The sequence below is a fragment of the Deinococcus radiopugnans ATCC 19172 genome, from assembly GCF_006335125.1.
Classification (GTDB): Bacteria; Deinococcota; Deinococci; order Deinococcales; family Deinococcaceae; genus Deinococcus; species Deinococcus radiopugnans.
This window is the reverse complement of record NZ_VDMO01000002.1, coordinates 226,763-336,728: the sequence shown is the minus strand read 5'-3', so window position 1 is coordinate 336,728 and position 109,966 is coordinate 226,763. Positions and strand designations below refer to the sequence as shown.

Sequence of the window (109,966 nt, the reverse complement as noted above, 5' to 3'; positions counted from 1 at the left end):
TGGGCGGGCGGTAGTTGAAGGCGAAGGCCAGCACCTCCGGGTCACGCACCAGATTGACGGTGCAGCCCAGGTGCGTGCAGACCCGTGAGTACGCCACCAGATGCCCGCCCTCTTTGAGTTCCAGGCCGCCTTCCACCGCCTGTGGCACCCGCAGCAGCGCGCAGGGGCGGCCCGCGTAGCTGAAATTCACGTTGGCCCATTCGTCTTGCAGCTCCTCCAGGGGGGCAATGCGCTGCGCCGGGGCCGCCTGAAAGTCGGGCGCTCCGGCTTTCTGCTTGCCCAGCGTGACGCGCGTGGCGTACCAGCCCATGTAGCCAAAAGCACCCGCCGTGGCCGCCACCGGCAGCAGCCACCATTTTTCCAGGAAGGCGCGGCGGGTGGTCATGTGGGGTGGATGGTGGATGGTGGATGGTGGATGGAAAGGGGCCAGCACAACTCGTTGAGGACAGCCGCCCAACGCTGTTTTCGCGAGCGGAAAGAAATCGACGGCAGACAGGACAGCGAATCCAACCTGCTTTTCACCATCAACCTTCTTCCATCCACCATCACCCTTCCCCCTGCCATTTCTCCATCAAGTCCAGCAGCAGTTTCAGCTCGGCGTCGGTCAGCTTGGGGTAGGCGGGCATGGCGCCCTTGCCGTTCACCGTGATGCTCCGCAGTGCCGCGCGGCTCAGGCCAGACTCGCGCAGGCTGGGGCCGATGCCGCCCGCGCCGGACGCGCCGTGGCACGAGGCGCAGCTTTCCGCATACAGCTTGAGCGCCGGATCGCTCTGGTTGAGGCGGGCGCGCAGCGAGGTGATCACGTCGTCGGCGTCACGCCCGACAGGATCGAGGGTGCGGTAGCGCTCCAGCGCAGTCAGCGCCTCCTGATCCTGCCCGAAGCGTGAAAGCGCGAAGCCCAGCAGCAATTGCGACTCCGGCTCGTTGGGGGCGAGCTGGGCGGCGGTGCGGATCAGCAGGGCAGCTCGCTCGGCGTCCTCGGCGCTGATCGGCGTGCCCGTCTGCTCGCCGCGCGTGAGCAGCAGGATGCCCAGACGGCGCAGTGCCTCAGGCTGGCGCGGATCGGTCTTCAGCGCGTTGCCGTAGGCGCTGACGGCCTGATCGTAATTGGCCGAATCGAAGGCAGCGCGGCCCCACGCCAGGTAGTCGTCGTTCTGCCCCGTGCGCTGGGCAGTGGCCTTGAGGGCGGGCAGCCTGAGCACCGCCTGCACGCTTTTGGCCTCGCCCGGCTCCAGCGAGGCCAGTTGCCAGCGCGGGATAAACGTCACCGCGCCCGCCACCGTCAGCAGCGCAGCCACGCCCACGCCCGCCACCGCCAGCGTGCGCGAACGGCCCGGCTGATTGGCCCGGGGGGCCGGCGGCAGGGCGTCCAGCGCCCGCAGGGTCAGCGCGGCGCGGCGTTCCAGTGCGGGCCGCTGGCGCTCATCTTCCAGCATGCCCAGCTCGCCGTACAGGCGATCGCGCTCGGCGGTCAGGCGGGCGCGTTCGGGCGCGTCCGGGTCTTCGGGCGCGGCGCGGCGCAGGGGGTCAAGCACCAGCCACAGCGCCGCCGCGCCGATCAGCGCCAGCAGAAACAGGCTGAAGATCACGCGCCACCTCCGCCCGTGTCCCGGCGCACCTGCTCCAGGTACGAATCGTAGGGTTCAGCGTCCGGCGTGGCCTGCGCCGCTGCCACAGGGCCCGTGTCGCGGCGGCGCAGGAAAGCCCACAGCGCCGCGCCGCCGCCCGCCAGCGCCAGCAGCGGGCCGCCCCACAGCAGCAGGTTGCGCCCGGTCTTGGGCGGATCGAGCAGCACGAAGTTGCCGTAGCGCTGCGAGAAGAAGGTGTAGATCTCCGAATCGCTGCGCCCGTCGGCGATCTGCTCGCGCACCGACTCGCGCATCTTGATGCTGATGTCGCTGCGCGAGTCCGCGATGGATTCCCCGGTGTCGCACAGCGGGCAGCGCAGGTTCTTCTGAATGGCAACGGCCCGCTGCTCCTGCGCGGGCGGCAGGGTCAGGGGCGCGTTGGATGCGGCGGCCTGGGCGAAAGCCAGACTGAGGCACAGCGCGACAGGCCGCAGCCCGGAGCGCCGTCCCCTCCCCCCCAGAGGCACGCTCAAATCCCCTTCACCCCAATTTTTTCCAGCCCCACGTTCAGCCGCTCGCGGGTCAGGCCGCCCCGATCCATGTGCCGCACAATGCCGTCCTTGTCAATAAACACGGTTTCGGGAATGCCCGACACGCCGTAGTTGACCCCCGTGTTGATGCCGGGATCTTTCAGGTTGGGATAGGCCAGCGCGTATTCCCGAATGAAATCGCGGGCGTTCTGCTCCTTGGTTTCCTGAAACAGGATGCCCAGGATCGCCGCGCCGTTCGCCGTCTGCTGCGCGCCCAGTTCGCGGAACAGCGGAGCCTCCTCGCGGCAGGGGCCACACCACGACGCCCAGAAATTCAGGACGACGGGCCGGCCCTTCAGGCTCGCCAGACTGACCGGCACGCCGTCCAGGCTTTCTAGCGTGAAGGCAGGCGCGGGTTTGCCGATCAGCGGCCCCCCGGTGGTGACATTCTTGGCCGGGCTGAGCAGCGTGTAGCCCAGCACCCCCACCAGCGCGGCCGCAATCAGCGGGGGCACGAAGCGCCGCCACGCAGGTGCGGGGTTGGGATTGGGTTTAGAGGTTCCAGCTTTGGGTGTGTCAGTCATAAGTCAACTCTCAGTGGCCCATGCCGGTCAGTCGGTGGCTGGGGCCAGTCCGGCGGGGGCGAGACGCGGTTGGGGCCGCGCCGGGCTGACCAGCGTCAGGCCCGCGCCGATGCAGATGATCAGGGTGCCCCACCAGATCCACGACACCAGCGGGCTCTCGATCAGGCGGATGCTGGCCCACTGCCCTTTAGGGTCAATACTCGTGACCACCAGATACGTGTCGCCCAACAGGCCGTAGCGCACGGCCGGGGCTGGAAACAGCGCGCCGGGGGCCTGGGTGTAGGTGTTCAGCCGGGTCTCGAAGGGGCGGCCGTCAATGGACACCGACGCGACGGCGGAGGTGCCGAAGCCCCGATCCACCTGCCGCAAGCCGGTCAGTTCCAGCCGCTCGTGCAGCAGGGTGGTGGGCGCGGCGGCCCGCAGGTTCAGGGTGGCCTGGGCGTCTTTGCGGTACGCGCCGCTGAAGGCCAGTCCCAGCGCCAGCACCACCAGTCCAATGTGCGCGGTGTAGGCCCCGTAGCGGCGCGGCTGGGCCTGCAGCGTCCGGCCCAGGCCGCCGGCCTGCCGCGCCGCGCGGGCCGTCAGCAGCCCCAGCCCGACGAGGTTATAGGCCGCCAGCGCCAGGGTCAGCAGAACGGCGGGGGCGCGGAGGCCGAAGACGAAGCCGAGCAGCGCTGCACCCACGCCCGAGGCCAGCAACGGCACCAGCGCCCGCAGCAGCCCCTGACCGTCGGCGCGGCGCCACGGCAGCAGCGGCCCCACGCCCATCAGCAGCAGCAGGCCCAGGCCCAGCGGAATGGCGAAGGCGTTGTAGAACGCTGGCCCCACGCTGGCGTCGCGGCGGCCCTGCGCGGCCTCCACGAAGGTGGGAAACAGCGTGCCCAGCAGCACCATGAAGGCGAAGACCAGAAACAGCCAGTTGCCCGCCAGGAAGGCACCCTCGCGGCTGACTGGGGCGGGCACCTCTGCCTCGTCGCGTAGCGCAGGGGCACGCCACGCGGCCAGCCCGATGCCCACGATCAGCAGGAAGGCCAGGAAGCCCAGGAACACCGGCCCCACCGGCCCGCCCGCGAAGGCGTGCACGCTCTGGACGATGCCGCTGCGGTTCAGGAAGGTGCCCAGCACGGTGCTGGAATACGCCAGCACGATCAGCCACACGTTCCACGAGCGCATCAGCCCGCGCTTTTCCTGAATCTGGATGCTGTGCAGGAAGGCGGTGGTCAGCAGCCACGGGATAAACGACGCATTCTCCACCGGATCCCAGGCCCAGTACCCGCCCCAGCCCAGCGTCTCGTAGCTCCACCAGCCGCCCGCGACGATGGCGGCGGTCAGGAACGTCCACGCCACCAGCGTCCAGCGGCGGGTGACCACCACCCAGTGATCCGAGAGGCGGCCCGTGACCAGCGCGGCCACCGCGTAGGCGAAGGGCACGCTCAGGCCCACGAAGCCCAGGTACAGCAGCACCGGGTGAACGGCCATCATCCAATGGTTCTGCAGCGCCGGGTTGGGGCCGCGCCCGTCGGCCAACAGGGTGGACACGGGCGTGAAGGGGGAAGCGATGGTGGCGCACACCCCCACGAAGAACAGCAGGCTGACGAACATGGTGCCCAGCGCCCAGGGCCGCAGCGCGTCGCGCCGCAGGGTGAGCGACAGGATGAAGGTAAAGCCCGACAGCAGCCACGCCCACAGCAGAATGCTGCCCTCCAGCGCGCCCCACAGGCTGGTGATCTTGATCCAGGTGGGCGAGGCCCGCATGGAGTGTTCGGCCACGTAGCGCACCGTGAAGTCGTCTTTCAGCAGCGCCACCATCAGCACCAGCATGCCCAGGCTGATCAGGGCGAAGACGGCCCAGGTGGCCCGGCGCGCGGCCTCGGTCACCCGCGCGTCGGCCCGGACGCCGCCCACAAAGGCCAGCAGCAGCCCCGCCAGCGAGAAGCCCAGCCCGCCCAGCAGTGCGAGTTGCCCCAGCGAGCCCAGGGCGCTGGACTGAAAGGAGATCAGGTTAAGCATGGAGGCCCCTTCGGGGATGCGCGGTGCGCGGGGGGCGGGACGCAGGAAGAGCGTTCACCGCGCACCGCTGACCGCGTCCCGCCCCGCTCACTGCGTCTGCTGAAGCATGTCCTTCAGCTCGGTCTGCGTTTTGGGCACGTTGTACTCCTCGCTGTGCTTGACGATCAGTTCCTGGGCATGGAAGGTGTCGCCCTGAAACTCGCCGCGCACCACCACGCCCTGGTTTTCCTTGAACAGGTCACTGACCGCCCCGCTGTACTGCACCGGAAAACTGGCCCCCCCGTCCGAGACGACGAATTTCAGGTTCAGGGTCTGCGGGTTGTAGTCCACCGCCCGCACCAGACCGCCGATGCGGATCGGGCGGCCCTCCAGCTCGGCCCGCTGCTGGGCGTACTCGGTGGGCGTCACGAAGTATTCCAGGCTCTTGTTCAGGTTGCCGAAGGCGATAAAGGCGGTCAGGCCGACGAGCGCCACGACACCCAGAATGACGGGCAGCGGGTTGCGGCGGCGCTGGCGGGCGCGCGGGAGGGGCGTGGGCTGGCTCATCTTGGGGCCTCACCCGTCTCGTCCCTGACACCCTTCAGCCGCGCCCACAGCCAGACCAGATAGCCCAGCAGCAGCACGAAGGTCACGGCGTAGACGACGATCACGTAGGCGCTGTACTTATCCATGAGACGCTCCCATCTGACCCGCCGCGCCCAGGTCTTCCATCAGTTCACGTTCCTCGCGGGCTTCTTCACGGGCGGCCAGCGTGCCGCGCACATTCAGCAGGTACAGGTACAGGAAGGTGAAGGCGACCACCGCCATCAGCAGCACCCAGCCGTACACCGGAGCGGCGTCGAAGCGCACCTTGCCCAGCAGCTTGAGGGTCTGGGTCTGGTGAACGCCGCGCCACCACTCCACCGCCATGTAATTGACCGGCACGTACAGCGTGCCCACAATGCCCACCACCGCCGACACGCGGGCGCGCCTCTCTGGATCGTCGATCAGGCTGCGGATCAGCAGGTAGCCGCCGTAGACCACCAGACTCAGCGCGGTGGTGGTCAGGCGCGCGTCCCAGACCCAGTACGTGCCCCAGGTGGGTTTGGCCCACAGCATCCCGCCGACGATGGTGACCACCGTGAACAGCACGCCGATCTCGGCGCTGGCCAGGGCCAGACGATCCCAGCGCCGCTGCCGCTGAATCAGGTACAGCAGCCCGAACAGCCCGGTGCCGCCATAGGCCAGGTAACTGAGCCACGCGCTCGGCACGTGCACGAACATCAGCCGCACCAGCGAGCCCTGATTGACGTCCAGCGGCGCGGCCAGGCCCAGCGCAATCGCCACGGCCAGCGTGGCCACCGTGGCCCCGCCCAGCAGCGTCGTCATGAGGTTTCCTTTTTTGCGGCTGCGTTTGCTGGTCATCTTGCTCCTATCTTAAGAGGTGGACTCTGCGGGGGCTGAGGCGGCAGATCACCGCGACTCCGCCCCACCCGTTTCGTTACTCCACAATCGCGCCTGGGCCAGATTCAGACAAGTGCGAGTGTCCCCCTTTTTGCACGCCAGAGAAGGTAAAAAATGCCCTATTCTGTGCAGAATCACAGCCGTTTTTCTCTGGAGGTTCACCCATGTTCAAGCGTTCCTTACTCCCGCTCTCCCTGTGCGCCCTCACCCTGACCCTGGCCGCCTGTGCCCCGGCCCAGACCGGCCCCCTGCCTGATCCTGCCGGCTTTCGCCCCGCGCCCGGCGACGTGGCCCAGAATGTGGAGGGCGTGGGCGATCTGGGCCGCTGGATGATCACCAGAGACCTGCAAAACGCCACCTGGCTGGGCGAGAAGGTGGGCGGCCGGACCCTGCGCGAGCCGATCAACGTGGTGATGATCGACGCGGTGGCCAAGACACCCGAGGCCGCCACCCGCCGGATGCTGGACGCCATGACCCAGGCGGGCTACGGCCCCAAGAACATGCACAGTGACGGCTACTCTGGTTACCTGAATGGCGAACTCCGGGGCCAGTACCCGCAGGGCAAGGGGCTGGCCTTCAGCGACGGCCCGTGGTACGCGGCGAACAACCACGGCCGGGTCTTCGGGCCGTTTGCCGTGGGCGAAAGCACGGTGTTTATCGCCTCGTTCAGCCGCGAGAACTTCCGCTGGCTGCCCAAACCCGGCCATCCGTACAGCTCGTTTCAGGTGGCCCGCGAGGATCTGGGCCAGCAGATGGGCGCGAAGACCGTCTTTAAGCCCCAGGGTTACCTGAATCTGGACTCGGCGCTGGACACGCCCACCGAGACCACCGGAGACCACGACGGACGGGCGCTGTTGCTGGTGGCGCAGGAGTAACCAGCCTGGAAGCCTTCCCTGAGACGAACCGCGATTGAATCGTTTGCAAAACGGCGAGAAGCGGAGGCTGGGCGTGGCGTTGATAAATCGGTGTCCTCCCGGTTAGTGAACGCCACAGACGGCAGTCCGTATCAGACATGGCGGGGCTCACCGTGCGCGGGTGTGGGCCATGTTCCACCCCGGCCATGAAACCGCTGCGGTGGCCTGCGTTCCTGGCGCTGATCCTCCAGCTCCAGCCCCTGCGTGGCGGCAGCGCGGCCAACGAGCAGGCCCGCAGTCACATGGAAGGACAGCACAGGGCACTGGGCCATCAGACGCGGCGCAACTCCTGCTCCTCTAAACTCCTGCCATGCCCAACCCACGCGATCTCGGCCTGCCCTTTGCCGGCCGAACTGGCCCCCTGAATGCCATCACCGATCTGCCGGGTCTGGAGGTCGGCCACGTCACACTGATCTCCGGTGAGGGCGCACACGCCGTCCGCACCGGGGTCACTGCAGTCCTGCCCTGCGGCAAGACCGGCGCGCACACGGTCCCTGCCGCGTGGTTCTCCCTGAACGGCAACGGCGAGATGACCGGCACTGCCTGGATCGACGAATCCGGCGGCCTGAGCGGCCCGATCATGCTGACCAACACCCATTCGGTGGGCGTGGTGCGCGACGCGGTGGTGGCCTGGGGCAAATCGCACGGCTGGGCTGAAGCCTGGAGCCTGCCGGTGGTGGCCGAGACCTACGACGGCTTTCTGAACGACATCAATGGGTTCCACGTCACGCCCGAACACGTGTTCGAAGCCCTGGACAGTGCATCTGGTGGCCCGGTGGCCCAGGGCAACGTGGGCGGCGGCACCGGGATGATCGTTGCCGGCTTCAAGGGTGGCATCGGCACGGCGTCACGGGTACTGGACGGGTTGCCCCATACGGTGGGCGTGCTGGTGCAGGCCAATTTTGGCGCCCGCGAAGACCTGACGGTCCTGGGCGTGCCGGTGGGCCGGGAGATTCCCGACCTGCTCCCCGTACGTGAGGAGTCGGCTGGCCGCGACGGCTCGATCATCATTGTGGTGGGCACGGACGCGCCGCTGCTGCCGCATCAATTGCGGCGTCTGGCCCGCCGCGCGGCCCTGGGGCTGGCCCGCACCGGCAGCGTGGCGCACAACGGCTCCGGCGACCTGTTCCTGGCCTTCTCAACCGCTGTCCCCGAGGTGGCGGGCGGGCTGGAACACTGGCGGGCGCTGCCCCACACCAGCCTCGATCCGCTGTTCAAGGCGGTGGTAGAGGCCACCGAGGAGGCGATCATCAACGCCCTGTTCGCCGCCGACACGATGACCGGCCTGCACGGGCGCACGGTCCACGCCTTGCCACATGGGCGCACGCTGGAGATGATGCGCAGATACGGGCGCGGGCCAGACGCCGACTAACGGTTCTGGTTCTCGGCCCCGACCCTGCCGCCCCGTCCCGCCGCCAGCAGGCGCAGCCACTGGCCCAGAATCGGCTCCAGGCGGTAGCGTTCGGCCCCGGCGTAGGCCCGATCACTCCACTCCTGCCGGAGGTCCGGCTGCGACATCAGTGACCGTAGGGCCGAGGTGAAGGCCGTGACGTCCTGCTCTGGGACCAGTGCCCCACCCCCCGCCGACAGCAATTCTGCTGGCCCGGTGGGACAGTCGAAGGCCACGGCAGGCACGCCGTAGGCCTGTGATTCCATCAGGACCAGCGGCAGCCCCTCGTGGCGGGAACTGAGGGCGTAGAGGCCGGCGGCGCGGTACACCGCCGCCACATCCGGCGTGGGCGCACACAATTCCCAGCGGCGCAGCCCCAGGCCCGCAGCCAACTCACGCAGGGCCTGTTCCTCTGGCCCCTGGCCGTACAGCTGAAGCCGCCAGTCGGGGTAACTGGCCTCGACCTCGGCCCAGGCGCGCAGCAGGAGATCGAAGCCTTTCTGGCGGTCCAGCCGGCCCATGCCCAGGACCACGCGGCTTTGCAGGGAATACGGGTTGACCGGCGGGCGATCCACCGCCAGCGGGTTGGCAATGGCCGTGACCGTGGCGCGGGCCAGCGGGAAGGCCGCCCGCCACCAGTCGCGGTCCTGTCGGGTCAGGGTGACCACCCGGTGCCCCAAGTGCGCGGCCACCACGCGGGCCAGCCGGCGCGAGCGCATGTTCAGGTCGCTGCGGAAATTGAAGTGTTCCCAGGCCACCCGGAGCATCGGCAGGTCCAGCACGGCGGGGAAAACGAATCCGGCCAGGAACGTGTCCACCGTGATCAGCACGTCCGGACGCTGCCGCTGCAGTTCGCGGCGCACCGCACGCGCCAGCGGAACGGTCTGCCCACGCATCCGCAGGGTGCCCTCCGGCAGCCCCAGTGAGGTCAGGGTCACGGCCTCCGGCAAATCGAAAGCCGAGGTCTGTCCGCGCAGGGTCAGAATCCGCACGTCCAGCCCCAGCGCAGACAGCCCGCCCGCCACGGTGGCCGTGACCCGCTCCATGCCGGCCCGCACCGTCATCGACTCGATCAGAAAGGTGACCCGGACGGTGGGTTGGTGGTCCGCGGGTGGTGGCCTGGAAGACGGGGTCACGGCCATCAACGGGTCCGGGGCGCCCCCGCTGTCCTCAGTTCCACCGTCTTCAAGCACGTCGCCCAGCCGGATGGGAGGGCGGCGGGTGTTCAGCCAGCGCCGCAGCCGGCGCCGCAGCGGGGCGGGCACGGCCCATTGCCGGACAAAGCTGGCCAGCTCGTGGGGACCGGGACGGGTGGCCAGCAGCGCCCGGCCCAGCACCGGCAGACCGGCGGGATCCCCTGCCCGCACGGCGCGGGGCACCACCTGCGCCAGCAGAAAGCCGGCGTAGGCCCGGTCCGACAGGTGCCCGGCCCGGCGATGTTCCTGTGCCCACGCCAGCATGGGCCGCCACGTCGAGACCCCGCTTCCCGTGGGCCGGTCCTCACCCTGGTAATAGATGGCCAGCGTCGAGGCGTCTTCGGGGGCCAGCTGCTCGAAACCGACCCCCGGCGTTGCCTCAAGGCGCAGCAGCCAGTCCCAGTCCTCGTTGTTGCGCAGATGCGTGGGCCAGGGCACGCGCAGGGCCAACGCTCGGGGGGCCAGCACCAGAATGCCGAAGACGGCGCTGCCCGGCGGACGGCCAGGGCGGCGAACGAACATGTAGTCACCCAGGGATTCGTCGGCTGCCTTGGGGCGCGGGGGATACAGGCGGTCACCGTACGGCGTGCGCCCGATGTACCCGCTCAGCACCACCGGCAGCGGATGAGCCGAACGCTGCGCCAACCCCATCTGCCGGGTCAGTTTGTCGGGCCGCCACACGTCGTCGTCGTCCAGAAAGGCGATCCACTCGCCCCGGGCGTGCTGCACCCCATGGTTGCGGGCCGCCGACGGTCCCTGATTGTGCGGCAGGGTCAGCGGGCGCAGCCGGGGATCGTCAATGGCGGCCAGCGCCGCCGCCGTCTCGGCATCGGGACCGTCCATGACCACCAGCACTTCCAGATTGGGGTACCGCTGCGCCAGGGCACTGCCCAGCCCCCGGCGCAGCAGCAATTCAGGGCGGCGGTAGGTGGGAATCACCACGCTGATCAAAGGCGTGGTCCCGGCGTGCGTGCCGGTGTCCTGAGAAAGTACGTCTTGCACGGTGACCTCGGCGTGGAGTACGCAGGCAGGGAAGGAGAGGGAAGGGAACTGGGCGACACCGCACCCATCGTATGATCTTCAATTTAGGCCAGGCCGGGCACCTCGGGGGCCGACTTTGTGGTCAGGGTCTAGAAGGCCGGGTCATGGCGGTTGACTGCCGCGCGGGAAGACGCGCTAGCCTGCCCGCCATGACCGCCCCGCTGCCGCCGGACGCCGCGCCGCCTGAACTTCCGGAGCGCGGCCCAGTCAAGACGCGCGCGCCGCTGCCAGACGTGTTGCGGGGAGTCGCGCTGCTGGGCATCCTGCTGGTCAACGCGCAGGATTTCGCTGGCTTCCGCGAGTGGACCCAGACCGGTGCGGACCGCGCCGCTCAGGTCTTGACCGACGTGCTGGCCAATGGCCGCTTCATCAGCATCTTTGCCATGCTGTTCGGCTGGGGGGCGTCGGGGCTGTTGCAACGGCAGGGGCTGGTCGTCTTCGTGCGGCGGCATCTGGTGCTGCTGGCGGTGGGATCCTTGCATTTCGTGCTGGTGTGGCACGGCGACATCATCTCGCTGTACGCGGTCCTGGCCTTCGCGCTGCTGGCGACGGCGCGGCTGACGGTGCGCGGGTTGCTGACGCTGGCGGCGGTGCTGGGCGCGTGGTGGTTGGGGCTGGGACTGCTGGAGGGCTTCGCCGCGCAGGCGCAGGGACTGGAGGCGTCCAGGTTCACGGGGCTGCCTGCCCTGTTCTCCGGCGAATCCTACGCGCAGGTGGTTGCGGAGAGGGGAGCCGGATTCCTGGGCGATCTGATCGGTGGCAGCCTCTACAACGGCGCGTGGCTGCTGGCGCTGTTCTGTCTGGGGGCGGTGGCGGGCCGCACGGGACTGCTGCTGCGGCCCCACGAACATGTGCGGCTGCTGCGCGGGCTGGCCGTGTGGGGCCTGCTGGTCGGCCTGCCGCTGGGCGCGTTGCTGGCGTGGCTGAACACGCGGGGCGACTACGCCAGCGGGCTGATCGCCATTCCTGTCCGCATGGGCGGCGGGCTGGCCTCGGCGCTGGGCTATGTGGGCGTCATCGGCCTGCTGACGGTGCGTGATCGTCTGGGGCCGCTGCGCGCTTTTGCCGCTGGGGGGCGCGTCGCCATGAGCAATTACATGGCACAGAGCCTGATCATGACCGCCGTGTTTTACCCCTACGCAGGCGCGCAGTTCGGGCAGTGGGGCGCGGCCTCGGCGGTGGGGCTGGCGCTGGCGGTGGGCCTGTTGCAGTTGCCGATCAGCGCGTGGTGGCTGCGCCGCTTCGGCACCGGCCCGCTGGAATGGCTGGTGCGGCGGGTGGTGTACTGGAGGTGAGCGGTGACCCGTTCCCGCCCCGTGGCACAATCGCGTGCATGACCCCTTCCGCTTCCCCCCTGCGCGTGCTGGCGCTGTGCCTGGGCAACATCTGCCGCAGCCCGCTGGCCGAGGCGCTGCTGCGCCGGGAACTGGGGGCCGCCGGGGTGTCGGCCACGGTGGACAGCGCCGGAACGGGCGACTGGCATGTGGGCCGCCCCGCCGATCCCCGCAGCGTGGCGGTGGCCCGCGCCCACGGGCTGGCCCTGACTGGACGCGCCCGCCAGTTGACCGCGCAGGACTTTGTGGACTTCGACGTGATCGTGGCGATGGACGCCCAGAACCTGCAGGATGCCCGCCGACTGGCTCCGGCGGACGCGCGGGCCGGGTTGCACCTGATGCGCGACTGGGACACGCGGGGGCAGGGTGAGGACGTCCCCGATCCCTACCACGGTGGACCGGACGGCTTCGAGAACGTGTACGCCATGCTGGAACGCAGCGCACGGAGTTTCGCGGCGCAGGAGGCCGGCACGAGGCACCGGGGCTGAGGCTCTGGCCGCGGGTGTGGGAAACCGGTGAGAGCCGCGCGGTAGACTGCCCGGCATGGACAACCGCACGAATCTCGACGATTACCTCGCGGAGCTGGGCATCAGCGAGGCGGACGAGAGCGTCACGCCGCCGCCCGCCCCCGACGCTTCCGGCTCTGCCGCCCCGCCGGAGGCCGCCGCCACGGACCCCCGGGCCGTGCTGGACCGCTTTCTGCGCGGCCTGGTGGCGCGCATCGATCCCGAGCTGAACGTCACCGTCCGCGAAACCGAGGACGCCATCGAGGCCGAGATCAGCGGCGAGAACGCGGCCCGCCTGGCCGGGCGCGACGGGCGCACGCTGGGGGCCATCGAGGTTCTGGCCTACACGGTCCTGTCCAAGCTGGAGGGCCGGGGCGATACCCGCGTGCGGGTCGACATCGGCGGCTTTCGCAAGCGGCAGGCCGACACCCTGACCAAGCTGGCCGAGCGCCTCGCCATCGGCGTCGCCAAGAGCGGTGAGGCCCACGAACTGCAGCCCATGCCGGCCGCCGAACGCCGCGTGATCCACATTGCCCTCAAGGAACACCCGGACGTGATGAGCGAATCCGTGGGCGAGGGCGCGTCCCGGCGGCTGGTGATCAAGCCCCGCCACAGCTAGGCGCAGAAAATAACAAGCGCCTCATCGCCTGTTGACCGGCGCGATGAGGCGCTGCGACGTTCAGCCCGCTGAAGTCAGCTGTGTCCCACCTCGGCCAGCAGCTTGCCCAGCTTCTCGGTGTCGGCGGCGAAGCCCCGGATGCCCTCGTACAGCTTCTCGCCGGCCATCGCGTTGCTGGCGAGGCTGTAGCGGAACTGGGCCTCGGTGATCAGCTCTTCTTTTTCGTGGCCCATCGGCTCGTTCAGCTTCACTTCCAGCGGCCCGTGGTCCTCGGCCAGTTCACCCAGCAGTTGCGGGCTGATGGTCAGGCGATCACAGCCGGCCAGCGCTTCTACCTGCGCGGCGCTGCGGAAGGACGCGCCCATGATGATGGTCTCGTAGCCGTGGGACTTGAAGTGATGGTAGATCTCGCGCACCGACTGGATGCCAGGATCTTCATCGACGGGGTAATCCTTGGTGCCGGTGGATTTCTTGTACCAGTCGGTGATGCGGCCCACGAAGGGCGAGATCAGGTAGGCCCCAGCCTGGGCGCTGGCCACCGCCTGCTCCAGATTGAACAGCAGGGTCATGTTGCAGCGGATGCCCTCCTTTTGCAGGATGCGCGCGGCCTCGACGCCTTCCCAGGTGGAGGCCAGCTTGATCAGGATGCGGTCCTTGCCCACCCCGTTTTCCTCGTACAGGGCGATCAGGTGGCGGGCGCGGGCCAGCAGCGCGTCCTTGTCGAAGGACAGCCGGGCGTCCACTTCCGTCGAAACGTTGCCGGGGACGATCTTGGTCAGCTCGGTGCCGACGCGGACGGTCAATCTGTCGATGACGTCATCCACGCTCTCGCCTGCCTTCAGGCGGTCACGGGCCTCGGTCATCAGGTCGCTGTAGCCCTCCAGTTGCGAGGCCTTGAGGATCAGCGACGGGTTGGTGGTGCAGTCCTGCGGCTGGTACTTCTTGATGGCCTCGATATCGCCGGTGTCCGCCACGACGACGGTGACGGCCTTGAGCTGTTCGAGCTTGTCGGTTTTAGTTGCAGTCTGGGTGGGGTTCATGGTTGACCTCCGTCTGTCATGAGTGTACCTAGCTCAGTGCGGCCTGAATGGAACGCGCCATCGTTTGCAGCGTGAGGGCAGGCAGCGGCGGGCCGGCTGACTCGCGGCCCGCCGGGCAGGCGGCCACCATCCGGTCCAGGCACGCGCTGAAGGGTTGCCCGGCCTGTGCCGCGTCCCGGTAGGCGTTGCGGGCTGCGATCAGGGTGTCGGTCAACTGCTGACGGGCCGGGCTGGTGTCGCCCACGGTCTGCACCGAGTCCAGTCCGGCCGTCAGGGCCTCGCCGAAGTTCTCGCGGTCCACGCGGTCTGCGCCCTGGAGCGCCCCGGCCATCGCCAGGAAAACGTTGCCGTACAGCGGCGCTTCCAGATTGTCAGTGCTTTCGGTCAGCGTCAGGCCCAGGTCCTCCAGCGCTCCGCCCACTTCAGGCGGTGTGGTGCGGGCGGCCAGGCGCTCACGGGTCAGGGAAAACGCCTGGCCCAGGGCCAGTACAGGCTGTGCCGCGACGTCATCGATCAGCCTCTGAACCATGTCGACGGCCTGCGTGCTGGGCACGCTCTGTTTGGATGTCATCTGGTCCCTCCAATTGGCCGGAAAATGGGGCGATTCCGGCGCAGTTCACCCCCAGCTTAGCGCTGGGAAGGTCAGTGCACCATTGTCCGTCCTTTGTGAATCTGCCGTCTTGCCAGAGCCACCACGCGCCGCTTACAGCCCCCACACCAGCGCAATCACCGGCGCGCCCACCGCCACCACGATGATCTCCAGCGGCAGGCCCACCTTCCAGTAGTCGCTGAACCGGTAGCCGCCTGGCCCCATCACCAGCGTGTTGCTCTGGTGCCCGATGGGCGTGAGGAAGGCGCTGCTGGCGGCCAGCGTGACGCCCATCAGGAAGGCGTCGGGGTTGGCCCCCAGGCCCTGGGCGATGGTGACGGCGATGGGCGCGGTGATCAGCGCGGCGGCGGCGTTGTTGATCACATCAGACAGGGTCATGGTCAGCACCATCACGATGATCAGTACGGCCATGGGCGGCCAGCTGGCGGTCACGCCCAGCACGCCCTCGGCGATCAGTTTTGCGCCCCCGGTGCTCGACAGCGCCGCGCCCACCGGAATCAGCGTCGCCAGCAGCACCAGAATCGGCCACTCGATGCTCTCGTACACGTCACGCAGGTTGATCAGCCGCAGCAGCAGCATGGCGGTGGCGGCGGCGGTAAAGGCCACGGCGACCGGCAGCAGGTTGAGGGTGGCGGCCAGGATGGCCACCAGAAACAGCCCGCCGGTCAGCAGCATCTTGCGGGTCTGCCCGGCCGGCACCATGTCCAGCGGGCGTTCGCGCAGCGGCAGGCAGCCCAGCGTGTTCAGCGCCTCGTCGATGGAGGTGCGCGGCCCGTGCATCAGCAGCACGTCCCCGGCCCGGAAGCGGGCGTTGACCAGCCGCTCGCGCAGGCGCTGGCCCTGGCGTGACACCGCGATCAGGTTGATGTTGAAGCGCTGGCGCAGGTTCAGGCTGACGGCACTCTGGCCCACGATGGGCGACAGCGCCGTGACCACCACCTCGGCCAGCCGCACGTCGTCGGAGGCCAGTTGTTCGGGGGTGATCTTCTCGTTGCCCACCAGCGTGAGTTGCCCGTCCTCCACCAGTTCGGTCAGCCGGGCGGCGTTGGCCTCGACGATCAGCACGTCGTCCGCCTGAAGCACCGTAAACGGCGTGGGAAAGGGGCGCTGCGATTCGCCGCGCACCAGCGACACCACCTGCACGCCCTCCACTTTGCCCAGGTCCATCACACGCTGCCCGGCCAGGGTGCTTTCCCTGGGCAGCCGCACCTCGGTCATGTAGTCGGCCATGCGGTACAGGTCGGCGCGGTTCTCGCCGGACACCCGCTGGGGCAGCAGCCGCCAGCCGAACAGGGCCAGGTACGCCACCCCGGCCACCGCCACCGCCCCGCCCACCGCCGTGAAGCTGAACATGCCATACGCCTCGCCCAGCAGGTCGCGGCGCAGGTTGGAGATGATCAGGTTGGGCGGCGTGCCGATCAGGGTGGTCATGCCGCCCAGCAGCGAGGCGAAGGCCAGCGGCATCAGCAGCGAACTGGCCGAACGGCCCGCACGGTTGGCCAGCGTGATCGCCACCGGCAGCATGATTGCCAGCGCCCCCACGTTGTTCATGAACGAGCTGAGCACGGCCACCACCACGCACATCACCAGAATCTGCGTGGTCATGCCGTTGCCCACCCGGCCCAGGCTGCGCACCAGCACATTCACCAGCCCACTCTTCTGCAGCGCCTGGCTGATCACCAGCACGGCGGCCACCGTGATCACGGCCGGTTCGGAAAAGCCCTTGAAGGCGTCGTTGCCCTTGACCACCCCGGTCAGCGTCAGGGCCAGCAGTGCCAGCATGCCCACCACGTCGTAACGCCACCGGCCCCACACGAACAGCACCAGCGCGCCGATCAGGGTGGCGAACACCAGCAGTTGCGGGAGGGTCAAGGGCGCACCCGGCGGGTGGCAACCGGGAAGGACGTGAAACTTCGGCAGTGGCAAGGCGTGGGCATGGGCTGCGCGCATTCTAGGGATGGGCGTTGACACTACCCTGCTGCGCCGCTGAGCAATGCTTTAGACAGTCGACGCTCTGCCGGATGCGGTCCACTTCTGCGTAAGCGCGGGCATGGCAGCACGATGTGCCCGGCTCGTCACCGCGCGGCCTTGGCCTGAACAGCCCCGCAGCGAGGCGAATTTCCTTCCCGTCTCCAGATATGGACGCCTGCGGCCCTCCCCGTACCAGATGCAGTACAGTAGCGGCGCTGCCCCGTGGGCAGTCTCCGCAGGAACCGAGGGAAGTCCGGTCATACCTGTTCGCCCCCACAGGGCCACAGGGTCAGTCCGGCACAGTCGCGCTACGGTCTTCAGTCCGAACGCTCGCCTCGCGGAGCCCACGCCTTCTTGTGCCTGCCCCCGCGTAGGGGCCAAGGGTGACCACCGTGCCGAACTAGCTGTTTTCTAACGTCTTTGCCGCCCCTGGTGGGCCGCGCGGGGACGTCTTTTTTTATCCACCCGGCTTCCACCAGTGTCCCCAACGGCACTGGCGTCTCCGCTCTGTTGTTTTCCCCCGAGGTCACGCTATGGACTCTCCCGCGCTGGATTACCTGAATCCGCCCTCCGGCGACGCGCACGTGTCGCCTCCGCCCCGGCCCTACGCCCCGGAAACCCGCGTGACGCACGTGGTGTTTCCCGGCACCACCAACCACCACGGCACGCTGTTCGGCGGCGAGGCCCTGTCGTTCATGGACAGCGCGGCGTTTATCGCGGCCACCCGCTACTGCCGCCGCAAGGTGGTCACGCGCCATCTGGACGCCATGGAATTCTCCCGTCCCATTCCGCAGGGCACGCTGGTGGAACTCGTCGCCCGCGTGGTCAAAACCGGGCGCAGCAGCATGACCGTGCGGGTGGAACTGTTTATCGAGCAGATGTCCAGCGATCACCGTGAACTGGGCTGCACCGGCACCTTCGTGCTGGTGGCGCTGGGCGAAGACGGACAGCCCACCCCCGTGCCCCGGCTGGGGGCCTGATGCTGCTGGCCTACGACTCGCTGACCGGCAACGTGCGGCGGCTGGCGCAGGAACTGGCCGGGACGCTGGGCGCGGAGGTGGTGGACGTGCGATCACACCTTCCCGCCTCCGAGTACCTGCTGCTGACCTACACCTTCGGCACGGGGCAGGTGCCGGACAGCACCCGCCGCTTTCTGGAGCGCCACGGCCACCTGCTGCGCGGCGTGGTCAGCAGCGGCTCGTACCACTGGGGCCAGAATTTCGCGCGGGCGGCGGATGTGATCGCCCAGACCTACCGCGTGCCCGTCGTCGCCAAAGTCAACAAGGGCGGCACCGCTGCCGACCGCGCCCGCGTGCTGGCGTGGTTAGGGGAGCAGCACTGACATGGAACGCTGGATCGAACTGAACAACAAAGTCCTGGCCGGAACGCTGGTACAGCCGCAGCATGACCTCGAGGCCCTGCAAGCCTACTTTCAGGAAAAGGTCAACCCGAACACGGTCTTCTTCCACAACCTGAGGGAGAAGATCCGTTACCTGACCGAGCAGGGCGTGTGGGACGCGGGCCTGTTTGAGCGCTACACGCCTGAAGAGGTGCAGGCTGTGTTCGAGCGGGCCTACAGCGTCAAGTTCCGCTTCCAGGCTTTTATGGGCGCGTACAAGTTCTACAACGAGTACGCCACCATGACCCCGGACCGCACCCGCTGGCTGGAGCGCTACGAGGATCGCCACAGCGTCACCGCCCTGGCCCGCTCGCAGACCGTGGAGGAGGCGCTGGAACTGGTGCATCATCTGGTGAACCAGACCTTCACCCCCGCCACGCCCACGCTGATGAATTCGGGCAAGGCGAACACAGGCCGCCTGGTGTCCTGTTTTCTATTGCAGGACTGCACCGACAACCTGGACTCCATCACCAAGACGCTGTCCTTTGTCGCCGAGCTGAGCAAGGGCGGCGGCGGCATCGGCGTGGAGGTCAGCAACCTGCGGGCACGCGGCGAGAGCCTGCGCGGCATCCAGAACGTCACCAAGGGCGTGATGGGCGTGGCGAAGATGCTGGACAACATGCTCAGATACGCCGATCAGGCCGGGCAGCGCCCCGGCGCGGGGGCCATTTATCTCAGCGTGATGCACGCCGACTTTCTGGACACCCTCTCGGCCAAGAAGATCGCCACCGACGAAGACGCCCGCCTCAAGACCCTGAGCGTCGGCGCCACCATCCCTGACCTGTTCATCGAGAAGGTGCGCGCGGGCGAGGACATCTATCAGTTCTACCCGCACTCGCTGTGGCAGGAAACCGGGCGCGAGTTCACGTCTATCGACTGGACGGCGGAATACGACGCGCTGGCCGACAACCCCCGCATCCGCAAGAAGCGCGTGTCGGCCCGCCGGGTGCTGGAGGAAATCGCCGTGACGCAGGGTGAGAGCGGCTACCCCTACCTGCTGTTCGAGGGCCATGCCAACCGCGCCAACCCGATTCCCCATGTGGGCAGCATCAAGATGAGCAACCTGTGTTCGGAGATCCTGCAACCCACCATGCCCAGCTATTTCCACGCCTATGGGCAGGAGAGTAAAGACCGCATCGGGCTGGACGTGTCGTGCAACCTGGCCTCTTTGGTGATCGAGCAGACGATGGGGAGCGGCGACATTGGCCGCGTGGTAAAGGCCGCCGTCCGCATGCTGGACAACGTCGCGCAGTCCACCCACATCACCGAGGTGCCCGCCGTGCGCCGCGCCAACGAGGAGATGCGCTCGATTGGTCTGGGCGCGATGGGCCTGCACTCCTTCCTGGCGGGCCGGGAACTGATCTACGGCTCGCCCGAGGCGCTGGACTTCGTGGACGTGTTCTTTGCCGCCGTGCACTACCACGCCCGCCGGGCGAGCATGGAAATTGCGCGCGACACTGGGTTTGTCTTTGCGGGTTTCGAGGGCAGCCGCTACCAGTCCGGCGAGCACTTTGCGCAGTACCTGGAACGGGACTTCGCTCCGAAGACGCCGGAGGTGGCCGCCCTGTTCGACGGTCACACCCTGCCCACCTGCGCTGACTGGCAGCAGCTTGTCGCTGACATCCAGCAGCACGGCTTGGCGCACTCGTTCGTGATGGCGGTGGCCCCCACCGGCAGCATCAGCTACGTCTCGAACGCCTCGGCCAGCATCATGCCCATCACCGAGCGGGTGGAGACGCGCACCAGCAACAAGGCGCGCACCATCTACCCCATGCCGGGCCTGAACGCCGAGACCGAGTGGTACTACGAGGAGGCCTACGACATGGACCAGCGCCGCGTGCTGGACACCGTGGCTGCCGCGCAGCGTCACGTCGATCAGGGCATTTCCTGCACGCTGTTCGTGCCGGCCAGCGCCACCACCCGCACCCTGCAGGCGTATTACCTGTACGCCTACCGCCTGGGCATCAAAACCCTGTACTACACGCGCCTGCGCAAGTCCAACCTGCAGGACTGCCTGAGCTGCGTGGTCTGAGACCCTCACACGCTGATTCCAACCTTTCCGCCAAGACCACCGGAAAGGTGTCCATCGCCGCAAGAAGGGCTCCGTTGCCACTCGCTTCGCTCGGGGTCGTCTCCGACTCATACCAATTCCGGTTAAACAGTTTTTGGAACTGTTCAACCCGAGCGGAGCGAGAAGGAAGAGAACGGTGGCCGGGAAAGGAGTGATCAAATCGGCGCTTTCCTGATTTGATCACGGATTGGACGGAAACCGTATCACCGCAATTTATTCAAGGAGTCCCCATGTCATCCCTACCCTTTTCCGCCACCAACTGGTCTGACCCCGAAGACGGCTTCTCGGCCACCTTCTACGAGAAATACACCTCCCAGCTGTGGTTTCCCGAGGAAATCCCGCTGAGCAACGACGCGCTGGTCTGGAAGACGCTGGGGGACGCCGAACGCTGGACGTACATCCACGCCTCGGCAGGGCTGAACGCGCTAGACACCTTGCAGGGCGAGGTGGGCATGCCGGCCCTGCGTGGACTGGTGGACGGCCACATCCGCAAGGCCACGCTGCAATTCCAGGGCATGATGGAGGACATCCACGCCCGCAGCTACAGCCTGATGAACAAGACCTTTTTAACCACCACCGAGGAGCGCGAGGTCTTCGAGTGGGTGCGGACGCAGCCTCACCTGCAATTCAAGATCAGCTTCATCCAGGGCGTCTTTCATGACCCCGACGTGTCCACGCTGGGCCTGTGGAAAAAGATGGCGGTGTCGTGCATGCTGGAAACCGCACTGTTCTACAGCGGCTTCTTCTACCCGCTGTATCTGGCCGGGCAGGGGCGCATGGTCTCGGCGGGAGAGATCTTCAACCTGATCATCCTGGACGAGGCGCTGCACGGTGTGTATGTGGCGCTGCTGGCGCAGGAGAAATTCACCCTCCTCAATGCCGCCGAGCAGGCGTACGCCAGGGCGTGGTACGCCGAAACGCTGCAAACGCTCTACAGGAACGAGCTGGCCTACACCGACGTGCTGTACGCGGACGTGGATCTGGCTGGCGACGTCAAACGCTTTATCCGCTTCAACTTCAACGTGCTGGCCGACAATCTGGCGCTGAAACGCACCTTCCCTGACGAGGACATCAATCCGGTGGTGCAGAACGGCATCGGGGCGCGCGGCACCACCCACGACTTCTTCAGCGCCAAGGGCAGCAGCTACAGCAAGCTCACCACCGAGGCGCTCACCGACGCCGACATTGACGCGCTGTGGGCGGGCCACTTTCCTGACCTCCAGCCCGCCACGAGGGTCAGTCATGACTGATTCGCAGACCCCGATGCCCCCCTTCGTGCTGCTGACCCAGGACGACTGCCCGAACTGCGAACGCCTGAAGCTGATGCTGGAAAAGCCGCTGAGGGGACAGTTCGACGCCCAGATCGAAGTGCTTCACCGCCAGCGGCACCCCGAGGCCTTCTCCGCCCTGACCGAAAGCAGCGGCGTAAGGAGTACCCCAGCGCTGATCCACCGGGCCAGCGGGAAGGTCCTCCTGAACACTGGAGGACTGGGCGAGGTGCGCAGCTTTCTCCTGACGCCCCATGCCTGATAGGGGTCAATTCCGGCGCTCCCGAACCGCAGTCACCTGATCACCGACGGCTGTTCCACCTCTCGGCCAGTGCCCAGCCCGAGCATCTCTTACCGGTACCCTCAGACACTGGCCTGGGCTTTTGCCTTTGCCGCCTGGTCCGGCCACAATGGGGCCATGAAGCGTCTGTCCCTCCTGGTCCTGCTGTGGCTGCTGCCCGTCGGCACCGGACCGTTGGGAGCTTCGGCGGGCGGCGCAAAGGGAGCCGCAATGACCACGACGACAACGCAGGATCAGCGCAACCGCCAAGTGCTGCAGGCCGCCGAGAACGGTGATCTGGAACAGCTTCAGACTCTATTGAGGGCGGGCGCATCTGCCAACGCGGCCGACAGCACCGGGCGCACCGCGTTGACCTGGGCCGCCAAGGGGGACCATGTGGCGGTGGCCCGCGCCCTGATCGCGGCGGGGGCCAAGCCCGATCCCCAGGACAACGGGCGCAGCAACGCGCTGCTGGTGACGGGCGAAACGGGCAGCGTGGCCATGTTGCGCGAGGTGCTGAAGGCCAACCCTGACCTGACCCGCACCAACCGTTTCGGCGGCACGGCCCTGATTCCTGCCGCCGACCGGGGCCACCTGGCCTATGTGCGCGAGATCCTGCGGACCACCGACATCGACGTGAACCACGTCAACAATCTGGGCTGGACCGCCCTGCTGGAAGCCGTGATCCTGGGTGACGGCGGCCCCACGCACACCGAGATCGTGCGCGAACTGCTGGCCCACGGCGCAGACCGCCAGATCGCGGACCGCGAGGGCGTCACCCCGCTGCAACACGCCCGACAACGCGGTTACGCGGCCATGACGACGCTGCTTGAGGACGGGGCCAGCCAGAGCCAGGAGGACCAGCGCTGACGCTGGCGCTCCATGCATTCTGCTCAATGCATCCCGCGCCGCCGGGAGAGCTTGCGGTGGTACATCCGCTGATCGCTGAGCCTCAGCAGGTCGCCGGCTGTCTGGGCATCCTGCGGGTACTGGGCGTGTCCCATGCTGGCGCTGGCGTCCTCGAAGCCCTGGCACCGCAACTGCTCGTGAACCTGTCCCAGGCGGTCTCGCAGCGCGGCCTCGTCAAGCGGTTGGGTGGTCACGATGGCAAACTCGTCGCCGCCGATCCGGTAGGCCAGACCCGCCTCGCCGAACGCCTGAGTAAGCGACAGCGCGAACGCCTGAAGGAACCGGTCGCCCTGCGCGTGCCCCTGTGCGTCGTTCACGGCCTTGAGGCCGTCGAGATCAAAGGAGAGGACGGTGAACGGGGCGCGGCTCTCGGCAGACTGCCTGAGGGTGCGCTCCAGTCTTTGCTCCAGCGCCCGGCGGTTGCCCAGTTCGGTCAGGCTGTCGGTCAGGGCCAGCCGCTCGGCCTCCTGCCGGGCCTGCTCCAGTTCTCGGGTGCGCTCCACCAGCAGTTGCTCGAAGACCGTCAGCACATGGCTGGCGTCCTCCTGCTCCAGTGGCAACGGTTCCTCGCCCCAGTCGCCGCTGTGGGTGTCGGGCTGCGTCAGGACCTCCACGGCCGTCTCCACCAGATCCGGATCGAAGTGACTCCCGGTCTGCCGGCGAATCTCGTCCAGCGCCTCCTGCGTGCTCCAGGCCGCCTTGTAGGGCCGCACCTGGGTCAGGGCATCGAACACGTCGGCCAGCGCCACGATCCGGCCAGACAGCGGAATCTGGGTGGCCTGCAGCCCCCGCGGGTAGCCGCTGCCGTCCCAGCGCTCGTGGTGGGTCAGGGCAATTTCCTCGGCCAGCCGCAGCAGTTCCGAGCGTCCGCCCGACAGGATGCGCGCCCCGATCAGGGTGTGGGTCTGCATCTGGCGGAATTCGGCGCTGTCCAGCTTGCCCGATTTGAGCAGCACGCTGTCGGGAATGCCGATCTTGCCCACGTCGTGCAGCCGCGCCGCGATGCCCAGCACGTTGGCCCGCCCCTCCGGCCAGCCCAGGGCCAGCGCAATCCGGGCCGAGGTGCGCCCCACCCGCCGGGTGTGTTCCCCGGTGGTGTCGTCACGGTATTCGGCGGCCATGGCCAGCCGCGTCACCACTTCCTGCTGGGCGCGGGCCAGCTCGGCAGTCCGCACGCGCACCTGCTCCTCGGCGCGTTGCCGGCCCTCATGCTCCACGTCGGTGCGGACCCGGTAGATCTCGGCGTCGTGCCGGGCACGCTCGACCTCGAACTGGATACTGAGGTTGCGGGTCTGCCGGTCACGCTCGGCATTGAACAGTTCACGCTCGATACGGGTCAGCTCGCGGCTGTGGGTCAGTGCCTCGGCCAGACTGCCGCGCCGCTCGAAATACTCGGCCAGCGCCTCATGGGCCTCAGCCTGCTCCTTGACCGACTGGATGCCGACAGCCAGTTCCAGGGCCGCGTTCAGCTCCTGATGGGCCGCATCCAGCTCGCCCTGGCGCAGATGCAGCCGCCCCAACTGCAAGCGGACTTCCAGTTCACCCTGCTTGGAGCCGATCTCCAGCGCGATCACCAGCGCCTCACGGATGGTCTGCGAGGCCAGCGCGAGTTCTCCGGTCTGACTGTACAGGTTGCCTAGGCTGTCCAGCGCGCTCAACTCGCCCACTTGGTACCTCAGCTCTCGGCTTAGTTTCAGGGCCAGCTGCAAGTATTCGAGTGCGCGGTCAAACTGTTGCGCGTCTAGACAGCACATGCCGAGGTTAAGGCTGGCCGTGGCCTGCATCCGCCGGTCCCCAGACCCCACCGCAGACTTATAGGCCGCCTCCATCACCTCAATGGCCAGGTCGTTGTCCCCCCGCATGCTGTGGACGTGGGCCAGATTGTGCAGGATGGGGGTTTCCAGCTTGAGGTCGGCCGGTTGCGTTTTGTAAAGCGTGTAAGCGCGGGTCAGTGACCTGACGGCCTCATCGTACTGCCCGAACCACATCTGAATATTGCTGATGTTGATCAGGCAGTGAATCTGCCCCGTGACGTGCTGCTCGTCTTCCCGCAGTTGCAGGGCCTGATGCAACAGCCCAAGGGCTTCCGTCACCCTGCCCTGATGGTGGTTGACGATGGCAAGATGGTTCAGCGCCGTTGCCTGGATGCCCTGGCCCTCTGGCTCGTTCTGCGCGAGACGAACCGCCTGTTCCAGATGCCATGCGGCCTCATCGAACCGTCCGAGATCAAGCTGCAGCTTGCCCGCAAGGCTGTGGGCCTCGGCCCCGGCAATGGGTTGGTCCAGTCGTTCAAAATGCTCGGTGCTGCGGCAGAACGCAGCCAGCGCCTCCGCTTGCTGACCACTGGCCAGGAGTGCCCGGCCCAGCAACACCTGGCTTTCGGCAGCCTCACTGGAACCGGGAGTCCCGGCCAGAGCGCAGCAGGTCTGCGCCAGCGCCAGCGCCTGCGCCGGATCGACGTCCAGTAATTCGGGGATGGCGCGTTGCAGGGCCTGAAGCTGGGTCTGGGGCGGCCCAGGTGGCGGCGCAGACGTGGAGCGGCGGCTGATGGTCATGCTGGGTGCTCCTCAGTCGTCGCTGGCAGAGTCGAGGAACCGCACCAGATCCAGACGGCCCTTTTCCCCCAGCTTGTCCTTATACGGATTGTTGGCACTGATTTTGTAGATGTCCGCCGCATTCTCGGTCATCTCCTCGATCAGTTCCCCTGAAGCGAGCTGCTGTCCCAGTGCCAGTGCCAGACCGCCGCTCGCCATCGGCGCGGCCATCGAGGTGCCGCTCCAGGCCGCCATCCGTCCGTCCGGTGCCGGGGCATACACGTTTTCGCCGGGGGCCACCAGTTTCAGTTTGTCCGAGTAGTTGGAGAAGCTGGACTTGACGTCGTTCAGATCGACGCTGCCGACACTCAGGCTGTAATCGCCACTGTCTTTGGCCGTTGCGTCCGCTGCCGGATAGGTGATCTTGTTCAGGTTGCTGTTTCCTGCTGATGACACCACCAGCACTCTGCTGCGCGTGACCTTTTTAATGGCGTCCTGCACAATCTTTGAGTTCTCACTGCTGCCCAGGCTCAAGTTGATGACGTTGGCCCCGTGGTCGGCGGCCCACAGGATCGCCCGCGCCACCATGATCACGTCCCCGGAACCGTCCGAGCCGAGAACACGCAGTGGCATAATCTTTGCGCCTGGGGCCACCTGCAAGACGATGCCCGCGACATTGCTGCCATGCCCGTAGCCGCCGACGCCGAAGGTGCCCTCGTCTTGTGGCATCGTGTCACCATCGTAGAAGTCATACCAAGTGGATGGAGCCGAGAGTGAATTGCTGAAGGCAGGATGCTGGAGGTCCAGACCAGTGTCGATGACGGCCACGGTAACACCCGCGCCCAACTTGGGGGCCATGTGCTGCGCTTCTTCCAAGCGAATCTTCTGCCACAGCTTGGTGTTCTCGGGTAGCTGAGTGAATTGTCCACCCGCCCACATGCTGATTCGTCCACCCGCCCACATGCTGATTCGTCCGCCCGCCCACATGCTGATTCGTCCGCCCATCGTGGCCGTCATTTTTCCGCCGCCGCCGAAAACATCCTTGTTCGGCTCGATGTACATCGTCCGGTCACTCTGGGCACGCAGGGGCTGGCCGTCCGCCTGCGACTTCAGGCCCATGATGGCCATGCAATTGATCTCGTCGCCGCTAGAACACCCGTCTTCAGCCCAGCTCAACACCGCGCCGCCCACGGCAGCGGCCAGGCTCTGCGGCGTATCCCCGGCCTGAAGGGGAACCATAGCAACCTGGACAAAGCGTTCCTGGGCAACAGGCGTAGCGGCAGGGGGGGGCGTGCTGGGCACGTCGGCAGTAGGGGCCGTGTTGGAACATGCAGACAGCAGACCAAGCGTCAACAGGCTGAGAGCGGCAATCTTGTTCGTCATGGTGTGTCTCCTTGCAATCGGGCATACAGGATGAGCTTTAGGCCTTTGAGCTTGCCTGACGTCCTCTTACAGATTTCACACCCGATTTGAGAGAAATTTCATGAAGCGACTCCGCTAGCCTGAGATGGATATTCCATCGGCTAAAGGGCTAACCAGGCTACACAATGTTAAGTTTTCTTCATTTTGAGAGGACGTGATAGCGAGAGGTTCGATACCTCAGAGGTCTGCGAAGTGTGGAGTCGACTTGATCTCTGACGTTCGGATCTAAAGTAAAAGAGTGCCTCTTCCGTCGTTTGGTCGGAAGAGGCACTCTTGTTTTGTCAAATACAGCTACACGGTGAGATCAGCCTGCCCACATGCTCATCTTCCCGTCCATATGCACCCCACCTGCGGGCGTGTCGCTCTGGGCGCTGAGGGGGCCGGCAGAAGCCGTGCCCACCAGCACCAGGGCCGCGATAAAAGCGGTCATCAATTTCTTCATTGTTCACCTCCTGGGTTTTGGATGGCTGGAGATGAACAGCGCCCAGTTCCAGGCTGTCAACGATTTGCGTGCTGATTGGGGGGGTGTTTAGCAGGCGTCGGGGGGGGTATCGGCGTCAAGCAGCAGCAAGCGAATCTGCAATGCATCCGCTCCAGAGCCAGACTGTCTCAACGGCCTGTGGACTTAGCGGGCCGCCCCAAAAAAGCTAGAAGCCCTTCTGAATTTCAGAAAAGGCCTCCGGCTGTTGGAGTCTGCTCAGCAGAACAGAGTTGGGTTGCGTTGAACTTTATTCGCTGACAGGCAGCGTGACCACTTCTGGGAAGGCCTCAGTGTTCAGACGGGCGATCTGGGAATCCAGGTACTTCTGAGCGGCCTCGCCGGACAACTGTTGGCGGATCAGCGGCGCGGCCTCGGCCAGCGGGGGTACGCCTGCGTCGGTGCGCTTGGTGACCACCAGAACGTGGTACCCGAAGTCCGACTTCACCGTCTGAACCTCGCCGACTGGCCCGCTGAAGCTGGCCTTGTCGAAGGTGTCCACCATCTGCCCCGGACCAAAGCAGCCCAGGTCACCGCCCTGCGGCGCGCTGCCAGGGTCCTGGCTCTTCTCGGCGGCGATCTTGGCGAAGTCCGCGCCACCTTTCAATTCCGCCACAATGGCCTTGGCCTCGGCCTCGGTGGGCACCAGGATGTGCTTGACGCAGGCTTCGGCCTCGCGGCTCAGCGCGTCGCGGTTCAGCTGATAATACCCGGCCACCACGGCGTCCCCGAACTTGAACCGCTCCTGCAGACTGTCCAGGTAGGCCCCCACCAGGGCCTGCCGTCCCAGCTCGGCGCGCAGGTCTTCAGGGGTGCGGTAGCCGGTGGCGGCCAGCGCCTCGGCGAACGCCTCATCGGTCTCGAAATTGCCGCGCGCCTCCTCAAACTGCTGGTCCACGGCGGCCTGATCCACCTTGGCCCGCGACTGGGCCAGCTGGGTTACGGCGCGGTCCCGCAGAAACTGCTTGAGGAATTCCGGGCGGGCCTCGGCGAACTCGGCCAGATAGGAGTCCTCGAAGGGAATGCCCTGGGCGTTGACCACGCGGGCGGCGGCGATGCGGAACGCCTGATCGAAGTCCGCCAGGGTGTAGGTCTGCGTGCCCACCTTGCCCACCACCGCTGCCGGATCGCCCGTACTGACCGGCGCTGCGGGGGCAGCGGGCGTTTCGGGGGCTGGGGTGGTGCTTTCCGGGGCGGTGGGGGCCGGCGCAGGAGCGGGAGGAGCGGTCTGGGCCAGGGCGACGCCGCCGAGCAGCGCCAGGGTCAGCAGGATTTTCTTCACGCCCGGCAGTTTAGCCTGCGCGGCGACGAGGGATGGTGGCACAGGGCGGATGCGGCGGGCCGACGCCCCGATGCCGGGACGCGCGGGCGCGTGTCGCCGCCCCCCCTGATACAATCCGCCCCGTGCGCCTGAAGCTCCTGGAAACCACCGATCCGCGCGTTTACGACGACGCCGTGCGGAGTATGCCGATCACCAGCGCCCTGCAGGGCTGGGGCTACGGCGAGGCGCGGCGGGTGCTGGGCCAGATCCCCATGCGTTTTCTGATCGTGGACGACTCGGGGCGCACGGTAGGGGCACTGCAACTGCTGCGCAAGCGGCTGGTGCCGGGCTTCAGCACGCTGTACGCGCCGCGCGGCCCGGCGCTGGAAAGCCTGGAGTTGCTGCCCGCCGTGGCCGAGGCGGTGAGGGCAATCGCCAAGCCGGGCGACGCCCTGCTGAAGATCGAGCCGCCCGTGCCGATCAGTGCTGGGCCGCTGCCCGCCGAGGAGGGCAGCCAGATTCCAGAGGCTTACGGCCCGTTCCGCCGCGCCGAGTCCGAGCAGCCCGAACACACCATCCTGGCGGACCTGAGCCGCACAGAGGACGAACTGTTCGCCGGCCTGCACAGCATGGCCCGCCGCAACGTCCGCACCGCGCAGAAGCTGGGCGTGGTGGCGGGCCGCGACGACGACTTCGGTGCCTTCTGGGAGATCTTCACCGCCACCAACGAGCGGGCCAAACTGGGCGCGTATCCCCGCGCGTACTACGAAACCCTGCTGCGCGAGGGCAACGCCCACGGCGGCGAGGCGTACCTCGTGCTGTCGCGGCACCAGGGCAAGGCGCTGGCGGGGGGCTTTTTCCTGGGCATGGGCAGCGGCACGTATTACCTGTTCGGCGGCAGCGTGCGCGACGACCGCGTGGACGAGGCGGGCAAGCCGCTGAAAGACAGCAAGGCCCCCGACGCCTTCTACTGGAACGCCATGCTGGACGCCAAGGCACGCGGCTACACGTTGTTCGATTTCTGGGGTATTCCGCGTGTTCTGGACGAGGAGAAGCACTCGTTCGGGGTGTTCAAGATGAAACTGAAATTCAGCGAGCAGCGGGCGTGGTACCCCGCCTACGATCTGCCGCTGAATGCTGCCGCCCCGGCCATCGTCAAGGCCCTGCGCTGGCGCAAGACGCAGAACAACAAGCGCAAGCGCGGCAGTGCTGAGGACGTGCTGTAGGGACGCTCCTCGCAACTTGACCCGCCCTGCCAATACGACGGGGAGCGGGTGAGTCAGTTCATCAGCTTCATGTCACGGGGCACCGCGCCCAGCAGCACGTCCAGACGGTCCAGCAGGCCAGGAGCACGCAGGGCGTCCTCGCGGCCCTGGCCGCCCAGGCCCGGCAGCAGGTTGGCGGCAAAACTTGCGAGCAGCGTGGGGTCTTCGGGGGCGTTGGCGCGGATCAGGTCCGCCTCGGCGGGGCGCAGGCGCAGCAGGTCGCTGAGCAGCTTGCGGGCGCTGGCCTGCACCACCTGTTCCTGACCGGGCGGGGCGGCCTCCAGCGGCCACAGCCGGACCTCGGCACTCAGGTAGGGGTGGCTGAAGTCGAAGGCCTCCACCGTGAAGCGCTCGCCGCCCACCACCACGATGGTGCTGGTGCCGTCCTCGTGGGTCTCGGCCTGCTGCAGGTGTGCCAGCGTGCCTACCCTGGAAACCCGCTCATGAAAGGGCGTCGGGATCTCCTCCGAGGTGTCCAGGATCTGCACGATGCCGAACGGCTCGCCGCTGGCCTGCGTCTGCGCGAGCAACGCACGGTAGCGCTGTTCAAAGACGTACAGCGGCAGCACCACGCCTGGGAACAGCACCAGGTTGGGCAGGGGAAACAGGGGAACGGTCATCTGGCCCTCATGGTGCGCCCGATGTGCCGCAGGGACTTGAGCGCACCCCACAATAGAACCGTAAAAAGCGCGGGGATTCAGCCGGATTGTTCGCTGCCACCATTCTTTTTCACACGTCTGGCCCGTCTGGGTGGGGGGGGCGGCGGGGCGTTCCAGGCCTGCAACTGCGGCGCCGACGCGCCCAGCTCCAGCAGCGTCTGGGTGTCCTGCGGCGTCAGCGCCGCGCCCGGCAGCAAGTCGGGGCGCCGCGCCAGCGTTCGGGCCAGCGCCTGCTCCCGCCGCCAGCGGGCCACTGCGCCGTGGTTGCCGCCGCGCAGCACCTCCGGGACGCTCTGGCCGCGCCATTCGGGCGGGCGGGTGTATTCAGGGTAGTCCAGCAGGCCGCTGCTGAAGCTGTCGGTGCGGTGCGACTCGGGGTCACCGATCACGCCGGGCCGCAGGCGGGCCACCGCTTCCAGCACGCAGGCCGCCGCCGCCTCGCCGCCCATCATCACGAAGTCGCCGATGCTCAGCTCACGGGTGACCAGACCCTCGGTGCGGGCGTCGAAGCCCTCGTAGCGCCCGCACAAAAACGCCAGATGGGCTTTTTGCGCCAGTTCCTCGGCCACCGCCTGGGTAAAGGGCTGCCCCGCCGGGGTCAGCAGGATCACCTCGTCCGCCGGGGGCAGGCTGGCGAGGGCGCGCTCGGCCACGTCCACCCGGATCACCATGCCCGCGCCGCCGCCGTAGGGCGTGTCATCGACTTTCAGGTGCCGGTTGTCCGAGAAGTCGCGCAGGTGCACCAGATTCACGTGCAGCAGTCCGCGTTCCCTGGCCTTGCCGAGAATCGCCTCGCCCGCGAAGGGGGCCAGCAGCTCCGGAAAAAGGGTTAAAAACGAGAAGGTTAACATGGAGAAAGGCTCAAGCGCCGTCCCGATCCGGTTCGGCTATGTTCTCGTCGGCCTCGCCCAGCAAGCCTTCCGGCGCGTCGGCAGTCAGCGAGAGCGACTGCGGGCGCTGCTTGGCATTCAGGTGGACCGTGACATATGGCGCCTGCAGCGGAATCAGCGCCTCCCCGCCGCCGTGCGTGACCACCAGCAGGTCCTGATGTCCGGCGTCCAGCACATCTTTCACCGTTCCCAGTTCCACACCTTCCGCGTCGCTGAGGGTCAGGCCGCGCAGTTCGTGGAAGTAGTACACCCCGTCTTCGGGGATGGGCAGTTCGTCGTCGGCGGCGTAGACGTTCAGGCCGCGCAGCGCCTCGGCCCCCTCGCGCGAGGACAGGCCCGCCAGTTGCAAGGCCACGCCGGGAGCCAGCGGGGTGGTCCGCATGATCTTGAGCCAGCCGCGTCCCTCGACGTAGACCCGTTTGAGCCCCCTAAACTGCGCGGCGTCTCCCAGCACGTACACCTTGACGCCTCCCTGGACGCCGTGCGGTCCCAGGAAGTGACCCAGGCGGGTGACTTCGGTGCCGGCGGTGTTCGCTTCGCTCATGGTCAACCCTTGCGCGGGGCGTCCAGATCGACGTTCACGCGCTCGCGGGGATCGCTGGCGGCGCGCACCAGCGTGCGGATCGCCTGAATGACGCGGCCCTGCCGTCCGATCAAGCGGCCTTCCTCGCCGGGGGCGACGCGCACCATGACGGTGGGGCCGCGCTTGACCACGCGCACCAGCGACGGCTGATCCACCACACTTTGTGCCAGGAACAGGGTCAGGTCAGTCGGATCGCTCTTCATGGCGTGCATTCTAAAGGGCGCGGTGTGACGCAACGCTGACAGGGGAGGGGCCGGCATGAAAAAAGGCCCCCGCAGGGGCCTCTCGTCTTGAAGTGTGCGCTCAGGAGAACTTGACGCCCTGGGACTTCAGCAGGCGGCGGGCGGTGTCGGTGGGCTGCGCGCCGACGCCGATCCAGTACTGGGCGCGCTCGGCGTTGACCTTCAGGTACGTCTCGGAGGTCTTGCGGGGGTCGTAGTGACCCAGGTTCTCGATGTAGCCGCCGTCACGGGAAACGCGGCTGTCGGTCACGACGATGCGGTAGTGGGGGTTGTGGGTGGAACCGAAGCGGGACAGGCGAATCTTGACCATGATGGAAAACCTCTGATGTATTTCGGTGATGTTGAAGGTGTTGCACCCGCAAGGATGGCGGGGATCATACGGGCCGACAGCAGCCAACCGGGCCGCGCACCGAAGAAGAGTATCAGAGCCGGGGACCGGGAGGCAAGAGGCCGCGCTCCCTCTGCGCCGGGCCGCTGGGGAGAGGGGGTGCCTGAAGCCGCCATGAATGCCCGGTCAAGGGGCCTGAAGCTCAACCGGCGCCAGGCCAGGCCGCCGCCCTCCAGGATAGGCGGTGAGCGCCCATGACCCAGGCCCCCTTCCACAACCGCCAGGACGCCGGACGGCAGCTCGGTGCCCACCTGATCGGCCTGCACCCCTGGCCGGATACCGTGGTCCTGGGCCTGCCGCGCGGGGGCGTGCCGGTGGCCGCCGGGGTGGCCCGTGCGCTGGGCGCCCCACTGGATATCTTCGTGGTCCGCAAATTGGGATTGCCGGGCCACGCCGAGGTGGCGATGGGGGCCATCGCGCCCGGCGGCGTGCGCGTGCTGAACGATGAGCTGGTGCGGGGCCTGGGCGTGTCGGCAGGGGCCATCGCCGCCGCCGAGGCCCGCGAGGCTGCGGAGCTGGCCCGCCGCGAGGCGGTGTACCGGGCGGGCCGCGCGCCTCTGGGGCTGGCCGGACAGACCGCACTGCTAATCGACGACGGCGTGGCCACCGGCTTTACCCTGCGGGCGGCCCTGCAGGCGGTGCGGGCCTTGCTCCCCCCTCCTCTGGCCCCTGCCCGCGTGGCGGTGGCCGTCCCGGTGGCCCCGCCCGAAACCTGCCGGGAGCTGGAGTCGCTGGCCGACGAGGTGATCTGCCTGCACACCCCACCTGGGTTCTCCGCGGTGGGGCAGTTCTACCGCGACTTCGCCCAGACGACCGACGCCGAGGTCCGCGCCTGTCTGGACCGCGCCCACGACCCCTGAAGCCTGAGAGGGAGGACCGACCATGACCCAGCCCGACGACACCATCACCCGCGTCCTGCAGGCGGCGGCCCATCCGTTGAGCGGCGCCTCCAGCGATTATGACGGCCTGCTGGAGCGCACCGGAGACGCCCGTTTCGTCCTGATCGGCGAGGCGTCGCACGGCACGCACGAGTTCTACCGCGAGCGCGCCCGTCTGACGCGCCGCCTGATCGACGAACGCGGCTTCACGGCCGTGGCGGTGGAGGCCGACTGGCCCGACGCCTACCGCGTGAACCGCTACGTGCGCGGTCAGGGCGAGGACGGCGGCGCCCTAACCGCGCTGGGCGACTTCGAACGCTTCCCGCGCTGGATGTGGCGCAACGAGGACGTGCAGGACTTCGTGGCGTGGCTGCGGGATCACAATCGGCGGCGGCCGGGGCAGATGGTGGGCTTCTACGGCCTGGACCTGTACAGCCTGCACCGCTCGCTGGCTGCGGTGATCGGGTACCTGGAGAGCGTGGACCCGGAAGCGGCGGACCGGGCCAGACGGCGCTACGCCTGCTTCGAGGAGTTCGGCGACAACCCGCAGGCCTACGGCTACGCCACCGAGTATGGGCGCTGGGAGCCTTGCGAGGATCAGGCCGTCGCGCAGCTGCTGGAACTGCGGCGGCGTGAGGCCGAGCTGGCACGCGGCGGCATTCTGGCCGAGGACGAACACTTCTACGCCGAGCAGAACGCCCGCCTGGCCGCCAACGCCGAAACGTACTACCGCTCGATGTTCCGGGGGCGTGACCAGTCGTGGAACATCCGCGACTCGCATATGGCCGAGACCCTGGCCGCCCTGCTGAGACACGGCGAGGGCCAGGGCCGTCCGCAGAAGATCGTGGTCTGGGCGCACAACTCGCATCTGGGCGACGCGCGGGCCAGCGAGATGGGCTGGCGGCGCGGCGAACTGAGCCTGGGGCAGCTGGTGCGCGAGCGCTGGCCGGAGGACACCTTCATCGTCGGGCAGACCACCCACGCGGGCCGCGTGACCGCCTCGGACGGCTGGGACGCGCCCGCCCGGGCCAGGACGGTGCGCCCCGGACTGGAAGGCAGTCTGGAAGACCTGCTGCACAGGGTAGGGGCGGGCGGCAGTCAAAACTTCTGGCTGGATCTGCGCGATCAGGCCGTGGCGGCCAGCCTGGGCGCCGAACGGTTGCAACGCTTTATCGGCGTGATCTACGCCCCGCAGACCGAGCGTTACAGCCACTACGTCCACACCTGCCCGGCGAGGATGTACGACGCCCTGCTGCACTTCGACCACACGGCGGCGCTGGTGCCGCTGGACCGCACGCCGGGCGAGCAACCAGCCCGCGAGGTCCCGGACACCTTTCCGACCGGCGAGTAGGGAGCTGGCAGTAGAGGAGCGGTGGCCCTGTGCCATGCTGCTGCAAAGGAGCGCTGATCTTTTCATGAGCGACACCCCGTCCAGAGACATCCCGTCTGGCGATCCCCATTCCAGGCAGGCCGAGCTGCTTGGCCTGCTGGCCGCCCAGGTGGGGGCCCACAGCCGCCTGCCGGTGTACCTGCAGCTGCGGCAGGCGCTGGCGCAGACCATTCACGACGGCACGCTGCGGCCCGGCGACGCTCTGCCCGCCGTGCGCGCGGTGGCCTCGGCACTGGGGCTGGCCCCCAACACGGTGGCCAAGACCTACGCCCTGCTGCAGGACGACGGCCTGACCGAGAACCGCGCCGGAGCAGGCACGCGGGTGCGGATGGACAGCGCGGCGGGCCAGCGCGGCGCCCTGCTGGACCTGCGCCGATGCCTGCAGGAGTTGAGGGCCGCCGGGATCAGTGCACAGACCCTGCGCGCCATCACCGAGGAAGAACTGGCAGATTAATCGTCCATAAGTGTACTTGGTACACAATCGGCGGGCAGGGTAGGATGAGCCCCATGACCTCAGCCACCGAAGCGAGTCTCGAACAGCTCAGCATCAACACCATCCGCACCCTGTCCATCGACGGCGTGCAGGCCGCCAACAGCGGGCACCCCGGCGCGCCGCTGGGCATGGCCCCGATGGGCTACGTGGTCTGGCAGGATTTCCTGCGCCACAACCCCAGCAATCCGCACTGGCCGGGCCGCGACCGCTTCGTGCTGTCGGCGGGGCACGCCAGCATGCTGATCTACAGCCTGCTGCACCTGACCGGCTATGACATGCCGCTGCAGGAGCTGAAAAACTTCCGGCAGTGGGGCAGCAAGACGCCCGGCCACCCGGAGTTCTTCCACACGCCGGGGCTGGACGCCACCACCGGGCCGCTGGGCCAGGGCGCGGCGATGACGGTGGGCATGGCGATGGCCGAGCGCCACCTGGCCGCGCAGTACAACCGCGAAGGCTTCGAGATCTTCAACAACTACACCTACAGCATCATGGGCGACGGCGACCTGCAGGAGGGCGTGAACCACGAGTCCGCCGCGCTGGCGGGGCACCTCAAGCTGGGCCGGCTGATCTGGTTCCACGACGACAACCGCATCCAGCTGGACACCGAGACCGAGAAGGCCGAGTCCGAGGACACCGCCCAGCGCTACCGCGCCTACGGCTGGGAAGTGCTGAAGGTGGAAGACGGCACCAACCTCGAAGAACTCCGCGCGGCGATCATCAACGCCCGCAACAACACCTCTCAGCCCACCCTGATTCAGGTGCGGACCATCATCGGCTTTGGCAGCCCGCGCGCCGGGACCAGCAAGGCGCACGGCGAGCCGCTGGGCAAGGAAGGCGTGGAAGCCACGAAAGCCGCGCTGGGCTGGGACTATCCCCCCTTCACGGTGCCGGACGAGGTGGCCGCGCACATGGACGCCCGCGAACGCGGCGCGGCGCAGGAGCAGGAGTGGCAGGCCCTGATGGACGCCTACCGCGCCGCGCACCCGGATCTGGGCAAAGAGGTGGACGCGCTGCTGGCCCGCGAACTCCCGGCCAATCTGGAAGGCAGCCTGCCCAGCTACGAACCCGGCGGCAAGGCGATGGCGACACGCAACGCCAGCGGTGAGGTGATCAACGCGCTGGCCGCCGTGGTGCCCGGACTGATGGGCGGCAGCGCGGACCTTTCGGGCAGCACCAAGACCACCATCAAGGACGGCGGCATGCTGAACCACGACCACTACGCCGGGCGCAACGTCTACTTCGGCGTGCGCGAGTTCGGCATGGCCGCCGCCGCCAACGGCCTCTCGCTGTACGGCGGGGTGCGCCCGCTGGTGGGCACCTTCCTGGTGTTCGCCGATTACCTCAAGCCCGCCTTCCGTCTGTCGGCCATCCAGATGCAGCCGGTGACCTATGTCCTGACCCACGACAGCATCGGGCTGGGCGAGGACGGCCCCACCCACCAGCCCATCGACCAGCTCGCCATGCTGCGCGCCGTGCCGGGAGCGCACGTCATCCGCCCCGCCGACGCCAACGAAACGGCTACTGCGTGGCAGATGGCCCTGGAATACGAGAAGGGGCCGACCGCGCTGGCGCTGACCCGCCAGGACCTGCGCATCCTGCCGCGCAACCCCGAAGGCGTGAAGAAGGGCGCGTACGTGGTGCAGGACGCCGAGGACCCCGCCGTGATCCTGGTGGCCAGCGGCTCCGAAGTGGGGCTGGCACTGGACGCCGCCGAGGCGCTGAAAGGTGAGGGCACCGCCGCCCGCGTCGTCTCGATGCCGTGCATGGAAGTCTTCCGCGAGCAGGATGGAGGCTACCGCGACCGCGTGCTGACCCCCGGCGTCAAGCGCGTCGCCATCGAGGCCGCCGCCAAGTCCCCGTGGTACGAGTGGGTGGGCCTGGACGGCGCGGTCATCGGCATGGAGACCTTCGGGGCCAGCGCGCCCGCCGACATCCTGTTCGAGAAGTTCGGCTTCAGCGTGGAAAACGTGGTGAAGGTGGTCAAGAGCATTCTTTGAGCCCCGTCTCCGCACAGAAAGTCCCCCGGCGAGATGCTGGGGGACTTTCTGTTGGGGAGACGGGCGCAGGTCCGAAGTTCGGCTACCGCCCGCGCCGCCGCATCACCGCGCGTTCCAGCCACGTGATCACGGCGTAGATCAGCACGCCGAAGAGGATCAGCAGGGCGATGGCGGCGAACTGCGCGGCCTTGTTCTGGTAGGTGCCGGCCACCTGCACGGCCAGCCCCAGCCCCTCCTGGTTGGCGTCCACGAATTCCCACACCACCGCGCCGATCAGGGCGAGGCTGGCGGCCAGACGCAGGCCGCCCAGCATCACCGGCAGGGCGCCGGGCAGTTCCAGCCGCGTCAGGCGCTGCAGCGCGGTGGCGCGCAGGCTGCCGAACAGCTCGTAAAAGGTGCGGTCCACCTCGCGCACGCCGACCAGGGTGGCGATCATGATCGGGTACAGGGCGCTCAGGGCCGACACCACCACCGCCGGCACGAAGCCGAAGCCCAGCCACGACACCAGCAGCGGCGCGAGAATCACGATGGGCGTGCTCTGCGCGGCGATGATGAATGGGCTGAAGAAGCGCTCCAGCGGCCGGAATTTCGCCAGCGGGTACCCGATCACCACGCCCACCAGACCCCCGATCACCAGCCCCGCCAGCGCCGTGCGGGCCGTGACCCAGAAGGCGGCGGCCAGCTCCGGAAAGGTGCCCGTCAGTTCGCGCCACACGGCGGCGGGCGTGGGCAGCAAGAAGGGCTGGTTCAGACGGGTGGCGGCCAGCTGCCAGCCCAGCAGGCCCAGCGCGATGGCCGCCAGCGGCAGCAGCCCCGACAGGCTCAGGCGCTCGCGGGCGGGCGTTCGCAGCCGGGTGCTGTCGCCGGTGCCCAGCACGCCGCGCAACCTTGCTTCCAGGCCGTCGGTGTAGGCGCTGACCCGGCCCTCGCCGCGCGTGTCCAGGATCTCCACGATCCGGCCGTTGCGCAGCACCGCCACCCGGTCGGCCAGCCACACCGCCTCGCGGATGGAGTGGGTCACCAGTACGGTGGTGCGCCCGGTCTTCTCGTGCAGGTGCCGCAGCTCGTCGTTGAAGCGCTCGCGCACCAGGGCGTCCAGGGCGGCAAACGGCTCGTCCAGCAGCAGCACGTCGCCGCTCTGGGCCAGCGCGCGGGCCAGCGCCACCCGCGCCCGCATGCCGCCCGACAGGTGCGCCGGGAAGTAGCCCGCGTAGGCGTCCATGCCCACCAGATGCAGCGCCTCTTTCGGGGGCAGGCCGCCTCCGGCCCCCAGATCGGCGGGCAGGGCCACGTTGCGCAGCGCCGTGCGCCACGGCAGCAGGCGGTAATCCTGAAACACCAGGGCCGGGGCCGACTCCACCCGAACCGTGCCGGACAGCGGGGCCAGCAATCCGGCGATCACCCGCAGGAGGGTGCTTTTGCCCCCGCCACTGGGGCCGATCAGCGCCAGGAATTCGCCCCGGCGCACGTCCAGCGTGACGCCGTTCAGGATCATCTCGCTGCCCAGGCGCACACTCACGTCCTCCAGCACGATGGGCGCGTCGGCGGGTGGGGCAGGCGGCTGTTCGGCGGCGGGGGCGCTCATGCTTCCAGCGGCTCCTGAAGCTGTGGCTCCTGGGCGGGCGCCCGGCGGGGACGGCCCAGCGTGTTGACCAGCACCACCCCGGCCACCGCCACCGCGCCGCCCAGCAGCGTGACGGGCCGCGGCAGCTCGCCCAGCCACACCATCGCGATCAGAATAGCCAGCACCGGGCTGACGTAGAGAAACGACGTGGTGGTGCTGGCCGGCACCCGTGACAGCGCGAAGGTCCAGGTCAGGTACGCCAGCGCCGAGGGAAACAGTCCCAGGTAGATCAGGGCCAGATGGGCCGAGAGCGGCGCGGCCCGCAGCTCGCCTGCAAAACCGGGCAGAAAGACCAGCAGGGGCAGGGCGCCCAGCAGCAGGGACCACACCGTGAAGTGCAGCGGATTCATGCGCCGCAGCAGCGGTTTCTGAAACACGAAGTAGATGCTGGTGAACAGCGCCGCGCCCAGGATTAACAATGCGCCCTGCGTGAAACTCACGCCCTGACCGCTGCCCAGCACGATCAGGGCCACGCCGCCCAGGCTGACCAGCGTGCCCAGCCAGCCCAGCGCGTTCAGTCGCTCGCCCCCAAACCGGGTGGCCAGCAGCGCCGTGATCACCGGCCCCGCCGCGATGATCAGGCTGGCGGTGCCGGCGGGCACGCTGACCTCCCCGGAATTGAGCAGGACGTGGTACAGCGTGATGCCCATGAAGCTGAGGCCGAAGATGCGGGCCAGATCGCCCTTTCCAGGCAGCGGAATGCGCGTGACCAGCGCGTACACGCCCAGCGCCACCGCCGCCACCCCAAAGCGGTACAGCGTCAGGTGGCCCGGCGAGAACGCCTCCAGGCCTGCCCGGATGCCCGCAAAAGCCGAGGCCCAGAACACCAGGGTCACCAGGATGGCCGTCAGCGACAGGGGGTCCAGACCTTCGTGGTGGGGGGACGGGAGAGCGCTCATACGCCCGCCAGCCTAGAGCATGGCGCGGGTTTGAAGGGGGAGTCGATCCCGCCTTTTACCCTGCCGGCCAGCCTGAGCCTTTCCAGCTCAACCCCAGGTCAAGGGCCGCACACCTTCTGCCGGCAGAAGTGCGCCAGGATACCCCCACCACACATTCAGGACTTCACATTCAGGACCTTCAGGAGGTCACGCCACATGGGAGAAGGAAAACCCGCCAGCACCCCCATCGACATGGATACCCACGAGGGCGGCGCGGCCAGCACCTACGGGGCCAACACCAACCTCGATCCACAGTTGCAGGGTGGCCCGGCCACCGCCTCTGACCGCGCGGCCACCGACCAGATTGAGGAGCAGCATGAACAGCAGGGCACACCCGGCGCCGAACCCGAGTCTCCCGAATCCTGACCCTCAGGTGAGGCGGGCGCCGCAGCCGGACGCGCACATTCTGGATTGGTTTACCTTTCACCGCTTCCCCACCCCCAACCCGTAGACTGCCGCTGAACGGAGGATCAACCATGACAAAAACAGAAGACAGTGGAATGGACCAGACCCGTCTGATCGGTGGCGCAGCCGGCGGTGCCCTGCTGCTGATGGGCCTGCGCAAGCGCGGTGTGCTGGGCCTGGGCATGGCGGCGGTGGGCGGTTACCTGGCCTACCGTGCGGCCACCGGCAATGATCCGGTGATGGCGGCGGTGGGCGGCGGCGGCGCGGCCACGGCCAAGCCCATCTTCGTGGAGCACAGCGTCGTGATCGACCGGCCCACGCAGGGCGTCTACGACTACTGGCGCAAGCTGGAAAACCTGCCCCGGATCATGAGCCACCTGGAAAGCGTGACCGAGCTGGACGACAAGCGCAGCCGCTGGGTGGCCAAGGCCCCGCTGGGCACCCACGTCGAGTGGGAAGCCGAGATCGTCAACGACAAGCCGGGTCAGCGCATCGGCTGGCACTCGCTGCCCGGCGCCACGGTAGACAATGCGGGCAGCGTGCAGTTCGAGGAACTGCCCAACGGCGGCACCCGCGTACACGTGGCCCTCAGCTACCGCCCCCCGGCCGGACCGCTGGGCGCCGCCGTCGCCAAGCTGTTCGGCGAGGAGCCCAGCCAGCAGATCGCCGAGGACCTGCAGACGTTCAAGGCCACCTTCGAGGGCAGCGACAAGAACTGAGCCGTCACCGGATGCAGCGAGGCTGGGGCATGTACGTCCCAGCCTTTTTTCCGGTCGGGCGAGGCGGATCTGGGGACTGGCTTGCCCATGCCACAATGCCTGGATGACCGCACCCCTCCCCGGAACTGCTGGCGCGCGGCAGGTGGCCCTGATCGCACACGACAAGAAGAAGCTGGAACTGGCGATGTTCGCGCTGGCCCACCGCGAGACCCTGGCGCGCTTTCATCTGGTGGCGACCGGCACCACCGGGGGCATCCTGCACAAGCAGACCGGGCTGACGGTGGAGCGGGTGCTGTCCGGCCCGCTCGGCGGGGACCAGCAGATCGGCGCGCGGCTGGCCGAGGAACGGGTCCTGGCGGTGTTCTTCTTCCGTGACCCGCTGACTGCCCAGCCCCACGAGCCGGACGTCAGCGCCCTGGTGCGGCTGTGCGATGTGCACGACATTCCGCTGGCCACCAACCCGGCCAGCGCCCAGGCGCTGATGCTGTGGCTGCGCGAGCAGATCCACGCTTCGGAGTGAGCGCCCTCAGCGGGCCACCACCGCGACGTAGACCTCTGCAATGCCTGCCGCGTGCAGGGCGTCTTGACAGGCGATAAGGGTGCTTCCAGATGTCATCACGTCGTCGAGCAGCAGGATGGGTCCAGGGGGAAGCCGACCCGGCCTGACTGCGAAGGCCCCGGCCATCTCGTTGCGCCCCGCGGCGTGCTGCCGGGCCTGCTGAGCTGTGGCGCGGGTCCGGCGCAGCGCCTCCACACACGGTACGCCCAGTTGACGGGCCACCTCACGGGCCAGCAGTTCCGCCTGGTTGTAACCGCGCTGGCGCTGCCGGGCCGGATGCAGCGGCACCGGCACCACCGCGCCCACGTTCCACTGCGGCGGCACACCTGCGGCCAGCGCCCCGCCCAGCACGCCGGCCAGCTCACGCGCCCCGCCAAATTTCAGGGCGCGGACGGCCCGGCGCGGCACGCCCCGGTAACGGCCCAGGCTCACCAGATGCGGCTGCGGACGGGGACGCAGTAGACTGTGGGATTCCACCTGCGCGTGCAATCCGGCGCGGCACGCGCGGCACAGGCCCACCTCGGCGCCCAGTTGCGCGCCGCAGCCGGGGCAGGCGCGGGGCAGCAGGGCCCGCCACCATCCGGCCAGCCGGTCGTTCACGCCGCGCCAGTCGCCACCAGCTCATCCAGGAACAGCGGCGGCGTGGTGTCCTCGATGCGTTGCCACGCGCGGGACAGTCCGTCCGGGTCCAGCATCGGGGCCGCCAGGGTCAGGCACGCCAGATGGTGGGCGCAGACCTGCTGCACGCCGCTGTGGCCCAGCCGCGCGCGTTCGCTGGCGGTCAGCAGCGCGGCGAAGGCGTCGGGCCGGCCCAGGGCCGGGTGACTGCCTTCGTGAATGGCGGCCCGCAGAAAGGCGGCCACCTCGGCGGGATTCAGCCAGAACCCGAACATCAGCGTGTCGGACAGACCGTCCAGTCGGTGCATCCGGGCAGCGTCCAGCCCGTGCTTGATCAGGCTGCGCGCCAGATCCTGCCGCTCGTTGCGCGTGGCGGCGTATTCGGGCAGGGTCAGCTGTTCGCCCCCCGGCGCCACCCGCCCGCCCACGGCGGCGCGCAGGCGGTAGGCCAGCACGTAGCCCTGATACTCGCGCAACAGCTCCGACACCGGGACACCGCTCATGGAGGCAGTCTAGCGGGCCTGGGCGGGGCGGCACGGTGACTTTGGCGCGGTTGCTCCCGCCCTATTCCGCCCTGCGCGGCCCTGCAGCGCACCTGTCTATTCAACCCCGGCGCCGCCGGGACAAACGCTGAGCCGGCCCCCGCGTAGGCTGGGCAGATCAGAGCCGGACAATTCAACGGGGCCACGGTCCAGAGGAGCAATGAACCAGACGATGCATCTGCTGAGGCGGGGCTATGAATTCGAGTACCGCACGGTGGGCGGGGTGAACGGCGACGCCCAGGCGGACCTGTGGGTCACGGTGAGCGGCAGCCGCGCCGTGCTGGTCTTGAAAGGCTGCCCGGTCGACGACGCATCGGCCGCCCTCAAGAGCCTGCATCACACCTGGCTGCCCTACCTGCTGCGCCCCGACACGCAGATGCTGGCGCTGGCCCTGTATCCCCGCCGCGAGGGCACCAAGACCCGCGCCCTGGTGCTGCCGCTGAGTGCCTGAGGGCGGCGTGGCAACCGCTGCGTTTCAACCGTAGAGCAAGGGGGCTGGTCAACTGTGCCCGTTGGGTCTGTCAGTCCCACTCTGGTTGACCGTCGCCGCCCCGCCCGGCGGCCACGCTGAACGTGATCTCCGGCAGTAGAACGCACGCCGCGCGGCTGAGCCACTGGCCCCGGTGCTAGCCTGCCGGGTATGACCGCTTCCGAGCCGAACGCTGCGCTGACCCCGATCGTGGGCACGCTGCATGCCCTGCAGGTGCCGATTCCCTACCCCATGAAGACCGTCACCGTGCTGCTCGATCGGCCGGAAGACGGCCCGGTCACGATGATCGATACCGCGCTGGACACCCCCGAGGCGCAGGCCGCCATTACGGCAGGTCTGAAGGCGTTAGGTCTGGGCTGGGGAGATGTCGAGCGCGCCATCATCACCCACCACCACCCGGACCACTACGGCTTGGCGGGCGTGGTGGAGGAACGAGGCGGTGCGGACGTGCAGATGCTGGACGTGGAGATCGGGCGCGGCGAGCGGTACTGGCACCTGTGGGAGGAGTGGCTGCCCGGCCATCTCAAGCACATGCGCGATCACGGGCTGCCCGCCGAGTCGCTGGAGGGCATGGGCGCGGACAACCGCCGGGGCCGGGACCGGGTGCAGCCTGCCCAGCACGTCACGCCGCTGCGCGAGGGCCAGACCGCGACCCTCGCCGGGCGCGACTGGGAGGTGCTGTGGCTGCCCGGTCACGCCGACGGCCACCTGGGGCTGTGGAATGCCGAGGACAGCCTGCTGATCGCGGGGGACGCCATCCTGCCGCGCATCAGCCCCAATATCGGGCTGTACGCCTACACCCGCCCCGATCCGCTGGGCGACTACCTGCAGACGCTGGGCAAGCTGGAAGCCCTGAATCCCGCGCAGGCCGTCGTGGGCCACCACGGCCCGGTGATGTCGGGGGTGCAGGCCCGCGCCCGCGAACTGCGGGGCCACCACCACGAGCGGCTGGACTTCATCAAGGCCGAGGCCGGGCGGGAACCCCGCAGCGCCTATGACCTGTCGCTGGCGATGTTCAACCGTGACCTGAACGTCAGTGGACGCCGCTTTGCCCTGGCCGAGACGCTGGCCCACGCCGAACACCTGCGCCTGCTGGGCCAGCTGTACCGCACCTGGCAGGAGGAGGAGGGCCGGTGGATTTACCACGCCTGAGCGGAGGCACCGTCAAACCGGCCAAAGAGCGCTTTGTTCCGGTTGGGCCTGCGGCCACGCACTATACTTCCGGGCATGACGGCCCCCCAGTCCGAATTGCAGCGGATCGTGTCTGCGCTGCAGGCCAGCGGTTTGACCGTCGAGGCGGTGGATGACGGCGCACTGATCCAGCACGGCGAGTCCAGGGTGGCCCTGTTCGCCGACGCGGACCACCAGGGCGGCGTGATCGTGCGCCTGCACCTGGACCTGGACCTGTACGTGGAAGAGGACAGCCTGCCCGAGATCCTGATGGGCATGAACCTGCTCAATCAGGGTCTGGATTACGGCATTCTGAACCTGGACCCGGTGGAGCCTGACGAGGAAGACGGCGAGCCGGACGAGGACGCCCCCCTGGCTTTCGCCGTGCTGGGCCGCAGCGTGCTGTGGCTGCCGGACCTGGGCGTGACCGAGCTGGACCGCCTGCGCGAACACCTGCGCCGCTTCGAGGCGGAGGTCACCGACGCGATGGAACGCACCCTGCACGGCAGCAAGGGCCTGAGCGCCTGAGAACGACACGCTAGAGTAGTTGTCCGAATTACAGCATCAGAAAAGGAGACTTCTGATGCCCCCATTCTCTCCTTCGGAGCTGAATCAGTCCCAACTGCTCGTTGAAATTCACTCACTCTCTGCGAGCTGTGCCAGTCCGTTCGGTCAAAAGGAAACAGCTCTTTTGACCAATGCTCTAAGACAGCCTGTCTGTGCAGCTCAAAGGGCCGCCGGGCGATTATTTTCCCGGCGGCCCTTTCACCGAATGTGGTCTCAGGGCAGCTCTTCCTCGAAGGCCGACACGTCCTCCAGGTAGTCCACCATCCAGGCCTTCAGCGCCGCCCGGGTGTAGCCGCCACGGATCGGCATGGTGCTGTCCAGGTAGTACGCGCCCTCGTAGATGTAGGCCTGGGTGTAGTAGTTGCCGTTCCAGTCGTTGATCAGGTCAATGTCCTGGCTGTCCTCGTCGTCGCTGTAATCCCAGTACGAGCTGGCCGTGACCCGCGAGCAGACATTCTTCTCGCAGCCGCTGAGCCACACGTCGACCTCGTAGTCGCCCGTGTCCACCGTCATGCTGGGATCGCTGTCGGGGTCCGTGGGATTCATGGTGACCTTGTAGCCGGTCGCGCGCAGGGCGGCGGCAATGGCGTCGGGGGTGGCCGCCTGCACCTGGGCATTCGCGCCGGTGGCCGGTGCGCCCGCCCCACCTGCCAGGGCCACGCCAGAGAGGCTAAGGAGCAGAACGCCGGACAGCATCAAATTTTTGTTCATAGCATCACAATACGTTGTTCTCCGCCCCTGCGATACAAGATCTGCCGGGGGGGTGGGTCACATGTTCTTCATCTCTGATGTCCTGAAGATGAGGTCCATGTCTTCCTCAGACGCTCCTGCCGCCGCCGCCCCAGCGCCGTCTCAGTCGTCAGCGCGGCGCAAACGCACTTTCGGGGTGTACATCGGGCGCTTCGAGCCGCCGCACGCCGCGCACCTGCTGGTGATGCTGGAGGCGCTGAAAAGTGTGCAGAAACTGATCGTGGTGATCGGTTCGGCCCGCGCGGCGCGCAATCCCAAGAATCCCTTCACCGCCGAGGAACGCCAGGAGGTGATCACGGCCATGCTGCTGGAGGCCGGGATCGCCCGCGCCCGGCTGCTGTTCGTGCATGTCCGCGACTACTACTACAACGAGGCGCTGTGGCTCTCGGAGGTGCAGCGCGGCGTGCAGCACTTCACGCGCGGCAGCACCGACGTGGCACTGATCGGCCACGTCAAAGACGAGAGCAGCTATTACCTGCGCTCGTTCCCGGCCTGGGAGTTCATTCCCAGCCACGTGGTCAGCCCGCTGAGCGCCACCGACGTGCGCCGGGCGTACTTCGAGGGCCACCTGGACGACGTGCGCGGGATGGTGCCGCCCGCCGTCCACGCCTTTCTGGAACGCTTTCATGCCGCCCCCGAATACGCCGAACTGCGCGCGGAGTACGACCACCTGCGCGAGTACCGCGCGGCCTGGGCGGACGCGCCCTTCCCGCCCGTGTTCGTGACCGCCGACGCGGTGGTGACGCGCAGCGGCCACGTGCTGCTGGTGCGCCGGGGCGGCATGCCGGGGCGCGGACGGCTGGCCATGCCCGGTGGATTTCTGGAACCGGCCGAGACCCTGCTGGACTGCGCAGTGCGCAAGACCCACGAGGAAACCGGCCTGGGCGCGGGCGTCGACCTGCGGGCGGCCGTGCGCGGCAACGCCGTGTTCGACTACCCCGAGCGCAGCCTGCGCGGGCGCACCGTGACCCACGCCTTCAATTTCGATCTGGGCATCGGGCAGTTGCCGCTGCTGCAGGGAGGCAGCGACGCGGCCGAGGCGCTGTGGCTGCCGCTGGGCGACGCGATGGCCCACCCTGAGCTGTTCTTCGAGGACCACCACGCGATCATCGAGCACTTCCTGATGCGGGGCTGAGGTTGTTTCAGCCCGGCGTGTGCTTCAGCTCGCGGCAGAAGAAGGCCAGCAGCCGCGCCTCCACCTCGCCCTGATGGGTGTCGTTGATGGAATGATCGCCGTCCAGTTCAATCAATTCGCTTCTGGCGCCTGTGTTCACAAGGGCCGCGTGCATCCGCCGGGCCTGCGAGACGGGCACCTCGTCGTCGTGGGTGCCGTGCAGATGCAGAAAGGGCGGTGCGTCGGCTGTGACGTGGGTGACCGGGCTGGCGAGGGCGACCAGGTCCAGGCAGTCGCCCAGCGGGGCACCGAACAGCGGCAGCGGTTGCGGGCCGAGGCCGAAGGCCGGATCGAGAAAATCCATCACGCCGCTGACGTTGCCCACGGCCTGCACGCGTGCGGAATGTTGGGCCTGTGCATCCTCCAGTTCATCGCTGACCGCCGTCCCCAGCAGGCCGGCCAGATGTGCCCCGGCGCTGACGCCCCAGACGCCGATGCGCTGTGGATCGATGCCCAGCTCTGGCGCGTGCGCCCGCAGCCAGCGCACCGCCGCCCGCACGTCCTGCCACTGGGCGGGAAAGGTGGCTCCCGGCGCCAGCCGGTAATCCGAGCTGACGGTGATAAATCCGGCGCGGGCCAGAAAGACGTTGGCAGGAGGCCACTTGCTGTACATCATCCACGCCCCGCCGTGCAGGTGGAGAATGGCCGGAACAGGCTGAGGGCGCCTGGCCCTGGGACGCAGGAGGTCCAGGGTCAGGCCGTGGATGCCGAATGGGACGTCCTCAAGCAGCTTTAGGTCGGGCGGCGGGAAAACGTCCACCCCTCGGCCGACTTACAGCAGCGCCCGGTGGTCGGCCAGCAGGCAGCGGTCCTGCACCACGTCGATGCCGCGCGCACTGAGTTCGCGGGCCACGGCGTCGTTGCGGATGCCCAGTTGCAGCCAGACCACTTTCGGTAGCGGGTCCATCGCCAGGATGTCGTCCAGATGATCCGGCACCTTATCGCTGCGCCGGAAGACGTCCACGATGTCCACCGGGGTGCCGATCTCGGCCAGCGTCGCGACCGCCTTGTGGCCGAAATAACTCTCGCCGCGCGCCGCCAGCGAGGGATTGACCGGGATGATGGTGTAGCCCTGGCGGTGCATGTACTCGGGCACGTAGAAGGCCGGCTTGGCGCTGTCGTGATGAAAGCCCACCACGGCGATCACCTTGTGGTCGGTCAGGATGCGAATCACATCGGGTTTGGAGTGCACGAGGGTCAAGGCGAAACTCCTTCAATGGGTTGGGTGCTGTTCAGGGCGGCGAAGGCGGCGCGGGCGGCTTCCAGTGTGGCAGTCAGCTCGGCGTCCGTATGTGAGGCGCTGACGAAAATACTCTCGAACTGCGAGGGTGCCCAGTACACGCCCCGCGACAGCAGGCCCTGGAACCACGTCCCGAAGGCCCGCGTGTCGCTGCGGGCCGCGTCGGCGTAGCTGCGAACCGAGCCGTGCGGCGCGTCCTGAAAAAAGGGCGTGAGCATCGAACCGATGGTGTTGACGCTGATCGGCACCCCCGCCTCCTGCGCCAGGGTCTTGAGACCGTCGGCCAGCCGGGCGGTGTAGCCTTCCAGCCGCTCGTAGATGCCCGGATCGGCCTGTAGCGTCCGCAGCGTCGCCAGCCCCGCCGCCATCGCCAGCGGATTGCCGCTGAGGGTGCCGGCCTGGTACACCGGCCCCTGCGGCGAGACGAAGTCCATCACGTCGGCCCGCCCGCCGTACGCGCCCACCGGCAGCCCCCCGCCGATGATCTTGCCCCAGCAGGTCAGGTCTGGTTTCAGGCCAAGAAGTCCCGTCGCCCCATTCAGCGACAGCCGGAAGCCGGTCATCACCTCGTCGGCGACGAGCAGGGCGCCCACGTCCTGAACGCGGTGCAGCGCGGCCAGGAACTCCGGCGTGGGGATCAGGACCCCCGCATTGCCCACCACCGGCTCGAAGATCACGGCGGCCACCTCGGCCCCGCGCTCGGTCATCAGGGTGTCCAGCGCCGCCGGGTCGTTGTACTCGCTCACCAGCGTCAGGGCGGCGTATTCCTCGGGCACGCCCGCGCTGCTGGGGGCCGACGCGCCCAGCACGCCGTCCAGGTTGGTCATCAGGCCGCTGCCCGCCTCGACCAGCAATCCGTCGGCGTGGCCGTGGTAGTTGCCACGGAACTTGACGATCAGTTTTCTGCCGGTAAAGCCACGGGCCAATCGCAGGGCGCTCATGGTGGCCTCGGTGCCGCTGCTGGTAAAGCGCACTTTATCCGTGCCCGTCAGGCGCGTGACCAGTTCGGCCAGCTCCACCTCGCGCTCGCCGGGTGCGCCGAAAGAGGTGCCGTATTGCAGGGCGTCCGCAATCGCTTCCCGCACCGCCGGGTGGTCATGGCCCAGGATCATCGGCCCCCACGAGCCGATGTAATCGATATAGCGCGTGCCGTCGGCGTCGGTCAGGGACGCGCCGTGGGCCTCGCGGATAAAGCGCGGGGTGCCGCCCACGCTTTTGAAGGCCCGCACCGGGCTGTTCACGCCGCCCGGCGTCACGGCGCGGGCGCGGGCAAACAGGGCCTCGGACTGCGCGGTTGGAGAGGTGGTCTGGGTCATGCCCCGCACCTTAGCGGAGGCCGGGCCGGGCCGGGGAGAGGAAGGCGACACTCCGGCGGGGCTCACAGCCCCAGCAGGCCCACTGCCGCCGTGACTTCCAGTTCTTGTCTGAACGGGGCCACCAGCTGTTTCTCGCGGGCGCTGGCCGCTGTGACGGTGCTGTCCAGATCGGGAATCTGCCCACTCTGAATGGCCTGCGCGGCCTGGGCAAAGTCGATGTTCGGCACGCCCAGCGCGCGGTTGACCCCGGCGCGGACCTCGGCGTAGCGCGCGGCGCTCATGTTCTCGCGCGCCAGACCCGCACTCTGCGCGGCACGGGCCTTCGCGATGCTGCCTCCCGCCTGCCGCAGCACGTTCACGACCTGCAGCAGGTTGGGCGTTTGCCCAGCCTGGACCTCGGCCCAGACGGCCTGCAGCCCGGTAAAGCTATCGCCCAGGGCGGCGCGCTCATCCCGGCGGATGCGGACGAATTTCCTCACGTCGCTCTGGGTGAGGGGCGCGGCATTCGCGGCGGGCGTCTGGCCCGTCGTCGGTGGCGTCGTCTGCGTTTGGGTCTGACCCTGCGTCTGTGGCGGGTTCCACGCGGTCACGAACTCGCGCACCGGTTTGACCACCACGAACCACGCCAGCGCGCCCAGCAGCGCCAGCACCAGCAGCCCGCTGCCGCCACATCCCAGGCAGCCACATCCCGGTCCTCGTCTTGGTCTCATATGCCTTTAGGGTACGGGAGCGGGGCCGGAGAGGTTCCCGGCCCAGGGCCAGCCGCAGAACATGGGAGATTGACACGACGGCCTTCAGGAGCGCTAGATTACGACTGTTCAACTCACCAGATGCCCATCTTTGTGCCGCTCTCCGGCACAGGGAGAGCGTTCGCGCCCTGGAGGCTCCATGACCGCACAGACCCGTTCCATCGCTGCCCGTTCCCGCCCGCACACGGCCCGCAAGGCGTCGCTCCTGCTGACCGGGTTGACCCTGATCCTGGCGAGCTGCGGCAGCCCCGCCGTCACGCCGCCCACGCCACAGCCCCAGACCCGCGAGCAGGACAAGCGTACCTTCACGGCCGTCACGCCCGCTTTTGAAGCCCACCTCGGCGCGACTGTGTCTCAGGGCCTCTACGACGGTCTTCAGGGCAAGGCTGGCTACGCCATTGAAGTGCCGGCGAAATGGAACGGTCAGCTGATCATGTACACCCACGGCTACGCGGGAATGGGCGACAAGCTGAACGTGCAGCCTCCGCCGTTGCGGGACTACTGGCTGTCACTGGGCTACGCCTGGGCCGCCAGCAGCTATTCCAGCAACTACTACGACGTGCAGTCCGGCGTGGAGGACACCAACGCGCTGGCCCTGAAATTCCCCGAACTGACCGGGCAGACCAAACCCACCAAGTACCTGATCATGGGCGTGAGCATGGGCGGTCATGTGGCGGGGGCCGCCGTGGAGAAAGAAACCCTGAATACGGCAAAGAACAAGGTCACCTACGCGGCGGCCATGCCGGTCTGCGGCGTGATGGACGAGGAGTACGAGTTCCAGTGGCTGGGCGACTACACCCTGGCCGCCGCGCAGATGGCCGGCTACGGCGCGCAGAGCTATCCGCAGACTGATTTCCAGAAACTGCTGCCCGACATCAAGGCGGCGCTGTTTACCGACACTTCTGGTCCGCTATGGCAGGTCAACAGCGCTCAGGGCGCCAAGCTACGTGATCTTGCCCGGCAACTGACCGGGGGCGAACGGCCCGTATTTGACCTGGGCTTCAGCGCTGCCGGCCTGCAGAACGCAGTGCTGTCCACCGGTGGCTCGGACGGCACGCTGAACGGCATCCTGGCGAAGAACTTTTACGGCAACGTGGGCGTCACCTACCGCTGGACCACCAGCGATACTCCCACCATTGCCGAAAAAGCCTTCAACGATGCAATTTTGCGTGTGACGGCTGATGTAGACGCCAATCCAGCCCGCGCGAACGCGCTGCGCTGGCTGCCGCGCGTGAATGGCGAGATCAATGTGCCGGTGCTGACCATGCACACGCTGGGCGATTTCTACGTGCCGTTCAAGCACGAGCAGCTGTACAACGCGGCAGTGGCGGCGAATGGCAAGTCCGGTCTGCTGGTGCAGCGCGCCATCCGTGCGCCGGGTCACTGCGACTTCGCCGGACCAGAGCTGGTGGAGGGCTTCAACGAGCTGGTGAAATGGGAGGCAGGCGGCGCGAAACCCGCCGGAGACGACGTGACCACGCCCAGCGTGATCGCCGATCCCAATTACGGCTGCAAGTTCACCCGTGAAACCCGCGCCGGCGTGGCCCCCTGCCCGGTGGAGGCCCCCACCAGCAACTAGAGCAGCCTGAATCACACGTCGGGGGGCGGGCGCCGAGACGGTCCGCCCCTCTCCCTTGTCGTGACCCTGGTGCCTGCAATCCGCGAAAGGCGGTCTCCTCACCTTTCTGCCTCAGTCCTGAATCATGAATACTGGCGAGAATGGGGGCATGCGCGCCCTGCTGCCCCTGCTGATCTGCGGCCTGCTCGGCGCGGCTTCGGCCCTGCCCGCGCAGGTCAGCATCGGCAACATCCGGCATGAGTACCAGCGGCTGAACAACTGCGGCCCGGTGACGGTGGGCATGGCCCTGAGCCGTTGGGGCGGCACAATGAACCAGTACGACATCGCGCCGAAACTGAAGGCGGGTGTGGGAGACGTGAACGTGTCGCCGGAGGAGCTGGCGGCCTTCGCGCGGGGCCAGGGCATGACCGTGCATCTGGCCCGCGGCGGCACGCTGCCCATGCTCAGGCGCCTGCTGGCCGCCGGATTTCCAGTCATTGCCGAGACGTGGTTCGTCACGCCCGACAGCGGCGGCATGGGCCATTACCGTCTGCTGACCGGCTACGACGACGCCAAGGGCAAGTTCTCGGTGCTGGATTCGTACATGGGCCACCTGGGCTTCACCTACGCCGAGTTCGACGGGCTGTGGCGCTCGTTCGGACGCACCTTTCTGGTGATCGTTCCGGCAAGCAGGCAGGCCGCGTTGGACGAGGCGCTGGGCTACCACGCCGACGCCCGCATGGCCAAACGTGCCGCACTGCGCGTGGCGCTGGTGGAGGCGGAGAAGAAAGACGACGCCGTGGCGTGGCTGAACGTGGGGCAGGCCAAGCTGAGTCTGGGCGACTCACGCGGCGCGGCGCGGGCCTTCGACGCGGCGTTCGCGGCCCGGCCCGATCCCATGCTCGATCCCATCCGCCCGGCACGCGAGGAGGGCGGGTGGCCGTGGCGGACGCTGTGGTATGTCTTCGGCCCGCTGGAGGCCTACACCCGCACGGCCCGCTACACCGACGTGATGCGGCTGACCACGGCGGTGCTGCGCGACGTGCCCGCCCACGAGGAAATATTTTACTGGCGGGGCCGTGCCCTGACTGGACTGGGCCGCGTGGCCGAGGCGCAGGCGGCGTACCGCGAGGCCCTGCGTCTGCGGCCGGGGTTCGCGGCGGCGCAGGCCGCGCTGGCCGGGCTGTAAAACCCGCTGGCCGTCCTCCGGAGTGACGGCTGAATCCTGGGCCTCTCGATCCTCTGCGGCAACCCGGCGCCTCCACAGGACGTATAAAGGGGCATGAACGAACCTGTCCCCCAGGAGACGGTGATCAACCTGCGGCCTGCCGGCGGCGCGGAGCTGGCCCCCCGGCCCGTCACGGCGGGCAAACTGGTGCTGGCGACCGGCGGCGGCGTGCTGGCGCTGGCGGTCCTGGGAGGGGCGGCGGTGGCGCTGTTCAACGTGGCCCTGACCACCGTGACCATCGCGGCCTTTGGAATTGCGCTGCTGGCGGTGATCGTGCTGCTGCCCGCGCTGATGCTGGCCTTGAACGCGGGCCGGGTGCGGGCCAAGGAGGCGGTGGCCCGCGCCATGCCGCTGGAGACGCTGATCTTGCAGCGCAAGCAGTTCGAGGACCTGATCACCGCCAAGGGCCGGCAACTGGCCGAGGCCAACGGCCACCTGGAAGATTTCCGCCGCCTGATCGACACCAACCGGAAGGACATGGACGCCGCCGACATCGCCCGCTGGGAAAATGATCTGCAGGTCAGCCGCGACGCCTTCGCCCGCGCCCAGACCCACCTCTCGGACCTGCGGGCGGACCTGGGCGAGTTTGACCGGCAGATCAAGAAGGCGCGCATCGACACGCAACTCGCGCAGGCCAAGGGCAACGTGGCCTCGGCGCTACAGCAGGCCAACCTGAGCGCCGAGGACCGCCACGTCACCGAGAGCGCCCTGAGCGAGATCGCCCGCCGCGCGGGCCGCAACGCCGCCCTGCTCGACGAGGCGCTGGCGGCGGGCGAGCAGTCGGGCCGCGCCCAGTCAGGTCACGGGCGGGGGAACGCCGGGTGAGAGGAGGAACACCATGACCCGCGCCCGCGTGCTGACTGCCGTGCTGGCGGCCATCCTGCTGCTGTGCGCCGCCGCCATCTACCTGGATCAGCAGGGCTTTTTTGACGCGTCCACGGTGTCTGCGCCGCCGAAGCCCTCGCCCGCCGCCACACCATCCACCCCCGTCGACACCACCAGTGGGGACGGCTACGGTGAACTGAAATGAAAACTTCCACCGGAGGTCCGTTATGACCCGTGTTCTGAGCTTGCTGATACTGTCGACCCTCGGCCTCGCCCAGGCCGCCGATCCGGTCTCGTTCAACGTCGCCACCGGCAGCCCCAGCGGCACCTACAGCGCCATGTTCAAGAACATCGGGCGGGTCTGCACCCAGAGCGCGTACCTCAAGGAGCGCGGTACAGGGGGCAGCCTGGACAACATCGACCTGCTGATGAACAACGAGGTGTCGCTGGCCTTCGTGCAGAGCGATGTCCTCAAGGCCCGTCAGCAGATCGATCAGGACCCGCGCGTGGCGAACATCAAGGCGCTGCTGCCGCTGTACGACGAAGAAATTCACCTGTTTGCCAAACCGCCCGTGACCAGCAAGAATTTTCTGGGCAAGACCACCGTGACCGGCGTGCAGACCTTCAACGATCTGAAAGACAAGCGCGTGGCGGCCTGGGGCGGCAGCGTGATCACGGCCAAGGTGCTGAGCGCCAAGCTGGGCGTGCCGTACAGCATCGTGCCGGTCAAGGACCAGGCCGCTGCCTTCGCGGCGCTGAATGGGGGTCAGGTGGACGCCGTGCTGGCCGTGATCGGGCAGCCCGCGGCCTGGGTCAAGGGCCTGAGCGGCGTGCGGCTGGTGCCGCTGCCGTTCAGCGCGCCGCTGGAGGGCATCTACACCAGTGCCAAGCTGCTGTACCCCAACCTGAGCGTGTCGGGCGTCCCCACCGTCGCCGTGCAGAGCGTGCTGGTCACGCGCGACTTCAAGACCCCCGACAAGAAAGAGCGGCTGCTGGCCTACAAGAAGTGCGCCGTGGGCAAGCTGGTCAACCTTCAGGAAGACGAGGGCATGCACCCCAAATGGCAGCAGGTGACCTTCAAGACGTGGCCGTGGCCGGAGTACAGGTAAGGCTGTGCGGCGGTCAATCCGCGCCCAGGAAGGAACTGAGGGTGTGCGAGCTGCGCCCCACAAACTCGCCGTCGCCGTCCAGTGCGCCGCGCGAGGCCAGAACAGCGAATGTGCAGACCTGCCCCTGATCTTTCAGGCCGTCTGTCGCTGCTGCCGTTAAGAGCTGGCTGAGGTCACGGACAAGCTTGCGGTAACGTTCCGGGGTCAACCGCAGGGTCAGGGCCTCCAGATGGCTGGGGTGAGATTCCACGGGTTGTGCTGTCGGCTGTGGCGGGACTTCCGCCTCGCCTGGGGTGGTGCTGAAGCCGAAGATGGCTTCCTCACTGTCGTTTCCCAGCGCCAGATAAGAGCGTTCGTACGCCTGATAGAAATTGTCGGTGATGCGCCGCAGGGTCAGCGTCTCTCCACCCTCTGGATCGGTGGGTGGCAGCACCGCCCAGGGCACCCGAAATTCCCGCGCCGCCAGTTGATAAAACACCCGGCCCCCCTCGCGCCTCACCTCCAGCAGCAGGCCCAGACTGGCCAGTCGGCGGGCGTGGTGGTGCGCCAGGTTGGCCGCCATGCCCGCCGAGGCCGTGATCTCACTGGGGGAACGCGGCCCGGTGAACAGGCCCAGGAAAGTGACGTTCTGCCGCAGGGCGCGGGCGGTGGGGGCGTCGGCGATTCGCTGCGTTTCTGCCTGAGAAGTGGTCATGCTGCCCAGTCTGGCTTTCTGCCTTTCAGCGCGCGAGGGCCTGCGCTGAAAGGCTCCATGAAGCGCATGGACTGCCCACCACTCAGCCATCGTCAGCTTGCGCGTGCTAGGACTACAGGGATGAAGCGCGCCGCCGTTCTGGTCCTTTCGCTGCTCGCCGCCACCGCCGTCGCCGCGCCGGGCCGCGCAGATCTGGAAGCAGCGGCCAAGCAGACGGCGCAGACCCTGGGCGGGGTGCTACGGGACTGCCCGGCCAGTTTTGCCGCGGTCGGCTTTCCGGAAAAACAGTGTGTGGGCGTGGGCGACACGGTGGAGGCCGCGCGGGTGGCGCTGAACGCGGCGCTGGCCGACGATCTGTACGGGGTGTGGCGCAGCCGCGACAGTCAGCGCAGCGTCTACAACTGGCTGAAGACGGCGGGCGGCTACGTCTACCTGCGTCTCCAGCCGGACCCGGACGGTCATGCCCGCACGCTGCTGTACCTGGACCTGCCGCCGGAACCGACCGGGGAGCCGTCGGGCCGCCCGACCACTGAAACGCTGTCCACCAAAACGCCGCCCACCGAAGCAGCGCACCACGGCAGCGTCACGCTGACGCCGGCAGCGTCGAATTCGCCTGCTCCTGAGCCATCCGTCCCGCCGAAAGACCCCCCGGTGCAGGTCCCACCCGCCACGAGCCCGGCGCCCGCCGCCGTGGTGGCCCCCGTGCCGTTCGGGCGCACCCTGAAACTGCAGGACAACCGCCTGAACGGTCCCGACGTCCTGGCGGTGCAAAACCGGCTGATCGCGCTGATGCTCCCGGCGCGTCCGGGACAGGGTGATGGCTGGTACGGCCCGGTCACCACGCAGACTGTGCGCGTCTTCCAACGGGCCAACGGCCTGCCGGTGACCGGCATGGTGGACCGCGTGACCTGGGAACGCCTGTTTTCTGCCGCCGCCCAGCCGTTCGACGCGCCAACGGTGCCCTGAAGGCCGCCTGAATTTAGCGGCAGGTCGTGACGGGGCCACCTCCAATTTCCAGTCGACACAGCCTGAGGTTCCGCTGAATCCTCCCCGGTCCAACTGCTGTATGAGATTTTTAACACCCCTCAAAAATGACTTTGATGAGGACCAGCACAGTGTTTCTCACCTTGGACATTGAATAGTGGGAAGCGTCATGAAGCAGAAGATCATATTTTTCTCATCTGCCATGCTTCTTGGGGCGGCTGGGGCGGGGCTGGCGCAGGGGAGTGATCCCTTCGTGCGCGAGGCCCCGGCCCAGGCGGCGCCCGTGCTGCAGGGGGCGTCGGCGGCTGTGCCCGCTCCGGCCCCCATCAACCTGACCGGCGTCCAGAACGTCACCTTCGGCTCGCCACGATCCAGCCAGAACGGCGGCGTGACGCGGGTCGTCTTCGATCTGCCGGACGGCGTCAGCTACACCCTGACCCCCACCTTCAGCGGGCTGCGGCTGGACGTGCAGGGGGCGCGGGTGCTGCCCACCGTGTCCGGCCGGCTGGGCGACAACGTGAGCGAGTACCGCGCAGGGGGCGGGCAGGCCACGCTGATCACGCCCTACCCACTGTCCCTGACGGCCGGCTGGCAGGCCATGGAAGCCACCATCGGCAGCGGCGGCCGGGTGCTGATTCTCGATTTTGGCGCGGGCGTCAAGGGTGGGGCCAGCCCGGAGCTGGGCAAACTGGTCCGCACGGTGGCGCAGGGCAGCGCTCCGTCGGCGGCGCTCGCCCCGGCCCCCACCCTGCCTGCCCCCCTGCCGACAGGCACGGTATCTGTGAGCACGGCGCAGACCACCACGGCGCGGGCCACCACAGCGCAGACCACGTTGCCGCCCGGAGACACGGTGGCCCCCGCGCCGGGAGGGGCGCTGCCGCCCGCGCCCGCGCTGCCCGGTGCCGATTCGCAGACGCTCAGCGCCCTGAGCGGTCAGGTGCCGGGCACGCCCAGGGGCGCGCTGCTGACCCCGCCGCGCATCGGCAAGAATCCGGGGCAGACTCGCGTGGTGCTGGACCTGCCGCCGGGCACCGCGTACCGCATCGTGCCGGGAGGCATCGGGCTGCGGGTGGAACTCACGGGGGTCAGCGTGACGCCGCAGGTCGTGCAGAACATCAGCCCCGAACTGCGCTCCTGGCGGGCCGAAACGACGCCGGGCGGGGCCGTCTTCACGCTGCTGACCGGCGCCCCCACCACACCGCGCAGCGGCTGGCGCGCCCAGTTGCTGCCGCCTGCCAGCGGGGACCTGTCGCGGCTGGCGATTGACCTGTCGCCCGCGCTGGCCGATCTGACGCCGCTGGCCCCGCAGGAGAAGCTGCTGGCCGCCGTGCCCGCCGTTCCGGCGGCGCGCGGCATGGCCATCCTGGCCCTGAGCGCCAGCTACGTGCGGCCGCGGGTGGTGATCGATCCGGGCCACGGCGGCCGGGACCCCGGCGCGGTGGGGGCCGTGATCGAGAAGGAAGTGGTGCTGGACGTGGCCCTGCGCGTGGCAGCCCTGTTGCGCGCCGCCGGGGTGGACGTGGTGCTGACCCGCGACCGGGACGGCGAGCTGAATCCCGACAAGAACACCGATCTGACCCTGCGCGCGAAGATGGGCACGCCGGGCACCCAGCTGTTTGTCAGCATTCACGTCAATGCCATGGACGCCCGCAGCGCCCTGCGCGGCTACGGCGTCGAAACGTGGTGGAACCCCAACCATCCGCTGTCCAGCAGTCTGGCGGCGCTGCTCCAGACGCACGTGGTGAACGAGACCGGAGCCTACTCGCAGGGCCTCAAGAACAGCCAGTCGCTGGCCGTGCTGCGCAACAGCCGCATTCCCGCCGCCCTGGTCGAGATCGGCTACACCAGCCATCCCGTCGACGGCCTGAATCTGCAGGACACCAACTACCGCGACCGCGTGGCGCTGGGCATCGCGCAGGGCATCCGCGAGGCGCTGGTCACGGGCATCGTGGACGGCGGCGCGGTGGGCGGCGCGGGCAAGTAGGTGGCGCCTGGATCTGACCCTGTCGGGACTGGTGACGTGGGGATGGGCCACGCTGCCGGGGTCTCCGGCGACTTCCGGGCGCGGGTGCTGGCGCTGGTGGCGCGAATTCCGCCGGGCCGGGTCATGACCTACGGCCAGCTGGCGCTGCTGGCCGGCAGTCCCGGCGCGGCGCGGCAGGCCGGGCACGTGCTCAACGGCCTGATGGGCGGTCAGGACGGAGCCGAGCTGCCGTGGCAACGCGTCATCAACGCGCAGGGGCGCGTCAGCACCCACAAGCTGGGCTTCGGGGACTTGCAGGAGCGGCTGCTGAGCGCCGAGGGCGTGGCTTTCGACGCGGCCGGGCGCTGTGACCTGGCCGCGCGGCAGTGGTGGCCCGAGGAAGACCCCGCTGCCCCGCCGGAGCCGCTGTTCTAGCCTGGGCCGCGCCCGGCTGGCCGCAGACCTGCTTAAAGGCCGCCTAAAAGGGGCGAGGGCGTCACGTCCCGCCGCTCCCAGCGTATGCTGGGGGTCATGAACAGAACGCACCCCAAGCTTCGCCGTGACCCCTGGGTTGAGGGCAGTCTGGCTTCCTGGATGGCGGGCGTTACCCTGGGCGTGGTCCTGGGCGTCACCCTGCTGATCGTCACCCCACGGCTGATGGCCGAACCCGGTGAGACCGCCAAAGCGCCCACCGCCGCCGAGCAGAGTGCCGGGTCTTCCACTGGCGGCTCTGCCGACGCCGGATCGAACAGCATGGCCGGCGGCACGGCGGCCAGCCCCGAGACCAACAGCGCCGCAGAGACTGCCGACACCAACGCCCCCACCACCGAGACGCCCGCCGACAACCAGAGCAGCGGCGGCGAACTGCCCGCCGCGCAGTCTCCTGCCGTGGCGGAGAACACCACCGGCGAGCCGGCCCAGCAGGACACCAACGCCACGGCGGAATCGGTGGCCGCTGGCGGTGAGGCCAACGCGACCCCCACCCCCAACGCGGCCGAGGGTGACGCTGAGGCCGGCACCGCGATCTTCGCCAGCAACTGCGCGGGCTGCCACGGCGCGGGCGGCGGCGGCGGCATCGGCCCCAGCCTGGTCACCGACGAGGGTCCCAAAGCCTGGACGCTGGCGCAGTTCACCACCGTTCTGCGCGAGGGCAAGCTGCCCGAGGGCCGCGAACTGAGCGCCGTGATGCCCCGCTTCAGCGACGCCCAGCTGAGCGACACCCAGGTGGCTGACCTGCTGGCGCACATCAAGACCCTGAACTGACCGCTTCCGTTGCCAGAATCGCCGTCTCGAGTGTGGGCGGCGATTTTGCTGTCGCCCTGAGCGTGTGCCCGGGCTGACCTCCAGACATCGTTCAGGGTCTGCCGTGCCGGGCGAGCACAATTCGGGCATGTCCAGTGACCCCGTCTCCAGCCGCGAGCAGTTCAATGCCCAGGCCAGCCAATACGCCGCCAGCGCGGTTCATCGCCACGGCCCCAGCCTGCCGGTGCTGCTGGACTACGCCGCGCCGTTGCCGCAGGACCGCGCGCTGGACGTGGCGACGGGAACCGGCAACACCGCGCACGCCCTGGCCCCCTTCGTGGCGTCGGTGGTGGGCCTCGATCTGGCCGACCTGATGCTGGACCACGCCCGGCGGCGCGCGCAGGAGGACAGGCAGACCAACGTCCGTTTCGTGGTGGGCAGCGCCGAAACCATCCCCTTCCCCGACGCCGCCTTCACGCTGGTCACCTCGCGTCACGCGCCGCACCATTTCCTGAATCTGGACCGCTTTCTGGCCGAGGCCCACCGCGTGCTGGAACCCGGCGGGCGGCTGGTGGTTGCCGATCAGATCAGCCCCACCCCGGCGGTGCAGGCCTGGATGGACCCCTATCAGACCCTGCGCGATCCCAGCCACCATGCCCAGCGCACCGTGGAGGCGTGGCGGGCGCTGGCCGAGGCCGCCGGCTTCGTGTGGACGCAGGACACCCTGGTGCCGTACCGTCTGGACTTCGCGTGGTGGACGGCCCAGTCCGGGTGCACGCCCGAAACGGTCCAGCGCCTGCGTGCCCACGCCGACGCGCTGGGCGAGGCCGAGCGGCAGGCCGCCGGGCTGGAATACGACGCCGGGGGCCTGCTGGTGGCCCACATTGAGCAGATGCTGGTGGTGCGCCTGGAGAAGCGCTGAGGCACCGGCCTGGCCTCAGCCGGACTCTGCGCGGTCCCGGCTGACCGCCCGCCCGCGTCCCGCTCGCAGCCGGTGCGTGAGCTGGGCCAAGAGTTCGGCGGCCCGCAGCAGCTCCTGCTCGTTCAGATCGGCGCTGACGCGGTTGGCCCAGGCCTCCTGGGTGATTTCCAGGGCCGTCAGGGTGCGCTGCCCCGCGGGAGTCAGGCCCAGCAGGTGGGCGCGGCGGTGTTCCGGATTGGGGCGGTACTCGGCCAGCCCGTCGGCCACCAGCAGGTCGGCCGTGCGCTGCACGCTCTGGCGGGTCAGCCCCAGGTGCCGGGCGACGGCGGCCACCGTCTGCGGCTGCGGATCGGCGCAGGCCAGCACGGCGGCGCGCGTTCCTGTCTGCCCACACGGCGCGGCCAGCTGATCCCCGGCGGCGTCCAGCAGACCCGCGAGCTGCCGCACCTGCCGAGTCAGCTCTGTCAGGGCCGTGCCAGTGGGAGTCTGCGCCATAGACTTGACAGCATACTGTCATTTCAGGCAAACTGAGGAAATTGACAGAAGGCTGTCAATTTCGCCCATGCCATGCTGGAGGTCAACTTGAAGGTCACTGAATCCGCGATTTCCCTGAACGTGCCCGACATCGCCGCCGCCGCCACCTTTGCCCGCCAGCATTTCGGTTTCGTGGCCGGGATGGAGTTGCCCGAAGTGGTCTCGTTGCACCGTGAGGGGGTCGGCTTTAACCTGATCTTTCTGCCCACTGGCCTGAAGACATTCAAACCCGCAGAGGTGGCGGGCCGCGCCGGAATGGGACTGTTGGTGGTGTTTGTGGTGGACGACATCGACACCGAATACGCGCGTCTGCGCTCAGAGGGCGTTCAGGTCGTGACCCCCATCGAAACCGAGCCGTGGGGCGAGCGGTATTTTCAGGTGCGTGACCCCAACGGATTGATCTATCAGCTGGTCCAGTGGCTGACCCCCGCACCAGACGCCACTTCCTGAAGGGCCGCAGGCCCACGCGTCGGCCACCGAGACGCAGGCATGGGCGCCCCGCTACAGGCCCAGTTCCTCTCGCCGCGCCCGCGTCATGCCCGCCACCACCAGCGCGTGACTGCCCGCCAGGACCTCGCCCACCAGCGCACGGGGCAGGCTGCCGTCCAGCGTCAGCGTGACCCAGTGGCGTTTGTTCAGGTGGTAGCCTGGCACGATGGCCGGGTGCGCGGCGCGCAGTTCCGCCCCGCGCTCAGGCCGCACCTTCAGAGACAGCGTCAGCGGGTCAGCCGTGATGTCGGTCAGGGCGTAAACCTTGCCGCCCACCTTCCAGACCAGCGTTCCTGGGCCGAAGGGAAAGGTCTCCTCCGAGCGGGCCAGCCGCGCGCACGCCTCCCGCAGTTGGGCCACCGTTTGCATGGATTCAGGATACGGCGCTCAGCCTTCCGCCGTGGGGTCCACGCCTTCCTCTGTCTCCAGCGCCAGATTCGCCTCGGTCATGGAGGCGTCGCCGCCCAGCAGTCCCGTGGCCTCCCCGGCGTTCATGCCCGTGCCGGAGGGGGCGGGCACTTCGGGCAGCGTGCGCCGGGGCAGGCCCTCGGGCACGGCAGGGGTGGGCTGGGCGCCGCGCTCACCCTCGGCATCATTTTTCGTCATGCCCCAGCATGGGCTTCCCAGTTCAGGGAAAGTTGAGAGGGGGCTGAAGACCGGGCAGAGCAAAAGGGAAGGGCGCGGCCTCCAGTTCGCCGCGCCCCCCTGGCCCATAGACCTTACTTCGGCATCATCCGGTACAGCTCGATGCCCCGCGCGGTGCGGGCCTTAAAGCCTTTCCAGGAGGTGTCGTCGGCCTTGGGCGTGCCGTCGGCGTTGCGGCTGACCTTGATGTCATTGGACCTGGGTGTCGGCACGTTGAGGTACGCGGCGTCCTCGGTCTTGCCCTTCAGTTTCCAGTCCAGAAAGGCGGTCACGAAATGCTGGTTGATGTTGTTCAGGCGCGACATGTCCCACGCAGGTTCGGCGTAGTGCATGTAGTCGTCGAAACTGTTCAGGGCGGCGGCGGGCGGCGGATTGGGCGCGGTGTTGTGCGAGGCGTTCTCGTACACCAGCAGGTAACGCTCCGCGTTCACGGCATTCTCGAACAGGGGTTTGACCCCACCCTCGTCGTACGCCACGTCGTCGCGGTCCCCCACCACGAACAGCGTGGGCACTTTCAGGCCCGCCAGCCCAGCGTCGTCCCAGAAGCCGTATTTGCCGCCGAAATTGACACCGATCCCCTTCACGGCGGCGTCCCCACCCCACGGCGCGAAGGCCACCACGGCCTTGATGCGCGGGTCCACCTTGTAGTTGCCGGTCTGCCGTTCTTTCAGGGCCCCGCCCGGCACCAGCGGCAGCACCTCCGGCGCGTAGCCCGCGCCCGCCGCGTTCAGCGCGCCGTAGCCGCCCATGCTGTAGCCCACCAGCGCGGTCTCGTCGGCATTGATCAGCCCGCTGAGCGGCAAGCCGCTGCCCGCCGCGCCCAGCCGGGCCAGTTCCGACAGCACAAAGTTGTCGTCCAGGGCGCGGTTCAGCAGCGTGCTGGCGAAGGCGGCCTTGTCGCCGTGGGTGCTGTCGGTGTGGTCAATCGCGGCCACGACGTAGCCCTTGCTGGCCAGATTCTCGGTCAGGTAGGTCATCAGGAAGCGGCTGCCCGGATAGCCGTGCGACACGATCACCAGCGGGTAGGGAGCCTTGGCCGCCACGGGCGGGGCGTCGCGGGTGGCGCGGCCTGGAATGGTAAACGGCGTGTTGGGCCGCTTGGGGTCACCTGGGCCGCTGCCCAGCACGTCCGTGTAGGTGGTGCTGCCGCTGCCGCTGTCGCCCAGCGCCGGATACCAGACCTCCACGGTCAGCGGTCGGGCGTAGCGGGGAATGTCGCCCTCCTTGGGGGCGTTGGCGATGTCCAGCTGGCCAGGGTTGGTCAGCGTCAGGGTCCGCACGCCCACCGCGTAGGGGCCGCGCGCGCTCAGTTCCGGTGCGTCGGGGCGGGGATCGCCGGGCACCGACTGGGACGGGGCCGTGGCCGCCAGCTGGGCGTGGGCGACGGGCAGCAGCAGGGCCAGCGAGAGGAGCAGGACTGTTCTTTTCATGACGCGAACCTCCGGAAAGCAGGCAACGGCACTCGCCGCCGGGCAGCGGCGCGGTTGGATTGTCGATGCAAGGCCCAGGGTACCGCCAAAGCGGGCGCTGCATGTGCGGGTCGACCGGGAGACCAGCCCGAACCGCCACGCAGGGTCAGCAGGTCATCTGCGATATGAGGGCGTTTCGGGATCATTCCTCCTGGGCGAGCGGCGGGTTTTCGACCGGGTCTGCTTGAGCCACGGCACCTCTGCCGGTTCGGTGGGATGGCGGTTCCGTGAGATGGAGCTGGCTTCACCGCTGGACCGACTGGGCCCCTCTGTTCCTTCATTCGCCGGCGAGAAGCGTGACCACCTGATAGGGCCGGATGGTTTGCTCCGTCTCTGCGAAGTCTGAAACCACGTCCTCCAGGAGATTCACCACCTTCCAGCGGTGGATGTCCAGGGCACTCAAGCCCTCCAGCGAGGCCTGCTGACCGTGGGCCTCATAGACGCGCAGAATGGCGGCGTCTGCATCCTCGGCCAGCTTGAGGGCGCTCAGGCGCAGGCCAGCGGGTAGGCTGACCAAACGCGACTGGGCGGGAAAGGTGCCGCCCGTTGCCGCGCTGTGAAGGGCGATCAGGGGGGCGTTGAGGTCCTGGGCTTCCCTCAGGGTGCCTCCGCGCCAGTCCCCCGCATGTGGGTAAAGCGCGTAGGTGAACCGGTGCTGCCCCTCATCCGCCGTGGGATCGGGATAGACCGGCGATCGGAGCAAGCTCAGGCCCAGCACGTTGCCCCGGCACGAATACCCGTACTTGCTGTCATTGAGCAGGCTGACCCCACAGGCTCCATCATTCAGGTCAGCCCAGCGGTGGGCGGGCACCTCAAATTGCGCGGCGTCCCAACTGGTGTTGGTCTGGGTGGTGCGAACGACGCTGCCGTAGGCCGTCTCGTAGGTGGCGTGCGGACTGCGAATCTTCACCGGCGTCAGCGAGCGCAGGAAGGTGTGGCGGCCATGCCAGTCCACCTCCGTCTTGATGTCCAGCCGGGCGCTGCCGGGCCGCAGCTCATAGACCTGGGTGATGGTGCTGTCGCCGTGCCTGCGAGTCACCCGAATGGCCGGATACGGCGCGTCGGAGAGCCGTTGTGGAGGCTGAGCGGCCAGCAGTTCCTCACCGTCCTCGGCGTAGGCGGCGTCCACCTCCCAGGCGTCGTACTCGCGGGCGATGTCCACGTAGGCCCACAGCTGATTGCCGCGCCCGGCGAGCATCTCGCGGGCCAGCCGTTTGTCGTACATGGACGTAAGCGTGCCGTCGTCGCCGACCGTCACGCGCAGGCAAGCATTGTCCAGCGTCAGGTCGTCAGGGTTGGTGTTGAGGGCTGACGCTGGGGCCTCGGCCTGCGCCACCTTGAGCGCCAGGTAGCCCAGGCCCGGCACGGTCATTTCACCGCAAAGGTGAAGCTGACCACCCTGGAAGTGCGTCTGGACCGCGAGTCCCTCGTCTGTCGTGAGGGCCAGCGGCCGCTCCGTTTCAAGGACAGCGTGCAGCGGGCGATCATCGGAGGACAGGTTCCAGACGACGATGCGTTCCGGGCCGCTGACTGCGTCGCTGAGGGCTTGCAGCGCTGCATTTCGCACGGCCATCGCCTTCTCCAGCGCCGCGCCGAGTTCCTGGTGGGCCACGTCATACACGGCCTTGACGCTGGAACCCGGCAGAATGTCGTGAAACTGGTTCCTGAGCAGGGTCTGCCACAACGCGGCCAGGGCCTGCCGGGGGGAGGGTTGCTCCAACAGACGGAAGGCCAGGGTGCAGGCCGCCTCTGCTTCCACCAGCGTGTGTTCTAGACGGCGGTTGAACTTCTTTACGAGGGCCTGAGAAGTAAACGTGCCCCGGTGCATTTCCAGGTACTGCTCGCCGACCCAGGTGGGCAACTTCGTGGCCTGCACCTCGTCGTAGAACTCGGCCACCCGGGTCATCTTCAGGCGAGGAAGACCGGGGAACGCCTTGAGCCGTCCGTACCTTTGCAGCATCTCGGCGGTGGGACCGCCGCCGCCGTCGCCGTGGCCAAAGCTGAGCAGCGAGGCGGGACTGTGGCGCTTGCCCCGGAAATTTCCCCAGGTCTGCAACACGTCCAGCGGGGCGATATCGCCGTTGTAGCCCTGCGCGGGCAGGGGGTTGTAAAAGCTGTGGGCCAGCACCTGGCTGCCGTCCAGCCCCTCCCAGTGATAGAGGTCATAGGGAAAGGTGTTGGTCTCGTTCCAGGTCAGTTTGATGGTAAAGAAATAGGGAATGTTCGAGAGTTGCAGCAGTTGCGGCAGGTTGGCGGCGTAGCCGAAGGTGTCGGGCAGCCAGCAGACGCGGGCAAGCTTGCCGAATTTCTCGGCAAAGTAGCGCTGGCCGTAGAGCAACTGCCGCGCCCACGACTCGCCGGAAATCAGGTTGCCGTCGGGTTCCACCCACATGCCGCCGACGACGTCCCAGCGCCCTTCCTGAACGCGCTGCCGGATGCGGCTGAACAGTTCGGGGGCGTCTTCCTCGACGTAACGGTAAAGCTGGGCCGAGGACTGGTTGAAGGTGAAATCGGGGTACTGCTCCATCAGGGTCAACACCGTGGAAAAGGTGCGCTGCGCTTTAAGGCGCGTTTCGGAGAGCGGCCACAGCCAGGCCAGATCGATGTGGGCGTGGCCCGACAGGCGGATCTCCCCGACAGGCGGGAAGCGGTTCAGCAGGTCGGCCCGGCGCTCGTCCCAGACCTGTCGGGCCTGCCGGAGTGCCGGGCGCAGATCATCGGGGAACGGGGGGCTGTCCTCGCTGGCAAAATCCCACTCGTCCCAGATGCCGGCGATCTGGTCCGCCTGTTCGCGCTGCTGGACCGCGCGCGAAAGGTACGCGGCGCTGTCACTGCGCGGGATGGGAAGCTGATTAAACAAGTCACTCAGGGCGTCGGCGAGCTGGGCGGCCAGGTCAGGCTGGCCGTGTGCCAGGAGTTGCCGGGCCGCCTCGTGTGCCGCGCTGAGGTCGTCGTGCAGCGCGCGAACCTCCAGGTCAGGCTCCACCAGACAGGCCATCTTCAGCCGCGGACGCAGGTTCGGGCGTCCGAACAGGTCCTTGGGGCTGGCCTGAATCTCGATGCTCAGGCGCTGCCCGCCGGAGGCCTCAGCGAGCCGGTACTCCTGGTGGTAGGGATTGAGACCGCCAATGGGCCGCCCATTCACGCTCAGCAGGCCCTCACCGCCGACATCAAAGCGCAGGGAAACCGGCCCTGTCCAGTCTGCCGGCACCGTGGCCTCAAAGCGCAGCGTGACCGGGAAATCGCGGCTGGGCCAGCTTTCATTCAAGGCAATGGAATGGGCCTGTTCCGAGCCGTGGGCGAAGAACTCGCCCCCCGCCAGCGCCTGCCGCCGGGCGTCGCGCCAGGCCCCCAGCTCGTTGAGGCGATTGTGCAGGCGAATAAGGATCTGGGCCGTCGTCAGGGCGTGCGTCATGGGAAAACCTCTCCTTGCTGCTCGACTGCGTGATGGACGCCCGGCCCCAGCGAGGCCACCGACAGCCACAGTTCGGTTTCCAGCGCGCCGTTCAGGTCCTTGCCGGTGTGTTTGCTGCTCCCGCGTGCCAGGGTCACGGCGCGCAGATGATGGTCCGCACGCCGCACTTCCTCCGGTGGCCGGGCAGCGGTTGGAAGACCGGGAGGCTGCCGGGACATCACGGGAGCGTCTGGCGAACCCCTTTGAAGGGGCGGTGCGGAGGCGGAGCAGGTGTGGTGATGTCGTCAAGCTGTGGGCCAGTCCAGCGGTTTCCAGGCATTGCGCTCCCCTATTCCAAGGCAGAAGTTGTGTCGTGTGTCTACAGAATCCCTGGAAATAATTTTACATCTGCCGCCCACCCTGTCTGGGGCGTGGCCTCGTCGTCAGGCCGCTGAGGTTGAGAGGGGTGTTGCGAACGGCGTCCCTGGAAAAAGAGCTTTCCGGCGACGCCGGCCTCTGCTTCGCAGCCTGGCAAATTCAGCCTGCCGGCAAAAGGCCCTCCTGTCACTCGGCCCCATCAGGACGGTCTTTCCGGAACCCTGGCCCTGGCTGTCCCCTCTCGTTCAGCCTGGAGTTAAGAAAATCATTTTCAATATCTTCCGCGATGTTGACAAAAATTATTTTCAAGTGTAGTGTGACCGCATATCCAAAGTTAAGCGTCTGAGATGAACCACTTGCACCACGCGTCGGCATCACCCGGTCACAGGGGGACGGTCCATGACCCAGCTTCAGGTTCTATCGCCCAGTCCACCGTCCAGTGGGGCCATCGGGCGCATTCGCCTCCAGGCCCATAGCCTCTCGCCCAGCCTGCGCCGCGTGGCGGAACATGTCATGCAACACGCTGACAGCGCCGTTCATCAGACCATCACCGAGGTGGCCGCCAGCGTGGGCGTGTCCGAGGCAACGATCACCCGGCTGTGCCGCAAGCTGGATTACGCCGGATTTCATGCCTTCAAGATTGCGCTGGCTGCCGATCTGGGCGGACGTGAGCAGCGTGGGCGCACGGCGCAGGAACAGGTGGGCGCCGACATGCCCACCCCCACCCAGCGGCTGTTCCAGCAGGCGGCGCGCACGCTGGACGACACGGCCCGTCTGCTCGATCCCGTGATGCTGGAGGACGTGGCGCGGCTGCTGGCCCGCGCCCCCAGGGTGGACCTGACCGGGCAGGGCAACAGCGGCCTGATCGCGCAGTTCTTCGCCCACCGCCTGATGCGGATCGGCATCACCGCCAGCGCGTATACCGATCCACATCTGGCGGCCGTGAGCATCAGCACGCTGCCGCGAGGGGGCGTGGTGATCGGCCTGAGCAGTTCAGGCAGCACCATCGACACCGTGCAGCACCTGAAACTGGCGCAGTCGTGCGGGGTGTTCACCGTGGCCATCACCCACCGGGCCAGCAGCCCGATCACGCGTCACGCCGGCGCGGTGCTGTTCACCGCTGCCCAGGAAGATCCGCTGACCGACGCCGTGCTGGACACCCTGACCTCCCAGGTGATGTTGCTGGAAGTGCTGTACTCCGCCGTTCTGGGCCACCGGCCCGAATCCAACGCCATGCTGCGCGTCACTGCCGAAAGTGTCGTGGAAAAAAAGTACTGAAATTCGTTCACCCGCCCCCCACTCTCCCAGGAGGAATGCCCATGAAACAGTTTCGCAAAACTGCCCTGCTCGCCCTGACCCTCGGCCTCGGCCTGACCGCTGTTTCTGCCCCTGCCGCCGCGCAGGCTCCCACCGAGATCACCTTCTGGACGTGGTACCTCAGCCCGAAGTTCGATCCGTACATCAAGCAGACCATCGCCGCTTTCGAGAAGGCCAACCCCACCATTAAAGTCAAGTGGTTCGATAAGCAGGACAGCATGGTGCAGGACTTCATCGCCAGCGTGAACCTGGGGAGCGCCCCGGACGTGGTGAACCTGAACATCGACGAGACCGGCAAGGCCGCCCAGAACGGCTTTCTGCGGAACGTGGACGCGCTGACGCCGCTGGCCACCCTGAAGTCCACCTTCTACCCGCAGACCCTGGCCAACTTCACGGTGGGCGGCAAGGTCTACGGCTACCCATGGTACGGCTCGCTGAACGAGGGCGTGCTGCTGTACAACCCGGAGCTGATGACGAAAGCGGGCGTCAAGGCCCCCAAGAACATGACCGAGCTGCTGAACATGGTCAAGACCGTCAAGGACAAGACCGGGGCCTATGCCTGGGTGCCGGCCCTGAAAGATCCGGGCGGCGCATCGTTCCTGGGCTACTTCTCCTCGGACGGCCTGCCGATCTACGACGCCAAGGGCAACGCGGCGTTTAACAGCCCGGCGCATGTGGCGATTCTCCAGAAGTACGTTGATCTGTTCAAGGGCGGCTACTTCCCCGAGGACGCCCTGCGCAAGGAAGCCTTCCAGCTGGCCACCGAGCTGTATGCCCAGAACCGTGTCGCCATGATCGTCGGCGGCCCGCAGGCCCTGAACCGCATCAAGGACACCAATCCTGGGTTGTACGCCAAGACGGTGGTGACCACCGCGCCGCTGGGCAAGGCCAACACCCAGACCGGCACCAGCATGGGCATGGTCATTCCGCAGGCCAGCAAACATCCCGCCGAGGCCGCCAAGCTGGCCGCGTTCTTCACCAACAACGCCAACCAGATCGCCTTTGCCAAGATCGTGCCAATTATTCCCACTACCGCTGCCGCGCAGAACGATCCCTTCTTCAAGGTCTCGTCCAACGATCCGATTGCCAAGGCCACCGCTCTGGTGGGCGCGTCGGGCCGCTTTATCAACCCCGGCTTCAAGGCTCCGGGGAACAGCGATGACCTGTACAAGAACTTCAGTGACAACATCGAGGCCGCGCTGCTGGGCAAGAAGACCCCCAAAGCCGCGCTGGACGACTCCGTGAAGTTCTGGAACGCCAACATGAAGAAGTGAGGTCCGGGCAAGCTGGGGCTGACGCAGGCCCTGAACACCCCTGAACTGCTCAGTCCCCGCCCTGAAATCGACGGGCGGGGTTTCGCTTTTCTGGATGGGACTTTATGCGGCCCTCGTGGCTGACTTTCCCGCCAACTCCGGCCCCTGCTTCGCAGCTCTACGGGTGCCCCACGGGGGGAGAGGGAGCGAAGCCCTCAATACTTTCCACCGAAGGAGGTGATGACATGGCCCGTTCACAGCCCTTCAATGCCAGACAACCTCGCGCCAGATACTCGCTGCGGGACACGCTGCTGTCCTACGGTTTTCTGGCTCCGGCGCTGATCTTGCTCACCCTGTTCACCTTTTACCCGCTGGCCTACGGCTCGTACCTGGGGTTCACCGAGTACGGCGGGGCGCGCTTTGCCCAGGGGCTGGCCCCCAAATGGATCGGGCTGGAGAATTTCCGCACGCTGGCTGCCGATCCGCTGTTTCTCACGGCGCTGGGCAACAGCGTCAAATATCTGGTGATCGTGCCGGTGCTGCAACTGGCCTCGCTGAGCGTGGCTGTGCTGGTCAACAAGAATTTGCCCGGCATGGCCTTTTTCCGGGCCGCGTATTACATCCCGGTGGTCACCAGCATCTCGCTGGCCGCCGTCATGTGGGACTGGGTGTACAACAAGGAAGGCACGCTGAACTGGGCGCTGGGCGTGCTGCACCTCATCCCCGAGGGCAGTTTCTTCGGCTGGCTGAACAACGAGCAGACCGCCTTCTGGGCCGTGATGCTGGTGACCTTCTGGCGCGGCTTCGGCTATTACATGGTGCTGTATCTGGCCGGACTTCAGAGCATTCCCGCCGAGCTGGAGGAGGCCGCGGTCTTGGACGGCGCAAATTCCTGGAAGCGTTTCTGGAGCATCACGGTGCCGCTGATGAAACCCACCATCTTGCTGTGCAGCCTGCTGTCCACCATCGCCGCGCTGCGCGTGCTGGAGGAAGTGCTGGTGCTGACCAACGGTGGTCCGCTGAACAGCACCTACACGGCGCTGATGTACGTGTATTCCAAGGCGTTCCAGGGCTTCAATTTTGATTACGGTCTGGCGAGCGCCGCCGGACTGGTGGTGGCGGTGGTGGCGCTGCTGCTGTCGGTGGTCAATTTCCGGCTGTTCCATGAAAGCGATGGGGGAGAGGCATGAGCCTCGTCGTCCGCGCTCCCGCCCGCGCCGCCACTCCTCGCCGCCGCAACGTCAAGCTGGGCCGGATCATCGTGCGCTACGTGTTCCTGATCGCCGTCCTGATCTTCGCGGTGTTTCCCTTTCTGTGGACCCTGGCCATTGCCCTGACCGACAAGACGGCGGGCGGCAGCATCTACAATTTCCCCGCCAGCCTGTTCCCGAAGGCCATCACGTTCCACAACTTTGCAGACGTGTACCGCACCTTCAGCCTGGGCAAATACATCTGGAACAGCGTCTCCATCACGGGCATGACCATCGTCGGCACGCTGCTGGTGTCGGCGCTGGCGGCCTATCCGCTGGCCCGCTTCCGCTTTCCGGGCAAGGGCATCATCTTCGCGGTGATTATCGCCACGCTGGTGTTGCCCGGCGAGACCACCTTTATCGTCAACACGCTGACCCTCAAGAAGATGGGATTGCTGGGAACGCACCTGGGCGTGGTCCTGCCCACCGTGGCGGCGGCCTTCGGCATCTTCCTGATGCGTCAGGCGTTTCTGAGCGTTCCGCAGGCGCTGCTGGAGGCGGCCCGGCTGGACGGCGCGGGTGAACTGACCATCCTGACCCGCATCATGCTGCCCCTGAGCGTACCGTCGCTGGCCGCGCTGGGCATCTTCACGCTGGTGGGCACCTGGAACGCCTATTTCTGGCCCATGCTGGCGCTCTCGGGTGCGCCGGACGCCGTGCCGCTGAGCGTGGCGGTGCTGAAGCTCAAGGGGCAGTTCAACTACGATCCGTTCAACATCGCCGCCGGTTCGATCATCATGATGGTTCCCGTGCTGCTGGTCTTCCTGGCGGCGCAGAAGCTGTTCATGCGCGGCATGGAAGGGGCGGTCAAGTGATTGGGTCTAAGGGTCTGAGGGTCAAAGGGTCTAAGGATTTTCTCCCCGCTCCGCCTGTAGGTGACTGGTCCAGCCCGGAAGGGAAGGGACGCCGCGCAGGCGGCGGGGGTGGATTGCAAAGCTCCGCAGGAGCGGGGGCCACCGGGCAGGCCGCAGAACTCAATAAGATGCCTTGGCTCCTCTCCACTGACGCTGTTCACGGCGGCCCCCGGTGAATCCCGCCCGGACCCTGATCGTGGACCTTCCGGGGCCGGACCTGACGCCAGAGCAGGGGCGTTTTCTCGCCCGGCACAGTTTCGGCGGCGTGTGTCTGTTCGCGCGCAACATCACGGCGCCTGAGCGCACGGCCCGTCTGGTGGCCGATATTCGCAGCGCACTGGGCCACGACGCCCTTGTGGCCACCGATCAGGAAGGTGGGGCGGTGCTGCGGCGGCTGGACGTGCCGCATCCTCCCACGCCACAGGCGCTGGGACGGCTGGGGGACACCGAAGCGGCGCGCGAGGCCGGGCGGGTGGCGGCGCGGGGCCTGATCGAACTGGGCATCAACTGGAATTACGCGCCCAGCCTGGATGTCAACGTGGACCCGCTGAATCCGGTGATTGGTGAGCGGTCTTTCGGCGCGGACCCTCGCGTGGTGGCCGAACTGGGCGTCGCGTGGGCGCAGGGCAGCGAGGAACTGGGCGTGCTGAGCGCCGTCAAACATTTTCCCGGCCACGGCGATACGCGCACCGACAGCCATCTGGCGCTGCCCGTGGTGGACAAGTCCCGCGCCGAACTGGAGGCGGTGGAATGGCGGCCCTTTCGCGCCGCCGTCCGGGCGAATCTGGGCAGCATCATGACCGCGCACATTCTCTACCCGCAGATCGACGCCGGACATCCCGCCACCCTCTCGCCCGCGCTGCTACACGACTTGCTGCGCCGGGAGTGGGGCTACGGCGGCGTGATCGTCACCGACGCGATGGACATGCGGGCGGTGGCGGACCGCTACCCGGACGGACGCGGCGCAGTGCTGGCCCTGGGGGCGGGGGCGGACGCTGTGCTGGTCTGCGGTCACGGCGATCTGGATATTCATGTCCGGCATCTGGAGGCAGTCCAGCGTGCCGTTCAGGCCGGTGAACTTTCATCGGGGCGGGTGGTGGAAGCGGTGGGATGTCTGGAACAGGCCGCGCGGCGCTTTCCTGGGCGGCCCAGGGCCTACCCGGCGGCGCAGCAGCAGACCGATGACGCCTGGGCCACTGGCATTGCTCAGCGCAGCCTGCACAGTCTGGGCCAGCTTCCCAGCCTTGATCCTCAGGGGACGGTGGTGCTGATTGCCCACCGGCAACCTGCACTGGGCGGGCCCTACGGCGACAGCCTGGGCGGCGAGGCGCTGGCACACGCTCTGCGGCCCGCCTTTCCGAAGTTACGGCTGGCCCTGCATGATGGTCAGGACCTGTTCGCCGTGACGGCCCTGCTCTCCGACTGTCCAGACGCGGCCATTCTTCTGGCCACCACCGAACGCTGGGATGTGGGCGAAGCCGTCCGGCAACTGGCGCGGCACCTGAGTGGACGCCGGGTGGTGCATCTGGCGCTGTGGAATCCTGACGTGGCGGTGGACCTGGGTTTACCTGCGTTGATTACCGATGGTTTTCGTCGAGCACAGTTGCGGGGAGTGGTGTCTCGTCTGACCGCAATGACAGAGGCCGTTGGTGTGCTGGACAGGCTGGAATAAACCCCTCGGACGGGATTACGGGCCAAGTCACTTCGCCCCGGTCAGCAGGGACGCCCGATGTCCAGACTGCCTATCAGCGGGCCGGGGCCAGTCTTCTGCGGGACTTCGGACCAGCGGTGATCAAGGAGCTGGTTTAGAGCATTTGTCAAAAGAGCTGTTTCCTTTTGACCGAACGGACTGGTACAGCTCGCAGAGAGTGAGTGAATATTAACGAGTAGTTGGGACTGAGTCAGCTCCGAAGGAGAGAATGGAGGCATCAGAAGTCTTCTTTTCTGATGCTGGAATTCGGACAACTGCTCTAAGCTGAACCAACGGGAGAAGCGTTCGTCCGCCCAGGAGCCGCCATGACCCAGCAGACCGCCGCCCGTCCCAGCCCCCTGACCGCTCAAGAACGCTGGACGCTGGCGGCGACGGTGGTGGGGTCCAGCATGGCTTTTCTGGACGGCACGGTGGTCAACGTGGCGCTGGCCTCGCTGCAGGCCGACTTGAACGCCACGGCGGCGGGCGTGCAGTGGGTGGTCAATGCCTACGCCCTGCTGCTGGCGGCCCTGACCCTCTCAGGTGGGGCGCTGGGCGACGCCTACGGACGCAAAAAGGTCTACGGCCTGGGCGTGATCATCTTTGCGCTGGCCTCCCTGGCCTGTGGACTGGCCCCCAGCCTGCCGTTCCTGATCGCGGCGCGGGCGGTGCAGGGTGTGGGCGCGGCGCTGCTGGTGCCGGGCAGCCTGGCCATGATCGGAGCGGTGTTCGATCCGGCCCGACGGGGCCGGGGCGTGGGGCTGTGGAGCGCGGCCAGTTCAGTCATGACCCTGCTGGGGCCGGTGGCGGGCGGGGTGCTGGTGGACGCCGGCTCGTGGCGCTGGGTGTTTTTCATCAATCTGCCGTTGGCCGTCGGCGTGCTGTGGCTGCTGCGCCGCGTGCCGGAGACGCAGACGCCCGGCGCACGCCCAGACTGGCCGGGGGCCGTCAGCATCACGCTGGCGCTGGGCGGGCTGGCCTACGCCTTCACGCGGGCAGGTGAATTTGGCTGGGACACCCTGACCTGGGTTTCGCTGGGCGTGTCTGCCGCAGGCTTCGCCTTTTTCCTGTGGCACGAGGCCCGCACTGAGAAACCGATGCTGCCGCTGGGGCTGTTCCGCAATCCGGTGTTCGCCGGAACCAACCTGCTGACCTTTTTGTTGTACGGAGCGCTGGGTGCGGTGGGGCTGTACCTGCCGCTGTATCTGATCGGCACCCTGGGCTACAGCGCCACCGCCGCCGGAGCCTCGCTGCTGCCGCTGTCACTGTTGCTGGCGGGGCTGTCCGGGTGGTTCGGAGCGCTGGCCGACAGGCACGGGCCACGGTGGTTTCTGACCGCCGGGCCGGTCCTGGCCGGGGTGGGGTTCGCCCTGCTGGGGCTGGGCCGCGAGTGGGGCGGCGGCAGGTACTGGACGGCCATCCTGCCAGGGGCGCTGCTGCTGGGCTTGGGGATGGCCCTGACGGTGGCGCCGCTGTCCAGCGCGGTGATGGGCAGCGCGGGCCGCGAGCGCAGCGGCGTGGCCAGTGGGGTGAACAATGCTGTGTCGCGCGCTGCCGGACTGCTGGCGGTGGCCGCGCTGGGCCTGCTGCTGGTGGGCAGTTACCGGGGCGCGCTGGACACCCGGCTGGCGGCGGCGGGGGCCACCCCCGCAACCCGCCAGAGTGCCGTGAGGCAGGCCAACCGCCTGACCGATCTGAAGTTGCCGGCCAACGCGGGGCCGGGAGCTGAGGCGGCGGTCAAGGCCGCGTTTGGCGACGCGTTCGGCAACGTGGCTTTGGCGTCCGGGGCACTGGGGGTGCTGGGCGGCGTGGCCGGCTTTTTCTTCCTGGCCGGGCGCAGGGAAGAGGGCTGAGCGCGCTGAACGTGACCGGCACCGGCATCATCGACTACGCCCCCATTTCCTGCCTGGACGAGACGTTCCAGCACTGGACGACGAGCGTCAAGCTGGGCTGGGACGCCCACCGCCCCTGCATGTTGCTGCAGCGCATGTCGCCCGAAAAGTGCCGCAGCACGGTCCTGCCGAAAGTCGCAGAACTCATGGATTGGCGATCCAGGGCCTGGATTTCGGGGCGACGACAGGCGGCTGAAAAGAGGGCCGAGACTGTTCAGGCGGTCTCCGCCCTCTTTCTGCCTCTCTGGCGCAGGTTTTCTGTGGAAACCTTTCTTCTCCGCGAGACGGCCTGTACCAAGCGCGCGCCGCACGTCGGGCGCCCAACAGTTCTTCGGCCATTCCCCACGGCAATGGGGATAGCCCTTTTTCCACGGTACGCCCGGCCAAGTAGAAGGCTGGAATCATGACCGACATGGGTTCGGCACGACCACGGTGCCAAGCAGGCGCAGCACGCTCCACACCGTGTCCGTGATGCCGATGGCCATTGCTGGGGTCCGTTGCGCATATTGACGACGCCTCACCGGTTCATCCAACTTGACTCGCAGGCTCCGGTTCACCCGACAGAAGTTATAGATCCCATTGACCAGATCGCTGACCGTCTGACGGACGTGGGGAAGCCTCGCAAACGCGAGGCTTCTGCGGACCTGGTGCGGATTCATACGCCGGGCCGTCCCGTTGTGCCGTTCCACTGCCGAGGTGTTGGGTGTGTTGTGGCCGAGAGAGGCCAGCTCCTGATTGACGCGCCGCTGGCTCCCAGCGGCGCGTTCGATGCGGATGTCTACCACCCGCCTGCCCTGATACGTCTTGATGATGCGCACGTGCCCTGAAGTCCGGGGCACGCGGTACTGAAGTTTGGGAAAGCGTCCACGCTTCCCTTGACGCTGGGGCTGGTAAGGCCGACCAAAGACGGCCGGGAACAGCGATTCGTAGGGGAGCCAGCCATCGGTGAAGAGCACGATGCCATGTGGATCGTGCAGCCGGGAACGGGCGCCGAACAGCAACCGCACTGCCAGATCAGTCGTTCTCGCCCCCAGAGCGTTCTGGACGATGAATTTTGAGCATGGGTCGATCACCGTGGCCTCCCAGCACGGCTGATCCTTACGCCCTACGAAGCCGTGCCGTTCATCGGCCTGGAGGCTCGTCACGTGCAGATCTTGGGCGTGTTGATCGTGAACACGCGCAGCGTGTTCACCTGCGATGCACGCCAACCGGGAGACGGTGGTGCGGTGGGTGTGGGTGAGTTCAGCGGTCTGCTTGAAGCTATTCCCGCGCGTCACGTGCTCCACGATGCTCTCCACCCGCTCATAGGGGAGCTTCACGTTCCACAGGGCGGTGCCTTTGCGTTCACTGAATTCCCGGGCGCAGGTCGAGCAGCGGAGCAACCGGCGTGGCCCCGAGCGCGTGTTGTACCACTTGCGGTGACGAATATTCCCGAGACCCGCTTGTCCAGCCGCTGGACAGGCGGGGTTGAGGCAGCGGAAACTGTCGAGTGAGGGTGATTGCATACGTCCGGGGATAGGCCCCGGACGCCCCTCATGTCAGGCATGTCGGTCATGATTCCAGCCTTCTACCCCCGGCCACTCTGACGGCGTTTGAACAAAAAGAAAAAGCCCGTCATAGACGGACTTCTTGTGGTGGAGCCAAGCGGGATCGAACCGCTGACCTCGTCATTGCGAACGACGCGCTCTCCCAGCTGAGCTATGGCCCCACACCACTTGAATCAAGGGCGAAAAGGACTGTAGCACGCCCCAGACGGCCTTGCAAGACGGGGGGCGGGCGCAGACAGGCGTGCGGTGACAGGCCCCACCCTGCCGGTCAGCTGGGTGTTGGTCTGATCGGCAGAGCGGGCTGGCCCGGCGATGACGTCCGGGGTCCGCCCGATTTGTGGCGGCCGTCCTGCAGGCTGCTTTTGGGTACACTGCGCCCATGCAGATTGCCGACCCACTGGGCGTGCCCGGAGCGCCGCACGAGACCTTGAATGCCGTTATGGCCCATCTGGAACAGCATCGTGCGGGGGGCGCGGCAGGTCAGTTGATCCTGGTGACGGACCGGCAGGGAGACCGCGGCCATGCGGGGTACGCGGCGGTGCTGATCGCCGGTCCGGTGGTGACGGTGGCGGCTCAGGCGTTCGGGCCGCGGTTCGGCCCGGCGGGCATGGAGGCGCTCGAGCAGCTGGTGCGCTGGGCCCAGGCCCACGAGTGGCCGGTGCGCGAGACGGTCCTGAACGTTTCCGATTTCACGCGGGTGATCGACGAGCCCGAGACCGCCGAGATCAGACGCCTGATGGCCGCCAGCAACCCCAGCGATCCGGGCATCTACCTGGTGTGGCCGGCCGCCTGGAAAGAGGAAGCCTGGTAGGACTGAGCCTCCCCCCGCCGGGACCAGCCCCACTGACCGCGCTTCTCCCCGGCGGCCAGCCCTGAACGCACGGGACCAGGACTCACGTCGCCCTGGTCCTCTCACGTCCCACCGATGCAGCCCACGTTCAGTGGGGTGACCACCCATGGCCTGCACGACCCTCCGATACTGCCCCGGCTGAGCGGCATCCAGACGGTGGACCGTTCGGTGGCTGGGGAGGGCCGTCTCCGCGTTCTGTCCTGACAGGTCCGGTGGGCGCCCCATGGGGATACCGGCTGCCCCCCAGGGTGATGCCGGGTCAGCGCCGGGTGCGGCTGAAGCGCAGTCTTGAAGAATTGAGGCTTGAATGATTGGGGTAAGAGTTCGGGTGGCAGGATGGCAGGCAGGTGAGCTGTCCCTGCCGCCCTGTGCTCTTCCACCTCCCCGGTTCGTTCGGTGACGCTGTTCTGCCGCGTGGTGGCGTGCCACCTCGCAGCACCTGTTCCGGCCCTGTTCCAAGTCTCCCGCACCCTTCGCCCCCGCCCTGTTGCATTTTCCCCACGGGACCGAACATTCATAGCGTCTGTGGACGCGAGGTAACTTCAGCGTGACCCCCTCCCTGCCCAAATCCAAGCGTGCCGCCCCGGACCATCTGGCCGGGACGCGCGCCGTGCGTAAACCCGCCCCTCAGCCCAGCCCCGTTCAGTTCAGCCCCGTTCAGGCCGGTGCGGGCCAGCCCAGCGCCGCGCTCTACACTGCCCTGAGCGATCTGCTGCGTGCCCACGCGCCGGAAGCGGCGTTGCTGGCGCGGGTGGGCGGAGCGGTGCTGAGGTTTGAGGCCGGCACGCTGGAACAGTGCGGACCGGAGCTGGAACCGCCCGAAGCATGGCTGGAGGGCGGCGAGATGACCTGGCTCTCGCGCGACGGCGAGCTGCTGGGGCTGCTGTGGAGCGACGCAGGACCGGTGTCGCCCACGGCGGTGGAGGTGCTGACGATGCTGCTGGCGGCCTCGCGTCCGGACGGAGCGGGTCGCGAGGCCGAGGTGCTGGTCACCCAGTTGCCGGTGGCCACCGCGTGGCTGACGCCGGAGCTGGTGTTCCGCCGGGTCAGCCGGCCGTTTCTGGAACTGCTGAACCTGAGTGACGCCGGGGTGCTGGGGCGCACGGTGGCCGAGGTGCTGCCTGGACACCCGGCGCTGCTGCTGGCGCTGCAGGGCGCCGTGGCGGGCCGTTCGGTGGCGCTGCCCGACGAGCGTCTGGTCGGCGATGATGCGGGGGCGGTTCCTTCTCGCTGGGTCCGCGGCGAGGCCCGGCCCTACCTGGGCGGCTGGGGCGCGGGCGTGATGCTGACCCTGCAGGACGTGAGCGGCGAATACGAGCGGGCCGCGCGGGTCTCGGCGCTGCTGGACACCCGCACGCCCGCCGCGCTGCTGACCGAGGACGGCACCGTGCTGCACGCCAGCCCCGGCCTGAGTGAGCTGGCCCCGCACCTGCCTGGACAGCCGTTTCCGGCCCTTGCGGGCGCGCCGCTATGGGCCTGGGTCGGCTTCGAGGGCGCGCCCTCGGCGGCGGTGCGCACGCTGGTGCGGCAGGCCGCCGGCGGCAGCGTGGCGCGGGGCGACGTGAAGCTGGCGAGCGGCGAACTGCTGACCCTGACCGTGCGCCGCTCGCCCGAGAGCGGGCTGCTGGTGGCCGAGAGCGTGGGCGCCTCGGTGGGGGGCGCGGCCCCGCTGGGCCTGATCTCGCAGATGCTCGCGCTCTCCGAGGACGCCGCCGTCCTGGTGGACGCCGCAGGCCGCGCGCAACTGATCAACGACCGCGCCGCGGCGCTGCTGGGGGTCGAGGCCCCGCGTCTGGTGGGCCTGGGCCTCACGAGGGTGCTGAGCGAACTGGGCGTCAAGGTGTTCTCGCCGGACGGACAGCCGCTGCCCCTGCCCGACTGGCGTGCCCTGCCGTTGCCGCTGCGCCGCGAGGTGCTGCTGGCCCTGCCCGGCCACTCGCTGCGCCACATGGAATTGCGCGTGACGCCCGTCGGACCGGAGGGCAGCCACCGGGACGCGGGGCCGCGCGGCAGCGTGCCCGCCGGCGGCCTGCTGCTGACCCTGCGGGACGTGACCGTGCTGCGCCGCGCCGAGGCCAAGATGCACCACGACGCCCGCCACGACTCGCTGACCGGGCTGCGCAACCGCGTGGGCCTGCGCGAGGACCTCGCGGCGCTGCAGGCGGAGCCGGGGGCATCTGGCGCGCTGGTCTGCCTGAACATCGACGGCTTCAGCGCCCTGAACACGGCGCTGGGCCGGGTGGCCTGTGACCGCCTGCTGATTGGTCTGGCCGCCCGCCTGAGCGATCTGATGGCCGGGCTGGGTCAGGGGCAGGGCAGCGCCGCCCGGCTGGAGGGCGGAACCTTCGCCGCGCTGCTGCCGGGGCTGGACATCCACGACGCCGTGGAAGCCGTGCAGCGCTCGCTGAGCGTGCCGCTGCGCTGCGGCCCGCGCGAGACCCCCCTGACCTTTGCGCTGGGGGTGACCGCGCTGGACGGCAGCGCCGAGGACGTCATCTCGAACGCCGAGATCGCCGTGCGCCATGCTCGGCAGCAGGGCCGGGGCGGCCTGGGCTTCTACACGCCGGCCCTGCGTGCCGGGGTCCGCAACTCCTACGCGCTGGAAGAGGACCTGCGCGGCGCGTTGACGGCCCGCGAGTTCACGCTGCTGTACCAGCCGATTCTGAACCTGAAAACCGGACAGGCGCTGGGGGCCGAGTCCCTGCTGCGCTGGCAGCACCCCGAACTGGGCCTGCTGCTGCCCCAGAGCTTTCTGGAGGTGGCGGGCCGCAGCGACCTGATCACCCACATCGGCGAGTGGGTGGTCGAGGAGGCCGTGGCCAGCCGGGAGCGCGTGCGCGCCGAATGCGCGGCCACGCTGCCCGACTGGCAGGTCAGCGTCAACCTAAGCCTGGAAGAGCTGCGCCGCAGCGAGGGCCTGCGACGGCTGCTGCCGCTGCTGAGTGCCCAGGGCGCGCCGGACATCGAGGTCACGGCGGGCAGCCTGCTGGACCACAGCGAGGAGACGCTGGAACTGCTCGAGCAGCTTCGCGGCCACGGCGCGAGATTGTGCGTGGACGACTTCGGCGACGGTGCGGGCAGCAACCTGAGCGCGCTGACCCGCTTTCCCCTGAGCGTCATCAAGCTGCACCCGACCCTGACCGCCCGCTTGCCCGGCGACGCGCGGGTGGTGACGCTGGTAGAGGCCACCATCGATCTGGCACACCGCCTGGGCCTGGGCGTGGTGGCGGTGGGGGTGGAACGGGCCGAACAACTGGAGATCCTGCGCGAGCTGGGCTGCGACGCGGCGCAGGGCTACGTGGTCTGCCCGCCGCTGCCCGAGGCCGAACTGCTGGCGTGGCTCTCGAAACGCTGAAGCGAGGCGGGCAACGGCTTTACCAATCTTTTTGATGGTAAGGCGACACACCCTCTGCGGGCAGACCGGATGGTCTGGTGAGGCATGACCACCACCGAAGAGTTCATGAGCGCGCTGCAAAACGCCGAATCCAGCAAGGATCCGTCTGGTCTGGTGGCGCTGCACGCCGGGGACGTGACCCTCAGCAACCTGACCAGCAAGACCTGGAAGGGAACCGAGGGAGCACAGGAATTCTGGGAACGATATCTGGGCGATTTCGAGACCATCCACAGTGAGTTCACGCACCACCACGAGAGCGGCGGCCAGGGCGTGATGGAGTGGAACGCCAAGGGCAAGCTCAAGAACGGCGACGACATCGAGTACCGGGGCGTGAGCATCATCGAGATCAAGGACGGCAAGGTGGGCGCCTTCCGCACCTACTACGACAGCGCCGCCTTCGTGAATCCGGCGCAGGACTAGGCCCCGCTTCACCCTGTCGGCCCCCTGCATACGGGGGCCTTTTTGCTGCCGTGCCCTAGACTGCCCGGCATGTTGCTGTATGGAAGGAATCCGGTTCTTGAAGCCCTGCGGGACGGGCGGGTGGGCGAGGTGCTGGTGGCGCGCGGCGTCGAGGAAAGTTTCGTGGCCGAGCTGAAAGCGGCGGTGGGGGAGAGCGGCGTCCGGGTGCGTTTTGCCCCGCGCATCGAGCTGGACCAGCTGGCTGGAACCACCGCGCACCAGGGGGTGATGGCGGAAGTCGAGGACCTGGCCTGGGCCACCGTGGACGACATCCTGGACCGCGCCGAGGCCCGAGGGGAAGAGTTGCTGATCGTGCTGCTGGACGGCATCACCGATCCGCGCAACTTCGGGGCGATCATCCGCAGCGCCGAGGTGCTGGGGGCGCACGGCGTGGTGGTGGAGGAACGCCGCAGCGCCCCGCTGTCGCCGGTGGTGGCGAAAACGGCGGCGGGGGCCACCAGTTACCTGCCGGTGGCGCAGACCAAGAACCTGCCCCGGCTGATCGACGCCCTCAAGGAAGACCGGGTGTGGGTCTACGGCGCGGCGGGCGAGTCGGCCCAGGACGTGACCCGCACTGATTTCAGCGGCCGTGTGGCGCTGGTCATCGGCGCGGAAGGCGAGGGCCTGCGCCGCCTGGTGCGCGAGAAGTGCGACGTGCTGGTGGGCATCCCCACGCGCGGGCAGGTGGACAGCCTGAACGCCTCGGTGGCGGCAGGCATCCTGATCCACGAGGTGATGCGCGGGCGGACGGGCAAGTGAGCCAACCCCCACCGCGCCGAATCGAGACCATCTCCAGCGCCGCGATGACCCTGGAGGTGCTGCCCGAGCTGGGGGCCAGCGTCCTGAACCTGCGCGCCGCGTCGGGCCGTCCGGTGCTGAGGCCCGTGGCCGTGGAGGACGTGCAGACCAGCAGCCAGTGCGCCAGCTTCGTGTTGCTGCCGTACTCCAACCGCATCCGGGACGCGCGGTTCACCTTTGAGGGTCAGGCGGTGCAGCTGCAGCCCAACACCAGAGACGGCCTGGCCCAGCACGGCGACGTCCGCAACCGCCCTTGGACGGTTCTGCGCGCCTCGGACAGTCACCTGATCTGCACCTTCGACAGCCGCGACTTTGCGGACATGAACTGGCCCTGGGCCTTCACCGCGCAGGTGGAGTACCGCCTGCATGGGCTGCATCTGGACACCACCGTCACGCTGACCAATGCAGACCTTCGCGACATGCCCGCTGGAATGGGGCTGCATCCGTATTTCGAGCGGCTTCAGGACGGCACCGATCCCACCCTGACCTTCGACGCCCCGCTGACCTACGACACCGACGGGCGCAGCCTCGCGCTGGGAGGCGCGCGTGAGGTCCGCCCACAGGAGGACTACCGCACGCCGACCCGCACCGGGACGCGTCAGATTGACCGGACCTTCACGGCCTGGGACGGCATCGTTCGGCTGGACTGGTCTGCGGAAGGCCGGCCGGCGCGCGCCGTGGTGCAGACCGCCGACAACGTCTACTCGCACCTGGTGGTGTTTACCGCACCGGACGGCAGTCTGGCGCTGGAACCCGTATCACACGCCACCGACGCCTTCAATCTGGCGGCCCAGGGCGTGGCGGGCGTGGACCTGCGGGTGCTGACGCCAGGGCAAAGTCTGGCCGGCACCGCGCGGGTCACACTGGAAGGCCAGTGGTAATGGCGGCGGGGATGACCCAGAGCATTTGTCAAAAGAGCTGTTTGCTTTTGACCGAACGGACTGGCACAGCTCGCAGAGAGTGAGTGAATTTCAACGAGCAGTTGGGACTGATTCAGCTCCGAAGGAGAGAATGGAGGCATCAGAAGTCTTCTCTTCTAATGCTGCAATTCGGACAACTGCTCTACGCGGCGTTGGTCGCCAGCAATTCGCCCTCCGCGCCGCGCAGCTCGAAACCGGGCCGGGGACGCGCGGCCAGCCAGCGCAGGGCGTCAAGCAGATCGTCGGTCTCGCGCATCACTTCCGGCGCCGCCGCGTCCTCGGCAGCGGCGTCGCCCGTCCAGACGACGCGGTAAGCCCGGGGAGCGGTGGGCGGCGTCCAGGGCGCGCCCGCTTCTTCTTTCACGAAGGCTCTAGACATCTATGTAGTCTAGCCAGGCGGCGTGAACCGCGGATAGGCGCAGCGTGACCTCGCCTTTACCCGACGCTCTCTGCCCATCCGGGGCCTTGCCCAGAGCCCAGCTTTAGGCCACCGTCCCTTGGCGGCCTCTCTACTCGTCGGGCAGATTCGGCAGACTGGCCCTGGCCACCAGGGTGATGCGGGTTTCGCGGGGCTGCTGGCCGCGCAGGTAGCCGATGGTCACGGTATCGCCAACCTCGCCGCTGCGCAGGGCGGTGATGACCTCGTTGGCGTCGCGGGTGCGCTGACCGTCCACCGTCGTAATCACGTCGCCCAGCTTCGATAGATTGTCGTTGGCGTCGTATTCGCCGCCCATCAACCCGGCGCGGTCCGCCGGGCTGCCCCGGACCACCCGCGCGATCACGCCGCCCGCCGGTTCGATCAGGCCGCTGTGAACGCTGTCCAGTTCGATGCCCAGCACCGGGGTGTCGCGCTTCTCGCCGGTGCGCAGCGCCGTGATCAGGTTGTCACCGTCCACCACCGGCACCGCGTAACTGCGCCGGGTGATCCCGCTGCTGTCCACGCTGATGTAGCTGACCACGCCAATCGCGTTGCCCAGCCCGTCGATGATCGGGCCGCCGCTGTCGCCGGGGGCCAGCGGGGCGTTCATCTCCAGCGTGCCCTGGGGGAAATCGGCGCGCGCCGCCGACGCGCCCAGCCGCAGCAGCTTGCCGCGCCGGGGCTGCAGGAAGTCGCCGCCGCTGTTGCCCACCGCCAGGACGGTCTCGCCCACGCGCGGCGCCCGGGCGGCCAGCGGCAGGAAGGGAAAGGGACCGCGCCCCTGCACTTCCAGCAGCGCCACATCCGCCCGCGCGTCGAAGGCGGTCACCTTGGCACGGTACGACTTGCCCTCCAGCGTGCTCACCTGAAACAGCGTGCCCAGGCTGACCACGTGGTAGGCGGTCAGCACCTGCCCGGTGTCGCTGATGAAAAAGCCGGTGCCGATCCCGGCCTCGCGCGTGCGGGGGTCCAGGCTCTCGACGCGCACTGTGGCGGGGCGGACCTTCTTGAACAGCGCCTGCGTTTCCTCGGGCAGCGTGTTGGGCAGCGCCGTGGACACCTGCGGCTGTGGTTGCCGGGGCACCAGCTCGAACTTCGGCTGCCAGTTGGGCAACAGGTAGGCCCCCAGCGCCAGAATCAGCAGAGCAGGAAGCCAGGGCGAAGCGCGCACGCGCGCAGTCTAGAGCGCCGCGCGTGCGGGCAAGGTAGGCAAAGGCACGCAAGTCTGAGGCGTGCGGTGAGGCGCTGTTCAACCCGATGGGGCCAGGGCCAGCGCTCCCCGCAGCGGCGCGGCAGTGGGCACAAACGTCACGCCGCGTCCCGCGAACTGCGCGTGGAAGGCGGCTGCCACCAGCGGATTGAAGCTGCCGCCGCACAGGGCAAGTTCGCGTCCCCGGCTACGTTCCAGCACCGCCGCGCCCAGCCGGGCCAGTTCTTCCCCGGCGCGGCGCTGGATGGCCTGCGCGTGGGCGTCGCCCTCCACCGCCGCCGTATACACCACCGGGGCGAGGCGGGCCAGCGCGGCGCGGCCCTCGCCGTACACATAGGCGCGGATGTCCGGCCACAGGCGGGAACCGATGGCCCCGAACAGCCGGGAGGCCAGCAGGCTCTCGCCCTGCCCCTCGTCCGCCTCCCGCAGCGCCGCCTTGAGGCCCTGCCGTCCCTGCCAGAAGGCCCCGCCCGCGTCGTCGATCAGGAAGCCGTGGCCGCCCGCGCGGATCACTTCGCCCGCCGCCGTGCGGTGGTAGGCCATGCTGCCGGTGCCGGCGTAGACCAGCGTGCCGCCTCCCGCCGGAAAATGCGCGGCGTAGGCCAGATGCAAATCGTCAGTGACGTGCAGCGCGGTCTGCGGCAGCTCGAACGTGCGGGCCAGCAACTCCACGATCAGCGGCGCGTAGTCGCTTTGCAGGCCGGTGATGCCCGCCACCACCGCTGACGGCAGCGCGGGCACGGCGGCGCGGATGTCTGCCAGCCCTCCGGCCATGCGCTCGCGGGCTTCCGGGGTGTACAGGTGGCCGGAGAGCGGGGAATACACGCCGCTTGCGGTGGTTTCATCACCCGAGAACAGCGCCCACTTGCTGCTGCTCGCGCCCATGTCGATGCCCAGAATCATGGGTGACCGAGGCTCCGGGACAGCGTGCGGTTCATGCCTGGAGTCTAGGCGAGAATCCACGGTCCGCGCTCTGACGACTTTCTTGCTTGACATGGTAGTTGCCCCTCCACTACCTTGTGAGATAAGTATGAACCCCCTGAAATCCGGCACCCTGGATCTGGCCCTGCTGGCGGCTTTGCAGGAGCAGCCCCGCTACGGGCTGGACATCCTCAAGCATGTCAACGGGCGCAGTGCGGGCCTGTTCGACCTGCGCGAGGGCAGCCTGTACCCGGCGCTGCACCGACTGGTCAGGGCCGGCTGGATTGAGAGCGACTGGGAGCCGAGCGACAGGGGCGGCGCACCCCGCAAGGTCTACCGCCTGACCGACGAGGGCGCGCGCGCCCTGGCCGCCAAGCGCGAGGAATGGCAGACGCTGCGCGGCGCGCTGGACGCCCTGCTGCTGGGGCGGTTGAGCGCATGACCCGCCGCGCCAGAGGCAAGGGCCGGGTGCTGGGCCTGGACGCCTACATCCACCGCGCCACCTTGGGCCTCCCGCGTGGGGAACGCCTGGACGCCGCCGCCGAACTGCGGACACACCTGCTGGAGCGCGTGGCCGAACACATGGCGCAGGGCTTTTCGCGCGAGGAAGCAGAGTATCTGACGGTGAAGGGGATGGGGGAGCCGCAGACGGTCAACCGGGGCTTGCTGGGGCATGTGTTCACGAACCGGTTGGGCTGGGCGGCGCTGGCGGTGTTGTTGGTGGGGGGCGGGGGCTGGTATGCCTATCAAGCCGCCCAGTGGGAAGGAGTCAGGCCAGTCGCTACCACTGCTCTGGATGACACGGCCATTTCGCAGATTGACAGCCATGACTGGCCCAGCAATTATGGTGGAATAGGCGGCTCTGCTGGAGGCTTCGCCAAAGCAGCCGAGATTCGCTTTCCAGAAGGCACCACGCATGTCTTCGCCGCGTTTCTGAGCGCCCAGACGACAACGCTGCGGTCCTCTTTTTCGTGGTGGGTAGGTCCGCCATTTCTCAAGGCCACGACAGACGAACTCAAACGGTTCTGGCAAGGCCATTTCAGGCTGGTGAGCATCGCGGCGCAGAGGTTTGACGGCCAGCCCTGCCCAAAGACCCAGGTGCAAGTTGGGAATGTGCTGTACGGCATCCGCACCTTCTTTCCCAAGGAGCCGGGTTCCTGGCAACGGGATCAGCACGGCCTGACCTATTACTCCAATCTTGTCAGCGGCTTTTGCCTGAACAATCCCGGCAATCTGGAGTTGCGTAGAACACCGCTGGCCCTCAACACCTGGACACCCGTGATGGAGGTCTTTCCCGGTCTGGCCGAGCAAAAACAGCAAGGCACCGTCATTCTGCTGCTTTACTCCAGCAACACTACCGACATTCCTGGCCGAAAGCCGGAAGATGTGTATCAATACGATCCGAAAGCAGGCTGGCACGCCAACTGACGCTACCCTCTCCCCATATGCCCCACTGGCTCCTCAAATCCGAACCCGACGTCTTTGGCTACTCCGATCTGGAACGCGTGGGCCGCGAACCCTGGAACGGCGTCCGCAACTATCAGGCGCGTAATTTTCTGCGGCAGATGGCGGTGGGTGACCCCTGCCTGTTCTACCACTCGCGCAGCAAGGCGCCGGGCATAGCAGGCGTGGCGCGGGTGACGCGGGCCGCACATACGGACGATCTGCAGTTTGACCCGGCCAGCGCCTATTTCGATTCCAGATCTGACCCATCCCAGCCGCGCTGGAGCATGGTGGAGGTGGAAGCGGTGCGCGCCTTCCCAGGAGTCCTGACGCTGGACACCATCCGCACCCTGGTCGAGTGGCAGGATTCGCCGCTGACCCGCAAGGGCAGCCGCCTGAGCGTGTTGCCCGTGACGGCAGAGCAGTTCAGGGCGGCGCTGACGGCCGTGGGGTTGGATGCGGCTGACCTTTGAACCGCTGAGCGAGTCGCATCTGCCCACCCTGACGCGCTGGCTGCAGCAACCTCATGTGCGCGCCTTCTGGGACGACGGCAGACGAGACGTGGCGGCGGTGCGGGCGCACTATTTCCGGCCTGGACAAAATGTTCCCAGCTTCATTTTCAGCGTGGACGGGCGGGCGGCAGAATTCATTCAGCGCCAGCACATCACGCCGGGACATGGTTTTTTCGCCTGGGCGGCCATGAACGGGGAAACCTGGGCAATAGACATGATGATCGGTGACGCCGGGTTGACCGGGCAGGGGCTGGGGGCACAGGTCATCCGGGCATTCGTGGAAGCGTTACGTGCCGAGCGACCAGCACTGCGGCGGGTGCTGATTGACCCTGCCTCTGAAAACACACGGGCCATTCGCTCCTATGCGAAGGCGGGATTTCTGCCTCTCGCTGTGCTGGAGAATGAAGCCGGCCCGGTTGATCTCATGCGGCTGGACTTGCCGGACGGGCTGGATCTGGCTGCCCTTCCGTCAGTCCGTTGTCAGAGCTGAAGACCCACACTGCGGCATGGAACTCGCGTTCGCCGGACTGGCTATCGTCTTCTCGCTGCTGCTGGCTTCTTTACAGAAAGAGCCACAGCGCCAGCCCGTGCGGGTGCGCGCACGGCAGCGGCGCGCCTGATACGGACTCCGATTGAAAGGTGTTGGAAACACCTGGAAATCCGAGCGGAGCGAGAAAGAGAACAACGGGTTCCGGACGTGGAGTGTAGGAACCGGCGCTCTCCCGGTTCCTACACGAAACAAACGGAATCCGTATGAGGCCAGCTCGTCCTTTGCCGCCCCGTATACTGGCCGCGTGTCTGTAACCTGGCAGGGCCGCCCGCACACGCTGGGTTCGCGCGTGTCGCTGTTCCTCCTGCGGCTTTCGGGCTGGACGCCGCTGCTGGAGCCGCCGCCGGGCGGGGCCGTCAAGTTCGTGACCGCCGCCGCGCCGCACACCAGCAACCTGGATTTCTGGCCGGGCCTGTTCTGGAAATGGGCCACCCGCATCCCGCTGCACTGGGTGGGCAAACGCGAGCTGTTCAGCTTTCCGCAGGGCATTTTTATGCGGGCGGTAGGCGGCATGGCCCTGGACCGCCGCCGCGCCGGGGGCAACTTCGTGGATGCGGTGGTGTCGGTGATCGAGCGCGAAGACGAAATCGTCCTGCTGGTGGCGCCGGAGGGCAGCCGGGGCAATGCAGGATACTGGAAGACCGGTTTTTACTACATGGCGCTGCGGGCGGGCGTGCCGATTGCCGTGACCGCGCTGGACTGGGGCCACAAACGCGTGGGCATCGTCGGCTACATCGTGCCGACGGGCGAGGTGAAGGCCGACTTCGCCCGCATCGCCGCGCTGCTTGAGGGCGTGCGGGGCCGCGTGCCGGGCAACGAATCACCCGTCATTCCCCGGCCCGACGAGGCCGGGCGGGAATGAGGTCCTTTAGTCCGGCCTGAACCGGTTTCGCAGCTGGAAGACCTCTTGGGCGGAGCGGCGCAGGGTGTAACCCACGCGTGACGCCGGGGCGCTACACTCTGCGGCGTACCACAAACTATCCAGAACCAAGGAGGACGATGCCTGACTTTGCATCCAGACGTTTCCCATGACGGCGCAGACCCAGCCTCGTCCCATGAGCGGCGCGGGCCACGGGCCGAGGGTGGCCCTTGAGGCGCGGCATCTGGTCAAGGATTTCCGGGGCTTCCGCGCCACCAACGACGTGACCCTCGGCATTCAGGAGGGCGAGATCCACGCCATCATCGGCCCCAACGGGGCGGGCAAAACCACCCTCTTCAACCTGCTGTCGGGCTTCTTGAAACCCACGTCCGGCGAGGTGAGGCTGTTCGACGAGCGCATCGACACGCTGGCGCCCCACCAGATCGTGCGGCGGGGGCTGTCGCGCTCGTTTCAGATCAGCAGCGTGTTTCCCACCATGACGGTGCGGGAAAACCTGCTGGTGGCGCTGCAATCCAGAAGCCGCCTGCCGGGACAGTTCTGGACGCCGCTGTCCCGGCTGGAAACGCTGGGGCCGCAGGCCGACGCGATTCTCTCGGACGTGGGGCTGGCCGACTCGCCCGCGCGACTGGCCGCCGATCTGGGCCACGGCGAGAAGCGGCAGCTGGAAATCGGCATCTCGCTGACCCAGGATCCGCGCGTGCTGCTGCTGGACGAACCCACCTCCGGCATGGGGTCGGAAGGCATTGCCCGCGTCAAGGCGCTGGTGCGGCAGGTGGCGCGCGGGCGCACGGTGGTGCTGGTGGAACACAACATGAGCGTGGTCTCGGAACTGGCCGACCGCATCACGGTGTTGCAGTACGGCTCCCTGCTCGCCAGCGGCAGCTACGACGAGGTGCGCCAGGACCCCCGCGTGATCGAGGCGTACCTGGGCGACGAGGCGGACGAATGACCGCGCCACACATGTCATCGGTCAGCGCCGCGCCGCCCACCGTTCCGCCTCTTCTGCAGGTGCGGGATCTGAACGCCTATTACGGCCAGAGCCACGTCCTGCACGGCATCAACCTGCACGTTCAGCCGGGCGAGATCGTCAGCCTGATCGGGCGCAACGGGGCGGGCAAGACCACCACCCTGCGCAGCATCATGGGGGCGCTGCGAACGCGCACGGGCAGCGTCACCTTCGACGGTCAGGACATCCTGCGCCTGCCCAGCAACCGGGTGGCCGCACGCGGGCTGGCGTGGGTGCCGGAGGAACGCGCCATCATGAGCACCCTGACCGTGCGCGAGAACCTGGAGCTGCCGCCCGCTCGTCCCGGCGGCTGGACGACGGAGCGCGCCTACGAGGCCTTCCCGGTGCTGCGCGAGCGCGGCCACCACCCCGGCAGCAAACTCTCGGGCGGCGAGCAGCAGATGCTAGCCATCGTGCGCGTGCTGCGCAGCGCCCCCCGCCTGCTGCTGCTGGACGAACCCAGCGAGGGCCTGGCCCCGGTGATCGTGCAGCGCATCGGCGACATCATCGAGGAACTGCGCGCCGATGGGTTGTCGGTGCTGCTGGTGGAACAGAACCTGAAATTCGCCACCCGCCTCGCCGACCGCCACTACGTCTTCGTGGACGGCGAGATCGTCGAGGAGCTCTCCCGCGCCGACGCCGTGGCCCGCCGCGACGATCTCCTGAAATACCTCAGCGTCTAAACCCTTGCCCCTTTTCCCATTCCGGAGGATTCCAACATGAAAAAAGCCAGACTGACCGCCCTGATCGCCACCGCCGCCCTGTTTTCCGTGACCGCCGCCCTGGCGCAGGGGGCCAAGCTCACCGACAACGTCGTCAAGGTGGGCGTGCTGACCGATCTCTCGGGCGTGTACTCCGAGCTGTCCGGCCCCGGCAGCGTCAAGGCCGCGCAGATGGCCGCCGACGACTTCATGGCCGCCAACGCCGCGTACAAGGGCAAGGTGCAGGTGATCGGCGTGGATCACCAGAACAAGGCCGACGTCGCCAGCAACAAGGCCGCCGAGATGATCGACCGCCAGAACGTGGACGTGCTGATGGACCTGCCCACCAGTTCCGCCGCGCTGTCCGCCTCCGAGGTGGCCAAGGGCAAGAAGATTCCGGTGATGGTGGTGACGGGCGGCACCACCGCGCTGACCAACGAGAAGTGCAACAAGTACACCTTCCACTACGCCTACGACAACTACATGCTGGCCAACGGCACCGGCACCGCCGTGACCAAGCGCGGCGGCAACAGCTGGTACATCATCTACCCCAACTACGCTTTCGGGCAGGATCTGGACCGCCAGATGACGGCGGCCATCAAGGAGAACGGCGGCAAGCTGGTCACCGCCAGCGACGCCACGCCGTTTCCCAACACCGACTTCTCCTCGTACCTCCTCAAGGCCCAGAGCCTCAAGCCCAAGATCTTCGGCACCATGCAGGCCGGCAACGATCTGGTGAACGTGGTCAAGCAGTACAACGAGTTCGGCCTGAAGAAGCAGGGCATCGGCCTCGGGATCGGCCTGCTGTTCGAGACCGACGTGGCCGCGCTGGGCCAGGACGCCTTTGCGGGGGCGCTGGCGACCGTGCCGTGGTACTGGAACCTCGATCAGCGCAGCCGCGACTGGTCTGCCAAGTTCGAGAAGGCGTTCGGCAAGAAGCCCACCTGGGCGCAGGCCGGGGTCTACAGCGCCACCATGACCTACCTGCAGGCCGTGGCCCGCGCCAAGTCCGACAACGGCGACGCGGTGGTCAAGGCCCTGGAAGGCCACCGCTTCAGCGACTTCTTTGCCCGCAGCGCGTACATCCGCCCGCAGGACCACCGCGTGACGCTGGACGTGTACACCGTGCAGGTCAAGCCCAAAGCGCAGGCCAAGGAGGCCGGCGACATCTTTACCAAGGTGGCCACCATTCCTTCCGCCAAGGCCTTCACGCCGCTGGCCGAAACCAAGTGCAAGTTCTGAGGAAGGGCTAGAGGGAGGCGGGGGCCAGGACGCTGAAACCGGGCGTCCCCGCCCCCACCTCTTTTAACGTCATGGACAAGACATGAATACACAACTGCTGCTGATTCAAGTGTTCAACGGGCTGGTCAACGGGGCGTTCTACGCCCTGCTGAGCCTGGGCCTGGCGGTGATCTTCGGGATGCTGCGGATCGTCAACTTCATGCACGGGGCGCTGTACATGCTGGGGGCCTTCACCGCCTTCGCGCTGGGGCAGGCCTTCGGGCTGGGCTTCTGGCCCGCGCTGATCCTGGCCCCGCTGATCGTGGGGGCGCTGGGCATGGTGCTGGAGCGCACGCTGCTCTCGCGGCTGTACGGTCTGGAACCCAGTTACAACCTGCTGCTGACCTTCGGCCTCACGCTGCTGACGCAGGATCTGGTCAAGCAGGTGATGCTGTCCCAGTTTGCGGTGTCCAGCGCGCCGTACACCACCCCCGACATCCTGACCGGGGTGGTCAATCTGGGCTTCGTGGTCTTTCCCAAGTACCGCCTGTTCGTGATCGCCCTGACGCTGGTGATCTGTGCGGTGGTGTGGTTCGTGATCGAGAAGACGCGGGTGGGCGCCATTATCCGCGCCAGCACCGAGAATCCGGGCGTGACGCGGGCCTTCGGCATCGACGTGAGCAAGTGGGTCACGGGCGTCTTCGGCGTGGGCGTGGGCCTGGCCGGGCTGGCGGGGGTGCTGGCCGCGCCGATCTACTCGGTGGAGCCGTACATGGGCGCGGAGCTGATCATCACCACCTTCGCGGTGGTGGTCATCGGCGGGCTGGGCAGCATTCTGGGCAGCGTCGTGACCGGCTTCGCGGTGGGCGTGCTGGCGGCGGTGGGCGCGGCGGTGTACCCGCCGATTGCCAACACGCTGGTCTTTATTTTAATGGCCTTTGTGCTGCTGGTGCGCCCCAGCGGGCTGTTCGGCTTGCCGGAGGGGGCAAGGTGACCGCCCTTCCCCATACCGCCGCCCGCACGGATCGCGAGCGTACCATCCGCGCCGCGTGGATGATCGGACTGGGCCTGCTGCTGCTGATCCTGCCCCGGCTGATCTACCCGGTGCTGGCGCTGGACATCCTGGCCTGGGGCCTGTTCGCGGTGGCCTTTGACCTGCTGTTTGGCTTCTCCGGCCTGCTGTCCTTCGGGCACGCGGCCTTCTGGGGGGGCAGCGCCTACGTCACCGCCTACCTACTCTCCAACGGTCAGAGCGTGCCGGTGGCCATGCTGGGAGGCACCCTCAGCGCGCTGGCGCTGGCCGTCCCCATCGCTTACCTGAGCGTCCGCAGCGCGGGCATCTACTTCAGCATGATCACTCTGGCCTTCGCGCAGATGGTCTACTTTGTGGCGCTGCAATGGACCGACGTGACGGGGGGCGAGAACGGCCTGCAGGGCTTCGAGCGCCCCAGTCTGTTCGGGCTGGACTTCAGCGACAGCGTCACGCGCTACTACTTCTGTCTGGCGGTGTTCGGGCTGGGCTTCTACATCGCCTACCGCACGGTGCGCAGTCCCTTCGGGCAGGCGCAGCAGGCGGTGCGTGACAACGAACAGCGCGCCCAGAGCATCGGCTACAACCCGGTGCGCTTCAAGTTCACTGCTTTCCTGATCAGTGCCGGGCTGGCGGGGCTGGCGGGCAGCATGTACACCTTCGGCCACGGCGTGGTCAGCCTGGACGTGACCAAGTGGACGACCAGCGGCGAGGTCGTGATGATGACGCTGCTGGGCGGCACCACCACACTGTTCGGCCCGGCGGTGGGCGCGGGGCTGGTGTTGCTGCTGCGCGACCGCCTGACCACTTCTGACCTGCCGGTGGGCATCGTGACCGGCATCGTCTTCGTGGCCGTGGTGCTGTTCTTCCGGGCCGGAGTCGTCGGCACGGTGCAGGGGTGGTTGCGCCGCCGCTGAAATTTATTCTTTCCTGGTGCCCTCGCCGTGTGCGGGGGTTTTTCTTGTGGTGGGCCTGATGGCACAGGCGGCGCCCAGAATAGCGGTCATGACCCTCCACCTGACTTCCGGCGAACTACCTGAACTGGACGAACTGCTGAAGCTTTACGCCTGGGTGGGCTGGACGGCCTATGCCCGTGATCCGGAGGCGCTGACCCGTGCCCTTCGTCAATCGACTTTCGTGTGGACGGCCCGCAGCGGGGGCGGCGAACTCGTCGGTCTGGTGCGCGGAATGAGCGACGACGTGAGCCTCCTGTTCGTGCAGGACATCCTGGTGTGTCCAGACTGGCAGCGCCGGGGCGTGGGCCGCGCGCTGATGACGGCGGTGCTGACCCGCTTCGCCCACGTCATGCAGACGGTGTTGTTGACCGACGACGGGCCGGAACAACTGGCCTTCTACGAATCCCTGGGCTTCCAGAACACCCGCGATCTCAGCTTGAACGCCTTCTACCGGGCCAGCATGCAGTCGGGGGCTTGAGGAAACACCGAACGACACCGTCCCAGCGCGGAAATTTTGACCCAGTGCATAAATTTGACACGCCCTGCATTTGACGCTATATTGTTTCTATCACCGTCCGAGAGGGCGGATTTTTTATTGTGGGTCTGTTGCCTGCGATTACCCCTCGTCGCGGTCTTTGAGGCCCCGAATTTCCTCGATGAAGCGTTCCAGGCTGTCGAAGTCGCGGTAGACGCTGGCAAAACGGATGTAGGCCACGTCGTCCAGCGGGCGCAGGAAGGTCATGGCGCGCTTGCCGATCTCCTCGCTGGCGATCTCGGCGGCTCCCACCTCGTCCTCGAAGCCGTAGGCGAAGGCGCGCAGGGCTTCGGGTTCCACCGGACGTTTCTCGGTGGCCAGGGCCAGGCCGCGCAGCAGCTTGTCGGGATTGAAGGCCTCTCGCGGGCCGCTGCGCTTGACCACCATCAGGGGCTCAAGTTGGGCGCGCTCGTAGGTGGTAAACCGCCGGGCGCAGTTCAGGCACTCACGGCGGCGGCGGATGCTGGCCCCGTCATCGCTGGGGCGCGAGTTGACCACCTTGGAATCGGGGGCCGAGCAGTAGGGACACTTCATGCGGGGCGGCCCGTCACAGCGCGTTCAGCACGCTGGTGACTTCGGGAAGGCGGACCTTGGGGGCGGGCGGCAGCGGCACGTCCATCACGTTGCCGCGCAGGTGGCCCAATCTGGGCGTGGCCAGGGCCAGCACGGCGTCGGCCAGCGGGCGGTCCAGCGCCTCGTCGCCGCAACTGGCGCGTGAGGGCAGCAGCATGTTCAGGCGCAGATCCTCACGCGCCGCCGCCTCCACCAGGCCGCGAATCGCGCCGCGCTGCGGGTGGGCCTGCAACCCCGGCTCGTCGCCGTGCGGGCCGATGATGGTCAGCCAGGTGCCGGGCAGTCGGCGGCCCAGAATCTGCGCGATGGCGACGCTGCTCTTGACGTTGCTGTTGAACAGTTCCATCCACTCGTTCTCGCTGAGCAGCGTGAAACTGGCGTGCGTGCGCTTGTCGGCCAGGTGGACGATGCCGTGCAGCTCCCCGAAGATTTCCAGAATGCGGGTCTGCGCGCTCAGCCAGTCCAGCGGCACGCTCACGTCGGCCTTGATGGGAATGGCGTGGCCGCCGGAATGCTCCAGGGCGCTGGCCTGCGCCGAGAGCGTCTCGCTGTTGTTGCCGATCAGGACCACGCTGGCCCCGAGCCGCGCCAGGGCCGCGCTGACCGTCTTGCCGTAGCCTGTGTCGGCCCCGGTCACGGCGATCACCTGCCCGGTCAGGACCTCCGGGTAGGTGGCCCCGGCGACGCGGTCCTGGGAAGAGAGGGGGTCCGTCATGCCGCCCAGCATAGCGCCCTGATTCGCGGTGTTACCCGGCCTGGGGCAGCGGCCGCAGCGCCGTGAGGGGCGGATCGCCCGCACGGTGGCCCTTGCCGCAGGCGTGGCACCAGTACGCCTGATCGCCGTCGCGCAGGTCGTGCAGGGTCAGGGGCAGGGCGCAGTCCGGACAGACGTGAACGTATCCGCGTCCGCTGGCCGGATACGGATCGGCTTCATGACGTAATTGACGCTTCATATTCTGATGATAACAGAGCGGGGCGGCGTGTCAAATGCTGATCGGCGGCATGGCCTTCCCTTCAGGGCGGCGTTTCGGGGCCTTATACGGATTCCGTTTGTTTCGTGTAGAAATCGGTGCTGTCCCGATTTCTACACTCCACGTCCGGAGGGATGTTTTTCTCCTTCTCGCTCTGCTCGGATTTCCAGGTGTTTTTAACACCTTTCAATCGGAGTCCGTATTACCCCTCCACGGCGTAGGGAAACAGCAGCGTCGCCAGGATGATGGTGCCCAGGTCGAAGGCGGTCAGGAAAATGAGCCACGGCCATACCTCGGCCGGTGGCAGCCCTTCCAGCAGGCCGGCGGTGGCCCGCACGGTGGCGATCACCACCGGCACCAGAATCGGGAAGGCCAGCGCGGGCAGCAGCGCCTCGCGGGCGCGCAGGCTGACGGTGATGGACCCGTAGAAGGTGGTGCCCGCCGCGAAGCCCAGCACCCCCAGCGCCGTGACCAGCGCCAGCAGCGGCCAGGGTGTGGGCGCGCACTCGCGGCCCGGCGCGCAGTCCGCCCCCGCCGCGCCGAACAGCAGCAGCCCTGCCGGGAGGGTGAACGCCGCCACCAGCAGCAGCGGTCCCAGCACGCCCAGCAGCTTGCCCAGGTACAGCGCCCCGTGCGGCCCCGGATACAGGGTGAGCTGTTCCAGCGCCCCGGCCTCCTGCTCCTGCGCGAAGGCGCGCTGCGCGCCCACCGCCGCCGCCAGGGCCAGCGCGGTCCACACTGCCCCCGAAGCCACCCCGGCGGTCTGGGACAGTGTGCGCCCAGTGTTGCCGCCCAGCGCCAGCCCCAGCACCAGCAGGACCAGTCCGGCAAAAAAGGCGGTGGCCAGCAGGGTGTCGCGCGTGCGTCCGGCGACGCGCAGATCCTTGGCGGCGAGGTGGAAGATGTTGTTCATCTGGTCGCGTGTCCTCGGGCGCTACGCCTCATGCAAGACCCCGGCGGCCAGCCGCAGCGCCCGCGGGGCCACCTGCCGGGCCAGTTCCGGCTCGTGGGCGGCGACGATCAGCGTGACGCCCCCCGCGCGCAGTTCGCCCAGCAGCTCCAGCACCAGCGCGCGGCCTGCGGTGTCCAGGTTGGCAAAGGGTTCGTCGATCAGCGTGAGCGGGCGGGCCAGCAGGTGGGCGCGGGCCAGCGCCAGCCGCTTTCGCATGCCCGCCGACAGAAAGCGCACGCGGCGACTGGCGGCGGCCTCCAGCGTCACGCGCCGCAGCGCCGCCGCCACGGCCCCAGTCTGCACAGCGCCGGTCTGGCCGTGCATCTTCAGGGCGAATTCCAGATTCTCGGTGCAGCTCAGGTCCGGGTACAGGCCCGCGTCCACCGGCATCAGGTGAATGTGTTCGCGCACCGCCCGCGAGTCGCGCAGGTCATAGCCCATCACCCGCCCCTCGCCGCGCGTGGGCCGCAGCCCCGAGGCCAGCAGGCGCAGCAGCGTGGTCTTGCCGGCCCCGTTCTCGCCCAGCAAGGTGAGGCCCTCGCCCGCCATGACATCCAGATTCACGCCGCGCAGGATGACCTCGCGGCCCAGCCTCAGCCACAGGTCGCGCAGTTGCAGGGCTGGGAGTGCCGCTGGTCCCGCTAGACCCTCAGCCACGCGGGCGTCACCTCGTAGAAGAACGTGGCCAGCCGCGTGAACTGACCGGTCAGCATCAGCACGCCCACCAGCACTAGGACGGCGCCGCCCACCTTCTCAAAGATGCCGGCGTAGCGGTTCAGGCGGCGCAGGTTCAGGCGGTCCCACAGCAGCGCGGCCAGCAGGAACGGCACCGCCAGCCCCAGCGTGTAGGCGGCCAGCAGGGTCACCCCCGTGCCCAGGCTGGCGCTGCTGGCCGCCAGCCCCAGAATGCTGCCCAGGGCCGGCCCCAGGCAGGGACTCCAGCCGAAGGCAAACGCCGCGCCCAGCGCCACCGGGCCGTAACCGCCCGCATCGGCCAGGGCGCGGGTGTCGCGCATTAAAAAGGGCAGGCGGATCACGCCCAGCATCACCAGGCCGAAGAAGATGATCAGAACGGCGGCGATCTGGCCCAGCAGGAACTTGTGCGGCGCGATCAGGGCGCCCAGGCTGCTGGCGGTGGCCCCCAGCGCGATGAACACCAGCCCGAAGCCCGCGATGAAGCCCAGCGCCCGCCCCAAGGGCGCCCGCGCCCCGCCGATCACGCCCAGGTAACTGGGGACAAGCGGCAGCACGCAGGGACTGAGAAACGAGATCAGCCCCGCCAGAAACGCCAGGGTCAGCGTCGGGGAACCAGCGGAGAGGGTCATGCGGCGAGTCTAGCGGCTCCGGGAAAAAAGCGCGGGGGCGGGCGTCCCTGTCCGGGGCGCGGCCCTCTTCACTGGCCGCCCCCTGCCGCGCTATGCTTGCGGCATGACCGTTCGCCGCGCGTGGTGGTGGCCCAGTTTCATCTGGGTCTAACGCGCTGCTGCTCTCTTTTTGCCGTGTCCGACGCGCCCAGGTGGTTTCCAGACCGCCGGGCGCTTTTTTTGGCCCCCTTTCCCACAGGAGTACAATGACCCAGACTGCCCAACCCAAACCGATGGCCGCCGTGGCCGTGCAGGAGCTGAACGCCGATCTGGATACCCCGGTCAGCGCCTACCTGAAAGTGACGGACGGCGCGAAAAAACTGAGTTTTCTGCTAGAAAGCGTGGAGGGCGGCGAGCGGCAGGCCCGCTACTCGTTCATCGGCGTGGGCGAGGTGGGACGCTTCACCCTGCGCGGACGCACGGCCACCCTGAGCGGCGTGCTGGGCGACGAGACTTTGGAAACCGACGATCCGCTGGATGTGCTGTACAGCCGCGTATTGCGGCCTGTGCAGCTGCCCGCCGAAAAGTTCAACGGCCTGCCCCCCTTCTTCGGCGGCGCGGTGGGTTACGCCGCCTACGACATCATCCGCGTTTACGAGAAGTTGCCCGACACCAACCCCGACGAACTGAACGTGCCCGACGCGCTGTTCATCGTTCCCGAAGGCATCGTCATTTTTGACCATCTGCGGCACAAGCTGTATGCCGTCGCCATCTCGGAGAGTCAGGCTGAGGCCGAGCGCATCGTCGCTGGGCTGGAGAACGACTTGCGTGGCCCACTGCCGGAGGTGCCGGGCCGCGAGGCCGCCGAGCCGATGACCTTTTCCAGCAACTTCACCCCCGAGGGCTACCAGGCCGCCGTCAGCCGCTGCATCGAGTACATCCACGCCGGGGACATCTTTCAGGTGGTGCCGTCCCAGCGCTTCTCGGCAGAGTTGACCGTGCATCCCTTCGCGCTGTACCGGGCGCTGCGCGGCATCAACCCCAGCCCGTACCTGGGTTTTCTGAATCTGGGCGAGGTGACGCTGGTGGCGAGTAGTCCCGAAAGCCTGCTGCGAAGCGACGGCGTCAGCATCGTGACCCGTCCGATCGCCGGCACCCGTCCGCGCGGCAAGACGCCTGCCGAAGATCAGGCCCTGGCCGAAGAACTCCTGGCCGACGAGAAGGAACGCGCCGAACACCTGATGCTGGTGGATCTGGGCCGCAACGACATCGGGCGGGTGGCCGAGTACGGCAGCGTGACCGTGGAAGACGCCTTTACCATCGAGCGCTACAGCCACGTCATGCACATCGTCAGCGGCGTGCGGGGCCGCTTGCGCGGGGGGCAGACGCCGCTGCACGCCCTTGCCAGTGCGTTGCCGATGGGCACGGTGTCCGGCGCCCCCAAAATCCGCGCGATGGAGATCATCGACAAGGTGGAACCCGTGCGCCGGGGGCCGTATGGCGGGGCATTCGGCTACATCGCCTTCGACGGCAGCCTGGACATGGCCCTCACACTGCGGACGATGGTGATTGCGAACGGCAGGATTCACATTCAGGCGGGAGCGGGCATCGTGGCCGACTCTGACCCGGTGGCCGAGGAACAGGAAACCCGCAACAAGGCGGCGGCGCTGATGCGGGCGGCGGAGCGGGCGGCGGGGGGATTGTAGATGGCACAGATCAAGATTTACGGGCATGCCCCGTTTGTCCAGGAACACCGGCAAACCATCTCGGACGCTATTCACGCGGCGTCCATGCAGGCGCTCGGGCTGCCAGAAAGCAAGAGATTTCACCGGTTTTTCGCTCTGGATGCCCAGGACTTCATGCATCCTGACGATCGGTCAGGGCAGTACCTGATTCTGGAAATCCATCTGTTTCAGGGGCGACGGTCAGAAACCCTGCGCCAGTACATCCGCCACCTCCAGATGCAGTTGGGCGAGGCGGTAAAGCTTTCTCCAAACGATCTCGAAGTGACTTTGGTGGAGACGCCTGCGGCCCACTGGGGGATTCGTGGACAACTTGGCGATGAGCTGCAACTCAGCTACGAGGTGACGAAATGACCGCCCCACACATCCTTCTGATCGACAACTACGACTCGTTCACCTACAACCTCGTCCAGTATTTCGGCGAACTGGGCTGCGAGTTGACCGTGTGGCGCAACGACGCCTTTACTCTTGAAGACGTGGAAAAGCTCCGCCCAGACGCCATCGTGGTTTCGCCCGGCCCTTGCACGCCGTTGGAAGCGGGCCTGAGCGTGGACGTCATCCGGGCATTCGCGCCGAAATACCCGCTGCTGGGGGTGTGCCTGGGGCACCAGAGCATCGGTGAGGCGTTCGGGGCCACCGTGAAGCGTGCGCCCATTCCGGTGCATGGCAAGACCAGCAAAGTCGCTCATGACGGGCAGGATTTATTTGCTGGAATTGAAGGCGAGGCCAGCGTGACCCGCTACCACAGCCTGATCGTGGAGGACCTGCCGCCCGAACTCGTCGCAACGGCCTGGGCCACCGATCAGACGCCAGCAGGCGAATACCGCGCCCTGATGGCCCTGCGCCACCGCGATTACCCGGTGTTCGGCGTGCAGTTCCACCCGGAAAGCATCGCCACCGAGGACGGTAAAACGATGATTCGCAACTTCCTGCGCGAAGTGGAACACCATAAGGCGGCCCACGCATGATGCACGCCCGATTGATGAACGGCGAGGTGCTTTCGCAGGCCGACGCGGCGGCGTTCATGCGCGAGGTCATGGCCGGGGAGATGAGCGGCGTGCGGATGGCGGCGGCGCTGGCCGCCCTGCGTGTGCGTGGCGAGACGCCAGGCGAGATCGCCGGATTCGCCCAGGCCATGCGCGAGAACGCCGTGCGCGTCAACGTGCGCCCGCGCGAGGTGCTGCTGGACGTGGTGGGGACCGGGGGCGACGGGGCACACACCTTTAACATCAGCACCACAACGGCCTTTGTGGTGGCGGGGGCGGGCGTGCCTGTCGCCAAGCATGGCAACCGCGCCGCCAGCAGCCGCGCCGGCAGTGCGGACGTGCTGGAGGCATTGGGCGTCAACCTGGATGCCTCCCCGGAAGTGATCGAGGACGCCGTGAACACCCTGGGCGTGGGCTTCATGTTCGCCCGCAATTACCACCCAGCGCTGCGCCACGCCGCCCCTGTCCGCTCGGATCTGGCCGCCCGCACGGTGTTCAACATCCTGGGGCCGCTGAGCAACCCCGCCGGGGCCACGCATCTGGTGGTGGGCGTCTTCAAGCCGGAGCTGACGCGCACGCTGGCCGAGGTGCTGCGGCTGCTGGGCGCAAAGGGGGCCACCATCGTCTACGGCGACGGCTTAGACGAATTCACCGTCTGCGGCGTCAATACCGTCTCCGGCCTGCGCGGCGGCGAGATCATTGACCGCACCCTGCACCCGGAGGAGGTGGGGCTGGCGCTGCATCCGCGCGAATCGCTGGTGGGGGGCACCCCCGCCGAAAACGCCGAGATCACCCGCGCCCTACTCACGGGCGGCGGCACCGAGGCCCAGCGCGATATCGTGGCCCTCAATTCCGGGGCGGCGCTGCGGACGGCGGGCCGCGTGGACAGCATCCGCGAGGGCGTGGCGCAGGCCCGCGAGGTGATGAACGCGGGCCTGGGCTGGGACGTGTTGCAGAGGTACGCGGCGCTGACGCGCTAGGGGAGAGGCCGGGGTGGCTCCGGCTTATACGGATTCCGATGGAATCGTTTGCAAAAACGATGAAATCCGAGCAGGACTCGCAGAGCTTCGCAGAAGAGGAGCAGCGTCCTCTCTTCGAGCTGTCCCAGTCATGGGCGTCTGTCCGCGACGACGCGAGGAGGAAAGAAGACGGGTTCCGCGTATGGATGAACCCAGCGGGGCTTTCCCGATGGGTTAAGGAATTAGGCGGAATCCGTATTACTGCCCCTGTCCCAGCGAGTACCCCGGCACGCCGTCGAAGGTGTACAGGTGTTCGGTTTTAATAAAATCCAGCCCCTTGTCGTGGACGCGAATCAGTAGGGCCAGCAGATCGCCGTGCTTGACCGGCGTGTCCGACTGGAAGCGGCAGCGCCAGTGATCGGATTTGAAGGTCTCGGGCCGCCCGTTCGGCCAGACCTTGACGCCCCGGTTGGTGATCATCTTCAGCGGAATATTGCGCAGCTGCGCCTCCTGCAAGATGGCCGCCAGCACGTCCGGGTCACGCCCCGAATCCGTCCACTCGAAAAAGACATCGGTGCCGACGAGCTGCTTGTCGATGGGGGCCGGCGTGGAGGCTTTGCGGGCGGGCATGGCTTTGGCTTCCGCGTCCGCCGTGACGGCGGGCAGATGCTGCGGCGTGCGGCCCAGGCGCTCGATCACGGCGTCGGCAAACGCCTGGGTGCCCAGCACCTGTTTCGTGTGCGGCCCGGCGATGTCCCCGGTGTGCAGGCCGTCTTCCAGCGCGCACAGCAGGGCGTTCTGAATCTTGGCGGCCACCTCGTGCTGGCCCAGATGCCCCAGCATCAGCGCCGCCGCCGAGATCAGGCCGCCGGGATTGGCCGCGTCCTGCCCGGCCAGATCGGGGGCCGAGCCGTGGATGGCCTCGAACATGGCAAACGTATCGCCGATGTTCGCGCTGCCCGCCAGTCCCACCGAACCGGCCACCTCGGCGGCCACGTCTGAGAGGATGTCGCCGTACAGGTTGAGGGTCACGATCACGTCGTACTGTTCGGGCCGCGCCGCCACCCGCGCCGTGCCGATGTCGATGATCTGGTGTTCGGCCCTGATTTCCGGGTATTCGGCGCTGATCTCGTCGAAGACCGTGTGGAACAGCCCGTCGCACATCTTCATGATGTTGTCCTTGCTCAGCGCCGTGACCTTCTTGCGCCCGTTCGCGCGGGCGTACTCAAAGGCGTAGCGCACAATTTTCTCGCAGCCGGGGCGGGTGATCAGCTTCAGGCACTGCATCACCTCGCGCGTCTGGCGGTGTTCGATGCCCGCGTACAGGTCTTCCTCGTTCTCGCGGATGATCACCAGATTCATCTCGGGGTGGTGCGTCGGCACGTACGGCGCGTAGGCGCGGCAGGGGCGCACGTTGGCGTACAGCCCCAGCGTCTTGCGCAGGGTCACGTTCAGGCTCTTGTAGCCGCCACCCTGCGGCGTGGTGATGGGCGCTTTGAGCAGCACGCCGGTCTGCCGCAGGCTGTCCCAGGCGTCGGGCGCGAAGCCGGAGGTGTGGCCCTCCCGGTACAGCGCCTCGCCCATGCGAACCTCCTGCGGGGCGATGCGTGCGCCTGCGGCCGCCAGGATGCGCAGGGTGGCCCCCATGATTTCCGGGCCGATGCCGTCGCCGTACACGACGGAAACGGGAACGAGGGCGGTCTGGGCGGCGGCGGGCTGGGCAGGTTCTTGGATGGTGGGCATGGCAGGCTCCTGGGGTTGGATTGGCTTGATATACGACTTGCGTTTCGTATATTAGAGATCGCATATTGAAGATGCAAGCCCACCTCTCTGCTGCCCGCCTGAAGGTCTAGCCATGTCACCCGCCGTCTCGGTTACACTCGGCACAACACGCCATGACCCAGCCGCCCCCGCATGCCCCCTCGTGGACGTTTCTGTCGAACCACAGCCGCGTGCTGCTGTGCCTCAAGCGCCAGCCGGACGCCACGCTGCGTCAGGTGGCTGCCGATGTCGGCATCACCGAACGCGCCGTGCAGCGCATCGTGCGTGATCTGGAGGACGCCGGCATCCTGATCCGCCAGCGCGTGGGCCGCCGCAACACCTACCAGATCGAGGCCAACCGCCCGCTGCGTCACCCGCTGGACGCGCACCGGAATGTCAACGAGTTGCTGGAACTGCTGCTGGCGGGCACCGAGCAGTCGGACGCCTGAAGGCAAAAGAAGGGCGGGAGGTTGCTGGCCTCTCGCCCTCTGTCCTGTGCCTCCCGCTTATCGCGGCGGCAGCATCAACTTCCCTTCCAGCGGCGTACTCAGCACGATGCTGGTGTCGCAGGTAAAGCCCATGCCGATCAGATCCCCCAGCATGGTTTCCAGCGCGCCCACGTCCGGCACGGCCACTTTCAGGATGCACGAGTTGTCGCCGGTCACGCTGTGGCATTCCAGCACGCCGTCGTGGGCGCCCGCCCAGCGCACCAGGGTGGGATCGTTGCGCCCGCTGTCCTGCACGCCGATGAATGCGGTAATCGTGCGTCCCAGCGGCTTGCTGGCGACGCGCACGCCGTAGCCCAGAATCACGCCCGCGTCCTCCAGTCGCCGCACGCGCTCGGTCACGGCGGGGGCCGACAGCCCCACTCGGCGGCCCAGCTCACGCATCGAGAGCCGCGAGTCGGTCTGCAATTCCTGCAAAATCCGGTGATCCAGGGAGTCCAGAGAGCTGCCAGTCTGTCGCATGCCCACAGCCTAGCACCGCAGTTGGCATATGCAAGGTCAGGCGTGGCGTTTGCCAGAGAAACAGCCGCCTGACCCCACCGATCTACCGGCCTGCGCTCCTTCCAATCGTGGGGGCAAAACATGAAGAATGAAGGTCTAGCAACTCACGTTTCTCTCTCCCTGGAGGCCTCAGATGTCCAACGCCCTCATCCACCCGCAGGCGACGGTGCGCAGTCAGCAGATGCTGCCGCGTGGTCACCGCGCTCCCAAATGGGCCGACGTTCCCGACGAAAAGTGGTACGACTGGAAATGGCAGCTCAAGAACCGCATCAACTCGGTCGCTGAGCTGGAAGAAGTCATCCGCCTGACCGAGAGTGAACACGCCGGGGCCAGCGCCGAGGGCATCTTCCGCCTGGACATCACGCCGTACTTCGCCTCGCTGATGGACGCCGACGATCCCACCTGCCCGGTCAGGCGTCAGGTAATTCCCACGCACCACGAGCTGGAACCGTTCACCTCGATGATGGAGGACTCGCTGGCCGAGGACAAGCACAGTCCCGTGCCCGGCCTCGTCCACCGCTATCCAGACCGCGTGCTGATGCTGGTCACGACGCAGTGCGCCAGCTACTGCCGGTACTGCACCCGCAGCCGCATCGTGGGCGACCCCACCGAGACCTTCAATCCTGCCGAGTACGAGGCGCAACTGAACTACCTGCGGAACACGCCCCAGGTGCGCGACGTGCTGCTGTCGGGCGGCGATCCGCTCACGCTTGCGCCGAAGGTGCTGGGCCGCCTGCTGGCTGAACTGCGCAAGATCGAGCATATCGAGATCATCCGCATCGGCACCCGCGTGCCGGTGTTCATGCCCATGCGCGTGACCGAGGAACTGTGCGACGTGCTGGCGGAAAACCACCCGCTGTGGATGAACATTCACGTCAACCACCCCAAGGAAATCACCCCGGAAGTGGCCGACGCCTGTGACCGCCTGACCCGCGCGGGCGTGCCTCTGGGCAATCAAAGTGTGCTGCTGCGCGGCGTCAATGACCACCCGGTGATCATGCAGAAGCTGCTGCGCGAGCTGGTCAAGATCCGCGTGCGCCCGTACTACATCTACCAGTGCGATCTCGTTCATGGGGCGGGCCACCTGCGCACCACCGTCAGCAAGGGGCTGGAGATCATGGAAAGCCTGCGCGGGCACACCTCTGGCTACAGCATTCCCACCTACGTGGTGGACGCGCCCGGCGGTGGCGGCAAGATTCCGGTGGCGCCCAACTACGTGCTGAGCCACAGCCCCGACAAGCTGATCCTGCGCAACTTCGAGGGCTACATCGCCGCGTATTCCGAACCCACCGACTACACCGGCCCGGACATGGTGGTGCCCGACGACTGGCAGCGCAAGGAACCCGGCCAGAGCGGCATCTTCGGCCTGATGGAAGGCGAGCGCATCAGCATCGAGCCGCGCGAGTTCTCCGAGAGCCGCGTGCGTCCCGGCGCGACCAGCCACCGCCTGAACAGCCGCGAGGACAAGTGGGCGGCGTATGGCGTCGGCGCCCCCAACCCGGCGGGCGTGAGCGACACCGCCCCCGACGGAAAGGTGCAGGAGCCGATTCCGGTACACAGCGGGGACTGAGGGCAGAATAGGATGATGGCTGACACATTACAGATGATGAAAGATTTCCTGAGTTCTGCCTCGGATGACGAGTGGTTTTTCGTCGCTACGACAACGAATTATGATGATAAGGACTTGCTTCACTGGATGGTTAAACAGCCTGACTGCCCGCAGGCAGCGGCCCACGCCATTTACTGGATGATGGGTCCGGGACACTACACGAAACTCAAGAGTGTTGACGACGCGAGCGAATGGGAAAAGCCAACTTTTAAACTTCTCAGAGACATTGAGAAGAGCTTTGGTGCGAAATTCTATAAAGATTCTGACATTGGCTTCGCGCCTGCTGCCGACTCAATGGGTGAAATCAACTGGGTTGACGAGTATCCAGAAAGTCCCATCGGTGTTCCAATCCCAGAATTTATGAAGGCACAGACGCCAGGCCGCAATCTGAGCCGTTCCGACATTCCTGATGGTTGGGACGATGGCATGCCTCCCCACGTCGTTGAAGCTGTATGGAAAGAGTCCGAATAGGAGTAACCAATATGACCACCGCCACCAAACCCCGCCAACCCATCCTCAAAACATCCCTCCCCGGCCCCAAGACCAAGGTCATCATGGAGCGCGACGCCCAGCACCTCTCCACGTCCTACGTGCGCCCCTACCCCTTCGTGCCGGATCACGGCGAGGGCGTGTGGCTCAGTGACCCGGACGGCAACACCATGCTGGATTTCTTCGCGGGCATCGCCGTGTCCACCACCGGCCACGCCCACCCGCATGTGGTGGGGGCCGTGCAGGAGCAGATCACCAAATTCACGCACGTCTGCCTGTCTGACTACCCGCAGGAAATCACCACCAGCCTCGCGGAACGGCTGGTCAAGCATGTGGAGCGTCCACTTGCTGATGGTACAGACGAAAAATGGCGCGTCTTCTTCGGCAACTCCGGCGCGGAAGCCGTGGAGGCCGCCGTCAAGCTGGCCCGCAACCACACCGGACGCAGTCACATCATCTCCACGATGGGCAGCTTCCACGGGCGCACCTACGGCGCGATCACGCTGACCGGCAGCAAGACCAAGTACAAGCGTGGCTTCGGCCCGCTGCTGCCCGCCGTGTCGCACGTGCCGTACCCCAACCCCTTCCGCCCGCCGCTGGGTTCGACGCCCGAAGCCTGCGGTCAGGCCGTGCTGAACCACATTCGCGAGCTGTTCGTGGGCGTCATTCCCTCCGATGAAGTCGCCGCCATCATCGTGGAACCCATGCAGGGCGAGGGCGGGTACATCGTGCCGCCCGCCGATTTCCTGCCGGGTCTGCGTGCGCTGTGCGACGAGCACGGCATTATGCTCATTTACGATGAGGTTCAGGCCGGCATGGGGCGCACCGGCAAGATGTTCTCGTACCAGCAGTTCGAGCAGTACGGCGAGGTTCAGCCCGACATCATCACGGTGGCGAAGGGGATTGCCTCGGGCATGCCCATCTCCGCGCTGCTGGCGAAGGAATCGGTCATGACCTGGCCGGTCGGCTCGCACGGCTCTACCTACGGCGGCAACCCGGTGGCGGCGGCGGCAGCCCACGCAACGCTGGACTTGATCGAAGGCGTCGTCAAGCACCCCGGCTGCGGCGAGAGCCTGATGCAGAACGCCGCCGACGTGGGCGCGCACCTGCTGACCGAGCTGAAGAAGATGCAGGCCGAGTTCCCCTTCCTGGGCGACGTGCGCGGTCAGGGCCTGTTCATCGGCCTGGAATTCGTGAAGCCCGACGGCAGCCCGGACGGTGCCCTGCGTGACCGCGCCAGCACCGCCATCTTCGAGCGCGGCCTGCTGAACCTGGACTGCGGCGAGGCCGTGATCCGCGTCAGCCCGCCGCTGATCCTGACCCGCGAGGACGCAGAGACGGGACTGGAGATTATTCGCGAGGCGTTGAGAGAGCTGAGCTAGAGCCTGAGGTTGTTGACCCGCCCCTCTTCGGCTGGAGAGGGGTTTTACTTTTGTCTAAAAAACCCCGTCGTACACGTCATCGAGTGTCAACGTCGCGCCCAGATCCGGCAGCTTGATCTCGCCCGTGTCCTTCAACTCCCGCTCCTGCCAGCTTCCATCCGGCTGCCGCTCGATGGCACGCACAAAACGCGTCTCGGCTTCCACGATCAGATAAGTCTGCAAGCTCGCCAGACTGGTGTAGGCCCAGATTTTATCCGTCAGGTCCGTGTGGCGCGTGCGTGGGCTAAGGACTTCCACGATCAAGCCGGGGGCGCTCACGCTGGTTGCTCTGCCGTCGACAGGCTCGCAGGTGGCGACGACATCCGGGTAGTAGTACACCCGTTTACCGGTGGGCGTGGTGCAGTTCACGCGCATATCTGAGGCGTACACCTTGCAACGTTGCTTGCGGGCCTGGGGTTGCAGGGTACTCGCGATATTCAGGGCCACCTCGCCATGTCGACTGCTGGCCCCCGCCTGTGCCAGCGTGTCGCCGTGCAGCGCGTACACATAGCCGCCAACATACTCGCGCTTGACCGGGCTGATTTCTTCGCTCGCCAGGTACTCCTCCTCGGTCATGTGCTGGTACGCAGGCTCGCTCATGGAGCCAGTTTAACTTGTTTGCTGATTCAGCTCTGGGGCAGCACGCAGACCCCGTCCTCGTCGGCGTGAACCATATCGCCGGGCCGCACGGTCACGCCCGCAAAAGTCAGCGCCACCTCCCGCTCGCCCACGTCCGCCTTGCCGCTGCGGCGGGGATGGGCGGCCAGCGCCCGGATGCCGATGGGCATGCCAGCGAGCTGCGCCGTGTCGCGCACGCAGCCGTGGACGATGATGCCTGCCCAGCCGCTGTCCACGCCCAGCCCGGCCAGTTGATCGCCCACCAGCGCACCGTTCAGGCTGCCGCCGCCGTCCACCACCAGCACGCGGCCCTCGCCGGGCGTGCCCAGCGTGGCGCGCACCAGGGTGTTGTTCTCGTAGACGCGCAGGGTGAAGGCGGGACCGCTGAATCTCGGCTGTCCTCCAAAATCCCGAAAAAGCGGCGCGAAGACCTGTGCTTCCGGGTGGGCGTCGCACAGGTCAGAGGTGGGAATGAAGGGGGACATGGCCCATTCAACCTCTCGGCGAGG

General features: G+C 67.5%; 115 protein-coding genes and 1 tRNA gene (1 of these 116 only partly in view). 64 read left to right on the top strand and 52 right to left on the bottom strand.

What is annotated here, in order from left to right; all coding sequences use genetic code 11:
• The 8 genes from FHR04_RS03050 to ccsA all read right to left on the bottom strand — a co-directional run.
• Window positions 1–385, bottom strand: partial view of a Rieske 2Fe-2S domain-containing protein gene (locus tag FHR04_RS03050; RefSeq protein WP_139400673.1) — the 5' portion only. The gene continues 179 nt to the left of window position 1, outside the view; the window shows 385 of its 564 coding nt (coding positions 1–385); the start codon lies at window positions 383–385; its stop codon lies beyond the left edge, outside the window.
• Between the two features lie 160 nt (window positions 386–545).
• On the bottom strand, window positions 546–1,589 hold the full coding sequence (locus FHR04_RS03045) for a c-type cytochrome (protein WP_139400671.1): 1,044 nt from the start codon (window positions 1,587–1,589) through the stop codon (window positions 546–548).
• Window positions 1,586–2,095: a cytochrome c-type biogenesis protein gene (locus FHR04_RS03040; RefSeq protein WP_249038943.1), complete on the bottom strand. Its 510-nt coding sequence runs from the start codon at window positions 2,093–2,095 to the stop codon at window positions 1,586–1,588. Before FHR04_RS03040 ends, FHR04_RS03045 begins: the two co-directional genes overlap by 4 nt.
• 2 nt (window positions 2,096–2,097) lie before the next feature.
• Window positions 2,098–2,682: a TlpA family protein disulfide reductase gene (locus tag FHR04_RS03035; protein ID WP_139400669.1), complete on the bottom strand. Its 585-nt coding sequence runs from the start codon at window positions 2,680–2,682 to the stop codon at window positions 2,098–2,100.
• Window positions 2,683–2,709: 27 nt separating this feature from the next.
• On the bottom strand, window positions 2,710–4,692 hold the full coding sequence (locus FHR04_RS03030) for a heme lyase CcmF/NrfE family subunit (protein ID WP_139400667.1): 1,983 nt from the start codon (window positions 4,690–4,692) through the stop codon (window positions 2,710–2,712).
• Between the two features lie 87 nt (window positions 4,693–4,779).
• Entirely contained in the window at window positions 4,780–5,238 is a 459-nt protein-coding gene (gene ccmE, locus FHR04_RS03025; protein WP_052195173.1) for a cytochrome c maturation protein CcmE, read from the bottom strand.
• Window positions 5,235–5,363, bottom strand: a complete 129-nt coding sequence (locus tag FHR04_RS03020) for a heme exporter protein CcmD (RefSeq protein WP_139400665.1) — start codon at window positions 5,361–5,363, stop codon at window positions 5,235–5,237. The genes ccmE and FHR04_RS03020 overlap by 4 nt, the downstream gene beginning before the upstream one ends.
• Window positions 5,356–6,096, bottom strand: a complete 741-nt coding sequence (ccsA, locus tag FHR04_RS03015) for a cytochrome c biogenesis protein CcsA (RefSeq protein WP_249038940.1) — start codon at window positions 6,094–6,096, stop codon at window positions 5,356–5,358. Before ccsA ends, FHR04_RS03020 begins: the two co-directional genes overlap by 8 nt.
• A gap of 203 nt (window positions 6,097–6,299) precedes the next feature.
• On the opposite strand from ccsA, the gene FHR04_RS03010 reads away from it, so the two are divergent.
• Window positions 6,300–7,010: a hypothetical protein gene (locus tag FHR04_RS03010; RefSeq protein WP_139400661.1), complete on the top strand. Its 711-nt coding sequence runs from the start codon at window positions 6,300–6,302 to the stop codon at window positions 7,008–7,010.
• 349 nt (window positions 7,011–7,359) lie between these two features.
• Complete coding sequence (locus tag FHR04_RS03005; RefSeq protein WP_139400659.1) at window positions 7,360–8,421, top strand: DmpA family aminopeptidase; 1,062 nt, start codon at window positions 7,360–7,362, stop codon at window positions 8,419–8,421.
• Here the strand turns inward: FHR04_RS03005 and FHR04_RS03000 are convergent.
• A complete protein-coding gene (locus FHR04_RS03000) occupies window positions 8,418–10,637 on the bottom strand; it encodes a glycosyltransferase (protein ID WP_139400657.1) in 2,220 nt (739 codons plus the stop codon). The two genes, FHR04_RS03005 and FHR04_RS03000, sit on opposite strands and share 4 nt — an antisense overlap.
• 188 nt (window positions 10,638–10,825) lie before the next feature.
• Between FHR04_RS03000 and FHR04_RS02995 the strand changes: the two genes are divergently transcribed.
• Genes FHR04_RS02995 through FHR04_RS02985 form a run of 3 tightly spaced genes read left to right on the top strand, consistent with a single transcriptional unit; the run spans window position 10,826 to window position 13,135 of the window.
• Window positions 10,826–11,971: a DUF418 domain-containing protein gene (locus FHR04_RS02995; protein WP_139400655.1), complete on the top strand. Its 1,146-nt coding sequence runs from the start codon at window positions 10,826–10,828 to the stop codon at window positions 11,969–11,971.
• A gap of 38 nt (window positions 11,972–12,009) precedes the next feature.
• Window positions 12,010–12,498, top strand: a complete 489-nt coding sequence (locus tag FHR04_RS02990; RefSeq protein WP_139400653.1) for a low molecular weight protein-tyrosine-phosphatase — start codon at window positions 12,010–12,012, stop codon at window positions 12,496–12,498.
• Window positions 12,499–12,553: 55 nt separating this feature from the next.
• A complete protein-coding gene (locus FHR04_RS02985) occupies window positions 12,554–13,135 on the top strand; it encodes a Jag family protein (protein WP_139400650.1) in 582 nt (193 codons plus the stop codon).
• A 74-nt stretch (window positions 13,136–13,209) separates the two neighbouring features.
• Here the strand turns inward: FHR04_RS02985 and tal are convergent, their stop codons facing one another.
• The 3 genes from tal to FHR04_RS02970 form a co-directional block, all read right to left on the bottom strand.
• Window positions 13,210–14,175: a transaldolase gene (gene tal, locus FHR04_RS02980; RefSeq protein WP_039681794.1), complete on the bottom strand. Its 966-nt coding sequence runs from the start codon at window positions 14,173–14,175 to the stop codon at window positions 13,210–13,212.
• Between the two features lie 28 nt (window positions 14,176–14,203).
• On the bottom strand, window positions 14,204–14,746 hold the full coding sequence (locus tag FHR04_RS02975; RefSeq protein ID WP_139400648.1) for a DAK2 domain-containing protein: 543 nt from the start codon (window positions 14,744–14,746) through the stop codon (window positions 14,204–14,206).
• Window positions 14,747–14,878: 132 nt separating this feature from the next.
• The gene (locus tag FHR04_RS02970) at window positions 14,879–16,657 is read right to left on the bottom strand and encodes an SLC13 family permease (protein WP_211344166.1); all 1,779 of its coding nucleotides are present in this window, start codon (window positions 16,655–16,657) and stop codon (window positions 14,879–14,881) included.
• A 632-nt stretch (window positions 16,658–17,289) separates the two neighbouring features.
• Here FHR04_RS02970 and FHR04_RS02965 point away from each other — a divergent pair.
• From FHR04_RS02965 to FHR04_RS02940, 6 genes are all read left to right on the top strand, one after another.
• Window positions 17,290–17,736, top strand: coding sequence for an acyl-CoA thioesterase (locus tag FHR04_RS02965; protein ID WP_139400644.1), 447 nt, complete (start codon window positions 17,290–17,292; stop codon window positions 17,734–17,736).
• Window positions 17,736–18,098 carry a class Ib ribonucleoside-diphosphate reductase assembly flavoprotein NrdI gene (gene nrdI, locus FHR04_RS02960; RefSeq protein ID WP_249038939.1) on the top strand — a complete coding sequence of 121 codons (363 nt, stop codon included), beginning with the start codon at window positions 17,736–17,738 and terminating at the stop codon, window positions 18,096–18,098. The genes FHR04_RS02965 and nrdI overlap by 1 nt, the downstream gene beginning before the upstream one ends.
• A gap of 1 nt (window position 18,099) precedes the next feature.
• The gene (nrdE, locus tag FHR04_RS02955) at window positions 18,100–20,187 is read left to right on the top strand and encodes a class 1b ribonucleoside-diphosphate reductase subunit alpha (RefSeq protein WP_139400640.1); all 2,088 of its coding nucleotides are present in this window, start codon (window positions 18,100–18,102) and stop codon (window positions 20,185–20,187) included.
• A gap of 269 nt (window positions 20,188–20,456) precedes the next feature.
• Entirely contained in the window at window positions 20,457–21,476 is a 1,020-nt protein-coding gene (locus FHR04_RS02950; protein WP_139400638.1) for a ribonucleotide-diphosphate reductase subunit beta, read from the top strand.
• Window positions 21,469–21,756, top strand: a complete 288-nt coding sequence (locus FHR04_RS02945; protein ID WP_139400636.1) for a thioredoxin domain-containing protein — start codon at window positions 21,469–21,471, stop codon at window positions 21,754–21,756. The genes FHR04_RS02950 and FHR04_RS02945 overlap by 8 nt, the downstream gene beginning before the upstream one ends.
• A gap of 156 nt (window positions 21,757–21,912) precedes the next feature.
• Window positions 21,913–22,644 carry an ankyrin repeat domain-containing protein gene (locus FHR04_RS02940; protein ID WP_249038938.1) on the top strand — a complete coding sequence of 244 codons (732 nt, stop codon included), beginning with the start codon at window positions 21,913–21,915 and terminating at the stop codon, window positions 22,642–22,644.
• A gap of 23 nt (window positions 22,645–22,667) precedes the next feature.
• On the opposite strand, the gene FHR04_RS02935 is transcribed toward FHR04_RS02940, so the two are convergent.
• The 4 genes from FHR04_RS02935 to FHR04_RS21760 all read right to left on the bottom strand — a co-directional run bounded on the left by FHR04_RS02935 (window position 22,668) and on the right by FHR04_RS21760 (window position 28,399).
• Window positions 22,668–25,238 (bottom strand): HD domain-containing phosphohydrolase, encoded by a 2,571-nt coding sequence (locus FHR04_RS02935; protein WP_139400634.1) that lies wholly within the window; start codon window positions 25,236–25,238, stop codon window positions 22,668–22,670.
• Window positions 25,239–25,250: 12 nt separating this feature from the next.
• Window positions 25,251–26,600: a S8 family serine peptidase gene (locus FHR04_RS02930; protein WP_039681812.1), complete on the bottom strand. Its 1,350-nt coding sequence runs from the start codon at window positions 26,598–26,600 to the stop codon at window positions 25,251–25,253.
• A gap of 343 nt (window positions 26,601–26,943) precedes the next feature.
• Window positions 26,944–27,081, bottom strand: a complete 138-nt coding sequence (locus FHR04_RS20850; protein ID WP_156122962.1) for a hypothetical protein — start codon at window positions 27,079–27,081, stop codon at window positions 26,944–26,946.
• Window positions 27,082–27,367: 286 nt separating this feature from the next.
• Window positions 27,368–28,399, bottom strand: coding sequence for a peptidylprolyl isomerase (locus tag FHR04_RS21760; RefSeq protein ID WP_139400633.1), 1,032 nt, complete (start codon window positions 28,397–28,399; stop codon window positions 27,368–27,370).
• Between the two features lie 122 nt (window positions 28,400–28,521).
• Between FHR04_RS21760 and FHR04_RS02920 the strand changes: the two genes are divergently transcribed.
• Window positions 28,522–29,604 (top strand): lipid II:glycine glycyltransferase FemX, encoded by a 1,083-nt coding sequence (locus FHR04_RS02920; RefSeq protein WP_170213827.1) that lies wholly within the window; start codon window positions 28,522–28,524, stop codon window positions 29,602–29,604.
• Between the two features lie 53 nt (window positions 29,605–29,657).
• Here the strand turns inward: FHR04_RS02920 and FHR04_RS02915 are convergent, their stop codons facing one another.
• The 5 genes from FHR04_RS02915 to rpsP all read right to left on the bottom strand — a co-directional run bounded on the left by FHR04_RS02915 (window position 29,658) and on the right by rpsP (window position 32,327).
• Window positions 29,658–30,263 (bottom strand): LON peptidase substrate-binding domain-containing protein, encoded by a 606-nt coding sequence (locus tag FHR04_RS02915; protein WP_039681817.1) that lies wholly within the window; start codon window positions 30,261–30,263, stop codon window positions 29,658–29,660.
• Window positions 30,264–30,340: 77 nt separating this feature from the next.
• Entirely contained in the window at window positions 30,341–31,153 is an 813-nt protein-coding gene (gene trmD, locus FHR04_RS02910) for a tRNA (guanosine(37)-N1)-methyltransferase TrmD (protein ID WP_139400631.1), read from the bottom strand.
• Window positions 31,154–31,163: 10 nt separating this feature from the next.
• The gene (gene rimM, locus FHR04_RS02905; protein ID WP_139400630.1) at window positions 31,164–31,736 is read right to left on the bottom strand and encodes a ribosome maturation factor RimM; all 573 of its coding nucleotides are present in this window, start codon (window positions 31,734–31,736) and stop codon (window positions 31,164–31,166) included.
• Between the two features lie 2 nt (window positions 31,737–31,738).
• Window positions 31,739–31,978, bottom strand: a complete 240-nt coding sequence (locus FHR04_RS02900; protein WP_039681821.1) for a KH domain-containing protein — start codon at window positions 31,976–31,978, stop codon at window positions 31,739–31,741.
• Window positions 31,979–32,078: 100 nt separating this feature from the next.
• Window positions 32,079–32,327, bottom strand: a complete 249-nt coding sequence (gene rpsP, locus FHR04_RS02895; protein ID WP_039681822.1) for a 30S ribosomal protein S16 — start codon at window positions 32,325–32,327, stop codon at window positions 32,079–32,081.
• A gap of 272 nt (window positions 32,328–32,599) precedes the next feature.
• Between rpsP and FHR04_RS02890 the strand changes: the two genes are divergently transcribed.
• The 4 genes from FHR04_RS02890 to tkt all read left to right on the top strand — a co-directional run bounded on the left by FHR04_RS02890 (window position 32,600) and on the right by tkt (window position 37,163).
• Complete coding sequence (locus FHR04_RS02890; protein WP_039681823.1) at window positions 32,600–33,265, top strand: phosphoribosyltransferase; 666 nt, start codon at window positions 32,600–32,602, stop codon at window positions 33,263–33,265.
• 22 nt (window positions 33,266–33,287) lie between these two features.
• Entirely contained in the window at window positions 33,288–34,634 is a 1,347-nt protein-coding gene (locus FHR04_RS02885) for an erythromycin esterase family protein (protein ID WP_139400628.1), read from the top strand.
• A 64-nt stretch (window positions 34,635–34,698) separates the two neighbouring features.
• The gene (locus tag FHR04_RS02880; protein WP_170213826.1) at window positions 34,699–35,127 is read left to right on the top strand and encodes a GntR family transcriptional regulator; all 429 of its coding nucleotides are present in this window, start codon (window positions 34,699–34,701) and stop codon (window positions 35,125–35,127) included.
• A 53-nt stretch (window positions 35,128–35,180) separates the two neighbouring features.
• Window positions 35,181–37,163 (top strand): transketolase, encoded by a 1,983-nt coding sequence (tkt, locus tag FHR04_RS02875; RefSeq protein WP_139400626.1) that lies wholly within the window; start codon window positions 35,181–35,183, stop codon window positions 37,161–37,163.
• 82 nt (window positions 37,164–37,245) lie between these two features.
• On the opposite strand, the gene FHR04_RS02870 is transcribed toward tkt, so the two are convergent.
• Together FHR04_RS02870 and FHR04_RS02865 are read right to left on the bottom strand one after the other, a co-directional pair.
• Window positions 37,246–38,748, bottom strand: a complete 1,503-nt coding sequence (locus FHR04_RS02870; protein WP_139400624.1) for an ABC transporter permease subunit — start codon at window positions 38,746–38,748, stop codon at window positions 37,246–37,248.
• A complete protein-coding gene (locus FHR04_RS02865; RefSeq protein WP_139400622.1) occupies window positions 38,745–39,686 on the bottom strand; it encodes a DMT family transporter in 942 nt (313 codons plus the stop codon). The genes FHR04_RS02870 and FHR04_RS02865 overlap by 4 nt, the downstream gene beginning before the upstream one ends.
• Before the next feature lie 195 nt (window positions 39,687–39,881).
• Between FHR04_RS02865 and FHR04_RS02860 the strand changes: the two genes are divergently transcribed.
• From FHR04_RS02860 to FHR04_RS02850, 3 genes are all read left to right on the top strand, one after another.
• On the top strand, window positions 39,882–40,091 hold the full coding sequence (locus tag FHR04_RS02860) for a hypothetical protein (protein WP_039681833.1): 210 nt from the start codon (window positions 39,882–39,884) through the stop codon (window positions 40,089–40,091).
• A gap of 110 nt (window positions 40,092–40,201) precedes the next feature.
• Window positions 40,202–40,849 carry an SRPBCC family protein gene (locus FHR04_RS02855; RefSeq protein WP_139400620.1) on the top strand — a complete coding sequence of 216 codons (648 nt, stop codon included), beginning with the start codon at window positions 40,202–40,204 and terminating at the stop codon, window positions 40,847–40,849.
• A 103-nt stretch (window positions 40,850–40,952) separates the two neighbouring features.
• Window positions 40,953–41,369 (top strand): methylglyoxal synthase, encoded by a 417-nt coding sequence (locus FHR04_RS02850; protein WP_139400618.1) that lies wholly within the window; start codon window positions 40,953–40,955, stop codon window positions 41,367–41,369.
• A gap of 6 nt (window positions 41,370–41,375) precedes the next feature.
• Here FHR04_RS02850 and FHR04_RS02845 read toward each other — a convergent pair whose 3' ends face one another.
• Both FHR04_RS02845 and FHR04_RS02840 read right to left on the bottom strand, forming a co-directional pair.
• A complete protein-coding gene (locus FHR04_RS02845; RefSeq protein WP_249038937.1) occupies window positions 41,376–42,008 on the bottom strand; it encodes a ComF family protein in 633 nt (210 codons plus the stop codon).
• Entirely contained in the window at window positions 42,005–42,529 is a 525-nt protein-coding gene (locus FHR04_RS02840; protein WP_139400616.1) for a hypothetical protein, read from the bottom strand. The genes FHR04_RS02845 and FHR04_RS02840 overlap by 4 nt, the downstream gene beginning before the upstream one ends.
• Window positions 42,530–42,728: 199 nt before the next feature.
• Here FHR04_RS02840 and FHR04_RS02835 point away from each other — a divergent pair, with 199 nt between their 5' ends.
• The 3 genes from FHR04_RS02835 (at window position 42,729) to FHR04_RS02825 (ending at window position 44,756) form a co-directional block, all read left to right on the top strand.
• Window positions 42,729–43,019 (top strand): hypothetical protein, encoded by a 291-nt coding sequence (locus tag FHR04_RS02835; RefSeq protein WP_249038936.1) that lies wholly within the window; start codon window positions 42,729–42,731, stop codon window positions 43,017–43,019.
• A gap of 189 nt (window positions 43,020–43,208) precedes the next feature.
• Window positions 43,209–44,210, top strand: coding sequence for an MBL fold metallo-hydrolase (locus FHR04_RS02830; protein WP_139400614.1), 1,002 nt, complete (start codon window positions 43,209–43,211; stop codon window positions 44,208–44,210).
• 75 nt (window positions 44,211–44,285) lie between these two features.
• Window positions 44,286–44,756 carry a hypothetical protein gene (locus FHR04_RS02825; protein WP_039681841.1) on the top strand — a complete coding sequence of 157 codons (471 nt, stop codon included), beginning with the start codon at window positions 44,286–44,288 and terminating at the stop codon, window positions 44,754–44,756.
• Window positions 44,757–45,008: 252 nt separating this feature from the next.
• On the opposite strand, the gene FHR04_RS02820 is transcribed toward FHR04_RS02825, so the two are convergent.
• Window positions 45,009–45,506 carry a YbjN domain-containing protein gene (locus tag FHR04_RS02820; protein ID WP_139400612.1) on the bottom strand — a complete coding sequence of 166 codons (498 nt, stop codon included), beginning with the start codon at window positions 45,504–45,506 and terminating at the stop codon, window positions 45,009–45,011.
• Window positions 45,507–45,603: 97 nt separating this feature from the next.
• Between FHR04_RS02820 and FHR04_RS02815 the strand changes: the two genes are divergently transcribed.
• Window positions 45,604–46,680, top strand: coding sequence for a bifunctional nicotinamide-nucleotide adenylyltransferase/Nudix hydroxylase (locus FHR04_RS02815; RefSeq protein ID WP_139400610.1), 1,077 nt, complete (start codon window positions 45,604–45,606; stop codon window positions 46,678–46,680).
• Between the two features lie 7 nt (window positions 46,681–46,687).
• Here the strand turns inward: FHR04_RS02815 and FHR04_RS02810 are convergent, their stop codons facing one another.
• The 4 genes from FHR04_RS02810 to FHR04_RS02795 all read right to left on the bottom strand — a co-directional run bounded on the left by FHR04_RS02810 (window position 46,688) and on the right by FHR04_RS02795 (window position 49,985).
• Window positions 46,688–47,479, bottom strand: a complete 792-nt coding sequence (locus FHR04_RS02810; protein WP_139400608.1) for an alpha/beta hydrolase — start codon at window positions 47,477–47,479, stop codon at window positions 46,688–46,690.
• 12 nt (window positions 47,480–47,491) lie between these two features.
• On the bottom strand, window positions 47,492–47,920 hold the full coding sequence (locus FHR04_RS02805; protein ID WP_039681848.1) for a CoA-binding protein: 429 nt from the start codon (window positions 47,918–47,920) through the stop codon (window positions 47,492–47,494).
• Entirely contained in the window at window positions 47,917–49,275 is a 1,359-nt protein-coding gene (gene hemL / locus FHR04_RS02800; protein ID WP_139400606.1) for a glutamate-1-semialdehyde 2,1-aminomutase, read from the bottom strand. The genes FHR04_RS02805 and hemL overlap by 4 nt, the downstream gene beginning before the upstream one ends.
• Before the next feature lie 62 nt (window positions 49,276–49,337).
• Entirely contained in the window at window positions 49,338–49,985 is a 648-nt protein-coding gene (locus FHR04_RS02795; protein WP_139400604.1) for a hypothetical protein, read from the bottom strand.
• Window positions 49,986–50,163: 178 nt separating this feature from the next.
• On the opposite strand from FHR04_RS02795, the gene FHR04_RS02790 reads away from it, so the two are divergent.
• From FHR04_RS02790 to FHR04_RS02770, 5 genes are all read left to right on the top strand, one after another.
• Entirely contained in the window at window positions 50,164–51,603 is a 1,440-nt protein-coding gene (locus FHR04_RS02790) for an alpha/beta hydrolase (protein ID WP_139400602.1), read from the top strand.
• 148 nt (window positions 51,604–51,751) lie between these two features.
• On the top strand, window positions 51,752–52,771 hold the full coding sequence (locus FHR04_RS02785; protein WP_170213825.1) for a C39 family peptidase: 1,020 nt from the start codon (window positions 51,752–51,754) through the stop codon (window positions 52,769–52,771).
• A 93-nt stretch (window positions 52,772–52,864) separates the two neighbouring features.
• Window positions 52,865–53,635, top strand: a complete 771-nt coding sequence (locus tag FHR04_RS02780) for a hypothetical protein (RefSeq protein ID WP_139400599.1) — start codon at window positions 52,865–52,867, stop codon at window positions 53,633–53,635.
• 13 nt (window positions 53,636–53,648) lie between these two features.
• Complete coding sequence (locus FHR04_RS02775; RefSeq protein WP_039681855.1) at window positions 53,649–53,840, top strand: hypothetical protein; 192 nt, start codon at window positions 53,649–53,651, stop codon at window positions 53,838–53,840.
• A gap of 22 nt (window positions 53,841–53,862) precedes the next feature.
• Window positions 53,863–54,744, top strand: a complete 882-nt coding sequence (locus FHR04_RS02770) for a TAXI family TRAP transporter solute-binding subunit (RefSeq protein ID WP_139400597.1) — start codon at window positions 53,863–53,865, stop codon at window positions 54,742–54,744.
• Window positions 54,745–54,757: 13 nt separating this feature from the next.
• Here the strand turns inward: FHR04_RS02770 and FHR04_RS02765 are convergent, their stop codons facing one another.
• Complete coding sequence (locus FHR04_RS02765) at window positions 54,758–55,438, bottom strand: winged helix-turn-helix domain-containing protein (protein ID WP_139400595.1); 681 nt, start codon at window positions 55,436–55,438, stop codon at window positions 54,758–54,760.
• 120 nt (window positions 55,439–55,558) lie between these two features.
• Here FHR04_RS02765 and FHR04_RS02760 point away from each other — a divergent pair, with 120 nt between their 5' ends.
• From FHR04_RS02760 to FHR04_RS02740, 5 genes are all read left to right on the top strand, one after another.
• On the top strand, window positions 55,559–56,404 hold the full coding sequence (locus FHR04_RS02760; protein WP_139400593.1) for a peptidoglycan-binding domain-containing protein: 846 nt from the start codon (window positions 55,559–55,561) through the stop codon (window positions 56,402–56,404).
• Between the two features lie 220 nt (window positions 56,405–56,624).
• On the top strand, window positions 56,625–58,406 hold the full coding sequence (locus FHR04_RS02755) for an N-acetylmuramoyl-L-alanine amidase (protein WP_249038935.1): 1,782 nt from the start codon (window positions 56,625–56,627) through the stop codon (window positions 58,404–58,406).
• Window positions 58,407–58,448: 42 nt separating this feature from the next.
• The gene (locus FHR04_RS02750; RefSeq protein ID WP_039681865.1) at window positions 58,449–58,820 is read left to right on the top strand and encodes an MGMT family protein; all 372 of its coding nucleotides are present in this window, start codon (window positions 58,449–58,451) and stop codon (window positions 58,818–58,820) included.
• 96 nt (window positions 58,821–58,916) lie between these two features.
• On the top strand, window positions 58,917–59,648 hold the full coding sequence (locus FHR04_RS02745) for a c-type cytochrome (RefSeq protein ID WP_170213824.1): 732 nt from the start codon (window positions 58,917–58,919) through the stop codon (window positions 59,646–59,648).
• A 127-nt stretch (window positions 59,649–59,775) separates the two neighbouring features.
• The gene (locus FHR04_RS02740; protein WP_139400587.1) at window positions 59,776–60,549 is read left to right on the top strand and encodes a class I SAM-dependent methyltransferase; all 774 of its coding nucleotides are present in this window, start codon (window positions 59,776–59,778) and stop codon (window positions 60,547–60,549) included.
• 15 nt (window positions 60,550–60,564) lie between these two features.
• Here the strand turns inward: FHR04_RS02740 and FHR04_RS02735 are convergent, their stop codons facing one another.
• Window positions 60,565–61,044, bottom strand: coding sequence for a MarR family winged helix-turn-helix transcriptional regulator (locus FHR04_RS02735; protein ID WP_039681867.1), 480 nt, complete (start codon window positions 61,042–61,044; stop codon window positions 60,565–60,567).
• An 87-nt stretch (window positions 61,045–61,131) separates the two neighbouring features.
• Between FHR04_RS02735 and FHR04_RS02730 the strand changes: the two genes are divergently transcribed.
• Entirely contained in the window at window positions 61,132–61,533 is a 402-nt protein-coding gene (locus FHR04_RS02730; RefSeq protein WP_039686403.1) for a VOC family protein, read from the top strand.
• Window positions 61,534–61,584: 51 nt separating this feature from the next.
• On the opposite strand, the gene FHR04_RS02725 is transcribed toward FHR04_RS02730, so the two are convergent.
• The 5 genes from FHR04_RS02725 to FHR04_RS02705 all read right to left on the bottom strand — a co-directional run bounded on the left by FHR04_RS02725 (window position 61,585) and on the right by FHR04_RS02705 (window position 67,319).
• On the bottom strand, window positions 61,585–61,941 hold the full coding sequence (locus tag FHR04_RS02725; protein WP_139400585.1) for an MmcQ/YjbR family DNA-binding protein: 357 nt from the start codon (window positions 61,939–61,941) through the stop codon (window positions 61,585–61,587).
• A gap of 18 nt (window positions 61,942–61,959) precedes the next feature.
• Complete coding sequence (locus tag FHR04_RS02720) at window positions 61,960–62,178, bottom strand: hypothetical protein (RefSeq protein WP_039681871.1); 219 nt, start codon at window positions 62,176–62,178, stop codon at window positions 61,960–61,962.
• Window positions 62,179–62,291: 113 nt separating this feature from the next.
• Complete coding sequence (locus tag FHR04_RS02715; RefSeq protein ID WP_139400584.1) at window positions 62,292–63,647, bottom strand: alpha/beta hydrolase family protein; 1,356 nt, start codon at window positions 63,645–63,647, stop codon at window positions 62,292–62,294.
• Between the two features lie 316 nt (window positions 63,648–63,963).
• Window positions 63,964–67,101: an alpha-mannosidase gene (locus FHR04_RS02710; RefSeq protein WP_139400581.1), complete on the bottom strand. Its 3,138-nt coding sequence runs from the start codon at window positions 67,099–67,101 to the stop codon at window positions 63,964–63,966.
• A complete protein-coding gene (locus FHR04_RS02705) occupies window positions 67,098–67,319 on the bottom strand; it encodes a hypothetical protein (protein ID WP_139400579.1) in 222 nt (73 codons plus the stop codon). The genes FHR04_RS02710 and FHR04_RS02705 overlap by 4 nt, the downstream gene beginning before the upstream one ends.
• A gap of 538 nt (window positions 67,320–67,857) precedes the next feature.
• On the opposite strand from FHR04_RS02705, the gene FHR04_RS02700 reads away from it, so the two are divergent.
• The 6 genes from FHR04_RS02700 (at window position 67,858) to FHR04_RS02675 (ending at window position 75,675) form a co-directional block, all read left to right on the top strand.
• Window positions 67,858–68,736 (top strand): MurR/RpiR family transcriptional regulator, encoded by an 879-nt coding sequence (locus FHR04_RS02700; protein ID WP_039681877.1) that lies wholly within the window; start codon window positions 67,858–67,860, stop codon window positions 68,734–68,736.
• A 41-nt stretch (window positions 68,737–68,777) separates the two neighbouring features.
• Entirely contained in the window at window positions 68,778–70,049 is a 1,272-nt protein-coding gene (locus FHR04_RS02695; protein WP_139400577.1) for an ABC transporter substrate-binding protein, read from the top strand.
• A 224-nt stretch (window positions 70,050–70,273) separates the two neighbouring features.
• The gene (locus tag FHR04_RS02690) at window positions 70,274–71,218 is read left to right on the top strand and encodes a carbohydrate ABC transporter permease (RefSeq protein ID WP_039681884.1); all 945 of its coding nucleotides are present in this window, start codon (window positions 70,274–70,276) and stop codon (window positions 71,216–71,218) included.
• Window positions 71,215–72,093, top strand: coding sequence for a carbohydrate ABC transporter permease (locus FHR04_RS02685; RefSeq protein WP_039681886.1), 879 nt, complete (start codon window positions 71,215–71,217; stop codon window positions 72,091–72,093). Before FHR04_RS02690 ends, FHR04_RS02685 begins: the two co-directional genes overlap by 4 nt.
• 211 nt (window positions 72,094–72,304) lie before the next feature.
• Window positions 72,305–73,804, top strand: coding sequence for a beta-N-acetylhexosaminidase (gene nagZ / locus FHR04_RS02680; RefSeq protein ID WP_139400575.1), 1,500 nt, complete (start codon window positions 72,305–72,307; stop codon window positions 73,802–73,804).
• A gap of 344 nt (window positions 73,805–74,148) precedes the next feature.
• Window positions 74,149–75,675, top strand: coding sequence for an MFS transporter (locus FHR04_RS02675; RefSeq protein ID WP_139400573.1), 1,527 nt, complete (start codon window positions 74,149–74,151; stop codon window positions 75,673–75,675).
• A gap of 440 nt (window positions 75,676–76,115) precedes the next feature.
• On the opposite strand, the gene FHR04_RS21155 is transcribed toward FHR04_RS02675, so the two are convergent.
• Together FHR04_RS21155 and FHR04_RS02660 are read right to left on the bottom strand one after the other, a co-directional pair.
• On the bottom strand, window positions 76,116–77,219 hold the full coding sequence (locus FHR04_RS21155; RefSeq protein WP_446333895.1) for an IS1 family transposase: 1,104 nt from the start codon (window positions 77,217–77,219) through the stop codon (window positions 76,116–76,118).
• A gap of 127 nt (window positions 77,220–77,346) precedes the next feature.
• Window positions 77,347–77,422: transfer RNA gene (locus FHR04_RS02660), tRNA-Ala, on the bottom strand.
• Between the two features lie 218 nt (window positions 77,423–77,640).
• On the opposite strand from FHR04_RS02660, the gene FHR04_RS02655 reads away from it, so the two are divergent.
• From FHR04_RS02655 to FHR04_RS02635, 5 genes are all read left to right on the top strand, one after another.
• Window positions 77,641–78,072: a DUF3197 domain-containing protein gene (locus tag FHR04_RS02655; protein ID WP_039681893.1), complete on the top strand. Its 432-nt coding sequence runs from the start codon at window positions 77,641–77,643 to the stop codon at window positions 78,070–78,072.
• Window positions 78,073–78,658: 586 nt separating this feature from the next.
• Window positions 78,659–81,466: a sensor domain-containing protein gene (locus tag FHR04_RS02650; protein WP_249038934.1), complete on the top strand. Its 2,808-nt coding sequence runs from the start codon at window positions 78,659–78,661 to the stop codon at window positions 81,464–81,466.
• An 84-nt stretch (window positions 81,467–81,550) separates the two neighbouring features.
• The gene (locus tag FHR04_RS02645) at window positions 81,551–81,925 is read left to right on the top strand and encodes a nuclear transport factor 2 family protein (protein ID WP_039681895.1); all 375 of its coding nucleotides are present in this window, start codon (window positions 81,551–81,553) and stop codon (window positions 81,923–81,925) included.
• A 69-nt stretch (window positions 81,926–81,994) separates the two neighbouring features.
• Window positions 81,995–82,723 carry a 23S rRNA (guanosine(2251)-2'-O)-methyltransferase RlmB gene (gene rlmB / locus FHR04_RS02640; protein WP_039681897.1) on the top strand — a complete coding sequence of 243 codons (729 nt, stop codon included), beginning with the start codon at window positions 81,995–81,997 and terminating at the stop codon, window positions 82,721–82,723.
• A gap of 44 nt (window positions 82,724–82,767) precedes the next feature.
• A complete protein-coding gene (locus tag FHR04_RS02635; protein ID WP_139400713.1) occupies window positions 82,768–83,643 on the top strand; it encodes an aldose 1-epimerase in 876 nt (291 codons plus the stop codon).
• A gap of 181 nt (window positions 83,644–83,824) precedes the next feature.
• Here FHR04_RS02635 and FHR04_RS02630 read toward each other — a convergent pair whose 3' ends face one another.
• The 3 genes from FHR04_RS02630 to FHR04_RS02620 all read right to left on the bottom strand — a co-directional run bounded on the left by FHR04_RS02630 (window position 83,825) and on the right by FHR04_RS02620 (window position 86,213).
• The gene (locus FHR04_RS02630) at window positions 83,825–84,061 is read right to left on the bottom strand and encodes a hypothetical protein (protein ID WP_139400569.1); all 237 of its coding nucleotides are present in this window, start codon (window positions 84,059–84,061) and stop codon (window positions 83,825–83,827) included.
• A 130-nt stretch (window positions 84,062–84,191) separates the two neighbouring features.
• On the bottom strand, window positions 84,192–85,271 hold the full coding sequence (locus FHR04_RS02625; RefSeq protein ID WP_139400567.1) for a S1C family serine protease: 1,080 nt from the start codon (window positions 85,269–85,271) through the stop codon (window positions 84,192–84,194).
• 78 nt (window positions 85,272–85,349) lie between these two features.
• Window positions 85,350–86,213 carry an N-acetylglucosamine kinase gene (locus FHR04_RS02620; protein WP_170213823.1) on the bottom strand — a complete coding sequence of 288 codons (864 nt, stop codon included), beginning with the start codon at window positions 86,211–86,213 and terminating at the stop codon, window positions 85,350–85,352.
• Window positions 86,214–86,340: 127 nt separating this feature from the next.
• Here FHR04_RS02620 and FHR04_RS02615 point away from each other — a divergent pair, with 127 nt between their 5' ends.
• The 11 genes from FHR04_RS02615 (at window position 86,341) to FHR04_RS02565 (ending at window position 95,008) form a co-directional block, all read left to right on the top strand.
• A complete protein-coding gene (locus FHR04_RS02615) occupies window positions 86,341–86,673 on the top strand; it encodes a PadR family transcriptional regulator (RefSeq protein WP_139400564.1) in 333 nt (110 codons plus the stop codon).
• Window positions 86,616–87,659 (top strand): permease prefix domain 1-containing protein, encoded by a 1,044-nt coding sequence (locus tag FHR04_RS20845; protein ID WP_338084762.1) that lies wholly within the window; start codon window positions 86,616–86,618, stop codon window positions 87,657–87,659. Before FHR04_RS02615 ends, FHR04_RS20845 begins: the two co-directional genes overlap by 58 nt.
• Before the next feature lie 17 nt (window positions 87,660–87,676).
• Window positions 87,677–88,147, top strand: coding sequence for an EVE domain-containing protein (locus tag FHR04_RS02605; RefSeq protein ID WP_139400562.1), 471 nt, complete (start codon window positions 87,677–87,679; stop codon window positions 88,145–88,147).
• Complete coding sequence (locus FHR04_RS02600; RefSeq protein WP_139400561.1) at window positions 88,131–88,676, top strand: GNAT family N-acetyltransferase; 546 nt, start codon at window positions 88,131–88,133, stop codon at window positions 88,674–88,676. The genes FHR04_RS02605 and FHR04_RS02600 overlap by 17 nt, the downstream gene beginning before the upstream one ends.
• Before the next feature lie 304 nt (window positions 88,677–88,980).
• Window positions 88,981–89,598: a 1-acyl-sn-glycerol-3-phosphate acyltransferase gene (locus FHR04_RS02595; protein ID WP_139400559.1), complete on the top strand. Its 618-nt coding sequence runs from the start codon at window positions 88,981–88,983 to the stop codon at window positions 89,596–89,598.
• A gap of 193 nt (window positions 89,599–89,791) precedes the next feature.
• Window positions 89,792–90,565 carry an ABC transporter ATP-binding protein gene (locus FHR04_RS02590; RefSeq protein WP_249038932.1) on the top strand — a complete coding sequence of 258 codons (774 nt, stop codon included), beginning with the start codon at window positions 89,792–89,794 and terminating at the stop codon, window positions 90,563–90,565.
• Window positions 90,562–91,305 (top strand): ABC transporter ATP-binding protein, encoded by a 744-nt coding sequence (locus tag FHR04_RS02585; protein WP_052195183.1) that lies wholly within the window; start codon window positions 90,562–90,564, stop codon window positions 91,303–91,305. Before FHR04_RS02590 ends, FHR04_RS02585 begins: the two co-directional genes overlap by 4 nt.
• A gap of 36 nt (window positions 91,306–91,341) precedes the next feature.
• On the top strand, window positions 91,342–92,565 hold the full coding sequence (locus tag FHR04_RS02580) for an ABC transporter substrate-binding protein (RefSeq protein WP_139400555.1): 1,224 nt from the start codon (window positions 91,342–91,344) through the stop codon (window positions 92,563–92,565).
• A gap of 82 nt (window positions 92,566–92,647) precedes the next feature.
• Window positions 92,648–93,538 carry a branched-chain amino acid ABC transporter permease gene (locus FHR04_RS02575; RefSeq protein WP_139400553.1) on the top strand — a complete coding sequence of 297 codons (891 nt, stop codon included), beginning with the start codon at window positions 92,648–92,650 and terminating at the stop codon, window positions 93,536–93,538.
• The gene (locus tag FHR04_RS02570) at window positions 93,535–94,491 is read left to right on the top strand and encodes a branched-chain amino acid ABC transporter permease (protein WP_139400551.1); all 957 of its coding nucleotides are present in this window, start codon (window positions 93,535–93,537) and stop codon (window positions 94,489–94,491) included. The genes FHR04_RS02575 and FHR04_RS02570 overlap by 4 nt, the downstream gene beginning before the upstream one ends.
• A gap of 88 nt (window positions 94,492–94,579) precedes the next feature.
• A complete protein-coding gene (locus FHR04_RS02565) occupies window positions 94,580–95,008 on the top strand; it encodes a GNAT family N-acetyltransferase (protein ID WP_139400549.1) in 429 nt (142 codons plus the stop codon).
• 138 nt (window positions 95,009–95,146) lie between these two features.
• Here the strand turns inward: FHR04_RS02565 and nrdR are convergent, their stop codons facing one another.
• The 6 genes from nrdR to FHR04_RS02535 form a co-directional block, all read right to left on the bottom strand.
• Window positions 95,147–95,599 (bottom strand): transcriptional regulator NrdR, encoded by a 453-nt coding sequence (gene nrdR / locus FHR04_RS02560; protein WP_039681917.1) that lies wholly within the window; start codon window positions 95,597–95,599, stop codon window positions 95,147–95,149.
• A gap of 13 nt (window positions 95,600–95,612) precedes the next feature.
• Complete coding sequence (locus FHR04_RS02555) at window positions 95,613–96,353, bottom strand: SDR family oxidoreductase (RefSeq protein ID WP_039686417.1); 741 nt, start codon at window positions 96,351–96,353, stop codon at window positions 95,613–95,615.
• Between the two features lie 31 nt (window positions 96,354–96,384).
• A complete protein-coding gene (locus FHR04_RS02550) occupies window positions 96,385–96,591 on the bottom strand; it encodes a hypothetical protein (RefSeq protein ID WP_039681919.1) in 207 nt (68 codons plus the stop codon).
• 220 nt (window positions 96,592–96,811) lie between these two features.
• Window positions 96,812–97,522 (bottom strand): heme exporter protein CcmB, encoded by a 711-nt coding sequence (locus FHR04_RS02545; protein WP_039681921.1) that lies wholly within the window; start codon window positions 97,520–97,522, stop codon window positions 96,812–96,814.
• A gap of 21 nt (window positions 97,523–97,543) precedes the next feature.
• Window positions 97,544–98,218, bottom strand: a complete 675-nt coding sequence (locus FHR04_RS02540; RefSeq protein WP_139400547.1) for an ABC transporter ATP-binding protein — start codon at window positions 98,216–98,218, stop codon at window positions 97,544–97,546.
• Window positions 98,203–98,886, bottom strand: a complete 684-nt coding sequence (locus FHR04_RS02535; protein WP_139400545.1) for a cytochrome c biogenesis CcdA family protein — start codon at window positions 98,884–98,886, stop codon at window positions 98,203–98,205. Before FHR04_RS02535 ends, FHR04_RS02540 begins: the two co-directional genes overlap by 16 nt.
• Window positions 98,887–99,131: 245 nt before the next feature.
• Here FHR04_RS02535 and trpE point away from each other — a divergent pair, with 245 nt between their 5' ends.
• Genes trpE through trpD form a run of 4 tightly spaced genes read left to right on the top strand, consistent with a single transcriptional unit; the run spans window position 99,132 to window position 102,573 of the window.
• On the top strand, window positions 99,132–100,571 hold the full coding sequence (gene trpE, locus FHR04_RS02530) for an anthranilate synthase component I (RefSeq protein WP_139400543.1): 1,440 nt from the start codon (window positions 99,132–99,134) through the stop codon (window positions 100,569–100,571).
• Window positions 100,572–100,961, top strand: coding sequence for a tautomerase family protein (locus FHR04_RS02525; RefSeq protein ID WP_139400541.1), 390 nt, complete (start codon window positions 100,572–100,574; stop codon window positions 100,959–100,961).
• Window positions 100,958–101,575, top strand: coding sequence for an anthranilate synthase component II (locus tag FHR04_RS02520; RefSeq protein WP_039681929.1), 618 nt, complete (start codon window positions 100,958–100,960; stop codon window positions 101,573–101,575). Before FHR04_RS02525 ends, FHR04_RS02520 begins: the two co-directional genes overlap by 4 nt.
• Window positions 101,572–102,573 (top strand): anthranilate phosphoribosyltransferase, encoded by a 1,002-nt coding sequence (trpD, locus tag FHR04_RS02515; protein ID WP_039681931.1) that lies wholly within the window; start codon window positions 101,572–101,574, stop codon window positions 102,571–102,573. The genes FHR04_RS02520 and trpD overlap by 4 nt, the downstream gene beginning before the upstream one ends.
• 237 nt (window positions 102,574–102,810) lie before the next feature.
• Here trpD and FHR04_RS02510 read toward each other — a convergent pair whose 3' ends face one another.
• On the bottom strand, window positions 102,811–104,295 hold the full coding sequence (locus tag FHR04_RS02510; RefSeq protein ID WP_139400539.1) for an NADP-dependent isocitrate dehydrogenase: 1,485 nt from the start codon (window positions 104,293–104,295) through the stop codon (window positions 102,811–102,813).
• Between the two features lie 152 nt (window positions 104,296–104,447).
• Between FHR04_RS02510 and FHR04_RS02505 the strand changes: the two genes are divergently transcribed.
• Window positions 104,448–104,762 carry a helix-turn-helix transcriptional regulator gene (locus FHR04_RS02505; RefSeq protein WP_039681933.1) on the top strand — a complete coding sequence of 105 codons (315 nt, stop codon included), beginning with the start codon at window positions 104,448–104,450 and terminating at the stop codon, window positions 104,760–104,762.
• 57 nt (window positions 104,763–104,819) lie between these two features.
• Here FHR04_RS02505 and FHR04_RS02500 read toward each other — a convergent pair whose 3' ends face one another.
• Window positions 104,820–105,281, bottom strand: coding sequence for an Lrp/AsnC family transcriptional regulator (locus tag FHR04_RS02500; RefSeq protein WP_039681935.1), 462 nt, complete (start codon window positions 105,279–105,281; stop codon window positions 104,820–104,822).
• 172 nt (window positions 105,282–105,453) lie between these two features.
• Here FHR04_RS02500 and FHR04_RS02495 point away from each other — a divergent pair, with 172 nt between their 5' ends.
• Genes FHR04_RS02495 through FHR04_RS02485 form a run of 3 tightly spaced genes read left to right on the top strand, consistent with a single transcriptional unit; the run spans window position 105,454 to window position 108,800 of the window.
• On the top strand, window positions 105,454–106,890 hold the full coding sequence (locus FHR04_RS02495; protein ID WP_039681937.1) for a KamA family radical SAM protein: 1,437 nt from the start codon (window positions 105,454–105,456) through the stop codon (window positions 106,888–106,890).
• Between the two features lie 15 nt (window positions 106,891–106,905).
• Window positions 106,906–107,400: a DUF4274 domain-containing protein gene (locus tag FHR04_RS02490; protein ID WP_170213821.1), complete on the top strand. Its 495-nt coding sequence runs from the start codon at window positions 106,906–106,908 to the stop codon at window positions 107,398–107,400.
• Window positions 107,401–107,411: 11 nt separating this feature from the next.
• Window positions 107,412–108,800, top strand: a complete 1,389-nt coding sequence (locus FHR04_RS02485) for an acetyl ornithine aminotransferase family protein (protein ID WP_139400535.1) — start codon at window positions 107,412–107,414, stop codon at window positions 108,798–108,800.
• Window positions 108,801–108,854: 54 nt separating this feature from the next.
• Here FHR04_RS02485 and FHR04_RS02480 read toward each other — a convergent pair whose 3' ends face one another.
• Both FHR04_RS02480 and rraA read right to left on the bottom strand, forming a co-directional pair.
• Window positions 108,855–109,439, bottom strand: coding sequence for a Uma2 family endonuclease (locus tag FHR04_RS02480; protein ID WP_139400533.1), 585 nt, complete (start codon window positions 109,437–109,439; stop codon window positions 108,855–108,857).
• A gap of 26 nt (window positions 109,440–109,465) precedes the next feature.
• Window positions 109,466–109,942, bottom strand: a complete 477-nt coding sequence (gene rraA, locus FHR04_RS02475) for a ribonuclease E activity regulator RraA (protein ID WP_139400531.1) — start codon at window positions 109,940–109,942, stop codon at window positions 109,466–109,468.
• Window positions 109,943–109,966: the final 24 nt, after the last annotated feature.

Coding starts and splice junctions, on each gene's coding strand:
- FHR04_RS03035 (WP_139400669.1), bottom strand. CDS start 2,682: ATGACTGACACACCCAAAGCTGGAACCTCTAAACCCAATCCCAACCCC.
- FHR04_RS03030 (WP_139400667.1), bottom strand. CDS start 4,692: ATGCTTAACCTGATCTCCTTTCAGTCCAGCGCCCTGGGCTCGCTGGGG.
- ccmE (WP_052195173.1), bottom strand. CDS start 5,238: ATGAGCCAGCCCACGCCCCTCCCGCGCGCCCGCCAGCGCCGCCGCAAC.
- FHR04_RS03020 (WP_139400665.1), bottom strand. CDS start 5,363: ATGGATAAGTACAGCGCCTACGTGATCGTCGTCTACGCCGTGACCTTC.
- ccsA (WP_249038940.1), bottom strand. CDS start 6,096: ATGACCAGCAAACGCAGCCGCAAAAAAGGAAACCTCATGACGACGCTG.
- FHR04_RS03010 (WP_139400661.1), top strand. CDS start 6,300: ATGTTCAAGCGTTCCTTACTCCCGCTCTCCCTGTGCGCCCTCACCCTG.
- FHR04_RS03005 (WP_139400659.1), top strand. CDS start 7,360: ATGCCCAACCCACGCGATCTCGGCCTGCCCTTTGCCGGCCGAACTGGC.
- FHR04_RS02995 (WP_139400655.1), top strand. CDS start 10,826: ATGACCGCCCCGCTGCCGCCGGACGCCGCGCCGCCTGAACTTCCGGAG.
- FHR04_RS02990 (WP_139400653.1), top strand. CDS start 12,010: ATGACCCCTTCCGCTTCCCCCCTGCGCGTGCTGGCGCTGTGCCTGGGC.
- FHR04_RS02985 (WP_139400650.1), top strand. CDS start 12,554: ATGGACAACCGCACGAATCTCGACGATTACCTCGCGGAGCTGGGCATC.
- tal (WP_039681794.1), bottom strand. CDS start 14,175: ATGAACCCCACCCAGACTGCAACTAAAACCGACAAGCTCGAACAGCTC.
- FHR04_RS02975 (WP_139400648.1), bottom strand. CDS start 14,746: ATGACATCCAAACAGAGCGTGCCCAGCACGCAGGCCGTCGACATGGTT.
- FHR04_RS02965 (WP_139400644.1), top strand. CDS start 17,290: ATGGACTCTCCCGCGCTGGATTACCTGAATCCGCCCTCCGGCGACGCG.
- nrdI (WP_249038939.1), top strand. CDS start 17,736: ATGCTGCTGGCCTACGACTCGCTGACCGGCAACGTGCGGCGGCTGGCG.
- nrdE (WP_139400640.1), top strand. CDS start 18,100: ATGGAACGCTGGATCGAACTGAACAACAAAGTCCTGGCCGGAACGCTG.
- FHR04_RS02950 (WP_139400638.1), top strand. CDS start 20,457: ATGTCATCCCTACCCTTTTCCGCCACCAACTGGTCTGACCCCGAAGAC.
- FHR04_RS02945 (WP_139400636.1), top strand. CDS start 21,469: ATGACTGATTCGCAGACCCCGATGCCCCCCTTCGTGCTGCTGACCCAG.
- FHR04_RS02940 (WP_249038938.1), top strand. CDS start 21,913: ATGAAGCGTCTGTCCCTCCTGGTCCTGCTGTGGCTGCTGCCCGTCGGC.
- FHR04_RS02935 (WP_139400634.1), bottom strand. CDS start 25,238: ATGACCATCAGCCGCCGCTCCACGTCTGCGCCGCCACCTGGGCCGCCC.
- FHR04_RS02930 (WP_039681812.1), bottom strand. CDS start 26,600: ATGACGAACAAGATTGCCGCTCTCAGCCTGTTGACGCTTGGTCTGCTG.
- FHR04_RS20850 (WP_156122962.1), bottom strand. CDS start 27,081: ATGAAGAAATTGATGACCGCTTTTATCGCGGCCCTGGTGCTGGTGGGC.
- FHR04_RS02915 (WP_039681817.1), bottom strand. CDS start 30,263: ATGACCGTTCCCCTGTTTCCCCTGCCCAACCTGGTGCTGTTCCCAGGC.
- trmD (WP_139400631.1), bottom strand. CDS start 31,153: ATGTTAACCTTCTCGTTTTTAACCCTTTTTCCGGAGCTGCTGGCCCCC.
- rimM (WP_139400630.1), bottom strand. CDS start 31,736: ATGAGCGAAGCGAACACCGCCGGCACCGAAGTCACCCGCCTGGGTCAC.
- FHR04_RS02900 (WP_039681821.1), bottom strand. CDS start 31,978: ATGAAGAGCGATCCGACTGACCTGACCCTGTTCCTGGCACAAAGTGTG.
- rpsP (WP_039681822.1), bottom strand. CDS start 32,327: ATGGTCAAGATTCGCCTGTCCCGCTTCGGTTCCACCCACAACCCCCAC.
- FHR04_RS02890 (WP_039681823.1), top strand. CDS start 32,600: ATGACCCAGGCCCCCTTCCACAACCGCCAGGACGCCGGACGGCAGCTC.
- FHR04_RS02885 (WP_139400628.1), top strand. CDS start 33,288: ATGACCCAGCCCGACGACACCATCACCCGCGTCCTGCAGGCGGCGGCC.
- FHR04_RS02880 (WP_170213826.1), top strand. CDS start 34,699: ATGAGCGACACCCCGTCCAGAGACATCCCGTCTGGCGATCCCCATTCC.
- tkt (WP_139400626.1), top strand. CDS start 35,181: ATGACCTCAGCCACCGAAGCGAGTCTCGAACAGCTCAGCATCAACACC.
- FHR04_RS02870 (WP_139400624.1), bottom strand. CDS start 38,748: ATGAGCGCCCCCGCCGCCGAACAGCCGCCTGCCCCACCCGCCGACGCG.
- FHR04_RS02865 (WP_139400622.1), bottom strand. CDS start 39,686: ATGAGCGCTCTCCCGTCCCCCCACCACGAAGGTCTGGACCCCCTGTCG.
- FHR04_RS02860 (WP_039681833.1), top strand. CDS start 39,882: ATGGGAGAAGGAAAACCCGCCAGCACCCCCATCGACATGGATACCCAC.
- FHR04_RS02855 (WP_139400620.1), top strand. CDS start 40,202: ATGACAAAAACAGAAGACAGTGGAATGGACCAGACCCGTCTGATCGGT.
- FHR04_RS02850 (WP_139400618.1), top strand. CDS start 40,953: ATGACCGCACCCCTCCCCGGAACTGCTGGCGCGCGGCAGGTGGCCCTG.
- FHR04_RS02840 (WP_139400616.1), bottom strand. CDS start 42,529: ATGAGCGGTGTCCCGGTGTCGGAGCTGTTGCGCGAGTATCAGGGCTAC.
- FHR04_RS02835 (WP_249038936.1), top strand. CDS start 42,729: ATGAACCAGACGATGCATCTGCTGAGGCGGGGCTATGAATTCGAGTAC.
- FHR04_RS02830 (WP_139400614.1), top strand. CDS start 43,209: ATGACCGCTTCCGAGCCGAACGCTGCGCTGACCCCGATCGTGGGCACG.
- FHR04_RS02825 (WP_039681841.1), top strand. CDS start 44,286: ATGACGGCCCCCCAGTCCGAATTGCAGCGGATCGTGTCTGCGCTGCAG.
- FHR04_RS02820 (WP_139400612.1), bottom strand. CDS start 45,506: ATGAACAAAAATTTGATGCTGTCCGGCGTTCTGCTCCTTAGCCTCTCT.
- FHR04_RS02815 (WP_139400610.1), top strand. CDS start 45,604: ATGTCTTCCTCAGACGCTCCTGCCGCCGCCGCCCCAGCGCCGTCTCAG.
- hemL (WP_139400606.1), bottom strand. CDS start 49,275: ATGACCCAGACCACCTCTCCAACCGCGCAGTCCGAGGCCCTGTTTGCC.
- FHR04_RS02795 (WP_139400604.1), bottom strand. CDS start 49,985: ATGAGACCAAGACGAGGACCGGGATGTGGCTGCCTGGGATGTGGCGGC.
- FHR04_RS02790 (WP_139400602.1), top strand. CDS start 50,164: ATGACCGCACAGACCCGTTCCATCGCTGCCCGTTCCCGCCCGCACACG.
- FHR04_RS02785 (WP_170213825.1), top strand. CDS start 51,752: ATGCGCGCCCTGCTGCCCCTGCTGATCTGCGGCCTGCTCGGCGCGGCT.
- FHR04_RS02780 (WP_139400599.1), top strand. CDS start 52,865: ATGAACGAACCTGTCCCCCAGGAGACGGTGATCAACCTGCGGCCTGCC.
- FHR04_RS02775 (WP_039681855.1), top strand. CDS start 53,649: ATGACCCGCGCCCGCGTGCTGACTGCCGTGCTGGCGGCCATCCTGCTG.
- FHR04_RS02770 (WP_139400597.1), top strand. CDS start 53,863: ATGACCCGTGTTCTGAGCTTGCTGATACTGTCGACCCTCGGCCTCGCC.
- FHR04_RS02765 (WP_139400595.1), bottom strand. CDS start 55,438: ATGACCACTTCTCAGGCAGAAACGCAGCGAATCGCCGACGCCCCCACC.
- FHR04_RS02760 (WP_139400593.1), top strand. CDS start 55,559: ATGAAGCGCGCCGCCGTTCTGGTCCTTTCGCTGCTCGCCGCCACCGCC.
- FHR04_RS02755 (WP_249038935.1), top strand. CDS start 56,625: ATGCTTCTTGGGGCGGCTGGGGCGGGGCTGGCGCAGGGGAGTGATCCC.
- FHR04_RS02750 (WP_039681865.1), top strand. CDS start 58,449: ATGGGCCACGCTGCCGGGGTCTCCGGCGACTTCCGGGCGCGGGTGCTG.
- FHR04_RS02745 (WP_170213824.1), top strand. CDS start 58,917: ATGAACAGAACGCACCCCAAGCTTCGCCGTGACCCCTGGGTTGAGGGC.
- FHR04_RS02740 (WP_139400587.1), top strand. CDS start 59,776: ATGTCCAGTGACCCCGTCTCCAGCCGCGAGCAGTTCAATGCCCAGGCC.
- FHR04_RS02735 (WP_039681867.1), bottom strand. CDS start 61,044: ATGGCGCAGACTCCCACTGGCACGGCCCTGACAGAGCTGACTCGGCAG.
- FHR04_RS02725 (WP_139400585.1), bottom strand. CDS start 61,941: ATGCAAACGGTGGCCCAACTGCGGGAGGCGTGCGCGCGGCTGGCCCGC.
- FHR04_RS02720 (WP_039681871.1), bottom strand. CDS start 62,178: ATGACGAAAAATGATGCCGAGGGTGAGCGCGGCGCCCAGCCCACCCCT.
- FHR04_RS02715 (WP_139400584.1), bottom strand. CDS start 63,647: ATGAAAAGAACAGTCCTGCTCCTCTCGCTGGCCCTGCTGCTGCCCGTC.
- FHR04_RS02710 (WP_139400581.1), bottom strand. CDS start 67,101: ATGACGCACGCCCTGACGACGGCCCAGATCCTTATTCGCCTGCACAAT.
- FHR04_RS02705 (WP_139400579.1), bottom strand. CDS start 67,319: ATGTCCCGGCAGCCTCCCGGTCTTCCAACCGCTGCCCGGCCACCGGAG.
- FHR04_RS02700 (WP_039681877.1), top strand. CDS start 67,858: ATGACCCAGCTTCAGGTTCTATCGCCCAGTCCACCGTCCAGTGGGGCC.
- FHR04_RS02695 (WP_139400577.1), top strand. CDS start 68,778: ATGAAACAGTTTCGCAAAACTGCCCTGCTCGCCCTGACCCTCGGCCTC.
- FHR04_RS02690 (WP_039681884.1), top strand. CDS start 70,274: ATGGCCCGTTCACAGCCCTTCAATGCCAGACAACCTCGCGCCAGATAC.
- FHR04_RS02685 (WP_039681886.1), top strand. CDS start 71,215: ATGAGCCTCGTCGTCCGCGCTCCCGCCCGCGCCGCCACTCCTCGCCGC.
- FHR04_RS02675 (WP_139400573.1), top strand. CDS start 74,149: ATGACCCAGCAGACCGCCGCCCGTCCCAGCCCCCTGACCGCTCAAGAA.
- FHR04_RS21155 (WP_446333895.1), bottom strand. CDS start 77,219: ATGCAATCACCCTCACTCGACAGTTTCCGCTGCCTCAACCCCGCCTGT.
- FHR04_RS02655 (WP_039681893.1), top strand. CDS start 77,641: ATGCAGATTGCCGACCCACTGGGCGTGCCCGGAGCGCCGCACGAGACC.
- FHR04_RS02645 (WP_039681895.1), top strand. CDS start 81,551: ATGACCACCACCGAAGAGTTCATGAGCGCGCTGCAAAACGCCGAATCC.
- rlmB (WP_039681897.1), top strand. CDS start 81,995: ATGTTGCTGTATGGAAGGAATCCGGTTCTTGAAGCCCTGCGGGACGGG.
- FHR04_RS02635 (WP_139400713.1), top strand. CDS start 82,768: ATGACCCTGGAGGTGCTGCCCGAGCTGGGGGCCAGCGTCCTGAACCTG.
- FHR04_RS02630 (WP_139400569.1), bottom strand. CDS start 84,061: ATGTCTAGAGCCTTCGTGAAAGAAGAAGCGGGCGCGCCCTGGACGCCG.
- FHR04_RS02620 (WP_170213823.1), bottom strand. CDS start 86,213: ATGATTCTGGGCATCGACATGGGCGCGAGCAGCAGCAAGTGGGCGCTG.
- FHR04_RS02615 (WP_139400564.1), top strand. CDS start 86,341: ATGAACCCCCTGAAATCCGGCACCCTGGATCTGGCCCTGCTGGCGGCT.
- FHR04_RS20845 (WP_338084762.1), top strand. CDS start 86,616: ATGGCAGACGCTGCGCGGCGCGCTGGACGCCCTGCTGCTGGGGCGGTT.
- FHR04_RS02605 (WP_139400562.1), top strand. CDS start 87,677: ATGCCCCACTGGCTCCTCAAATCCGAACCCGACGTCTTTGGCTACTCC.
- FHR04_RS02600 (WP_139400561.1), top strand. CDS start 88,131: ATGCGGCTGACCTTTGAACCGCTGAGCGAGTCGCATCTGCCCACCCTG.
- FHR04_RS02590 (WP_249038932.1), top strand. CDS start 89,792: ATGAGCGGCGCGGGCCACGGGCCGAGGGTGGCCCTTGAGGCGCGGCAT.
- FHR04_RS02585 (WP_052195183.1), top strand. CDS start 90,562: ATGACCGCGCCACACATGTCATCGGTCAGCGCCGCGCCGCCCACCGTT.
- FHR04_RS02580 (WP_139400555.1), top strand. CDS start 91,342: ATGAAAAAAGCCAGACTGACCGCCCTGATCGCCACCGCCGCCCTGTTT.
- FHR04_RS02575 (WP_139400553.1), top strand. CDS start 92,648: ATGAATACACAACTGCTGCTGATTCAAGTGTTCAACGGGCTGGTCAAC.
- FHR04_RS02565 (WP_139400549.1), top strand. CDS start 94,580: ATGACCCTCCACCTGACTTCCGGCGAACTACCTGAACTGGACGAACTG.
- nrdR (WP_039681917.1), bottom strand. CDS start 95,599: ATGAAGTGTCCCTACTGCTCGGCCCCCGATTCCAAGGTGGTCAACTCG.
- FHR04_RS02555 (WP_039686417.1), bottom strand. CDS start 96,353: ATGACGGACCCCCTCTCTTCCCAGGACCGCGTCGCCGGGGCCACCTAC.
- FHR04_RS02550 (WP_039681919.1), bottom strand. CDS start 96,591: ATGAAGCGTCAATTACGTCATGAAGCCGATCCGTATCCGGCCAGCGGA.
- FHR04_RS02545 (WP_039681921.1), bottom strand. CDS start 97,522: ATGAACAACATCTTCCACCTCGCCGCCAAGGATCTGCGCGTCGCCGGA.
- FHR04_RS02535 (WP_139400545.1), bottom strand. CDS start 98,886: ATGACCCTCTCCGCTGGTTCCCCGACGCTGACCCTGGCGTTTCTGGCG.
- trpE (WP_139400543.1), top strand. CDS start 99,132: ATGACCCAGACTGCCCAACCCAAACCGATGGCCGCCGTGGCCGTGCAG.
- FHR04_RS02525 (WP_139400541.1), top strand. CDS start 100,572: ATGGCACAGATCAAGATTTACGGGCATGCCCCGTTTGTCCAGGAACAC.
- FHR04_RS02520 (WP_039681929.1), top strand. CDS start 100,958: ATGACCGCCCCACACATCCTTCTGATCGACAACTACGACTCGTTCACC.
- trpD (WP_039681931.1), top strand. CDS start 101,572: ATGATGCACGCCCGATTGATGAACGGCGAGGTGCTTTCGCAGGCCGAC.
- FHR04_RS02510 (WP_139400539.1), bottom strand. CDS start 104,295: ATGCCCACCATCCAAGAACCTGCCCAGCCCGCCGCCGCCCAGACCGCC.
- FHR04_RS02505 (WP_039681933.1), top strand. CDS start 104,448: ATGACCCAGCCGCCCCCGCATGCCCCCTCGTGGACGTTTCTGTCGAAC.
- FHR04_RS02500 (WP_039681935.1), bottom strand. CDS start 105,281: ATGCGACAGACTGGCAGCTCTCTGGACTCCCTGGATCACCGGATTTTG.
- FHR04_RS02495 (WP_039681937.1), top strand. CDS start 105,454: ATGTCCAACGCCCTCATCCACCCGCAGGCGACGGTGCGCAGTCAGCAG.
- FHR04_RS02490 (WP_170213821.1), top strand. CDS start 106,906: ATGGCTGACACATTACAGATGATGAAAGATTTCCTGAGTTCTGCCTCG.
- FHR04_RS02485 (WP_139400535.1), top strand. CDS start 107,412: ATGACCACCGCCACCAAACCCCGCCAACCCATCCTCAAAACATCCCTC.
- FHR04_RS02480 (WP_139400533.1), bottom strand. CDS start 109,439: ATGAGCGAGCCTGCGTACCAGCACATGACCGAGGAGGAGTACCTGGCG.
- rraA (WP_139400531.1), bottom strand. CDS start 109,942: ATGTCCCCCTTCATTCCCACCTCTGACCTGTGCGACGCCCACCCGGAA.